A 115,343-nucleotide genomic window follows, 5' to 3' on the forward strand; every position below is an offset into this window, starting at 1 on the left:
CTAGGTGTTTTTTTCAATGTCCACTAAATGGGGTCTTGACCACCGGATGACGGAGGTTGTTTGGCTCGAGGAGGATTCTCTGCGCGGACAGGCCCAGCCGATCATGACTACTGCGCCCCCGGCACGGAGCGGCCGAGAGTCCCCGAAGATGTCCGGGTACACTCCACCTTGGCCTTGGCCTTAAAGTCCTCAGCTCTGCGGCTGAAGCTCCTGCGTCCGCTTCGCATCCCGCAGCAATACAGGCTTCAAGTATTGGCCTGTATACGATTCGGGCACTTCAATAATCTGCTCGGGCGTTCCCTTGGCGATAACGGTACCACCGCCGCTGCCGCCCTCCGGCCCCATGTCGATAATGTAGTCCGCCGTCTTGATGACATCCAGATTATGCTCGATTACGAGCACCGATTCGCCGGAGTCCACAAGACGGTGCAGCACATCCAGCAGCCGGCCGATATCGTCAACATGCAGACCCGTTGTCGGTTCATCGAGAATGTAGAGTGTCTTCCCGGTGCTCCGGCGGTACAGCTCCGAAGCCAGCTTGACGCGCTGCGCCTCGCCGCCCGAGAGCGTGGTTCCGGGCTGGCCCAGCTTGATGTAGCCCAACCCCACATCCAGCAACGTCTTCATCTTGCGGTGAATGCGCGGAATGTTCTCGAAGAAGGACGTCGCATCCTCAACCGTCATTTCCAGCACATCGGCAATGTTCTTGCCTTTGTACTTGACCTCCAGCGTCTCCCGGTTATACCGTTTGCCCTTGCAGACTTCGCACGGGACATAGACATCCGGCAGGAAGTGCATCTCGATCTTGATGATGCCGTCGCCCTTGCAGGCCTCGCAGCGGCCGCCCTTGATATTGAAGCTGAAGCGTCCCTTCTGGAACCCGCGCAGCTTGGCATCGTTGGTCTTGGAGAAGAGGTCACGGACATCGTCGAACACTCCCGTATAGGTCGCCGGATTGGACCGCGGAGTCCGGCCGATCGGCGACTGGTCGATGTCGATGACCTTGTCCAGCTGCTCCAGGCCCCGAATTTCCTTGTGGAGTCCAGGCCGCACCTTGTACGCGCCGTTCAGTTCGCGCGCCAGACTCTTGTAGAGAATCTCGTTGACGAGCGACGATTTGCCGGAGCCCGAGACGCCGGTAACGGCGGTGAAGATGCCCAGCGGAATCTTCACATCCACATTCTTCAGGTTGTTCTCCCTGGCGCCGCGCACCTCCAGCCACCGGCCTTCCGGCTTGCGCCGGGCGCTCGGAACCGGGATGAACCTGCGCCCGCTAAGATACTCTCCGGTCAGCGAATTGGAATCCTGCATAATCTCCTGCGGCGTCCCTTGAGCCATAACCCGCCCGCCGTGGATTCCCGCTCCCGGTCCAATGTCGATAATATAATCAGCGGCCAGCATCGTGTCTTCGTCGTGCTCCACAACGATCAGCGTGTTGCCGAGGTCCCGCATATGTCCGAGCGTTGAGATCAGCCGGTCGTTGTCGCGCTGATGCAGCCCGATGCTGGGCTCGTCCAGAATATAGAGCACGCCCATCAGGCTGGAACCGATCTGGGTCGCCAGCCGGATGCGCTGGGCCTCGCCGCCGGACAAAGTGCCCGCCGCCCGGCTGAGCGTCAAATAATTCAACCCTACATTGACGAGGAATCCGAGCCGGCTGTCGATCTCCTTCAGAATCAGATTCGCAATCGAGCGTTCTTTCTCGGTCAGCTCCATCTCGCGGAAGAAGCGCTGACCGTCCCCGATCGAGAAACCGGTCACATCGGCAATGCTCTTGCCGCTTACCGTAACCGCAAGAATCTCCCGCTTGAGCCGCTTGCCTTGGCAGACCGGGCACGGTTTGGCGCTCATAAATCCTTCGATGAATTCCCGGATGCCTTCCGAAGCCGTATCGCGGTAGCGGCGCTCCAAATTGGGAATGACCCCCTCGAACGCCACCATAGCTTCCTTGCGCTGGCCAAAATCATTCTCGTAGCGGAACCGGATGCGCTCGCTGCCCGTTCCGTACAGCAGCTTGTTCATATGCTCCTTCGAGAGCTGACTGACCGGCACATCGCGCGGAATATGAAAATGCTCGCAGACCGATTTCAGGAACTGCGGATAATAGTTTGACGTGCTTCCGGTCCAGGCCAGGAACGCGCCTTCCTCCACCGACTTGGTCTGATCCGGAATCAGCAGATCAGGGTCGACGACCATTTGCTGTCCCAGCCCGTCGCATTCCGGGCAGGCCCCGAACGGACTGTTGAAGGAGAACATCCGGGGAGCCAGCTCCTCCATACTGAAGCCGCAGACCGGACAGGCAAAGTTCGAGCTGAAGAGCAGCTCCTCCTGGCCGATGATGTCAACCAGAATCTTGCCCCCGGACAGCTTCAGCGCCGTCTCGATGGAGTCGGTCAGCCGGGATTCCACATCGCTCTTGACGACGATCCGGTCCACCACGACTTCAATGGTATGCTTCTTGTTCTTCTCCAGCTCAATGTCCTCGGACAGATCGCGCAGTTCTCCGTCCACACGGACGCGAACGAAGCCCTGCTTGGAAATTTCGGAGAACAGGCTCTTATGCTCGCCCTTGCGGCCGGAGATAACCGGCGCCAGAATCTGCAGCCGGGTCTTCTCCGGGTACTGCATAATCCGGTCCACCATCTGCTCCACAGTCTGCGACGTGATCTCGATGCCGTGGTCCGGACAGTGCGGACGCCCGATTCGGGCAAACAGCAGACGCAGATAGTCATAGATCTCGGTGACTGTTCCAACCGTTGACCGCGGGTTCCGGCTTGTCGTCTTCTGGTCGATGGAAATAGCCGGCGACAGGCCCTCGATGGAATCGACATCCGGCTTCTCCATCTGCCCCAGGAACTGGCGGGCATAGGCCGACAGCGACTCGACATAACGCCGCTGCCCTTCCGCGTAGATGGTGTCGAAGGCCAGCGAAGACTTGCCCGAACCGCTCAGGCCGGTCAGCACAACGAACTTGTCGCGGGGAATGGTAATATCGATATTCTTAAGATTATGGGCTCTAGCGCCTTTGATAACAATACTCTCTTTCGCCAACGGACATCTCTCCTTATCAGTGGACAACGGGCCGGGCTTGAATTATTCCGCTCTCAGTTCCAGCAAGGCATCGCGCAGCTCGGCCGCCCGCTCGAACTGCAGGTTCTTGGCCGCTTCCTTCATCTCGGCTTCGAGGCGCTGCATCAGGCTCTGCCGTTCCTTCTTGCTCATCTTGCCGGCGGCATCGGTCAGGTAATCCGCCTTCGATTCCGCCGCCTTCGTCGCCTCGATGACGTCGAGGATTTTTTTGCGGATCGTCTGCGGGGTGATTCCATGCTGCTCGTTGTAGGCAATCTGCAGCGAACGCCGGCGCTGGGTCTCCGTAATTGCTTTATCCATCGAATCGGTGATCGAATCGGCGTACATCAGCACCTTGCCCTCCGAGTTGCGGGCGGCCCGGCCAATTGTCTGGATCAGCGACCGTTCCGAACGCAGGAAGCCTTCCTTGTCGGCATCCAGAATGGCGACAAGCGATACTTCGGGCAGATCCAGTCCTTCCCGCAGCAGATTGATGCCGACCAGGACATGGAAGGTCCCCAGACGAAGATCGCGCAGAATGGCAATCCGCTCCAGCGTCTTGATATCGGAGTGCAGATAACGCACCTTGATGCCGATCTCCTTGAGATAGTCGGTCAGATCCTCCGCCATCTTCTTCGTCAGCGTCGTAATTAGCACGCGTTCGTCGCGTTCCAGGCGCTCGCGGATTTCGCCAATCAGATCGTCGATCTGTCCTTCCGTCGGCCGCACTTCGATCACAGGGTCGAGCAGACCCGTCGGCCGGATAATCTGCTCCACCATCGTGTCGCAGTGCTCCAGTTCATAGGGGCCCGGCGTAGCCGAGACATAGATGATCTGCTTGACCTTATCCTCGAATTCCTCGAAGCGCAGCGGCCGGTTGTCGAGGGCCGAAGGCAGGCGGAAGCCATGCTCCACCAGCACGGTCTTGCGCGCCTGGTCGCCGTTGTACATCGCGCGGATCTGCGGCAGGGTAACGTGGGATTCGTCGATGACAATCAGCATATCGTCCGGAAAATAATCCATCAGCGTATACGGCGTCGCGCCGCGTTCCCGGAAGGTCAGCGGGCCCGAGTAGTTCTCGATCCCGGAACAGAAGCCGACTTCCTTCATCATCTCGATGTCGTACCGGGTCCGCTGTTCCAGCCGCTGCGCTTCCAGCAGCTTGCCCGCTTCCCGCAGCTCGGCCAGGCGCTCTTCCAGCTCGCGCTCAATGTTGACCAGCGCGCGGCGCATGTTGTCCTCATGGGTAACGAAGTGGGAGGCCGGGAAGATGGCGACATGCTCCCGCTCCCCGATCAGTTCTCCGGTCAGCACATCGATCTCGGTAATCCGTTCGATCTCGTCGCCGAACAGCTCCACCCGGATCGCATGCTCACCCTGGGAAGCCGGGAAGATCTCGATGACGTCGCCCCGGACCCGGAAGGTGCCGCGGACAAAGTTGATGTCATTGCGTTGGTACTGGATATCGACAAGGCGGCCCAATATCTGGTTCCTCGGCTTCTCCATGCCCACGCGCAGCGACAGCAGCAGGCTTCCGTACTCCTGCGGCGAACCGAGGCCGTAGATGCAGGATACGCTCGCTACAATAATGACATCGCGCCGTTCGAACAGGGAGCTGGTCGCCGAGTGGCGGAGCTTGTCGATCTCTTCATTAATGCTGGAGTCTTTCTCGATGTAGGTATCCGAAGACGGGATATACGCCTCCGGCTGATAGTAATCGTAGTAGCTGACGAAGTAGTCAACCGAATTGTGCGGAAAAAACTCTTTGAACTCGCTGGCAAGCTGTGCCGCGAGCGTCTTGTTGTGCGCAATGACCAGCGTCGGCCGGTTCACCTTCGCTATGGTCTGGGCGATGGTGAAGGTCTTGCCTGTGCCGGTTGCTCCCAGCAATGTCTGGTGCCGCTTACCCTGGCGGATGCCCTCCACCAGCTTCTCTATCGCCTGGGGCTGGTCGCCCTGGGGTGTATACTCCGACTCCAGCTGAAAAGTCTTCGTACTGACGACAAGGTCGCTCATTTGCCCGTCTCCCCTCAAATCGACTAGAATAGATTCTAACTATATCAAACTTCAATTATATCCAGCGTTGTCCAACTTGCCTGTATTCATACCGTTCATTGAATAAGAATATTTGTTCCCATCCCCGTCATTATACATGTTCATTCAGCGTCGTGCAAACCGATTTTTCCGTTTCTTTCCTTACTATTCTGATGGACAAGGAGTCTCGATCTTATGGACATTACTTCGGTCATTGGTCTTATTATCGGCTTCGCCGCCCTGCTCGGCGGATTTCTCTGGGAAGGCGGCCGGCTCGCCGGTCTGCTGCAGCTCAATGCCGCCCTCATTGTATTCGGCGGCACGTTAGCGGCCGTTCTCGTCAGCTTCCCCGCCGCCAAGCTCCGGACCGTCGGCGCAGCTCTGAAGATGGCCTTCGGCCGCTCCTCTCTAGACCTGGAAGAACAGGCTGAAGAGATTGTCGCCCTGGCGGCCATTACCCGCCGCAGCGGCGTTCTTGCGCTGGAGCAGCGGGCGGATCAGCATCCCGACTCGTTCACCCGCGAGGGGCTCCAGCTTGTAGTGGACGGGACCGAGCCCGAGCAGGTCCGGGAAATTCTGGAGCTGGAGATGGACGCCGAAGAACTGAAGCATGACGGATACGCCCGTCTGTTCGAGGCTGCCGGCGGCTATGCCCCTACGATGGGCATTATCGGGACCGTGATGGGACTTATCCAGGTGCTCGGCGGTCTGACCGACCCGTCCAACCTTGGACCTTCCATTGCGGTTGCCTTCACCGCGACGCTCTACGGCGTGGCAAGCGCCAATCTGCTGTTCCTTCCGATTGCCTCGAAGATCAAGGCGCGCAGCCAGAGCCGGCTGCACGGCATGGAAATGCTCGTTGTGGGCATTCTCGCCATCCAGAACGGCGACCATCCCCAGCTCGTCCGGCGCAAGCTCGCCTCCTTTCTGACCGGAAGCGCCGCGGAAGACTTCGCTGAACGGCGGAGCCGGCCATGAGGCAGCGCGGGCGGAGACTGGACGGGCAGGCCGGAACGCGGCGGGGGAACCGGGGTGAAATGCGCGCCGGGCGGGGAGGCCGCGACCGTTGGATGGTCACCTACGCGGACCTTATCACGCTGCTGCTGATCTTCTTCCTCATCCTGTATGCCATGAGCAGCCTGGATGAACGCAAATACAGCAGCGTCGTCGCCTCGCTCCAGGATACCTTTCAGAATCCCGGAACCGGCGTGCTGGACGGCGGAGACGGCGTGCTGGAAGGCAAGCCGGGAGCCGGAGGCAGCGCTTCGGGCGCTCCCGCGGCCTCGGACGGACCGGGCGCTTCATCCGCTGCCGGTTCAGGCGGCGGAACGGGCGGCGGAGCCGCTGCCGGGGGCTCCGCTCCGCCGACGGAGCGGGAGCTGGCTTTTCGCAAGCAGGAAGAGAAGCTGGCCGAGCTTATGGGGGTTATTACCCAATATATCAACGCCAACAATCTGGGCGACGAGATCTTTGTGCAGGACAAGCCGCAGGGCATTGCCATTACGCTGAGCGACCGCTTCCTCTTCGACAGCGGCCAGGCCGAGCTTAAGAGCGGCGCTTATCCCGCGCTCCGCCAGTTGTCGGGCCTGTTCCGGGGTCTTGGAGCCATCGTCAGCATTGAAGGCCATACGGACAATACGCCGGTGATGGCTTCATCCCCTTACCGGGATAATTGGGAGCTGTCCGGCGCGCGGGCGCTGTCCGTGCTTCGCTTCTTTCTGGAGCGGGAAGGGCTGGACCCCGCAGGCTTTCAATACGCCGGATACGCCGACACCCGCCCGGCCGCCGACAACGGCACGCCGGCAGGGAAGCAGAAGAACCGCCGCGTCGAGATCATCGTGCTGCGGCAGCTGCAGGAGGAATAGAACGAGAAGCCGGGGCCAAGTCATCCCATCGACTTGGCCCCGGCTTCTTGGTATGAATATAACCGGGTCCAATAACCAATCAAGAACTCCCGGGGAGAGGGGCCACTCTCTTCCTCAATTCGGTTTGCCGTACAAAAGAATGCGGATCGCCTTCCCGAAGTCGATGGCCACCCTGCCCGTCCGCTCGGCCGTCTGCTGGGCGAGCACAACGGCATTAACGCCGCAGGAGAAGAGCGCAACGTCAAAGTCTTCGGCCGCAGCCTCGATGAAGGCCAGAGCCTCCTCCATTTGGGCATTGCCGGTGAATACATAGGTGCCGGCCACATCGAGCCCGTAGGGCTCCGCCGCCAGCAGCGCGCGCAGTTCCTCGGCCAGCGCGGTCACGATCAGCACCCTCCGGCCGCGCAGCAGCTCCCAGAACCGGGGCGTGACGGCCAGCTCGCGGTTGACGCAGGCATGGCAGGCGACGGGCGGGTTCAGGCGGTGATGGGCGAAGACACGGTCGGTCAGCGCTCTTTTCAGGTCGGCCGGCGCCTTGATTGTATCATCGTCCTCCGGCAGAATGCCGACCACATCCGCTCTTCGGACCGCTTCCGCCACCTCGTCCCGAAGCCGCAGATTGGGCAGCGTCAGCCCCTTCTGGCCCCGGTTCGCCTTCACGGCCCAGCGTTCTGCCAGCACCCGGCGGAGCGGCCACACCGTATCCTGGGCGAGCACCAGATTCTCTCCGTCCCCGATCCGCACCAGAGACAGCGGGGTCCTCTGCTCCAGCGCCTGTTCCAGCACATCCAGCACGTCCGCAAGCTCCAGATAGATTCCCGGCCCCTCCGTCTTCTTCTCTATTCCCGTTATTCGGGTCTTTATCTGGGTCTCTATCTTGTTCTCTATCATGGCCTCTATCTTGTTCTCAATCTTCATCTCGGCCTCTATCACGCTCTCCGTCCCCGACTCCGATTCCGGCCTTGGCCTCTGCTCTCCTTCCTTGTCCGCGCCTGGGCGCTCTCTTTCGCCCGGTTCCTGACCGGGCACGGTCCACGGCTTCAATGCGCATCCCTCCCTTTTGTCGTCTCCCTATTCTATGAAAGACCCTTCGGGCATTCGTGTGCGGCTGCTCATTTCGGCGCCTTCTTTCTGCTTCGCGTGCATTCGTACATGCCGAATCTCTCAACTCTTCATATGCTGGCTGTGATCCTACTGAAAGCGAGGGATGCGCATGAGGCGCCGAGTTGTCGTTGAGATCAATTTCAACAATTACGGCATGAATCCGAACCGGCTGACGCGCGAGTGGATTGCGGAGCGGGTCGGAATATTCAGGAGGTTCACGCTGAAGAGTCTGCTGGCCCAGGAGGAGCAGGAATTTCTGGTGACCGGCAAGGTGGCCGCGGGCAGCGGAGAAGCCGTCCGTGCGGAGCTGGCCGCCACCGGAGGTCTGCCGGATTCCTTCCTGTTCGCCGAAACCCGGGAATGCGCCCGGCGCGTCGCCGCGTATGCCGCGGGGACCGACGAGCTGTTCATTGCGCGGCTGGATTCCGACGATCTCGTCCACAAGACGTACATCCGGCAGCTCTGCGAGTATGAACCGCAGCCCGGAACGGTCGCGCTCATCAACCAGAACGGGTATTTGTGGGACGCGGAAGAGGGAGCGATGGCCCCTATCTTCCATCCCTGCCCGCAGTTCTATGTATTTCTCTATTCGTCTTCCGACTATGCCGCCGGCCACCGCATTGTCATTCCGGGCGGCGGACACGGCAATGTGCCGAAGCTTCCGCACGAGATTCTGAAGCCGCGCAATTACGTCAATGTCGTGCATGGGGCCAACGTCTCGCGCAAGAAGGTTCCGGCCAAGGGCCGGCTGGCACCGGGGGAGATTCAGGCCGTGCTGGCCTCATTCATGGGAGGGGATGGATGTGTTTAGAGGGTCCACGATTCTGATTACAGGGGGGACAGGCTCCTGGGGGCAAAAGCTTGCGGCCGCGCTGCTGGAGCGGCAGCCTGCCGAAATTCGGATCTATTCCCGGGGCGAAAGCGCCCAGGTTGCAATGAACCGCGCCTTCGGCGGCGATCCCCGGTTGAAGTTCATCATCGGCGATGTCCGCGACGCCCAGGCGGTTCTGGACGCCTGCCGGGGCGTCCACTATGTCTTCCACCTGGCGGCGCTGAAGCATGTGCCGGTCTGCGAATTCCAGCCGCAGGAGACGCTTAAGACCAACGTGCTCGGCACGGAGAACGTCATCCGGGCCGCTATCGACTGCGGCGTCCGTAAGGTGATCGACGTCTCAACCGACAAGGCGGTCGATCCCGTCAACGTCTACGGCATGACGAAGGCGATCGGGGAGAAGCTGACCATCCGTGCGAACGGCTGGAGCCCCGGAACCCGGTTCGTCTGCATCCGCGGCGGCAACGTGCTCGGCACGAGCGGCAGCGTCGTGCCGCTGTTCCTGCGCCAGATCGCCGAGGGCAAGGAGCTGACGCTGACGGACGCCGGCATGACGCGCTTCTTCCTGACGCTGACCGAAGCGATCGGGCTGCTGCTGAAGGCGGCCGAGGCTTCGGTCGGCGGCGAGACCTTCGTCATGCGGATGAACGGCTGCCGGATCGCCGACCTCGCCGCCGTGCTCGCAGAGGCCTCCGCCGGAGACGGAGCGGCCGGGCTGCCGGTCCGCGAGACGGGCATACGCCCCGGCGAGAAGCTGCACGAGGTGCTGATCTCGCCCTATGAGGCGCCGTCGGCCCGGATCTATGACAGCCGCTATTTCGTCATCCTGCCCCCGTCGCCGGGCGAAGCCCTGACAGCCGCTTACGGCGGACTGCCGAAGGCCGGCTTCCCGCAGTACCGCTCGGACGACCGGCTGATGAACCGTTCCGAAATCGCCGCCCTGCTGCGGGCCGAAGGATTCATCCGCCAGGCCCGGCGCTAGTCCTGAAGTAAACCGACAGGAGGTCTTCAACATGACAATCGACATGCTTCAAGATAAAATCCGGGGCCGCTCCGCCGTCGCAGCCGTAATCGGGCTCGGCTATGTCGGACTGCCGATGGCCGCGGCCATCGCCCGGGCGGGCTACCGGGTGCGCGGCGTCGATATCGACGCCGGCAAGGTCGCCACGCTCCGCAGCGGCCATTCCTACTGTCTCGATGTCAGCGACGGGGCGCTGGCCTCCGTCCTGGCCGCGGACGACGGCCAATCCCCAGGTTCCGAGGGAGGCTTTTGGCCCGGCACCGATTTTGCCGCGCTGGCCGAAGCCGATATCGCGATTCTCTGCGTGCCTACCCCGCTCGACGGAAGGCATCGCCCGGACATTTCGTTCATCCGCTCCGCGCTGGACGGAGCGATTCCCCATCTGCGCCGCGGATGCCTCGTCGTTCTGGAGAGCACCACCTATCCCGGTACGACCGACGAGCTGATCCGGACGGCGATTGAGCGGGCCAGAGGCTGGAAGGCGGGAGAGGACTACTGCCTCTGCTACTCTCCCGAGCGGGTGGACCCCGGCAGTCTTCATTACAGCGTCACCAATACGCCCAAAATCGTCGGCGGCGTCACGGCCCGCTGCCTGGAAGCCGGAACGGCCTTCTACGCTTCCTTCCTGGACCGGGTGGTTCCGGTCAGCTCTCCGGCTGTGGCCGAGACGGCCAAGCTGTTCGAGAACACCTTCCGAAGCGTCAATATCGGACTCGTCAATGAACTTGCGCCCGTGTGCGAACGGCTTGGAATCAGCGTATGGGAGGTGCTGGATGCCGCCGCGACCAAACCGTTCGGCTTCCTTCCCTTCTATCCGGGTCCCGGCATCGGCGGCCACTGCATTCCGGTGGACCCCCTCTACCTCTCCTGGAAGTCCAAGTCGCTCGGCCTGCCGGTTGCTTTTATCGAATTGGCGGACCGGATCAACCGCGGACAGCCCCGCCGCCTTGTCCGGCGGATTCAGGAACTGCTGAAGGAGCGGGGTCTGAAGCTCCGGGGAGCGCACATCCTTCTCTCGGGAATCGCCTACAAAAAAGATATCGACGACGTGCGGGAATCTCCCGCTCTGGACCTGTTCCGGCTGCTGCGCCGGAAGGGAGCCGCCGTCTCCTATGCGGACCCTTATGTCGCCTCGTTCCGGCTCGGGAAGAAGACCGTCGCTTCGCTGAAGGGCGGCCCCGCCGTCTGGGCCGATGCCGATCTGGTGGTCATTACGACCGACCACAGCGGAGTCGACTACCAGGCGATGGCCGATCATGCCCCGCTTATTCTGGATACCCGCAACGCCACGCGCGGCTGCCGGGGCGGGCGGATCGTTCTTTTGGGCGGCGGACGCGCCGGCGGGGAGGAGAACCATGCCCAATAACGACCGGGTCAGCGAACGCTATTACGGACAGATCAACTCCGAGGATTCGCATGAAGCTACGCGCTCCCGCATCCACTGGATCTGCGCCCAGGCTTCGGGCAGCCGGGTTCTGGATGTCGGCTGCAGCCAGGGAATCGCCTCGATTCTGCTCGCCCGGGAAGGCTTCTCCGTCACCGGCATCGATCTCGATGCGGCCAGTCTCCGCTTCGCAAGAGCCGAGTTGGCCCGGGAATCAAAGCCGGTCCGCGACCAGATCGCTTTTCAGCTGGCCAGCATTCTGGATTTCGAGGCCGGGGAGCACCGGTTCGATACCGTAATCCTGGGAGAGATTCTTGAACATTTTGCCCACCCCGGGCGGCTGATCGCCCGCGCCTCCGGGCTGCTGGCCAGAGGCGGCAAGCTGATCGTCACCGTGCCCTATGGCTACCATCCCTATCATGACCACAAGCAGACGTTCTACGCGGGCAGCCTCTCCCGCCTGCTCTACCCGAAGTTCCGCGAGTGCGCGCTGGAAGTGAGGCACAAGTACCTCTGCTACGCAGGCGTCAAGCGCGGACGTCCGGCTTCGCCTCCGGCTCCGGGAGCGGACCGGCTGCGCCGGTGGATGGAGCTGGACGAAGCCGAGTTCCTGCGGATCGAGCAGGAGCAGCAGCGCCGGATGAACCAGCGCAAAGCCGCGCTCGACAGGGCCGCCGCCCGCCTGAAGCAGTTCGAAGAGAGAGGCGAGTAGGCATACGGCGACACCGCCTTCCGCCTTCATTCCCCGTCTTCCGAAACCGCCCGGGCGGCAGTCCTTCTACACGCCATCCAGTTCCTTCTCCCTCCCAAAAAGGCTTCGGTCCCGCACTCTCCGGGTCCGAAGCCTTCTTCCGCGATGATCCGCGTCTTATTCGCCGATGAGTTCCTTGTAGGCCGCTGCTTCCAGAAGAGACGCCACCGCCGCCTCAAACTCCCCGTCCAGCTCCAGCTCATAGATCCAGCCTTCGCCGTAAGGCTGCTCGTTCAGCAGCTCGGGACGGTTCTCCAGCTCCTCGTTGATCCGGGTCACCGTTCCCGATACCGGGGTATACAGCTCGGAGACCGTCTTGACCGATTCGATGCTGCCGATGCTGTCGCCCGCCGTCACCGCCGCGCCGACCTCCGGGAATTCGACAAATACGATATCTCCGAGCAGATGCTGGGCATGGTCGGTGATGCCTACACGGACGGTCCGTCCTTCGCCCTGCTGCGCCCACTCGTGTTCTTCGCTGTACCGGAGGTGATCCAACACTTCGCTCATTTCCTACGCCGTCCCTTCACTCGTGAATTTCATCAAACTAAGACTACGGGATACCCTTCCGCCGTGTCAACCGTCAACGCCCGGATAACGTACGGAAAAGCTGACAGGCAGCTGCCAGACCTTGTGCGATTCAGCCGATTGAAAGCGGATACCATAAAAAAATCACGAACATTTCTCCTATTCTCGTTGACAGCATACGGGAAAGGCAGGTTTAATGGAGTGAGAAGAATCACATAGGTCAGGCGAATGAGGGTGCAGGGAGAGACCGCTTGCTGAAGGCGGCGCCGAAGGAGTAAGCCCGGATGCAAGCCGGGTGAATCTCTCAGGCAAAAGGACCTGTATCGGACGCATCTCTGGAGAGCACCGCCGCCCGATGCAGCCTTAGGCATGGGGAAGAAGCGGTCACCAACGGGGAAACCCGCATCTATGCCAGGCGGAGCCGATTGCCCGCCCGGACGCAGAGCATCCGGCAGGCAGGGGCCGTGAGGCAGCGGGGCAACTCTCAGGTACAAGGGACAGAGCGAAAGAAGCGCGAGCGCGCCAGAGGCGCCCCCTTCTTTTGCCTGTCCTTTTTGGCATGCCATTCTAAATCGCGAAGGAGAGTGAACACATGGACCACCTGAAAAAAACGCCCCTGCGCGCGCAGGCCGACGCCTTCCCGGATGCCCGGTGCATCGACTTCGGAGGCTGGGAGCTGCCCGTGCAGTTCGTCGGCATCCAGAAAGAACATGAAGCGGTTCGCACCGCTGCCGGGCTGTTCGACGTCTCGCACATGGGCGAGTTCCTCGTTACCGGAGAAGGCGCGGAAGCGTACCTTCAGCGGATGACCACGAATGATGTCAGCGGGCTTGAAGACGGGCAGGCCCAATACTCGCTGCTCTGCTACCCGGACGGCGGCACCGTGGATGATCTGCTGGTGTACCGTCTGGGCGAAGGCCGCTATATGCTGGTCGTGAACGCCTCCAATACCGTCAAGGATTTCGAGTGGCTGAAGCTTCATCTCCCGGCGGAGGGCGGCCCGAGCCTGCGGGATGTCTCGGAGGAGACAGCATTGCTCGCCCTCCAGGGTCCGGCGGCGGCCGCGATTCTCTCGGCCGTCACGGATGCCGACCCCGCCGCCCTGAAGCCGTTCCGCTTCCTGGAGGGGGCGACGGTGTGCGGCGTCCCTGTCCTGCTCTCCCGTACCGGCTACACCGGCGAGGACGGCTTCGAGCTGTACGCGCCGGCCGCCGGGGCCGCCGCACTCTGGACCGGCCTCCTGGAAGCCGGCCGGGAGCACGGGCTGCTGCCGGCCGGACTCGGCGCCCGCGACACGCTCCGCTTCGAGGCCAGGCTGCCGCTCTACGGCCAGGAGCTGTCGCCGGACATCTCTCCGCTGGAGGCGGGCCTCGGGCCGTTCGTCAAGCTCGGCAAAGGCGAGTTCATCGGCCGCGAGGCGCTCGCCGCCCAGAAGGACGGCGGCCCGCCGCGCCGCCTGGTCGGTCTGGAGATGATCGACCGCGGCATTCCGCGCTGCCATTATCCGGTCTACGCGGACGGGCGGCGCATCGGCGAGGTGACGACCGGCACCCAGGCGCCGACCCTCAAGCGCAGCCTGGGGCTTGCGCTGATCGAGGCCGCCTATGCCGCCATCGGCAGCGCCGTCGAGGTGGAGATCCGCGGCAGACGCCTGAAGGCGGAAGTCGTGAAGACCCCTTTTTACCGGGCACAGCCTGTTCCATCCATTCGATCCAAGGAGTGAATCCTGCATGAGACACCGTTATTTGCCGATGACCGAAGAAGACCGCAGCGCCATGCTGGGAACCATCGGGGTTCAGACCGTGGACGATTTGTTCGCCGATATTCCCGAGACCGTACGCTACCAAGGAAGGCTTCCCCTGTCGGAAGCGCTGGATGAATACGCCCTGCTGCGCCATATGAACCGGCTGGCCGGACGCAACGCCCATTTCGATTCCCATATCAGCTTCCTGGGAGCCGGACTGTACGACCATCACATCCCGGTCGTGATCAACCATGTCATTTCCCGCTCGGAATTCTATACCGCCTACACGCCGTATCAGCCGGAGATCAGCCAGGGCGAGCTGCAGGCGATCTTTGAGTTCCAGTCGTACATCTGCGAGCTGACCGGCATGAAGGTCGCCAATGCCAGCATGTACGACGGCGCAACCGCGCTCGCGGAGGCGGCGGTGCTCGCCTCGGGCCAGACCCGGCGAACGCGGATCGTCGTCTCCGCCGCCGTCCATCCGGAGGCCCGGGGCGTGCTGGCCACGACCGCCCGCGGGCTGGGTCTGGAGATCGTCACCGTCGGCACGGCGGACGGCATCACCGATGTCGCGGCGCTGGCCGCAGCGATCGACGACCGGACGGCCGCCGTCCTCGTCCAGTACCCGAACTTCTTCGGGGGCATCGAGGATCTGGCCGCCATGGAGAAGCTGGCGCACCGCGCCAAGGCGCTGCTGGTCGTCAGCGCGAACCCGCTGGCGCTCGGCCTGCTGGAAGCGCCGGGCCGCCTCGGCGCCGACATCGTCGTCGGCGACGCCCAGCCGCTCGGCATCAGCGCCTCGCTCGGCGGACCGACCTGCGGCTATTTCGCCGTCGCCGAGCCTCTGATGCGGCGCATGCCGGGCCGTATTGTCGGCCAGACGGTCGACCGCAGCGGCAAGCGCGGCTTCGTGCTGACGCTCCAGGCGCGGGAGCAGCATATCCGCCGCGAGAAGGCGACCAGCAACATCTGCTCCAACCAGGCCCTGCTCGCCCTCTGCGCCTCGGTGTATCTGTCGGTGATGGGCCGGGAAGGGCTGCGGGAAGCGTGCGAGCTGAACATCCGCAAAAGCCATTATGCCGCCAAGCGGCTATCCGCCGTCCCCGGCGTGACTCTGGCCTTCAACATTCCGTTCTTCAACGAGTTCGCCGTGAAGCTGCCGGAAGGCACGGACCTGTCCGCCGTCGGCTCGAAGCTCGCCCAAGCTGGATTCCTGGGCGGCTATGATCTGGGCCGGGATTACCCCGAGCTTGCCGGCCATATGCTGATTGCCGTCACCGAGAAGCGGACCCGGACTGAAATCGATGAATTTGCCAGCGCATTGGAGGGCTGTCTATGAGTAAGGAATTGCAGAAACCCGAACAGAGCCTGATCTTCGAGCTGAGCAAGCCCGGACGGACGGCGTATTCCCTGCCCGTCTGCGATGTTCCCGGGGAGGAGGAGCTGGAGTCGCTGATTCCGGCGGAGCTTATGCGCAGCGCCCCCGCCGCGTTGCCGGAGGTGTCGGAGGTCGATGTTATCCGGCATTACACGGCGCTGTCCCGCCGGAACTTTGGCGTGGACAACGGATTTTATCCGCTTGGCTCCTGCACGATGAAATACAATCCGAAGATCAACGAGGATGTCGCCCGGTTCCCCGGCTTCGCCCGCATTCACCCGTATCAGCCGGAAGAGACGCTCCAGGGCGCGCTTGAGCTGATGCATACGCTCCAGCGCGACATCGCCGCGCTGACCGGCATGGACGCCGTTTCGCTCCAGCCCGCAGCCGGGGCCCACGGCGAATGGACCGGGCTGATGATGATCCGCGCCTACCACGAGAGCCGGGGCGAGCAGCGGACCAAGGTAATTGTGCCCGACTCCTCGCACGGCACGAATCCCGCCAGCGCTTCGGCGGCGGGCCTGACGACCGTTACAATTGCCTCGGATGCGGCCGGCATGGTGGACCTGGAGGCGCTGCGCGCCGCCGTCGGCCCCGATACCGCTGCGCTGATGCTGACCAACCCGAGCACGCTCGGTCTGTTCGAGACACAGATTACCGAGATCGCGGCGATTGTTCACGAGGCCGGCGGCCTGCTGTATTACGACGGCGCCAACTCGAACGCCATTATGGGCATTACCCGTCCGGGCGACATGGGCTTTGACGTCGTGCATCTCAATCTGCACAAAACGATGAGCACCCCGCACGGCGGCGGCGGACCCGGGGCCGGACCGGTCGGCGTCAAGGCGAAGCTGATTCCGTTCCTGCCCGCGCCGTCCGTCTCCCGCCGGGAGGACGGAACCTTCACGCTGAATCACGGGGGGCCGGATTCCATCGGCCGGGTGAAAGCTTTTTACGGCAACTTCGGCATTCTGGTCCGCGCTTATACCTACATCCGCACCTATGGACCGGACGGCCTGCGCGAAGTCTCCGAGAACGCCGTGCTGAACGCGAATTACATGCTCGCCAGACTGACGCCGCACTTCGACGTGCCATACCCGGGTCTGTGCAAGCACGAATTCGTTCTCTCCGGCAAAAATCTGAAAGCGTACGGGGTCCGCACGCTCGATGTCGCCAAACGGCTGCTGGATTTCGGCTATCATCCGCCGACCGTCTACTTCCCTCTGACCGTCGAGGAGTGCCTGATGATCGAGCCGACCGAGACCGAGAGCAAGGAGACGCTCGACGGCTTCATCGACACGCTGATTGCCATCGCCGAGGAAGCCAGAACGAACCCCGAGAGGGTGCTGAACGCCCCGCATACGACCGAAATCAGCCGGCTCGACGAGACCCAGGCTGCCCGCAAGCCGGTGCTGAACTGTTCCTGCGGCTGAGACCGGGGACAACTGCACGGGAATTCAGCTAATGCCGGCTCCTTCCGATTCCAGCAAAAGGACCGTCCCCCGGACGGTCCTTTGTGATTCATGCCGGGCAGGCGCTTCCCGGTGCCCTCTCACCGTCTGCCGCGCAGCCATTTTATGAGCCGCCACATCCAATACACCCAGAGCGCAAGCGCGGCAAAGGGAATGATGAGTTCCACGAATCGGAGTATCATTCCGTCCCCTCCCTTCGGCCTATTTCTTATATCGTTCCAGCGTTTCCAGCAAAAGGCGCCGGACGGCCGCGATCAGCTCCGGCGGCTCCTTCACCAGAGCGCTCGGCCCGAGGCCGGCAAACAGGCGGGCGAAGTAGTCCAGCTCGCTGCTCGGTATCTCGCTGTCCAGCAGGCCGCTGCCGTCCTGGCGAACCGCAACTCCCCCTCGCGCGCCCAGCTCGGCCTGGCAGACACGAACCCCTTCCTCCGTAAGCTCGGCCCGGCAGCGAAGAAGCGCTCCCTCTCCGCCAGAGGCCTCGTGCCAGTTGCCGAGGTGAATTTCCCTGAGATCAAGAGACACAGGCCCGTCCTCTACTTCCCGGGCCGTCTCTATCCGGTCGCAGCGGAAGAGGCGGACGCCCTGCCGCAGGAAGCAGTACGCCGGACAGTACCACAGCCCGCTGCTGGCATAGATGCCGATGGGCTGGATGTCGCGTTCCGCCGTGTGACCCGAAGAACGGTACCCGATCCGCAGCACCTTCGACGAGATGGCCGCCTTCAGCAGAAGCGGCAGATGCGGCGCCTCCGCCTGCCTGGGCGGAATGACGAAATCCACGCGGTTCCTCATCTGGTCAATCCGCTCCCGGACATCGGCGGACATATAGTGATAGAATTTGCCCAAGGCCGAGGAAGCTTCCGCACGGAACGGAACCGCGGTGTAATGCCGAAGCGCATGACTGGCAAAAAACAGCGAGACGGCTTCCTCCTCCGTGAAAGCAATCGGCGGCAAAATCCGTTCATTCAGGACCCGATATCCCCCGTGGGCCCCGACCTCGGAATACAGGGGGACGCCGAGCTCCTCCAGCTCTTGAAGATCCCGCAGAATCGTCCGGGGCGACACCCGGAATTCCCGGGCCAATTCCTTGACCGTGAACTTCCGTTTGCGGTTAACGGTCAGCATCAGCTCTAGCAGCCGTTTGGACTTGGACATCGCAATCCCTTCTTTCTTTTTGCCCCATTTATGACTATACTTGTCACCATTATAGGCTACACTGATAGGGAAGGCATCCCCTTCACCCTCAGCCCATTCAGGAAGGCGTGACTGCACATGCAAGCCGTTCAGGAAATTCAGGCTCTCTTATTTGAAGAATTGTCCCTTATCATCCGTACCACCGGCCAGCTGCTGAGCCGGATTTCAGCCGAGCACTGGGAACAGCGGCCGCAGGAGAATATGCGCACCCTCCGCGAACTGGCCCAGCACCTGGTCGCCATCCCCGAAGTCGATCTGCTGATTCTGCGCGAAAGCCCGGCCGAGCCGGTCCGGGCGCTGGAAGCGGAGATCGAAGCGAGCACCGGCACCGATGCCGCCCGGCTGACCGCCCGGTTCGAATCCGGAGCCGCCCTGCTTCAAGATTACATGAACGCTTTAAGCGACGACGAGTTCCTGCACAAAGCCACGGCTCCGTTCTATGTGAACCATCCCACGGTCCAGGCCAAGTGGCTGATTGAAATCATTACCCACGCCCAGCATCACCGGGCGCAGCTCTTCGACCGGATGAAGCTGCTCGGTTATCCGGTCAGCATGTCCGACTTGTATTAAGCATCCCTATCCTTGTCATACCCCTTACCTTGGGATTCCAGATAGCCTTCAAGCATCTTAAAATCAAAAGACCCGGACGACAAGGTCCGGGTCTCTTGATCTGTGCCACGATGGTAACCTGAAGACCGATTGGCGAAGCTAAACGATAAGCGGCTTAAAGACAGCGGGTACCGTCAGCGCAGCCGAACCGCTTCCCTCACCGCGATCACCGTGAGCAATCCCATCGATAGGACAGAGAATCGGTCAACGGTGTGACGGCTCGTTCTCTTGATTTCTCTTCCCCTCCTGCAGAGCAGGCTGCGCCCTGTGCTCCATTGTGAACGCTTCGGTCCAGAAGCGAAAGGTCCCGGCAGGATGTTGCAGGTTCAGACACATCATGGCATAATATAGAGTTGTCATCACTTCTCCGAAATGATCACTCCTTCAGCAGCCAGCTTCATTCTCTCTGTCTGAAGCAGATATTGATAGCGGAATTGATCCAGTTTATACTCAGCCTCACGCTGCGATTGATTCGCTTGTTCCAGTTTGGCAAACGATATCCGTTTAGAGACATACAAGCGGTAGGCATCCTGAGCTTCCTCAGAAGCATCCTCTGCTTCTGAGGAGGCATTTTGAAATTGATAATAAAGGGTTGCCGCTTCTGCCTGGTATGCCTCCACTGCACTCTCCAATTCAACTCTAAGGGTGTTTCTCTGCTCAACTGCTTGAGACCAAAGGACTGTATAATAATTTTTCATTTCTGTTGTCCCCTTCTCGGCAGCATCCAAATTACTCTTTGCCAGTTTGATTTTAGCGTCCATTTGCTTGATGTCATAATTTCGGTCTAGATCAACAGCAATCTTCAGATCGGGCGAGGAGGGATTGGCGATGATTAAATTGTCCAATTCAAGCGGAAGATCGGCATTAATTCCGAGTTCTCGCTTAAATTGAGAGAGTTGGATCTGGTAAGAGTTCCTCTTGGACTCAAGTTCGCTCTGTTTGGCCCTGGCCTGCCGCTGTATTTTCTCCAGTCCGCTTCTGGACAATCTTCCCGCCTTGTAGAGAATAGCCGCATCTGAAGCTAGCCTCTGGCTGTCTTCAAAGCTCTCTTGGACAAATTCCATTTCAGACGAGGCCATCTTCAACCCAATATACTGGAGCTTTACCTTATAGCGGATTAACGGTTCTGCTTTCATTACAGCCAAAGAAGCCAAATACTGGTTGCAGTTTAGCTCTCGAAGCCGTGCATCATAGGTCTCCAGCTGTTGATTCTTCTCTTGTTGATTCGCCGCGTTCTGTATTCCATTCTGATATTGAATCCACTGATTAATGGAACGGTTAATGGCAATTTGAAGATTTATCGACTGAAGGATCGCATTTTGCTCTTCTTCCTTCAGGTCGTCCCAGTCTTTGATTTCTGCAAAATAATCATCCGCATTTACGGTAAGCAGGGATGCCTTAGTCTCCACATTAGCGGATGCCAGCTTGTTTTTCTCGGATTGAATGTAAGACATCTCCGCTTCACTTGCGGCCAACTCCCACTTCGTCTGCTTCATTTCGCTGAAGCTTTGAAGCGCGAGTTGAGTCGCCTCGTCTAGCGACAGCTTGCGGATTGTCCCCTCCTCGGCATATGCGCTGGACGAGAACACGATCAGCAGAATCAGACAGAGCCATATACTCGTTCTCCTGCTCGGCCGGATCACTTTTATCACTCCCCTGCTATTGCTTGAAACTGATTTTTTCCAGAACAAAATCGATAATCCGCTTGGTATCTGTCAAAATATAAGCCTGTGCTTCCATACCAAGACGGACTTCCCCCCGTTCTCCTTTATGATTCTTCAAGTATTTGTTTGGCAGAGCCGCCTCAACGAGATAATAGCTCAGCCCATCCTGTTGAATAACGGAGTCGGTTCCTATTGAAGTTATCGTTCCACTTAAAGAACCAAAGCTTTGTTTGGGGAATGCTGCAAAATTAAACTTCACCGGGTCGCCTACCTTTATTTTTCCGGCTTCTGAATTGGGCACTGCCAGACTCATCTTATACATGGATTCATTCATCGGAATAATCGCCATTAAAGGTTCTCCGGGTTGTACTACATCGCCTGCGTTGATTTCTTTGATCACATTAATGGTTCCGTCAATAGGAGACACCAGCGTATGATTTCCGATCTCCAGCTTGAGTTGATCCACATTGCTCTGCAGAGCGGTTAGCTTGGTCTCTTCCTCCTGAATGAGGTTCTGGATCTGAACAATTCGATCTGCCTTTAGTTTACTTAATGCAGTATTTTCAGCGTTCATAGCCATCACTTGCTGGCTGTTCAGATCCTCCAGTTCTTTGCCCAGTTTGTCCTCTTGGAGATGATAGCTTTCGATTTCGGATTTACTCGAAGCTTGGTGTCTCAGTGTATTCAACTGGCTGTTCATCTCAATCAACTGAGCTTCCATATCTGCAACATTGTTCTCAATACCTGAAAGTTCTTCTTCATACAGCTGCTGTATCTGTCCTTGGGCCGCCTCCATATCTCTTTGAGCCTTCATCAGTTCTTCGCCTGAAACGAGGCGTTCCCCCAGACTCTCCAGTATTTTGAAGTCAGTCGTTTTCTCCTCGGCATTCTTGAGCAATTGCTTACGCTTTTCCGCATAGGTGGCATACTGCTGATTTCGCTTCGCATCCTTCGTCTCGATGATAATTTGATTACTTTTCACAGACTGAGCCAACTGTTTCTCCCGCGTCAACTCCGTCTCGAGCCAACTGATTTTACGCTGTAATTCGGATTCCTGCTCGCTCCGCTTAGCCTGGCTGGTCTGCAGATCATTGTTTAGCAGAGCTCGGGAGCTCTCGTTAGTGTGGATAGCCGATTCTATTTCTAGCGCTGAGGCAGCAAGACTGTCCTGCAATTGGCGGTACTCCAGCAAGAACTGTTCTACACCGTCGTAATACTCATCTTCTGCCGGATCGGACTCCGAAAATTCATTGTGCAGGTTATCGATACTGTGACGATAGCGTTTAAGCAAGTTCAGCTTCTGGATACATTTGTCCGCCTCGTCGCTCTGGTTGCGAAGTTGAAGAGCAAGATCCTTGGTATCAAGTGCAAGTAACACATCGCCTTTATGGATCTGTTCGCCTTCTTTCACTTTAACAACGGTGACTTTTCCCAGCGAAGCAGACTGGACGGTGCTGACCTTCTCATTGGATCTTGCCACAGCCGCAGCCTTAGCAGTCACATCAATACTGCCGTAATAGGACCACACCAAGACCGTCCCTAGCAGCAGCATCACAATAACCAGAAAAACGGTTATGAAGGGATGTGTCTTAGATTCAAGCATCTCCCGACTGTCTGTCATTTCGCTAAGCTCTCTTATTTTTATGTCCATTCTATTCGGCCACCTTATCCGCCCGCCAGCACAAGCTTCTGTTCATTCTCCGGCAGCTGATCTTTCCAAAGACTGTAATATTTCCCTCGGCACTGCAAAAGCTGATGGTGACTCCCCGCCTCCAGTATCCGTCCCTTATCCATGACATAGATACGGTCGCAACGCATAATGGTACTGAGCCGGTGCGCGATAATAATCATGCTCATATCATCCAGGCTATTTATCGTTTCGGACACGGCTTTTTCGGTAGTCGAATCCAAATTGCTTGTCGCTTCATCCAAAATCAGAATATCCGGTTGTCGCAACAGAGCTCGGGCTATCGCCAGCCGTTGTCTTTGACCCCCGGATAAATTGGCTCCATTCTCCTCCAGAATCGTCTGATACCGTAATGGCAGTTGATTAATGAATTCATGTGCCTGTGCAATTTCACAAGCTTCTATTAATTGCTCCAGATTATAGTCTGCCGCAGCGCCCAGGCAGAGATTATCCCGAATCGTTCCGCTGAAGAAGAAGGTCTCTTGCGAGATATAAGCAATCCGGTCTCTTAATCGATCCAAATGAATATCCTTGATGTTGTAATTGCCAATCAGGATATCTCCTTTTTCATGCAAATAGAACTGCATCAGCAATTTAATCAGAGTGGTCTTGCCGGAGCCGCTTTCACCAACCAACGCAATTTTCTCTCCCTGATTGATGGTAAGGCTAATATCCTCAAGGACCAGAGAACGGGTTCCATACCGGAAGCTGACTCCTCGAAAATCAACATCTCCCCTTAGACGCTCCGGCCGTATTTTTTTGTCCTCGTCATTTTGTTTCTCCGCTTCGAGATCCAGAATTTCGCTTAGACGGTCTGCAGCTACGACTGCCGTCTGAAGGGTGGGCTGAAGGTTCATCAAATTCTGAATAGGCTCCAGAAAATAAGCCAGGAGCGAATTGTAAGCAATTAATTGTCCGATGGACAGATCGCCTTGAATAACCTGGACAGCGCCTACCCAGAGAATAATCACTCCGCCAATCATCTGCACAGTCGCCTTTAAAGAACTCTGGATATTGTTGATTAACCCCAGCCGAAAAACGGATTTCAGAAAACCGACAAATTTCTGTTCGGTCTCAAATCCAGCCTGTGCTTCGGCACGGTAAGCTTTGACGGTCTCGATGCCCTCGATCGACTCTACGATGTAAGAAGTCAATTGAGAATTCTTCTCCATCTGTTCCCGATTGAGACGGTCAAAAGGCTTGTGAAATCCCCAGACTAACAAAAGGTACAACGGAATCATCAGTACGGTTATGCCAAAAAGAAGCGGACTCTGGACATATAAGATAACCCCACCGGCCACAACCATAATGGTATCGATCATCACCGTCAGCGTAGCGGTTGAAATCGCATCCCTTACCTTGGAAGCATCCATAAGCCGAGATATAATTTCGCCGGTCTTGCGAGTTCCGAAGAAATTCATGGGCAGCTTAAGGACATGGTGGTAGTAGCCCAAAATCAGCGAAATATCCAGATTTTGACTGAGGGTAAGCAGAATATGACTCCGAAATGCATTCAAAAGAACCTTGAATATAAACAATACAATTACACCAATCGACACAATGTGCAGCGTTCTGCTTAGGCTATAAGGAAGAATTTCATCGATCAGCAATTGAAAATAAAACGCCGATAAAATCCCCAGTACCGTAAACAGCATTGAAGAAAGAAAAATGCCAAAGAGCATTCGCCGCTGCGGGATTAACAGCCCAAAAAAACGGGAGAACAGCCCTTTAGTCTGGTTCCCCTTCTGGAATTGAGGGGTAGGAACCATTAATATAAGAACGCCAGTCCAGATTTTGAGAAACTCCTCCGGCGGGAGCTTCAGTATTCCCTTCGCTGGATCAGCCAGGGTGATCAGGTTTTTATCAACTTTATGGATGACTACATAATGCAGCAGCCGTTCATCGACTACTACGTGGGCGATGGCCGGCAACGGGAATTCGCTGAACAGAGACTCTCGATTTCCTTTAACCGCCTTTACGGTAAAGCCTAATTCTTCAGAGGCTTTAACCAGGCCATAGGCGCTGGTACCTTGATTGTCTGTTCCTGCGACTTCCCGTATTTTGGAAATCGGAATTTTGAGTCCATACTGCTTACAGACTGTTGCCAGACAAGCCGCACCGCAATCTTTGTAATCATGTTGTTTGATGCAAATATACTTGTTGAACAGCTCCATCACCGCCGCTTCCAAAACTCTAATTATCGATAGATCGTTACTTCTTTTTAGATATGCTTCGAATAAGGGGATTGAACATTAAAGCAAGCCCAACACCGAATAGCAGCAGGTCAACCACCTTCATATCATCCGCAAGAGAAGTTAAGATAAGAGCAAACCCGACAACTACAAATACCAAAAAGCCAAAAGAAACCGTGGGCTTCATTTCACTGTTCCCCTTTCTCTCTTCCCAAGCAAATCTAAGGTCAAACGGCATAAAACAAAAAAACAAACCTACCATGAACAGTACGGTATTCCATACAGTTAAAGTATGATAGATAGAGACAGCAACCAAAGCGAGTCCCGCAACCGAAAGAGTAAACCCGTTCGTATGTTTATTCATCGTGCACCTCCTGTCTAACGTTAGCGAAAATACCTGGAGCCGCAGCTCCAGGTATATGGAATACTAGAAAATTACGCTTACCGCTCCTGCCGAACCGCCAAATACAGCACCGGTAGCCGCGCCGCGGACCCCGTAATAAGCTGCGCAGGAAATAGCACCGGCTACCGCTCCGCCAGGGCCTGCCGTTGCCCCGATCAGCGCTCCCATCGCCGCTCCCCGAATGACACCGGCAGCGCCACCTACTACGGCACCTACGACTGCATCTTTCCACCAGGAACCGCCGTTAACTTCCATGAGTTCAGAACTGTTCATTTCAACAAAACCGTTACTCAGCGCATATTGCATCTTTTATTTCCTCCCCCTGTCATTACCAGACTTGTTTCCAGATACTCTTAGCCGCGCCCGAAAGCGCGCCTACAACACCGCCTACCACCGCACCTGCCGCTCCGGCAGATACAGTGCCAACCACAGGCGCTACCACGGTTCCGGCACCGGCAAATGCCAGTCCTCCTGTAACCGCGCCCGAAGCTCCTCCAATCGCAGCCGACTTGGCTACGTTCCACCAATCGATGCCTCCATTAATGCTCTGCAGCATCTCTTCCTGGATCAGTGTGAAGCCCTTGAGATCTCCAATCGCCATATTCATTCCCATTCACCCCCTTTCGTTGCCGTTCTGCTCAAAGCAGGCAAGGATTAACTGCAACATATATATCGATATGAATCTCGCCGCCGGTCTCGGAGTCATGATTGACGTTGTAATAAGCGGTAATTGGCTGCAAGCCGTTCTTACTCATATACTCGGCAAAACTTTCATAGACAAGATGCACGTCTTCGGGTGATCCTTTATACCGACAGAGCAAGGCATTGGTGAGATAGAACTTGGGCAAATAACGGTACTCCGGATGAAGCTTGACGCACCGATCCACAGCCACCAGAAATTCCATATCAATAACTTGCCGCTGATTCCCATCGTTCTCCACGGCAAAGGTTACCGTTATAAACGGCCCCTTTCTTGCCAAACCCAAGCTTCTCAGGTACTCCACAAAAGAATCAATTTCTTGATTCATTTGCTCGAAAACGACCTTTTTACGCAATGCCACCACATTCTCAAATTCCAGGGTGGTGCCGGACTCAATGAGGTATTTCATTCTATCTGCATCTCCTTACCTAACTGTTGAATATTTTAAGAGCGCTTACAATCTGGCAAAGTATCCTTCTAAGCTCCCTAGGCTGATACCGAGAGACTTTCAGCCTGCTCCCTCAGACCCAGCTCTCCTCTAATTCTGAAGGCAATACGAATAACCTGAAATGTCCAAGCAGGATATTGTCAGGCAGGTTCTTGTTCTGATATAATGCGTCCTTTACCTTGTTCACGGCCTTCGGAACAGACGAAAGCCCGGCGATTCCTCGCCGGGCTTATTCTGTGCGGCCGCAGGGCCGTGATCTTATACGGACGGCTTATGCTATGCCGCCTTCTGTACATTCTGCCGGCGCTGGCGCGCCGCCTTGCGGAAATGCAGCAGCTCGTAGATGACCGGCACGACGACCAGCGTCAGCACCGTCGCGGCCGTCAGCCCGCCGACAACGACGATGGCCAGGCTCTGCGAGACAATGCTTCCCTGCTCGGAGTGGCCGAAGAGCAGCGGCACCATCGCGCAGATGGTGGCGACAGCCGTCATCAGGATCGGCCGCATCCGCGTGCCGGCGGCTTCCAGCAGCGATTCGCGGATGCTCATCGAGTCCTCGTTGTGCTTGACGCGGTCGATCAGCACGATCGCGTTGGTCACTACGATGCCGATCAGCATCAGGGCTCCGAAGAGCGCGGTGAAATCCGGCGTTGTTCCGGAGATCAGCAACGCAATGACGGCGCCGATTGCCGCCAGCGGCAGCGAGAACATGATGGCCAGCGGAGCGCGCAGGGTACGGAAGGTCAGGACCATAATGAGGTAGACCAGGCCGATTGACAGCAGCGCCGTCATGCCAAGGTCGGCAAAGTCTCCGCTCTGTTCTGCCGAGGCGCCGCCCGCGTACAGCTTGACGCCATCCGGAGTCTTGATATCCTTCGTCTTGGCGGCAATGTCCTTGCCGATCTCCGAGACACGCTTCGGATCGACATCGGCTGTAATCCGGATGTACGGCTTGCCGTCCTTGTGATAGAGCATCGCCGGCTGGCGGGTGGTTTCAAGCTCGGCGATTTCGCCGATCTTCTTCGGACCCTGCGCCGTCAGAATGGTCAGGTTCCGCAGGTCGCTCTCCGTCTTCGGCGCAGAGGACGGCGCCAGCACCACTTTGGATGGCGCTCCGTTCAGATCGATCTCTCCGAGAGGGATCGGGTTGAGCACCGCCGCCAGCTGTTGGGAAATCTCCTGGCCGCCGGAGACGGCCGGGTCGATTTTGAAGGCAAAGACCGGCTTCGTATCATCCATATTGCTCGTAATCTTGCGGATGCCTTCCACCGGCTGAATCGCCTTCTGAACTTCGGCTGCTACCGGCTTCAGCGTCTCCAGATCATCGCCGACAATGTCGATATACTCGGTCGCGCCGGACGAGCCCATCAGACTCATCTCGCTGACCGAGAGAACCGCTCCCTTATAGTCGCCGGCCAGACTCTCAATATGGTCGATCAGCGCCTGGGCATTGGTGCCCTTCTTGATAACAATCGTATAATCGACCAGCGCGGTTGATGAGACGCTGCCCCACTTGGCCATATCGGCGCTGTTGCCCGACTGCATGACGACATCCCCGGTCTGCGGCTGCTTGATAAGCTCCGCCTCCAGCTGCTTGCCCCGCTCCAGCACTTCGGCAACCGGCTTGTCGTTCGGATACTTGAGCTGGACCGATACATAGCTGGCGTCGGAAGCGTCCAGCGCGGCTTTCGGCATCGTGACGTAGGCGGCGATCGACCCGATCAGCACCACCGTTCCGAGCGTCAGCGAGACCCATTTATGGCTCAGGTTCCAGTTCAGGAACCGCAGGAACGAGCGCGAAGGCTTATGCTCCCGGAGCCCGCCTTTGCGCAGCAAGCCCGAACCAAGCAGCGGCACCACCGTCAGGGCGACCACGAGCGAAGTCAGCAGCGAGTAGGTAACGGTGAGGGCGAACGGCAGGAGAAAAGCCTGAAGGCTGCCCCGCAGCAGACCCATCGGCAGGAATACCGCCACCGTTGCAATCGTGGACGATGTAATGGCTGCCGCTACTTCCTTGGTCGCCGAGACAATCATGTCTACAGAGAAGGCTTCCCTCTGAAGCCGCCGGTAAATATTCTCGATGACGACGATACTGTCGTCTACCAGACGGCCGACCGCTACAGCCACGCCGCCCAGCGTGATGATATTCAGCGTAATGCCCGACAGATCGAGCAGATAGAGCGTGACGGCCAGCGACAGCGGAATCGAGACCGCTGTAATCAGCGTCGCCCGCACATTGCGCAGGAAGATCAGGATGACGATCGTGGCGAACAGCGCGCCGAGCAGCACTTCGCGCATCATGCTGTTGACCGAATCGACGACCATATCCGAGGTACTGAATATCACTTCCACATGAGCGCCTTTGACGCTCTTGCTCAGTTCTTTGGCCTTATCGGCCACTTTGCTTCCGACGTCCGCCGCATTGGCGCCCGCTTCCTTCGTTACGCTTGCAACCAGCACGTCCCGGCCGTTCGAGCGGCTGACGCTCTCCTGGTCGTGCCGCACTTCAACGGCGGCTACCGAGCCCAGCGTGACGCCGTCTGCGACCGGCAGCCGCTTCAGCGTCTCCACGCTGTCGATCCGGGCCGTTACGTTCACGCTGCCCGTCTCTCCGGCGATCGTCTGCTCGCCGATGGATGCCGAGACGCTGCGCCCTTGGAGAACGCCCATGATCTGCGGCAGCGATACGCCGCTGGCGGCCATCTTGGCCGGGTCCATCCGGACGTTCACCACCGGGGCGCTCCGGCCGTAAAGGGCCACATTCGCAACCCCGTCGATATCCTCCAGCGCCGGAAGAATCTCTTTCTCCACCTTCTGCAAGGCCTGCTCCGTCAGTCCCTCGTCGAAGGCCATGGTCAACTGCGAGACCGGAATCATGGAAGTATTCAGCTGAACCACAAACGGCTTCATGACCCCCTCGGGGAATGTCAGCGCATCGACGGCCTTCTGCACATCCTGGGACGCCGCTTTCATGTCCGTCTTGCCGTCGAAGTTCAGATTGATCTGCGAGTAACCGTCCCCTGTCGTCGACAGGATGCCCGTCTTGCCTTTGACAGCCGATACCGCCGATTCAATCGGCCCGGTTACCCGTTCCTCCATTGCCGCCGTATCCTGCCCGGGTCCGAGTACGGTTACCGTCACCTGCGGATTGTCCGCCTCCGGCATAAATTCCATCGGCAGCTTGAAGTAGCTCATCACCCCTGCAATTAGTGCGATGACGATAAGCAGCCCGGCCGCCGCCCTGTTCCTGAATGTCCACCTCGTTAATCGTTCCACTTGCCAATCTCTCCTTCCACTCCCCAATAATTTGCGGTCGTTCTCTGGCTGTATTTCTTCTATGTATGGTTCCCGTGCTTTCCAGTGTAGGGCCTGGAGCAGAGAGAAGGAACCGACCAGCGAACGGTTTTGCGGCTCGGTCTTAAGGCGGAGGCCGGCGCCAAATCAGGAAAAATTGTGAAGCGTCCCACGATTTTGTCCCGCTGTCAATATCCTGCCTGGACCTGCCGGGTGCGTCTCCGGCGTCCTATAATTTTCAACAGGTATGACCACTTAAAGGAGTGTTAAACGATGAAGAAACTTCAACTGGCGCTGGCCGCCCTGCTGCTGTCCGGAGCTTGCGCCCTTCCCGCCTCTCCCGCTTCAGCCGCATCCAAGCCGATTACCGTTCAGATCGATCAGAAGGCGCTCTCTTTCGGAGACTTGACCCCGGTTCAGCAAGAAGGAACGGTCCTGGTCCCGATGCGCGCGCTGTTCCAGAAATACGGAGCCCAGGCTTCGCTTGACGCCAAGACCGGCGTCATTACCGGCGCCAAGAACGGACTGCGCATCCAGCTTCAGCTCGGCAGCAAGCGGGCCACAATCAACGGACAAGCTGTTCAGCTCTCCCTTGCCCCGCAGAAGATTAACGGAACCGTCTATGTACCGCTCCGCCTGATCGGAGAAGCGTTCGGCTGCTCGGTTGCCTGGAATGCCAAGAGCGGTATGGTGTCGATTACAAGCCCCGCCGATCCTTCCGGCATCAAGACGCTGCTCAGCCAATACGTCGAATATTCCAATACGGAGAACCTGGAGGGCTTCATGAGCCTGTTCACCTCCGATTCTCCTCTGAACGTACCAGCGGTACGGAGCCAGATTCAGGCAGCACTGGCGGCTTCCGACATGAAGACAGCCGTGGAACAAGCCTCCATCCTGAAGCTTCAGGGCAATGACGCCATTGTGCAGACGGTGGAGAGCACCTCTCACATCAGCGGACCCTACGAACCGGACCAGCGTTCCTCCAATACCTATCATCTGATCTACGCCAAGGACAACTGGCGGATCCGCGATGTAACCATCAACGGCGTTCAGTACCTGCTCTCCGACGCACAGCGCAATGTTCAATTGACCGTTCCCGCAGAGGATGCAGAAGCGGTTCAGACTGTTCTGAAGAACTATTATGATTATGCCGCTAAGAAACAGGCAGACGCGCTGTTCGGTCTGTTCGAGAAGGAGCCCCAGGCTTCGGAGCAGGCCGGTTATACCCAGGCTTTTCAGAACTATGATCTCGCCTATACTGTGGAGAACAGCCGCATCATCGCTTACTCCGGCAAAGAATGCGCACTGCTCTTCAACGTCGCCATCCGGAAAGTCAAGGGTTCGGATTATAAGGACAACCGGAATGAAATCGTCTTCCGCATGGTGAAGAATGCCGACGGGCAGTGGAAGATCGGCGGAACGTTCGTTATCGGCTCGACCCCGCTCAACCCCTGAGAAGGCGGTGCACAGGCCCTTGCCGTTTCGGAATGATGCAGGATGGTGAATATTTCCTGAAAGTCATTCTTTGACAAGGAGAGCTGTGATGATGAAAAAAACCCAAGCTGCGCTCGCCGCGCTGCTGCTGTCGGGAGCCATTGCGCTGCCCGCCGGAGCCGCGCCCGCTGCGCCCATTCTGATCCAGGTGGACGGCCAGTTGTTGGAGCTGGCCGGACGAAATCCGGTAGAGTCGAACGGAACCGTATTTGTACCGCTTCGTCCTGTTCTGCAGAAGCTCGGCATTCAGGTCACCTACGACCTGGCTACCGGAGCAATCCGCGGCAGCAAAGGCACCCAGACCTTCAAGCTCCAGATCGGCAGTACCCAGGGAACCGTGAACGGCCAGGTCCGGGAACTGGCCGCTGCTCCCCGATCCATCAAGGGAGCCGTCTATGTCCCCGCCTCTTTCATCAGTGAAACCTGGGGCGGCCGGGTAGAATGGGATGCCGAAGACCGAGCGGTTCTGATCACCTCGGCGGATACGGCGAAGGCGGAACCGGAGATGAAGGCGTTCTTCGAGAAGTACGCCGGCGCGGTGAACCGGAATGACTTTGACGCCATTCTCTCCCTGTTCGTTCCCGGCTCCGATCTCGCCCGGGCGCTGACCGCGAAGCGGGAAGAAGTGACCGCGAACGGACAGCAGTTGAAGCTGGAACAGGCTCACATTGTCCGTGCGGAGGCCAATGAAATTATCGTCCATACGATTGAGTACACGCATATTACCAGCGGGCCGTTCAAGCCGGACAGCCGGTCGGAGAATACGTACCGGATTGTCCGGCAGGGAGATCAGGGCTGGGCAATTGCCAATGCCCAGATTACCGGTATCCAGTACCTGGTCTCCGATGAACAGCTTCAAGCTTCCGTGACCGTCCCCGAAGCTGACCAGAAGGCCATCGCTCAGCAGTTGAAGGCTAATTTCGATGCGGCCAACGCGGAAGATCTGACCGCTTTCCTGGCGACCGTGGACGCAAGCAGCGCCGACCTGGAGCAGATGAAGCAGAAGTACAGCAACCTGTTCCGGACGTATGATATTACGTACAGCCTGGAAACGGCCAAAATCATCTCCTACGACGGAACCAACGCGGCCGTCTATGCGATCCAGACCGCCAAGAAGCGGAAGGGTCCGGCCTTCGAGGACAACCGGGCCGCGACGGTAACAACCGTCAAGAAGAATGCAGCCGGCGAATGGAAGCTGCTCCAGACCTATGTGCTGGACGCCGAGAAGCTGTAACCGGCATAACGAACACCAGGGTACCCGGCCAGCCGCTCAAGCGGTGCCGGGTACCCTTGTGGTATTTATAAATCTTATACTCGGTCTGCCGCAGCCTCTCCTCCATGCTCCGGCTTCTTGTCGTGCTCGCCTTGGCGGCGGAACATGGCCTTGAGCATCGGCGGTGTCACCAGCGTCGTCACAATCACGGCGATAATGACCGAGGTGAAGTAATCCTTGGGCAGCAGACCGCTGCTCAGACCCGAGGCGGCGATAATAAGCGCCACCTCTCCGCGCGAGATCATCCCCGAACCGATGGCCAAGGAAGAACGCCATTTGAATCCGGTCAGCCTGGCGCCCAGACCGCCGCCGATCAGCTTCGTCAGAATTGCAATAACCGACAGCGCGATTACAAAGCCGATCTGGTCCAGCACCCCGTCAAAGGTAACATTCAGGCCGATGCTGACGAAGAAGACCGGAACAAAGATGCCGTAAGCCAGCGGCGACAGCTTGCGGTCCACCTTCTTGCGAAGCGGCGTCTGCGCCACGGCGATGCCCGCCGCAAATGCGCCGATAATGCCGGCCATGCCGGTCCATTCGGCAAACCAGGCATAGGCCAGGCAGACAATCAGCGCTGCCGACAGCGCCGCCTCGGCCACCTTCAACGGCGTGATCCATTTCATGACGCGCGGAACGACGAAGAACGCAGCGGCGATGGCAACGGCGAAGAACAGCAGTTTTTTGCCGATCAATACGCCGATGGATACGCTCTCCCCCATTCCGAAGAAGCTCGTCAGCAGACCCAGCAGAATGACGACCAGAATATCGTCGACGACGGCGGCTCCAAGGATAGTCGAGCCTTCCCGGGAATTCAGCCGGTTCATGTCCTTCAGCACCTGAACCGAGATGCTGACCGAGGTGGCGCTCAGAATTGTACCGAGGAACAGCGACTCATGCCCATCCAGCCCGAATGCTTCCCCGAGGGCCGTTCCGCCGAAGAAAGGCAGCGCGATGCCCAGCACCGCTACGGCAAAGGCCGATTTCCAGTTGCGGCGCAGCTGCTCCAGGTCGGTCTCCAGGCCTGCAATGAACATCAGAAGAAGGACACCGATTTCAGACAGTTCATGAATAAATTCGCCGCTCTCGATCCAGCCCAGCGCAGCCGGGCCGAGCACAATGCCCACAATCAATTCGCCGAGCACGGCCGGCTGTCCGAGGCGTACGGAGACATGTCCGGCCATTTTGGTGAAGAAGATAATCAGCAGTAAGGTCAGAATCATTTCCATGTCGGCATACGCTCCTTCGATTCTAGTATGGCTTCAATTGTCCGAAAAAAGACAAAGAGGAGCCCTTGGTGACAGGCTCCTCCGATAACACTGAATTATTCGGTTTGCATCATACTCTCTTCATTATACCCGAATGAGGCCCCGCTGCCAAGTTAGCGGGCCGCGCCTACGCTTCGGCCGATCCGTGCTCCTGGGCGGCAGGCTCCGCTTCCGTCCGGCCGCGGCGGCGCGCCCCGGTCCGGAGCGCAACGACGGCCGGCAGGCTGGGCGCCTTCTCCGGCACCGTCACGTCCTCGTCGGGAAGCGGCGCGAGGATGACGCCAAGCTGGTGATGGTCGCCGTCATAGATCGGCCGCTGCAGGTATTTGCTCTCCCCGGCGGCATTCAGCACCTCCAGCTTGCAGTACGCCGGGTTAAGGCGCAGCGCTTCGTGCAGCTGCGCCCGTCCGGTCACGGGCATTCCGTTGACCCGGACCAGGATCTCTCCCGGCTGGACGCCCAGCTCGTCGGCCGGGCTTGCCGGCAGCACGGCCATAATCTTCAGGCCGTGCTGCGGGTCCACGAAGAAGGGGCTGGACCGGCGCTCCTCGCGGGCGCCGAGCCAGACCAGCCCTTCGTGCAGCAGCAGCGCGGCCAGCGCCGCCGGCAGCGTGAGCGGGCCCCACCAGGCCGCGCCCAGGCCCAGAACCACCAGGGCGGCGGCGTACAGCAGCAGCCGCCCGAAGACGCGGGCCGCCTTGACGCGCGGCAGCCGTCCCGTCGTCCAGTCGCTGTAGCCGATGACGACGGGAAGGGAGACCAGCCCCAGGCCGCCGCCCAGCAGCGTCGGCCAGGGCAGTTCCCCGGCGGCGGAGCCCGCCGGGATCAGCAGGAACAGCGGCACCGGCCAGAAGGCATCCAGCCGGTAGCCGCCGACCGTGCGGCCCCGCTTGCCTTCCAGGTAGAGCGGGGTCGCGAGGCTTGGACCCTGCAGGCGGGCCAGCAGCGCTTCCGCCAGGTGCAGCAGTCCGGCGAGTACGACGAGCGCCGGAATGTCCAGGTCCCGGACGGCTTGCAGCAGCTCGCCGCCCCATCCGGGGAGCCGCGCATCCGGGAAGAAGGAGAGTACGAACTGGAGCACGCCGAGCGTTCCGGCCGCATAAGCGAAGCAGAACGCCCGGACCCGGAGCAGCAGCAGCAGCAGGCTGACGATCCAGATGGCAGCGACGCCCGCAGAGGAGAGCGATATGCCGAGCGCTGCGCCGGCTGCCGAGACCCCGAGGCCCGCCAGCAGACCGGACCAGAGAGAACGCCACAGCTCCGCGCCGGGGCTGTGCAGCTTCACATGAATCAGCCGCCGCTCCGCCGCGGTCTGCCGCAAATAATAGAGAAACATAAACAAGACCGCCATATAGTAAAAGGGCTGGATCAGCAAGTCCAGCGCAGCATAGCCCCATTCCGTCAGCAAGGTATTCCATTCGTTCAAACCGATCATCAGCTCCTTGGTCCATCAGAGTCGGACTATCGTGCAAAAAAAGAAGAAGGCTGAAAGTCAGCCTTCTTAGGATTTCGACGCCTGCGCCGCAATTTCCTTCCGGATCTCCGCGATTCCCCGGTTGCGCTGGTTGTCGTTCACCGGATTCTGGATCGCCTTGATCAGCGCCGCTTCCAGCGACTGTGCCGTCTTGGCGTCGATACCTCCGGTTGCCGCAAGCTTAACCGATGCCTGGAACTTCTTGACCGCCGCCTTCGTTCCGGCGTCGAAGTAGCCGTCCTGGCGGCCGGGCTTGAAGCCGAGGCCCTGGAGCATAATCTGCGCATTCTTGACGTCTTCGCTGTTGCTGTTGTATTGCAGCGTCTTTGTCTTGTCGATCGGCGCCGCCGAGAAATAGGCCGGCTGAGCCACCGCAATGTCGGGAAGAATGCCTTTCCCGTGAATCCAGCTTCCGTTAGGGGTCAGCCATTTGGCGATGGTGATCTTCAGCAGACTGCCGTCCCCCAGCTGCTTCTCGAAGCTGGTCTGAACCGTGCCCTTGCCGAAGGAATTCTCGCCGATCAGCTTGGCCCCTGCCGACTGCTGGAGCGCTCCGGCCAGGATCTCCGAGGCGCTGGCGCTTCCCTTGTTAATCAGCACCGCAACCGGGTACGGTTTGCCCGATCCGTTTGATTTGGTCACGTCCCGCTTCTTCTCTTTATCCTCTACCTGAACGACCGTCTTGCCCTTGGGAACGAACTGCTCGGCAATATCAATGACGACCGGCAGCACGCCGCCGGGGTCGTTCCGGACATCGATGACCAGGCCCTTCATGCCCTGGCTCTCGAGCTTCTTCAGTTCTTCCTTGAAGCGCTCCGCCGTGTTCATGGAGAACTGGGTGATTTCGATGACGCCGATGCGGTCATCCTCCATCTTGGCGTACACCGTCTCCAGCTTCACATCGTCCCGGACGATATCGAACGTCAGCGCCTGGCCGGAGCCTGTGCGCTGGACCGCAAGCTTCGCGACGCTGCCCTTCGGGCCCCGGATCTTCGCGACGGCATCGTTCAAATCCATCCCGGTCAGCGATTCGCCGTTCACCGAGAGGATAATGTCCTTGGCCTTCAGCCCCGCTTTGTCTGCGGGCGAGCCTTTGATCGGGGAGACGATGGTAATCTTCCCGTTCTCGGAAGACACCTCGGCGCCAATCCCTGTGAAGGAGCCTTCGATGCTCTCTTCGAACTTCTCGGCGGTCTCCTTGGCCATGTAGTTGGAATACGGATCGCCCAGCGCCTCCATCATTCCGTTAACGGCGCCGTCGATCAGCTTCTCCCGGTCTACCCCGGCGTAATAGTAATCCTCGATCAGATTGATTGCCGTTCCCAGCTTCTTCGATTCCTTGGAATCCAGTCCGCCGTCTGTAACTGCGGCCGCCGCGGATTGACCCGCTGCCTGTTCCGGGAACAGGCTTCCGGTCGCCGCCAGCGTCAGCAGACTGCCGAACAGCAGAGCAAATATCACCATAATGGCTGCCGTGCTCTTCTTCATGCGGTTTCACCGACCCTTCTTGTCCATTGTCGGGCATGTCCAGACACAGCCGCCGCGGCCAGCGCGGACGGTTGTGCCTTCCAGTATATGCCGTTCGGGCGTTTTTATTCAAAAAAGCGGCACCGCCTGTCGACAGGCGGCGCCGCGCTGCGCGGCTGGCCGGGAGAAAGCGGCGCACGCGCCTCCCGGGTCCGGTGCTTACAAATAGTCCGACGGATCGACGGTCTTCCCGTCGATTCGCACTTCAAAGTGCAGATGGGGACCGGTCGATTGTCCGGTCGATCCGGATTCGGCGATCTTCTGGCCCCGTTCGACATGGTCGCCGTTCTTGACCTTGATGCCGCCGTCGCGGATATGCCCGTAGAGCGTCCACATGCCGCCGCCGTGGTCGATGATGACGCAATTCCCGTAGCCGCTCCACCACTCGGCCACAATGACGGTTCCCGATTCGGCGGCATGAATCGCCGTCCCCTGCCCGACCGCGAAGTCGATGCCGGTATGCAGCTTCCGCGCGCCCGTAATCGGATGAATCCGGTAGCCGTAGTTCGAGGAGATCGGCGCCGAGCCTACCGGCAGCAGCAGCGGGCCGCTGCCGAAGGCATAACTTCCTGAAGAGCTCTCGGTCTCGTTGGCGGAGACCGCAACGGACGACGATCTGGCTGCCGCTGCTGCGGCAGCTGCGGCAGCCGCCTTTCTTGCCGCTTCCGCCTTCCGCGCAGCCGCCGCCTTGGCTTCTGCGGCCCGCCGGGCGGCTTCTTCCGCCTTGATCTTGTCCTTCTTCTGCTCCAGAGCGGCCCGGGTGGACGCCAATTCGACGAGCTTCGCATTCTGCTCTTCGCTGATATCCTCCGCGTCCGCAATCTGCCGGTCATACATCTCGATCAGTTCCTGCTTCTCCGCTTCCTTCTCCTTCAGCTCGCTGCGGCGGGTCTCCAGGTCCGTATAGAGCTGCTTCGCCATGGCGTACTGGCCCTCCAGCTCCTGCTTCTTGGCAACCACCGTCTCCTTGTCGCGCTTGTCCTGCGCCAGAAGGTCCTGATCCTGGTCAACAATCGACATCAGCGAATCCGCCCGGTCCAGGAAGTCGGAGAAGCTTGTCGAAGAGAGCAGCACATCCAGATACGAGACCGTTCCATCGGTATACATCAGACGGACCCGGGATTCCAGCAGCTTCTCCCGGGAAGCAATCCGCTTCTCGGCAGCATCCAGATCGGCGGCTGTCGCTTGCAGCGATTCCTCGGTATCGTCGATCCGGGCCGAAATTTCATTCATTTCGCCTTTTACACCCGCGATCTGGTCGAGAACCGTCTGAAGATTCAGCGTAGTCTTGTTCTTGTAGTGCTGGGCTTCCTGCTCTTTCGCCGCAGCTTTCTCCTGGGCGACCTTGGCGGTCTTGACCTCTTCCTGCAGCTTCTTCAGCTGCTGGTCGATTTCCTGAACCGTCGTTTTCTTGGCATATCCGTCAGAGGGCTGGAATATGACGGCAGACAGCAGCAACGCGGCTAACCCGGCGGCAACAATCTTTTTCAAATCTCGCTCCCCATCCTTTATCTTCCGAATCGAATTGTATGCTTCACACCTTCAGGAACTTGCGGATCGACACGGTGCTTCCCCAGACGCCGATCAGGACGCCGAGTCCAATCATGAGACCGCTCAGCAGCAGCCAGATATCAGAGAACGGAATCAGGCTGGAGCCGATCAGCGGATCGCTCTTGACCGTCTCCGACAACCCGGTGTAACCGATGTAGAGAACAAGCACTGTAATGACCGACCCCAATACTCCGATCAGCGCTCCCTCGACAAAAAACGGCCAGCGGATGAATGAGTTCGTCGCTCCCACCAGCTTCATAATCCCAATCTCCCGGCGGCGGGCCAGAATCGTAACCCGGATGGTGTTGGAGATCAGGAACATCGACATCACGCCGAGCCCCGCTACAAAAACAAAGCCGACATTTCGGATCGTCCGCGTCACCTTGAACAGCGTCTCGATCGTCCCTTTGCCGTATTTCACTTTATATATCGGCTTCTCCGGGTGAATTGTGTTGAGTTTTTCGATTTTGGCGGCTACTTCCCCGACGGTTGTCGATTTAACCACCTCGACGAGCAGCGCCTCGTTCAGCGGGTTGTTCGCTTCGTCGAAGCTTCCGAGTACCGTCTCGGCGTCGGGACCCAGGTCCTCGCGCAGCTCCTTCATCCCCTGCTCCTTCGAGATGAACTCCACTTTGCTGACTTCCGGCATGGCTCCAATCTCGGCCTGCAGCGTCTGCCGCAGCTTCTCGTCGACATTCAGCTCCAGATGCACCTTGATCTGCACCGCGCTGTCGGCCTTGTCCGCCAGCTCGTTGACGTTGAGCACCAGTAGAATGAACACGCCGAGCACCAGCAGGGAGACAACGATGGACGTGATCGAGGCCAGGGACATCCAGCCGTTGCGGAATACGTTCTTGAAGCCTTCCCGCATGTGGCGCAAGAAGGTCCTAAAATTCATAGCCGTATTCCCCTCTCAACTGGTCTCTGACTATCTGTCCGTGCTCGATGGCCAGCACCCGCTTGCGCATCTTGTTGACAATGTCGCGGTTATGCGTCGCCATGACGATCGTGGTGCCGCGGAAATTGATCTCGTCGAGCAGCTGCATAATTCCCCATGACGTCTCGGGGTCCAGGTTGCCGGTAGGCTCGTCCGCTACAATAACGGACGGATTGTTGACGATCGCCCGGGCAATGGCAATGCGCTGCTGCTCTCCGCCGGAGAGCTGGGACGGCTGGCGGTTGGCCTTCGAACGCAGTCCCACCAACTCCAGAACCTCGTTCACCCGTTTCTTGATTTGCTTCTTCGGCGCTTCGATAACCTCCATGGCAAAAGCCACATTCTCGAAGGCCGTCAGCTTCGGCAGCAGCCGGTAATCCTGGAACACGACGCCGATGTTCCGGCGGACGTACGGGATTTTACGGAGTTTCAGCTTGCCGATATTGAACCCGCCCACGGAGATCTGCCCCTTGGTCGGCGTCTCTTCCCGGTAAATCAGCTTCATGAACGTCGATTTGCCCGCACCCGAAGGGCCGACCACATAGACGAACTCATTGCGGTCGATCTTGACCGATACCCCCTGAAGCGCGTGGGTACCGTTCGGATAGGTCTTCCATACATCCTGCATCTCGATCACTGTATCACTTCCCGATTATGTCTTATCCCGTAGAATTATTGCGAATGAAGGCAGGGCAAGATTGCCACAACATATCCATTGTAACAAATCCCCTATCGGTTGAGTACCCGAAAGTTTGGGCGAAGACCGGCATATACATGGGTATAGCCCGGCCATCCGCCGCCTCGGCCAGCTGAAAGCACCGTTTCGCCCGGACGCTGGATGATTCCCCCAGAAAGACCTTCAATGCCCATTCTGTTTCATTAGTGAGCTGTAAAGGAGCCCCGATATGAGAAAATGGCACGGCGCTCTGGTCGCCGGCACCGGTCTTGCGCTGCTGCTGTCCCTGCTATACGGAGGCGCTGTTCTATATACAGGCCAGCGCACCGTCCCTTCGCATGTCCGGCTTGCCGGCCTGGAGCTCGGCGGGCGGCCTCTGCCCGAAGCCCGGGCGGAGCTGAAGCGGACGATGGCCCGGATGGAACGGCTGTCCCTGTCGCTGCGGGACGACCAGGGCGAAGCCGCCCGCCTGACCCTGGCGGAAGCCGGCGTCGTGTACCGTGCGGAGACACTGCTGCATGCGCTGGACTCGCTCGGAGAGGGCGGCCTGTGGGAACGTGTCCGTACCCGGTGGACCTTCCCCCGAACCTGGCGGCTTGAGGCCGAATGGAACTCCGGGAAGCTGCGCGGCCTTCTGAATGCACAGTGGCAGCACAGCCGCTACGGCGAGGCGGTCAATGCGGTCCGGACGATAACCCCGGACGACCGGATCGCGTATGCGCCGGGACGCTCTTCGCGCCAGATTGACTGGACCGCGCTGGAGAGCCGGCTGCTGGCCTCCCTGCCTCGGGAGCCGGGGATCGACGCCCCCGCCGGACCCGAAGCTCAGCCGGGAGGGCCGGAGGATGCCGTTCCCCGGGTCCTGGACCTGCCTCTGGCGGAGCTGCCTCCGGCCGTTACCGAGGCGAGCCTTAGGGCCCAGGGCGTCTCCCGCCTGATTGTGTCGATGAGCACGCCGCTCGGAGCCAGCGGACCGGGAAGAGTATACAACGTGGAATCGGCCGCCCGGGCGGTGAACGATACGCTCATCCCCCCTGCTGGAATCTTCGATTACGGACTTGCCATCGACAAGGCTGCCCGCACGACCGGCTTTCGCCAGGCCCCCGTTATCGTCAACGGCCGGCTGACGCCCGGGGTCGGCGGAGGCATATGCCAGGTGTCCAGCACCTTGTACGGAGCGGCGCTTCGTCTGGGTCTGGACATTGTGGAACGGCGCAATCACTCGCTGCCGGTGAGCTATCTTCCCAAAGGCCAGGATGCGACCTTCGCCCAGGGCTCGATCAACTTCCGGTTCCGCAACACCACCGGACACTATCTGCTTATCCGGTCCGAGGTGCGGGGCCGGACGCTGACCGTCAAAATGTACGGCACCTTTCCAAGAGGCATTGTCTATGAGGTTCGTTCCTCCACCGTGGACATTCTGGCGCCGGGCGAACGGCGGGTCATCGACGCTTCCGTCGCCCGCGGCGCTTCCCGGACACTCGTCCGGGGCAAAGCCGGCTATGTCGTCGAGACGTACCTGATCCGCCGGGAGGACGGACAGGTCACCGGCAAAACGCTCGTCTCGCGGGACACCTACTGGCCGCAGCAGCGCGTGGTTGCCGTCGCTCCGGGGAGCGCGGCCGCTCCCTCGCCTTCGTCCGCGCCGCAGCGGAGGCTGGTCGAGGATGGCGTAAGCGGGGAGTAGACGCCGGGGAGCCGCGGCCTCTTTTGTCACCGAGAACGGCAAAAAGGCCGGAGCCGCAAGCGTCTCCGACCTGATGCGAGAGATAAGGCACATTCGGCCCATTCCGATGATTACCGGCCGCCCGGTTGAACCGGGCCTAGAACAAGGTGTCCGGCGACATGTCGATCCGCCAGTAGCCGCTTACCTTTTTCAGCTTCACGATCAAGGTCTCCGGGTTCTGCGTGTTGTTCGGGTACGGGACCTTCAATTCAAACACGGCCTTTGTCGTATCCTTGGACAGCATGGTCGCCTGGGCCTTGTGGAACTCCAGCAGGTTGCCGATGTCGGCATTGACCTGGGCCATGCGGCCCTGGTTCTCCAGGAACTGAGTCTGCACGTAGAACGCCGCTGCGTTGTGCGTGTAGGCTTTTTTGACGTAATGAAGCAGCTGCTGACGGGTTCCGAGATCCCGGGAGAGATAGCGGAATTCCTGGCCGTTGTGCGTGAAGGTCTCGAGCTGGGCCAGGCTTCCGCCCCGGTTCGTGTAGAAATAAATCTCCCGCGCGTACAGCACCAGCGGAATCAGCGTACTGGAGGTCAGGTTGTTGACCATCGCCGGGTTCGCCTTGGCCGCCGCCGTGGCCGCCGCCTTCTGCGTTGCGGCCGCCGGCGCGGCCAGCGCCCCGCTTCCCGCCGCCGTCAAGCCTACCACTGCCGTCAGCGCGCCGATCCACCATTTCACTCTGTTCATGTCCATTCCTCCTTGGAATGATTGGAATTATGTAGCGGAGCAGGACTCCGTACCCATGAATACCCGTTTCGGCCAGGATCGAAAACGCCATCATCCCGGTCTGTCCGGAAAATTCGGGGCGGCCTTCGGCAGTTCCGTCAACCTGCCCAAAAAGGGGCCCGTCCCAAAGGACGGCCCCCTGCTGCTATATCCGGATATGATTATTCGGCAGTATTAGCTTCCTGTCGTTCCTTGAGCTTCCGCCTGCGCGGTGTCGGTCGTCCCGCCGCGGTCTGCCTGCGGCAGCGACTGTGCCGGTCCCGTCGGCTCGTCGCTCTCCTCAAAGTACGCCGAGAACGTCACATTGGCTGTAAGAATGCCCGATTCCGCCGCCGATGTCCCGTTCGCCGTGTTCTTCTGAAAAGACAGCGAATCCACATTGACAATCCGATCCATCGTGTAGAGCTCATACAGCCACCGGCTGACGCTCAAGTAATTCCCCTCGACCACGGCGGTCATCGTCAGCTGCTTGACGGTCGGGTACTCGGGCACCGACGTTCCCTTCATGACCTGGATCGGGTTCTGCTCGCTCACCGCGAATCCGATATCCTTCAGCCGGGCGCCGGTATGAAGCTCAATCTGCCGCAGCTGCAGGATCAGCGTCTCCGCATTGTCGCCCTTGGGCAGCTGGGCCAGCAGTTCCGCCTTCTCCGAATCGGCTGAGCCGTCGGCCTTGCGCTCATCTATCTTCTTCTCCATCAGACTGTTCTGCTGGTTAAGCAGCGCCAGCTCCTCCTGCTGCTGGTCGATCTTCTCCGAGAGCGGACGGGCCCCCAGCAGATAGAAGGCCAGCAGCGCCAGGAACAGCACCAGAATGCCCAGCACAATCGGAGAACGGTACTTATTGATCTGTTCCACTGTCGGTTCCTCCCTCCTGACTGCCAGTGTCCGTTGCGTCTCCTGCTCCGCGCTTGTCCAGGTTGACTTTATACACCGCCGTATACATGCGGCTCGCCGAAGCCGGCGAACCCGGCTCCGCGTTCGGATCACCCTGGGACAGCTTGGTGATCGAGGCATCGACCGTGAACGACATTTCACGCAGGGCCGCCAGGTAGCGGGCCGAGTCTTCCATCGACGGCACCAGCACCGTCAGATCCAGAGAAGTCAGGTAGGTGTAGTCCATCGTTCGCAGCACGCTGCCCGCCGGCAGACCGTCGGTCAGTTCATTCAGCACGTTCACGATATTCATTTTGTACTTCATGATCTCGCCGATGGCAGCCTTGCGGTTCAACTGTCCCGCCGTACCGTTCATCTTCGCTATCTCGGCCTGGAGCATGATTCCGCGGTCTTCCGCGCCCTGAATCATCTCCTTGCCCTCATCGACCTTGCCCCGGTCCGTCAGGAACAGCAGGGATACGCCGATGGCTCCGAGCACCCACAGGAGGGCGAGACTGCCTGCCACATAGGGAAAAACCCTTGCTTCCCGGTCTTCCCGGGGCAGCAGATTGATCGGAAGCACGCCGTGGGCGCGCAGCGCCGCTCCCAATGCAACCCGGTAATCGTTCAGCTCGGGGTCGGGTTCACCTGTGCTCGTATGGTAGACCCCCGTCATGGCGACTTCCATCTCCGCCTGGGTCTGGCGCAGCTCCTCGACGAGCTGCCCCCGTACAAACGGCGAACCGGCTACCAGCACCTGCCGAATCCGCGTATTTCCGTCATGGAGACTGTATTGGTAAAAGTTCAGCATCCGCGAGATTTCGGCGGTGATCTCTACCATCTGCTCCGGCGACAAATGCTCCGGAGCCGGTTCAGCCGCCGCTGCGGCTTCCTCCATGCCCGGCATCAGATCGGCCGCACCTGCGAACGGACGGTTCAGATCCGCCAGGTTAATCGAACGCATGAACAGCGGATTGCCGTCTTTGAACATGAAGACATCCAGCACGTGGTCTTCCAGATTGACCAGCATGGTCTCGCCGAAGCTCTCACCCAGAGCCACCGACAAGCTCCGGGCCAGCGCCGTGGCCGTGAATTCCACGCTCGCGACCCGAAGTCCGGCCTGTTCCAGCACATCCACATAGCTCTGAATCGGTCTTCGCGGCGCCGCGAAGACCAGCAGCTTGCTGCTGTCCTCTTCCACTTCGGTCGTAATATAGTCATAGACCGGATTCTCAAAAGGCAGGTGAAGGCCTGTCTCCACCTCCAGCTTGACGAGCTGCTCCACCTGGCGTTCATTGCCGCTGGGGATCGTCATTTTGCGGATAACAATCTGCGAAGGCGGGATCGTCAGGGCCACCCGGCTGCCGCGCAGGCCGTCGCGCTTGACCCATTCCTTGACCAAGGCCAGCAGGCCGGCTTCGTCCGCCACCTGGTTATCCACGATCAGGCCGGGCGGAAGCGGCAGATACCGGCGTTTGCGGACCTCCCATGATTTAGTGTTCTTGAGGCTGATGTAGCGGATGCCCGTCTGCCCAATCGTCAGACCGCCCGCAGGTGTGTGTAATCCCAGCATGTAGTTCGATATCCTCCTAACGAATGAGCGAGAGATACCCGCCGATAATCTGCGGGCCGTAGGCATAGGCGATCAGGGCGGAGACTGCCAGAAAAGGCCCGAACGGAACCTGCTGCTTCCGTCCGATCTTCCCGGCCAGCCGCAGGCTGCCCATAATCAGGGTGCCGAGCAGACAGGCCAGCAGAAAGGCCAGCAGTGTCCCTTGCCAGCCCAGCGCAAGGCCCAGAAGCGCGAACAGCTTCAGGTCGCCCATCCCCATTCCGCCGAACCAGACGAGCGGGAAAAGAATCGCGGCTCCGGCCAGCAGGCCCAGCCCGTGCGACCACATCGGCTCCTGCGGGAACAGCACGGTCAGCAGACCGAGCAGCGGCAGGAAGAACAGCAGCACCTTGTTGGGGATGAGCATGTATTTCAGATCCGCCACCGTTACAAGAACCGCCAGACTGGACAGCGCAAGCGCCGTCAGCGTGCTCCCGGTCAGGCCGAATGTCAGGAAGGACCAGAGGAAGAGCAGTCCGGTCGCCAGTTCGCCCAATGGATACAGGACGGACACCTTGGCCCCGCAGTGGCGGCAGCGTCCGCCCGACGCCAGCCAGCTGAACACCGGCACCAGATCCCGGGCCGTCAGCCGTCTCCCGCAAGCCGTACAGTGCGAAGGAGGATGAGTCAGCGACTCTCCCGCCGGCACCCGCAGCGCGACCACATTATAGAACGAGCCCAGCGCGAGTCCGAGCAGCGCAAGGTAGATGGCGATTGCAATCGTCATAGCTTGAATTCCTATCTGTATGGGATGAACAATCCTTGGGGTTTAGTCTATATATCGGATGATACCGGTTTTTCGGTAAGATTAAAAAAGGAACCGGAATGATCCGATTCCTTGCTGAGCTTATAATTATTTTGTTGCTGCAGGTTTTGCTGCTGGCTTTGAAGCCATGACTTCTTCCACGCTAAATACTTTAGATGTATTATTAGTACCCACCGTGAGTGACAGGGCGCCTAATTTACCAGTACTATCAAATGTAACCGTACCCCCTGTGATAGCCTCTTTAGAACTAGGAAGAACCAGATTGCTATCCAAATATCCTGCATGTACCAAGTCGTTGGTATTGTCAGTGTCCGCATCATTGACCGCAATAGTGCGATCAGTGAAGTCTCCATCAGTACCGATAATATACATTCGAGCAGCATCATAAATTTGTCTTGCAGTTGCTACATCAGAATTTGACTTTGAATTATTAATGATATTCCCGATCAACGGAATCGCAATGACCGCGATAATCCCCAGGATTACGATAACCGCGAGCAGTTCGATCAGTGTAAAACCTTTCTGCCCCTCTTCCTTGCTCAATCTCTTGCGAATCGCTTCTTTCAACATTTGATTTCCTCCTAAAATGATGTGTAGTATAAAGCAAAAGCCTGACTCCCGGAAATTTCCGACACCTCTATCATTGCATGTCCGGCGGCGAACCTTGCTTCTCCCCGCCTTCCCGGCGTCACCCCTTTCAAGGCTGTTGACTATTTATCAAGACATATTGCTGTACAAACTGAACATCGGCAGCATGATCGCCGCTACGATAATTCCGACCACCCCTGCGAGAAAAGCAATCAGCAGCGGCTCCAGCAGCGACTTCAGCCGGTCTACGGTGTTCTCGACATCCATCTCGTAGAAATCCGCGACCTTGCTCAGCATCGTATCGAGCGCTCCGGTCTCCTCGCCAATGGCAATCATCTGCGTAACCAGCGGCGGGAAGACCCACGCTCTCTTAAGCGGCTCCGACAGCGGCTTGCCCTGCCGGAGCGAATCGCCGGCGCTGCGGATGTACTTCCCGATCACTTTGTTCCCGGCAATCTCCTCGACAATTGCCAGCGATTGCAGAATCGGCACGGAACTGGCATAGAGTGAAGCGAAGGTGCGGGTGAACTGGGCGATGGAGCCTTTCTGGTTCAGCTTGCCGAAGACCGGGATCTTCAGCTTGGCGTAATCCAGCGCGTAGGCTCCCTTCTCGGTGCGCTTAGCCACCTGGTAGGCTGCGACCAGCAGGACAACCGCCAGCAGCCACAGGTACCACTGGCCCTGAATGCTTTTGCTCATGACCAGCACCATCTTGGTAATGGCCGGCAGCTCGGCGTTCATGGACTCGAACATGGAGACGAACTGCGGGACGATAGCCCAGAGCAGGTAGATGACAGCGGCCACGGCCATCACACCGACCGTAATCGGATACGTCAGCGCGGACTTGATCTTCTCCGTCGTCGAATGCTGCTTCTCGAAGAAGACGGCGAGCCGGTCCAGCGTACCTTCCAGATCGCCCGATTCTTCGCCGGCGCGGATCATATTGACGAACAGCGGCGGGAAGATCTTCTTGTGGTCCTGAATCGCCTGGGAAAAAGCGACCCCGCGCAGCAGGCTGGACCCGACGTCCGCCAGCGCTTTGCCGAGCGGCTTGCTCTCCGTCTGCTCCGCCAGAATGCGGGTGGCGTCGACGATGGACACCCCGGCCCGCATCAGCGTGGCGAACTGCCGGCAGTAGATGATGAAGTGAATCGACTTCACCGGGTTCCCGATATAGATGTCCATCTGAAGCAGCGACGTCTTCCGCTCGTTCAGCGAGAATACCGTCAGATTGCGCTTGCGCAGCTCCTCCATTGCTGTCGCCTTGTCCAGCGCGGTAAGCGAGCCCTTGATCGCCTTCCCGGCGATCGTCTTGACCTGATACTCATACAGAGGCATCGCTTCTCACCTCCGTCAGATAGGCTCTGGCCGCCGCCGGATGAATCAGATTCCGGGCCAGTGACTCCCGGATGCTCATCTCCAGCGTGTGCATGCCGAGCGCCCGTCCGGTCTGCATGATGTTCTTCACCTGATGCGTCTTCTCCGAGCGGATCAGATTCGCTACGGCCGGCGTGTTGATCAATACCTCCGTCGCGCACATCCGCCCCTTGCCTTCCGCTCGGGGGAACAGCCGCTGCGAGACCACCGCGAGCAGAACCGAAGCAAGCTGAAGACGAATCTGATTCTGTTGGTGGCCCGGAAAAGCATCGACAATCCGGTCGATCGTCCCCGGCGCATCCGAGGTATGCAGCGTTGCCAGCACCAGGTGCCCCGTCTCGGCAGCCGTTACCGCCGCCGAGATCGTCTCCAGGTCGCGCATCTCGCCGACCAGAATGACGTCCGGGTCCTGCCGCAGCGCGGCGCGCAGACCCTGCGCGAAGCTGGCCGTGTCGCTTCCGATCTCCCGCTGATCGACCAGACAGGTGCCATGGGCGTGCAGAAATTCAATCGGATCCTCCAGCGTTACAATGTGCTTGCGCTCCCGGCGGTTGATATCGTTCAGCATGGCCGCCAGCGTCGATGATTTGCCGCTGCCGGTCGGCCCGGTAACCAGCACCAGCCCTTGCGGCTTAGCTGCCAGTTCAGCCAGCACGGCCGGCATTCCGAGCGATTCCAGCGTTGGAATCACGGCCGGAATGCTGCGGGCTGCAATGCTGATGCCGCCGCGCTGCCGGTATACGTTCACGCGAAAGCGCACACCGCCCGAAATCGGATAAGAGAAATCGCATTCCCCCGCCTCGCGAAAAGCCGCTTCCCGCTCCGCTCCGAGCAGATCAAGCGCCATTTCCTCGGCCTCGCCGGGACCGACCGGTCCGCCGTCCACCTGCTGAAGCCTGCCGTCGATCCGCAGGACCGGCGGAGAACCGACCGAAATATGGAGGTCGGAGGCCCCGGATGAATAAGCCATATGAAGAAGTTCTATAATCCGTCGTGCATTCAACCGGCAGTCACTCTCCTCTCCCTATCCATGCGAGACCGTCTCGCGCAGCACTTCCTGCAGCGTGGTCATACCCTGGGTTACCTTCAGCAGGCCGTCTTCCATCAGCGGCACCAATCCATTTCCCGAAGCCGCTGCCCGCAGTTCTTCGACCGAGGCGGAATCGGTGACCAATTGGCGAATCCGGTCATTCACGACCAGCACCTCATGGATCGCGATCCGGCCGCGGTACCCGGTCGAGTTGCAGCTGCCGCAGCCCCGGCCCCGGTACAGCTTGTCCACCCGGTGTCCGTGCTTCTCCAGCAGGATCAGCTCCTGCGGAGACGGCGTGTATTCTTCCTTGCAGTCCGCGCAGACTTTGCGCACCAGCCGCTGGGCGACGACGCCGATCAGCGATGAGGCGATCAGATAAGGCTCCACGCCCATGTCCCGCAGACGGGAGATAGAGCTGACCGCATCATTCGTATGCAGGGTGGACAGCACCAGATGGCCGGTCAGCGAAGCCCGGACGGCAATTTCGGCCGTCTCGGTATCGCGGATTTCCCCGACCATGACGATGTTGGGGTCCTGCCGGAGAATGGAGCGCAGACCGGCTGCAAAAGTCAGCCCGATCGCGGGATTCACATGGACCTGATTGATGCCTTCCAGCTGATACTCGACCGGGTCTTCAACCGTGATAATGTTCACGCTCTCCTGGTTGAGCTGATTGAGCGCCGAGTACAGGGTGGTTGTCTTGCCGCTCCCTGTCGGACCGGTAATCAGCATAATGCCGTAGGGGCGGCCGATCATGTCTCTAAAAGCTTCGATATTCGCTTCGCTGAAGCCGAGCGTATCGACCGATTTGACGCCGGTGCTCAGATCGAGCAGCCGGAGGACAATCTTCTCCCCGTGCATGGTCGGCAGGGAAGATACGCGGATATCGACCATCTTGTAGTCGAACTGCATCTTGATCCGTCCGTCCTGGGGAAGCCGCCGCTCGGCGATATTCAGCTTGGCCATAATCTTCAGACGGGCTGTGATGAAGCCCTGCATCTGCTTCGGAATCAGACGTTCGGTCCGAAGCGTTCCGTCGATGCGGTAGCGGATCGCCAGATTGTTCTCACCCGGATCGACATGGATGTCGGAAGCCCGGAGCTGGACGGCCTGCTGAATCATCTGGTTCACCAGCCGTACGATCGGCGAGTCCTCGTCGGTTATCTCCGTCTCTTCGATTTCTTCCTGGGTCGGCAGCTCCACGAGCATCTGGGTCATGGAGTCGCGCATGCCGTAATGACGGGCGATGGCGCGCTGCAGCTCATCCCGCGTGGAGATGGCCGGCTCGATCTTGAAGCCTGTGCTCATGCGCAGGTCTTCGATGGCATAGTAGTCGAGCGGGTCCGCCATGGCCACCATCAGCTTGCTGCCTTCCTTCATGAAGGGCAGCACTTGGTAGCGCTTGGCCATACTCTCCGGAATGATCTGGGTAATAGCCGGGTCGATCTGATATTTGAACAAGCTTACATGGGGAATCCCGAGCTGAAACTCCAATACTTCGATCAGCTGCTGCTCGGTGATATAGCCCTGCGAAATCAGCAGATCTCCAAGCTTGCGCTTGGACTTGCGCTGTTCAACCAGCGCTTCCTCCAGCTGCTCCTGCGAGATGACCGCATTCTCGACCAGCAGGTCGCCGAGTCTTTTTTTTACAATGGCCAAGATCCACTCATCTCCATGCCGTGTGATGGTAGCAATTTCTTATGTTCTATATCGGATGGGACCCTTGTGAAATTTAGGATAAAAGCCCTCCGGGCCCTATTCATTTTCCAGCAGGAAAAACCGATAAATCAGCTTAGTTATCCTTAATATAAGCGACCTGGGAAGCACAGCTTGCCAGGTGGAAGAACAACAAAAATAGGTATGGTTCTGAAGTTTCACATTTTAAGGACTATTAGCGCATAATTCTATTGTCTATCTAAGAATATTATCCTAGAATAATAGACAGTACAATCCATATTTTCACAGAATCGGTCCTATGCTTTTTGCCAGCCACTTATCAGCGGCTGTTTTTGTGCATCGTTATGCAGGCGATTTTCATTATTGAAAGGCGGGGAGATTCTCATGAAATGGTTCAAACGGAGGAAGCTGGCGGCGCTCGGCGGAGCGGCGCTGGCGATTCTGCTGGCGGTTCTGCTGACGCAGGGCCTGTCGATGTCCGTTGACGCGACGAACAGCTACACCATCCGCATCCTGGAGATTACGGATCCGAACAGCGCCAGCCTGACGAAAGACAAGACCGATTCGGCAAGCGAATTGGACGCGCTGAAGAAGCTGCCCAATGTCAAGGTCGATACGGTAACGATGAAGAAATTCGTATCGCTCCGCGAAGCATGGGACGGTAAATACGATGCCGTCTATATCGGCTTCGGCGATTTTACCAAGACAGCGGTGAACAGCAACGGAAGCATGAGCACTGACGGCCGGAACAAGGCCCACAACACCACGGCTGTCGAGAATGATATTACCGCGCTGAAAGCCAAGGAAATTACCGACTATTACATTAACAGAGGTCTGTATGTGTTCTTCCGGGGAGAGACTTTCGATGCCCAGAAAGCGGATGCCTCCAAGCAAGGGATCCTCTACAGAACGTTTGGTTCCTACTATCTGGGAACAGCCAACCGGCCCAATGTTGTATTCCTGAAGGAGGCCGATCTCGGTCCGCTCGCTTCCGGAATCAGCGGCAGCTCATCGCCCTATCTGGCCGGCCTTACCCAGCGGCCGCGGATTGACATTGCGAACAAGTCCGAGATCAAGAGTTATCTGACTTCTCCCGATTTTGTCTATAATGCCGGCGATAAACTGAACTTCTCTATTCATCTGACCAATACGCCCAATTTAAGCAGCCGGCCGGTCCGTGTTCAATTGTATATGAACGTTGATTCTTCGCTCCCGCTGACTAGCGGCAGCGTAGTCGCCAGCGCCGTCATGAAATCCCAGACAGGGACCCTCTCCTACTCGCTTCCGGCTACCTATTCCGGACCCCTGTACTGGAGATTGGAAGCGACCGATACGACAACAGGCTTGAAGGACTATGACAGCGGCGTGATCCGCTTCCGCGGCCTCAAGCCGGTGGTCAGGGTGCTGCAGGTCATGCCGGCCGGTCTGACGGAGAGCAGCCTGCTCAACACGGGCAACATGAAGACTGCGTACCTCTCCAATGAGGACTACGAGTTGCAGATTACCGTCAAGGACATGAGCGCGTTCAACAGCTACATTGCTTCCCGTGTCAGTCCGGCCGATCCGACCTCCGGTCTCAACGGCACCTACGATATGGTGGTCTTCGGCTTCCGCGACATGTATGACCGCGTGAAGACCCCGATGATTTCCGAAGCGGCTGCGAAGGCAGTCAAGGCTTTTGCGGAACAGACCAAGCAGAGCATCATGCTGACGCACGATACGATCTTCAATGATCCGGCGCAGCCGACCAAGGAAAGCAACGGCGGCGTTAACTATTGGAGCTATTACTTCCATGATCTGGTCGGCCAGGATATGCCCCGCACCTATCTGGGAGGCAGCGCCGTTGCAACCTCCAAAACGGTCGTACCGGTGAACGACGGTCTGCTGACGCAGTATCCGTTCAACCTGGCAACCGTTGCGATTCCTTCGAACCAATCCCGCTACGCGGTTGCGCAGACGCACGACCAGTTCTTCCCGCTGAATCTGGAGAAGGCAGATGTCATTCCGTGGTACAACATTGCCGGCAGCAGCCGGGATACCGATGACAGCCGGAACCATTTCTATACGTATTCGGTCGGCAATATCACCTTCTCGGGTACCGGCCATACCAGTTCCGGGTTCCCGGACTGGGAGCAGAAGCTGTTCGTCAATACGATGTACCGCGCGTTTGTCGGCGCCAACCATGCGCCGGAGATTACCGTGAACTCGCCCACCGACGGGAGTACGATGCCCTCCTATCTGGACAAGCTGCTCGTCGATTTCAGCGCCAAGGATTATGACCTGAACGACCGGGATCTGACGGCTTCCATCTCCGTCAACTATCTGGACCCGGCCACCAATAAGTTTGTTACCGCCTCAAGCGTCAAGAATGTGTCGTTTATCTCGGGACAGACGGTGAGCCGTTATTTCGAGAACCCGCTGCCTGTGGAGGACGGCACGCTGCAGATCGTCATTCAGGTCAAAGACAGCCACGGCGCCCTGGCGGCGCAGACGGTTACCGTCAAGGTCAAGGAAGCGACCGCCAGTCTGACCGCAACCCGCTCGCTGCCGGCCGATCTGGTCAACAATGAAGTGGAGCGCGGCAAAGAGACCACGATCACCTATTCGATTATTCCGAAGCCGATCGCATTCTCCGATTCGGGCATTGCCGCGGCCAGCATCGGCGACAAGCAGCTGATCTCCAATGTGGTCTTCAAGGATTCGATCCCGGCCTATCTGAAGATCGTCGGCACGTCCACGGAGCTGAACCAGACCGGCAGTCTCGAAGCCGGATACTCGATCTCGAAGAAGCTCAGCGATATCCGCTACACGCTCACATCCGAGAATGGCGTCAAGGTCTTCACTCCCGATCCGGGACAGGAAGTCCGCTTCACCGTTACCGTATCGCCGCAGAGAGCGGATGAAGGCTTCAATAACTACAAGCTTGGAGCAGCTTCGCTGTCGTTCGACGAGCTGCACGCCGCAACCGCGGCTTCCCCGCTTGGAGCGGCAGCCGATTATAATCTGCTTGCCGTCAGCGGCAGCATTGCAAGCAGCGGCAATCTCCAGTCCGAAGGGCGCATCGCTGCCCGCGGCGACATCGACTTTAGCAGCGGCGGCGGTTCCTTCAATACAGCCGGCGCATCCTCGCAGAACGGGGTCATTGCCGGAGAGAATTTGTATTACAACAACAATATTAGAATCAACGGCAACGCCGTGTATGGAGGCAGCTTCATCTCCAGCACAACGACGCCGAGCATTACCGGGAAGACCGTGAATGCCAGTCCGGTCGATTTCACGGCGCTGAAGGAGAATATGCTGAACCTGTCCGCACAGCTTGCGGGCCTTCCCGTCAACGGAAGAACCGAGTCGGCTTACGGCACGATCCGGCTGACCGGAAGCGACGGCGCCAAGCCGTATGTGTTCCAGGTCAGCGCGCAGGACTTGTCCTCCGCTACCAGTGTAGTTGTAGACGTTCCCGCAGGTTCGACGGTTGTGGTGAACATAGGCGGAGATCTGAGCGATGTGCGCATGGCTCTGGACACCCGGCTGACCGGCGTTGCGGCAGGACAGATTCTGTATAACTTCCCGTCGGCGGCTGCGCTCACTCTGCGCAATGAGCTCCGCGGAACCATTCTGGCCCCGCAGGCAGCGGTCAGCTTCGATAACGGCCAGATTCGCGGCCAGATCATTGCCGGCTCGGTCGCGGCGGTATCCAGCGCCCAGCTCTACAGCGTTCCGTTCACCGGTACAATTGATATGGGCACCCAGGCAACGCCCGGGTCGGTTCAGTTCACTCCGCAGGAGCTGACGCTGACAGCGGTAGTCAAGGTCACTTCCGTCTCGCTGAACGATACCACCATTCTGCTGAACGATTCGCCTCAGGATCTCGGCGAAATCATTCTGCCGCAGGATGCCACCAACAAGAACCTTCGTTGGACATCCGACAAGCCGGACGTCGTCTACGTCGATCCGATGACCGGCGATGTTACAGGCAGGAAGCTTGGCTCGGCTGTCATCACAGCCACCGCCACTGACCGCAGCAATCCGGCGACAGCTTCGGCCACGGTAACGGTTAAAGACCGCGCCCTGTCGATTACCGGCGGCGACGGCGTCTATAAGCCGAACGATTCTGTTGCTCTGACTGCTCTCTATGATTCCGTATTCGAGCGCAATATCCAATACACCTGGAAGGTGCTCGATCCAAGCGGCAAGGAAGTGAACGGTTATATCCGGACCGCTGCCGGGAACACCGCAACATTCAGCGCTCCTTCTTCCGGGAACTATACGGTTCAGGTCGTGGTAACAAGCGAGAAGAACCTGATCGGCTTGTCTGCCAGCAAGACCATTACCGTTGCCAATCCGCCGACCAAGCTGACGATCGAGGGCACTTCTACCGTTCTGATGAACAACTCCTTGGCACTGAATGTCAAGGTAGAGCCGGCCGATGCCGATGCTCCGAGCCTGGAGTGGAGTCTGGTCGGGACGGACGACAGCCGGTATGCGTCCGTACAGTCCAGCGGAGGCCTCCTCGGGACACTCACGGCAGGCCGTACACCGGGACGTACCGTACAGGTGGTCGTCAGAGATACACGCTCCCAGATAAGCAGCGCGCCGTTCCCGGTACGCATTACCGGGCTGACCGGCCTGCAGTTCAGCAGCGACAAAGTGGAACGCTTCGTCGGCGAGACCTGCACCCTGTCTTCTCTGCTCTGGACGCTGCCAAGCACGGTGCCGATTGAATCGGTAATGGATCAGTTAACCTGGACCAGCAACAATCCGGCGGTTGCCTCCTTCGCAAGCCCGGTTACAGCCGACAATCGCAGCATCATCACCGGCAACAAGAAAGGTACCGCGACGGTAACGGTAACGTACTCCGCACCAGGAATGGCCGATATCACCGCTACCCTTGAAGTCGTCATCAAGGCGCGTCCGGTACAGAGCAATACCGGGGACCGCTACTGATCCCTTCGTTCTTCAGCGTTTCCCTACAAGAAGAGGGCCCGCAGCTTAACGGAAGCTGCGGGCCCTCTCTTTGATTTTGGCGGGTGGCCGGGATGCGGCAGCCTTGAATCCCGCTGCCCTTGTCTATTCCCCGGAGGGCACCAGGTGAAGCGGCCCTACCGAAATATTTACTTTGCGGACACGGGGCAGACTGGACTGCTGATGCGTATATATCTCGTGATTATAGATAACCCGGAACCGCTCGCGCAGGCTGGCCGACTGCGGCTCTGTAAAGATCAGAGAGGCACCCTGAGGCGCAGGCACCGGCTCCTGGGCGCTGCCCCGGACGGCATTGACGGTCAGGTTCCCTTTGGCGAAGAATCCGCCCCGCAGCCAGAAGATGGAGCCCACGCCATACAGATCGGCGGTGTCGTCGGTGTAGAAGAAGGCGTTCATCTCGGAGGGTTCTACGTTGGTGAATGAATCGATCCGGTTCACCAGCACGGGTCCTTTGGATATGAGCACCAGCTCCTTTTTGCCGGTCCCGGTTCCAATCCCGTCGATTACCGCGTCCTGGACGGTGGTGCGGCCGAGGACGAAGACGGTGGAATCAAAGGCCACCTTGCCCTCAATGTTCACGTTGCCGGTGACCAGAAGATTGCCGCGCACGGAGATGAACGAAGACTTGGCATTCCGGATGTTCAGGTCTCCGTTGATGATCAGCCACTTGGGCGTGGTCCCCGCGACGGTTCCTTTGGCGGAATCGGTAAAGCCGATGCCGGCGTAATCTACCCCGTCAATCGTAACATTTCCCTTCACCAGCCCCGACTGGCTGATATTCATGAACGTGTTCTTGTAGGCGGCCAGCTCGGCATTGTACCGATCAATGGTCTTCCGGTAATCGTCGTCGCTCTCCGTCTCGCCCTGCTTCGGCTTCTGCGGCGGCGGACCGGCGGTCAGCTCCCGCAGATGGGAATCCGCATTCAGCCAGCCATTCAGGCTTCCGTTCTTGTAGGCGGCGCTGAGTTCGGCGGCAAGCGACTTCTCGCCGGATTTCTCCAGCCCCAGCACCGGAGAGTACGCCTCCACCAGCTTGTCCACCACGGATTCTTCGACATTGATCTGGACGAATTTCTTCTGTTCCCGGATCTTGATCTGATCGGGATCGATGCCCAGAATCCGGTTCGCCGTATCCTTCATATCCTTGCTGTCCGTCAGGCTGACGGGATCGTTAACTCCCTCCTTGTAGCGAATGCGCGACAAGGACTGGACATGGACTTCTCCGCCGCCAGCGGCTGCCTCATCCTGCTTCGTGACTTTCGGGTAGATGGTCGGCTCCGACAAGCCGGATGTCCCGTGATACGTATAATGGGCCATGTCCGAGACGATCAGTTCGTTCCCGGCATACACATTCCCCTTCAGCAGCGGCGCTCCGTTCAGAATAACATCATGCTCCGACCCGAAGGCATACTTCAGAAAGTCGGGATAGCTGTCGATGGTAATGCGCTGCTGCAGGGTCCGCTTGACACCGTTGACCATGGCGGACGCCTTGACATCAATGTAATACTGGCGGGTCTGCTGGTTCGTATCGGTAACAGTCTGCTTGCCTGAATATTGAATATCTTCAATCGTCCCGCTGCTGCCTGCTCCCAGTTCTGTGGAGACATGGAGCCCCTTCTTGTCCAGGGTGCTCAGAATATCCTGAAGCTCGTCGGGATTCAGGTCTTCCAGAGGAGCCAGTTGGGCCTGGATGTAGGCGGTGGCTTCATCCAGCCCTTTTTCCGCCAAATGCAGACTCTGCACATCGTTCTCCCGCGTCTCGGTGCGAATCGCTCCGTTCATAGCCGCGCTCAGCACGCCCATACCGAGAATCGTCAGCAGCAGCACGATGAACATGACCAGCACCAGCGCAGAACCCTCTTCGGAACACAGCCGTCGGTCCCGCCGGGAGCGCGTCTTCCGGACTTCCGCTTGATTCTTCCTCATCCCTTATCCCCCTAAAATCCGAACTGGCTGGTGACGTCCAGCTCGTCTTCGCTGCTGCCCGCATATCTCAGCTTCAACTGAATCGAGATCAGCCCGCTCTCATACCGGGTGTACGTATCGCGCATTCGGTGTTCCGCAGGCAGGACGCTGATCGAAGAGCCCAGCAGACTGGAATGCAGGTTCAGCGCGCCGCCCGTATCTCTCCCTGCCGTCTGGCCGCCGACCTGCATCTGCTCGCCGTTCATCTGAATCAGCACCGGGTCGCTGCCGTTCTTCATCAGCCGGATGCCGAACTCGGTATTCTGAATCTCTTCCGGCCCATAGGTATACAGCTCGGTTATAATCGACGACATCAGTAGATCCGCTTCATCGCGCAGCGTGTTCTCGATCGCAATCTGGTGATAGCTCCGGAAGCCGAACATCGTCACTGTACCGACAATGCCGGCCACAATAGTGAACAGGCTGATGGCCGCGATCAGCTCAATCAGGGTGAATCCGGCCTGGGCGCCGGCGCGCCTAACGAATCTCTTCATCGCTGATATACCCCTCCACGACTACCGGAGCCCTGCCGCTCCCATTCTCCGCCTGACGGACCATCACCCGGACCGGAACCAGATACTGCCGGATCACCGACCGGTCGATCGCATTCGGGCTTGCCGCACCCGGAGAGGGCGACGGACGGGGCTCCGCCAATTCCTGCTGGTACTCGATATCAATGCTGTATTCGATGCCGTTCACGTTGGGATGCAGCACGGACACCAGCGTTCCCGTATTGAAATGCGCCGCATACTCCGGCTTGACGCAAGAGTTCAGCTTACAGTCGTCTCCCTTCAGGGCGTGCTTCCCGGTCACAAAGAAATCCTTTATCTGGTCAAAATCCTGCTTCTCCATATAGAAGAGCGCATTCCGGGCCAAATTCACCATAATCGTCTTGTTCTGGTTCGACTTCGTGTAGCTGAGCGCATTGGTGAAGTACGCCGTCAGCACCAGAGACACGATGGACAGAATAACGATGGAAGCCAGGACCTCGATCAGTGTAAACCCATCCTCCCGCCGCATGGCTCTTCTCCTCTCAAAAGGCACATTCTATCCTATATATCGGCAGAATCCTGTGCTATCATTTGGCTTGGACACGATCGTTTTTTTAGAAGAGAAGGAGGAACAGAAGAAATGGCCCTCATGGAATGCAGATTCTATTCGGAGGTTCTTGGCCTCAGCACGTCGATGACTGTGATTCTGCCGCAGCAGACGTCATCCCAGATCGGCATGCAGAACAACACCCGCGGCGGACTTCACCCGACGCTCTACCTGCTGCACGGATTGTCCGACGATGATTCCGTCTGGCTGCGCCGCACCTCCATTGAACGCTATGTCGCCGAAACGGGGCTTGCGGTCGTGATGCCGCAGGTGCACCGGAGCTTCTATACGGATATGGAGTGGGGCGGCAAGTATTGGACCTATATTAGCGAGGAAGTGCCGGCGCTGGCGCGCTCGTTCTTTCCGCTGTCGGCAGAGCGGGAGGACAATTTTGTCGCAGGCCTGTCGATGGGAGGGTACGGGGCCTTCAAGCTGTCGCTGCGGAAGCCGGAGAGCTTCGCGGCGGCGGCGAGTCTGTCGGGAGCGCTCGATATGGCGCACAATTTCATGAACCCGGCGAACGCATCGGCCAAGTCGAGAGAATACGAGCTGATTTATGGAACCGCTGACATTGCCGGAACGTCCAACGATCTGCTCTGGCTGGCGGAACAGCGGGGACAGTCGGCCGGACCGAATCCGAAGCTCTATCAATGCTGCGGAACCGAGGATTTCCTGTACGAGGACAATCAGCGCTTCAAGCAGGTCTGCGAGCAGGCCGGTCTGGATCTGACCTATGAAGAAGGACCCGGCGACCATGAATGGGGCTACTGGGACGCGAGGATTCAGGACGTGCTGGCATGGCTGCCATTGAAGAAGTAGGGCAATACCGATGTACGCAAATGTACGCAAATGTACGCAAAAAAGCAGGATGCTCCCAGGCATCCTGCTTTTTTGTGCGGGCTGAAGCCGGCCGCGGCTCCGGCCGGCGGTAGGGCCCCGGCCCCTGCGGAACGGCGCAATCAGCGCAGCGCCGTAGAGACGCACCCGCGCCCCTGGCGCTCTGCTGCTACAGCGCCGCCGGCCCGTGCGCGGCCGTCCAGGTCCGCGCCTGCTCCAGCGCGGCTTCGGCCCGCCCGATGGCGGCCTGCACCTGCGGCGTCGCGGTTCCGCCGTAGACGTTGCGGGCGTTCACCACCGCTTCCGGCTGCAGCACGTCGTAGATCCGCTCGTCGAACAGCGGCGAGAACCGCTTGAACTCCTCCAGCTTCAGATCCAACAGGAACTTGCCTTCCTGGATGCAATACAGAACCGTCTTGCCGATCACCTCATGCGCCTGGCGGAACGGCAGACCCTGGCCGACCAGGAAGTCGGCAATGTCGGTCGCATTCGAGAAATCGGTATTTACCGCTTCCCGCATCCGGCCCTTGTTCACCTTCATCGTAGCGATCATCGGAGCGAACAATTGCAGCGCGCCGGTCAGCGTGGCGACGGTGTCGAACATGCCTTCCTTGTCTTCCTGCATGTCTTTGTTATAGGCGAGCGGCAGCGACTTCAGAACGGTCAGCAGACCGATCAGATTGCCGTAGACCCGGCCGGTTTTGCCGCGGACGAGCTCCGGAACGTCCGGGTTCTTTTTCTGCGGCATAATGCTGCTGCCTGTACAGAATGCGTCGTCCAGCTCTACGAAGCCGAATTCCGTGCTGCTCCACAGCACCAGCTCCTCGCTGAGCCGGGACAGATGCGTCATGATCAGCGAAGCGTTCGCCAGGAACTCCACGATGAAATCACGGTCGCTGACCGCATCCAGACTGTTCTCGTACACCCCGTCAAAACCGAGCTGCTCCGCCACCAGATGGCGGTCGATCGGGAAGGTCGTGCCGGCCAGCGCACCGGCGCCCAGCGGCAGCACATTGATTCGCTTGTAGCTGTCCTTCAGCCGCTCCGCATCCCGCCCGAACATGGAGACATAGGCCAGCAGATGATGCGCGAACAGAATCGGCTGCGCCCGCTGCAGATGGGTATAGCCCGGAACGATCGTATCCAGATTGTCCTTGGCCTGCTCAATCAGCGCCTCCTGGAGGTGGAACAGCAGATCGGTCAGCTCCACCACCCGGTTGCGGAGATACAGATGCATATCCGTCGCCACCTGGTCGTTGCGGCTCCGTCCGGTATGTAGCTTGCCGCCGACCGGCCCGACCAACTCAATAAGATTCTTCTCGATGTTCATATGAATGTCTTCGTCGGAGACCGAGAACTCGATCTCGCCGGCCCGCACCTTCTCCAGCACCCGGTTCAGACCGTCCTTGATCGTCTCGACATCCGCCTCCGGCAGAATTCCGCACTTGCCCAGCATCGTCACATGCGCCAGACTTCCCTGCACATCTTCCTCCGCCAGCGCCTGATCGAAGCCGATCGAGGCCGTATACTCCTCCACCAGCTTGTTCGTACCCTTCGTAAAACGTCCGCCCCACAGCTTGCTCACGCCGGTCTCCTCCTTTGTAGTCCCTTGCCCGGCCTCTTGCCTGGCCTTGGTTCTTCATGGAAAAACCCGGGCCGCCGGCAGCACCTCCGCTCCCGCCCCGGGTATCTCCCGTTCCTTCCTTCGGGCCTTGCGGCCGTCCCGCTCTATTCCGGCAGCTCCGTGCTCTCCGCTACCCCGGCCGATACCTTCAGACGCAGCGCGTTCAGCCGGATGAACCCGGTTGCGTCGCCCTGGTCGTACGCCTGGGTCGGGTCCGCCTCCATCGTCGCGATGTTCGGATTGTACAGGCTGACCGGGCTCTTGACGCCGGCGGCAATAATGTTGCCCTTATACAGCTTCAGCCGCACCGTGCCGGTCACGTTCTGCTGGCTCTCGGCCACAAGCGCCTGAATCGCCTTACGCTCCGGCGCGAACCAGAAGCCGTTGTAGACCAGCGTGCTGTAGCGCGTAATCAGGCTGTCGCGGACGTTCATGACTTCACGGTCCATCGTGATGGACTCCATTTTGCGGTGCGCCGTGAACAGGATCGTCCCGCCCGGCGTCTCATAGACGCCCCGGCTCTTCATGCCCACGAAGCGGTTCTCCACCATGTCGACCCGGCCGATGCCGTGCTTGCCGCCCAGCTCGTTCAGCTTCTCCATGACCTGAAGCGGAGTCTGCGGTTCGCCGTTCAGCGCCACGCAGTCGCCCTTCAGGAATTCCAGTTCGATGTATTCCGCTTCGTCCGGCGCATCCTCGGGCGCGTTCGTCAGCAAGAACATCTCCTTGTTCTCCGGCGCGCTCGCGTCGAACCAAGGGTCCTCCAGCACGCCGCTCTCGTAGCTGATGTGCAGCAGATTACGGTCCATCGAATAGGGCTTGGCGGCCGATGCCTGCACCGGAATACCGTTCGCTTCGGCATACGCGATCATCTCCGCCCGGCCCGGGAACTGGCTGCGGAACTCTTCAAGACGCCAAGGCGCAATCACCTTGATGTTCGGCGCGAGCCCCGCAACGCCCAGCTCGAAGCGCACCTGGTCGTTGCCCTTGCCCGTCGCCCCGTGGGCGATGGCAGTTGCGCCTTCCGCAATGGCGATATCGACCATCCGCTTGGCGATCAGCGGGCGGGCAATGCTGGTGCCCAGCAGATACTGGCCTTCGTACAGAGCGCCGGCCTGGAACATCGGATAGATGAAGTCCTGCGCGAATTCTGCGCGCAGATCGTCGATATAGACCTTGGAAGCGCCGGTAGCGAGCGCCTTGGCCTCCAGGCCGTCCAATTCTTCCTTCTGGCCGATGTCGGCCGTGAAGGCGATAATCTCCGCATCATACGTCTCTTTCAGCCATTTCAGAATGACCGAGGTATCCAGCCCGCCGGAATAGGCAAGCACAATTTTCTCTTTAGCCATGGAACAAGCGACTTCCTTTCTCGATTGAAGAATTAACCCATCAGCGCTGCCATCAGCGCCTTCTGGGCATGCAGCCGGTTCTCGGCTTCGTCAAAAATATAAGAGTTCGGCCCGTCGATAACGCCCTCGCTGACTTCCTCGCCGCGGTGCGCCGGCAGACAATGCAGGAACAGATAATCCGGCTTGGCGAGCTTCACCAGCTCCTCGTTCACCTGATAATCCCGGAACGCGGCTTCCCGCGCTTTCTGCTCGGCTTCAAAGCCCATGCTCGCCCAGACGTCCGTATATATCACATCGGCATCCTTCGCCGCTTCCTCGGGGCTGCGCGTAATGACAATCTCGGCGCCCGTCTCTTCGGCGATTTCCTTCGCTTCGGCAACGACCGCGGCATCCGGTTCATAGCCCTCCGGTCCGGCGATGGAGACATGCATCCCCATCTTGGCTCCGCCCAGGAGCAGCGAATGCGCCATGTTGTTGCCGTCGCCGATGAAGGCCAGCTTCAGACCCTTCAGCCGGCCCTTGACCTCGTACACCGTCTGGAGATCCGCCAGCACCTGGCACGGATGCGCCAGGTCGCTCAGCCCGTTGATGACCGGCACCGAGGCGAAGCGGGCGAGATCGACCACTTTGTCGTGGCCGAACGTCCGGATCATAATGCCGTCCAGATAGCGAGACATCACTCCCGCCGTATCGGCGATTGTCTCGCCGCGGCCGAGCTGGATGTCATTGGTGCTCAGGAACAGCGCATGGCCGCCGAGCTGGTACATGCCTACCTCGAACGATACCCGGGTGCGGGTCGAGGATTTCTCGAAGATCAGTCCGATCGTCTTGCCCTTCAGCGGCTGGTACGCTTCCCCGTTCTTCTGCTTGAGCTTCAGATCCACTGCCAGGTCGATTAAATATTGGATTTCCTCCGCCGTAAAATCATTCAATTCCAGAAAGTCGCGTCCCTTCAGCGATTCCGCCAGGGGATGCTCGGTCAAGCTGCTCATAATTGGGCCTCCTCGGCAACTGCCCCGTGTTCCCGGGCGTAAGTATGAATCAGATCGGAGAGGATGCCGACCGCCTGGTCGATCTCCTCCCGGGTAACGTACAGATTCGGCAGCAGGCGAATTACCTGCGGCCCGGCCTGGACGAACAGCAGCCCCTTGGACTGCCCCGCCAGAATGATGTCGCCCACTGGGCTCCCGCATTCGATGCCGATCAGCAGCCCCTTGCCGCGAATATCCTTCACCCAGGAGCAGCCGGCCAGCGCTTCGCGCAGACGCGCCTTCAGGTATTCTCCGGCCTCCGCGGCCCGCTCCGGCACCCGGTCCTCCAGCATCGTCTCGATCGTAGCCGCCATCGCCGCGGTGGCCAGCGGCGTGCCGCCGAACGTGGAGGCATGCGCTCCCGGGCTGAATGCCTCGCGCAGGTATCCCTTGGCCAGCATAACGCCGGCCGGGAAGCCGCTCGCAATGCCTTTGGCCAGTGTAAAAATATCCGGCTCAATGCCGTAATGCTGGTGCGCGAACAGCTTGCCCGTCCGTCCCATACCGGTCTGGACCTCATCGACAATCAGCAGCAGGCCATGCTCCCGGCACAGCTCCACCACCGCATTCAGGAAGTCCGGCTGCACCTCCAGGATACCGCCTTCGGCCAGCACCATCTCCAGCATCACCGCCGCCGTATTCGGGCCGATTGCCGCCCGGAGAGCCGGCAGATCATGCAGGGGCACCGTCACAAAGCCCTGCGGGAGCGGCAGAAAGCCTTCCTTGACCTTCTGCTGTCCCGTCGCCGTCAGCGTCGCCAGCGTCCGGCCATGGAACGACTGCTCGAACGTAATGACCTCATAGCGGTTCTCGCCTCTGACCTTCTGGTGGTACCGGCGCGCCAGTTTGATGGCGGCCTCGTTCGCCTCCGCTCCGCTGTTGCAGAAGAATACCTGATCCGCGCAGCTGTTCCCGGTCAGCAGTTCCGCTACCCGGTCCTGGCCGGGATGATGGAACAGATTGGACACATGCCACAGCGTGTCGATCTGGCTCTTCAGCTTCTCGGCGATCCGCTCGGGCGCATGTCCCAGACTAGTGACCGCCAGACCGCAGGTGAAATCCAGGTACTTCCGCCCCTGATCGTCCCACACCCAGCTTCCTTTACCCTTGACCAGCGTCAGATCGTACTTGGCATAGGACGGAAAAATATGCTCCAGTTTGCCCATTGCTGCATTCACGCTCCCTCTGCGGCGGCGCTCCAACGGCTGCCCGCCTGAATTCTTCCGGCTTGAATCCCGCCGCTATTCCTTCGCAATCCGCGTCCCCACCGCTTCGCCCGACAGCACGCGGCTCAGGATCTGCGGTTCCTTGCCGTCCACAATAATCACCTCGGACACGCTTCCCTGAATGCAGTCGATGGCCGCCCGCACCTTCGGAATCATGCCGCCGTAGATTTCGCCGCTGCCGATCAGCGCTTCAATCTGACCGGTCGTTACCGACGGCAGCACTGCTTTCTTCCCTTTCGGGTCCGCCGCCATAATGCCGGGAACGTCCGTAACCACAATCAGCGTCGGCGCCTCCATATGGGAAGCTACCGCCCCCGCTGCCGTATCGGCGTTGACATTGTACCGCTGACCCGAACCGTCGATGCCGATCGGCGCGACGACGGGAATGTATCCCATCTTCAGTATACCTTCCAGAATGTCCGTCTTCACCTTCACGACATGCCCGACGAGTCCGACCTCGGCGCTGTTCTCCACCGGCGCGGCTTCCAGGAGGCCGCCGTCTTCGCCCGATAACCCCAGCGCCCGGCCGCCCGCACGCTGGATGCGGCGGACGACCGCCTTGTTGATGCTGCCCGCAAGCGTCATCTCCACCACGTCCAGCACCTCTTCGGTCGTCACCCGCAGGCCGTTGACGAAGGCGCTCTCGATGCCGAGCTTGCCCAGGTTCTCCGAAATCGCCGGACCGCCGCCGTGCACGATGACCGGCTGGATTCCCTGCTCCAGAAGACTCTTTAAATCCGCAAAAAACGAATCCGGCAGCGCCGCAAGCGTGCTGCCTCCGCATTTCATAATGAACCGTCCGGGGGCTGTGCCCCGAGCCGCCCCGAATCCTTCCGTCTGCTGTGGCATCCTGCCCGCTCCCCCCGCTTCTGTCCGCTCAGGTCCGGTAAGCCGCATTGATCCGCACGTAATCATACGTGAGGTCGCAGCCCCAGGCCGTGGCCTCTCCCTCGCCGTCGGCGAGCTTCACCGTAATCTCCACCGTATCGCCCTGCAAGTACGCAAGTGCCGCCGCCTCGTCAAAAGCGACCGGTCTCGAGCCTTTCAGCACCTCGATCCCGCCCAGGGCGATGTCTACGCGGTCCGTCGACATCGGAACCCCCGCGCGTCCCGCCGCCGCGATAATCCGGCCCCAGTTCGCATCGGCCCCGAATACGGCTGACTTGACCAGGCTGGAGCCGACAATCGTCTTCGCGATCGCGCGGGCCGCGTCCCGGTCGGCGGCTCCGCTTACCCGCACCTCGATGAGGTGCGCGGCGCCTTCGCCGTCCCGGGCGATGGCCATGGCCAGATGGCGGCACACATGCGTGAACGCCTCCACAAAAGCCGCCCAGTCCGGGTGCTGCCGGGTCAGCGGTTCTCGGCCCGCCAGTCCGCTGGCCAGCGCGATCAGCATATCGTTCGTGCTGGTGTCGCCGTCAACGGTAATCATGTTGAACGTCGTATCCGTCGCCGCCCGAAGCAGCGCCAGCAGGTCTTCCCCGGCCACGGCCGCGTCGGTGGTCACGAAGCCGAGCATCGTCGCCATGTTCGGGTGAATCATCCCGGACCCTTTGGCGGCGCCGGCGATGGTGACGGCCTCTCCGCCGACCGTAAGGCGGACGCAGCACTCCTTCTTGACGAGGTCCGTCGTCAGAATGGCCTGGCTGAACTGCTCGGCCCCCGCTGCGCCTCCGTCCAGCTTCTCCGGCAGCTGCGCCAGCCCGCTGCGGACGCAGTCCATCTTCAGCAGCTCTCCGATCACGCCGGTCGAGGCGACGGCGACGTCGCGCTCCGCCACGCCAAGGTGGCGGGCGGCTGCCGACCGCATCTCATAGGCGTCGGCTTCGCCCTGCTCGCCTGTGCAGGCGTTGGCGTTGCCGCTGTTGACGACGACCGCCCGGAGGCGTCCGTCCGCCAGGCTCTCGCGCGTCACTTGGAGAGGCGCCGCCTGGAACAGATTCGTCGTATAGACGGCGGCGGCGGTTGCCGGAACTTCGCACAGGATGGCCGCCAGGTCGTTGCGGTCGGTTTTTTTGAGTCCGCAGTGCAGTCCGCCTGCCTTGAAGCCCTTCGGAGTTGTGACGCTTCCGCCTTCGACGACGGTATACCGCTCTTGTCCAATCATGTCTCGTGCCGCACGGACGCTTACGGATACACCGGAGTGCAGCCGAGCCCGAGCGTTTCCTCCCATCCCATCATCAAATTAAGGTTCTGAATCGCCTGGCCCGCCGCGCCTTTCACCAGATTGTCGATCACCGATACAATCGTGATCCGGCCTGTCCTCGGGTCTGCCGCAAAGCCGATATCGCAGTAATTCGATCCCGCCACTTCCTTCGTCGCCGGCCAGATGCCCGCGCCGCGGATGCGCACATAGGGTCTACCTGTATAATAGTTCCGGTACAAGTCGATAAATTCCTGCTCGTTGTAATTCCCTTTCATCTTCGCATAGCAGGTCGCCATAATGCCTCGGGTCATCGGGACGAGCTGGGTGGTGAAGGTTATCGTAACCGGCTCTCCCGCAATTTCGCCCAGCGCCTGCTCAATTTCGGGAATGTGCTGATGCTTGTTCAGCTTATAGGCTTTGAAATTCTCATTGATCTCCGCATAATGCACCTGAAGGCTGGTTCCGCGCCCGGCGCCCGATACGCCCGACTTGGCGTCGATAATGAGGCTGCCGGGGTCGATCCAGCCCGCCTGAAGCGCCGGGATCAGACCGAGCAGCGTCGCCGTCGGATAGCAGCCGGGATTGGAAATGAAGCCTGCCTCCTTCACCCGGTCGCCGAACACCTCGCACAGTCCGTAGACGGCCTGCTCCAGCAGTTTCGCCGGCGGCGCGGGATGTTTGTACCACTGCTCGTATTCGGCGCCGTCCTTCAGCCGGAAGTCGCCGGAGAGGTCGATGACCTTCAATCCCTCCGCCAGCAGTTCGGGAACCAGCTTCGCGCTAACGCCCGAAGGGGTGGCCGCGAATACCACATCAGCGCGCTGCGCCATCTCTTCGGCATTCACCCCGTCCAGAGGACGGTCCATAACGCCGGTCAAATGCGGAAATCCTTCTTCCAGCGCCGCACCGGCGCTCGAGGATGAAATCACGGAGGTGATCTCCGCCTTCGGGTGATTTTGCAATAGCCTGATCAGCTCTACGCCGCCGTAGCCGGTTGAACCGACAATCGCGACTCTCGTCTTCCTCTCCATGTTCCTCGTCTCCTTTGTCCGTGCCGTGCCCACAAATATGTATTATTATACGTCCTGATTTATATAAATACAATAAAAAAGAGAAGCGTGCTTCCCTTTCGGAAAACTACGCTTCTCTCTTGAACCCTTCGCCCAGCACTTCATGGGCATCGCTGATAATGACAAAGGCCCCGGGATCGACAGAGCGGACAATCGTCTTCAGCCGGGTAATTTCATTCTGACCGACCGCTACCATGAGCACCACCCGGCTGTTGCCGGTGTAGCCGCCCTCGGCGTTCAGCTTCGTCAGACCGCGGTCCAGGTCATGCAGCACGGCCTCGGAGATGGCCTCCGTGTAATCGGATATGATATACGCCACCTTGGTGTAGCTGAAGCCGACCTCCAGAGCGTCGATGACTTTGCCGGTTACGAACAATCCGATCAGCGCATACATCGCCTGCTCCATGCCGAGCACGAATGCGGCCAGCGAGATCACCGTCGCATCCAGCAGCACCACCGATACCGCGAACGTCAGTCCGGTCAGCTTCTGAATCACCTGTGCCAGAATGGTCAGCCCGCCCGTGGAACCCCGTCCCCGGAAGACGAGCCCGAGTCCCAGACCGACGCCGATCCCTCCATAGATGGAGGCCAGCAGCGGGTTATGGGTCGGTACCGGACCGTCCTTGCTGATGTAGATGAACAGCGGCAGCACAATGCTGCCGAGCAGCGACCGCAGACCATACTGCTTGCCGAGCACCCAGACGCCCAGCACGAAGAGCGGAATATTCAGCGCCCACTGGGTAAAAGCCGGCTCGGCCCCGAACCAGGCCTTGGCCAGTACGGACAGGCCGGATACGCCTCCCGACGCGATCTCGTTGGGAAGCATGAACCAGTTGAACGCCAGCGCCGTAATGAGGGAACCCAGCAGAATCAGCAGCGTATCCACCGTATGGCGGAGTGGCCCGTTCAGCGGAATCAGCGGCGGCTTGGCGCGTTTATTGATTTTCTCCATGCGTTATTCAGCCTCGGTCTTGATCTGGCTTCGCAAATATCCGTCGATAAAAGCATCCAGATCGCCGTCCATCACGGCGCCCACATTGCCTGTCTCCACCGAAGTCCGATGGTCCTTGACCATGCTGTACGGGTGGAACACATACGAACGGATCTGGCTGCCCCAGGCGATATCGGACTGCTCGCCGCGGATTTCGTCCAGCTCCCGCTGCTGCTCCTCCAGCTTGCGCTCGTACAACTTGGACCGCAGTGTGGTCATTGCCCGCTCGCGGTTCTTGATCTGGGAGCGCTCGCTCTGGCAGGTTACCACGATGCCGGTCGGCATATGGGTAATCCGCACGGCGGAATCCGTCGTATTGATATGCTGTCCGCCCGCACCTGTCGACCGGTACGTGTCCACTTTCAGATCCTCGGTGCGGATCTCGATATCAATATCTTCATTGATCTCCGGCACCACATCGCAGGAGACGAAGGAGGTATGGCGGCGGCCCGAAGCGTCGAACGGAGAAATGCGGACCAGACGGTGAACGCCCTTCTCGGCTTTCAGATATCCGTAGGCATTGTAGCCTTTGATCAGCAGCGTAACGCTCTTGATCCCGGCCTCATCGCCGGGCAGGTAATCCAGCACTTCCACCTTGAAGCCGCGCTTCTCCGCCCAGCGGGTATACATGCGCAGCAGCATCTGGCCCCAGTCCTGGGACTCCGTCCCGCCGGCGCCCGGATGCAGCTCCAGAATCGCGTTCAATTTATCATAGGGCTGATTGAGCAGGAGCGTCAGCTCGAATTCGTCCAGCCGTCCCACCAGCCCCCGGATCGATTGCGCCGTCTCCGAGGCCATCTCTTCGTCGCCTTCCTCGTCGGCCAGTTCCGCCATCATGGAGGAATCCTCATATTCCTGCTGCAGCTTCGTATATTCATCGACAACGGACTTCACGGCGTTCATCTCGGCAATGAGGCCCTGAGCCCGTTCATTGTCGTCCCAGAAATCCGGCGCCGCCATCTTCTCCTCGAAGTTGGCAATCATCTCCTGCTTCAGATCTAAGTCAAAGAGACCCCCTAAGGTTGGTTAATTTCTTGCCGATTTCCCGAAGATCCTGCTTCACGCTTGGATCGATCATGCTGATCACTTCACCTTTCTGCTCTTGGCTTCATTCCTGCCCTATAATAGTTAAAAAACGGCCGGGCCGCAAGTCAAAGCCTCGGGGCCCAGCCGTCTTCCCTTATCCGATTATCCTTCGCCGCATATACGCTGCCGGCCTGTCCGCCGGTCAGGCATTCTGCCCGTGGCAGTTCTTGTACTTCTTGCCGCTTCCGCAAGGACACGGATCATTCCGGCCTACGGTCGCCGTCACGGTAACCGGACGCTTCTCAACCGGCTCGCCGTTCGTCGAGATCTTCTTCTCGTCGACCACAGACTGGCGCTCCTGATTGGTCTCGACATGGGCCTTCATAATGTAGGTTGCGACTTCTTCCTGAATCGCAGCCGTCATGGCATTGAACATCTCGAAGCCCTCGAACTGGTATTCGCGGAGCGGATCGGTACCGCCGTAAGCCCGCAGGTGAATCCCCTGGCGAAGCTGATCCATGGCGTCGATATGATCCATCCACTTGGAGTCAACCGCGCGCAGCACGATAACCTTCTCGAATTCGCGGATCAGTTCGGAACCCAACCGTTCTTCCCGGGCTTCATACTTGGCCATTACCTTGCCGAAGATAAATTCCACAATCTCTTCGGTTTCCTTGCCCCACAGATCGTCGCGGGTGACTTCGCCTTCTTCCAGCAGTTTGGAATTGACGTAATCCGCCACCTCTTGCAGCTCCCAGTTCTCCGGAATATCGTCGCTGCAGTGCGCCTCGACAACCCGCTCGATGACCGGACGGATCATTTCTACGACAATATCCTTGATGTTCTCGGATTCCAGAATCTCGCGGCGCTGCTTATAGATAATCTCGCGCTGCTGGTTCATCACGTCGTCATACTGCAGGACGACCTTGCGGACGTCGAAGTTATTGCCTTCGACCCGCTTCTGGGCCGATTCGATGGCCCGCGTAATCATCCGGCTCTCGATAGGCTGGTCTTCTTCAAAGCCAAGACGGTCCATCATGTTCAGCACATTGTCGGCGCCGAACCGCTTCATCAGCTCGTCTCCCAGGGAGAGGTAGAACTGCGTGGAGCCCGGATCGCCCTGACGTCCGGCACGGCCGCGCAGCTGGTTATCAATCCGGCGGGATTCATGCCGCTCTGTACCGATAATATGCAGACCGCCTAGTTCCGGCACGCCTTCGCCAAGCAGGATATCGGTACCGCGTCCGGCCATGTTCGTTGCAATCGTAACAGAACCCGGCTGGCCGGCTTGGGCGATAATCTCCGCCTCGGCCGCATGGTGCTTCGCATTCAGCACCTGATGGCGAACGGCCCGCTTCTTCAGCATCTCGGATACGCGCTCCGAGTTCTCGATCGAGACCGTACCGACCAGCACCGGCTGGTTGTTCCGGTGACGCTCTACAATCGCTTCGACCACGGCATTGTACTTGCCGTTCTCGCTCTTGTAGACCACGTCCGGCATATCCTCACGCTGGTTGGGCTTGTTCGTTGGCACCTGAAGCACTTCCAGGCCATAAATCTTCTTGAACTCTTCTTCTTCCGTCTTCGCCGTTCCGGTCATGCCCGCCAGCTTACGGTACATGCGAAAGTAGTTCTGGAATGTGATGGTTGCGAGCGTCATGCTCTCGTTCTGCACCACGATATCTTCCTTGGCTTCAATCGCCTGGTGCAGACCGTCGCTGTACCGGCGGCCGGCCATCAGCCGTCCCGTAAATTCATCGACGATGACAACCTCTTCGTCCGTCACAACATAATCCACATCGCGGCGCATGATCACGTTGGCTTTCAACGCCTGGACAATATGATGGTTCAGCGTCACATGACTGTGATCGTAGAGATTCTCAATGCCAAAGGCTTTCTCGGCTAGGGCTACGCCCTTGTCGGTCAGCGCTACGGATTTCACCTTAATGTCTACCGTATAATGCTCTTCCGGATTCAGCTTCTTGACGAAACGGTCGGCCGCATAATACATCTCGGTCGACTTCTCGGCTTGTCCGGAAATAATCAGCGGCGTTCGCGCCTCGTCGATCAGGATGGAATCGACTTCGTCGATGATGCAGAAGTACAGCGGACGCTGTACCATTTGTTCCTTATAGAGCACCATATTGTCGCGCAGGTAGTCGAATCCGAATTCATTGTTCGTGCCGTACGTAATATCGCAGGCATAAGCTTCCTGTTTATTGGCATGGTCCATGCCGTTCAGGTTGACCCCGACCGTCATGCCCAAATAATTATAGATTTGTCCCATTTGCGCGCTGTCGCGCTGCGCCAGGTAATCATTGACGGTAACGACATGAACGCCTTTGCCCAGCAGCGCGTTCAAATAGACCGGCAGCGTGCCGACCAGCGTCTTGCCTTCACCCGTCTTCATTTCAGCGATTCGGCCTTCGTGCAGAGCCATACCTCCGACCAGCTGCACATCAAAATGCCGCATGCCAAGCGTACGCTTGGACGCTTCCCGCACCGTAGCGAATGCCTCCGGCAGAATCTCCTCCAGCGTTTCGCCCTTGGCGATCCGCTCCCGGAACTCGGCCGTCTTGGCTTTCAGCGCCTCATCGGTAAGCGCAGTGAACTCCGGCTCCAGTCCATTGATGATATCGACCGTCTTCATCAGACGTTTGACATCGCGTTCATTGGTGTCGCCGAATATTTTCTTAACAAGTCCTAGCATGGTTAACCCCTTTCATGCAACACAGATGGTGGAACCTTTCAGCCCATCCCCACCAGAACGAAAGGGCGCGCCTGAACATACGATTCCGCTGCTTCATAAATTGTAACAGTTTGTAAGGGATGCCGCAATATTCGCGGGCTTTCCCCGAAGATATATCGTTCTGGGGATATATACGCACAAGAGCCCTATCCGCCTCACGCGGATGGGGCTCGATTCATTATTGTTCATGAGTCAGGCTTGCCGCAGCGGCTGTCAGCCTTGTTCGATCAATCCGTACTTGCCGTCGTTGCGCTTATACACAACGCTGACTTCCGAAGTATCGATATTCGAGAATACAAAGAAATTATGTCCCACCATATTCATCTGCAGGATCGCTTCTTCCACATCCATCGGCTTCAGCGTGAAGCGCTTGTTGCGCACAACTTCCAGCTCTTCATCCGTATCTTCCAAGGCGACGGAACTGTTCGGACCGCCTTCAACAAAGAGGGTCTTCAAGCTGCCTTCCTGACGGAACTTCCGGTTGAGCTTGGTCTTGTGCTTGCGGATTTGGCGTTCCAGCTTGTCCGCCACACCGTCAATGGAAGCGTACATGTCTTCGCTGCGGACTTCGGCGCGAAGCGTCACTCCGTTCAGCGGGATCGTAACTTCCACTGTATGAAGGCCGCGCAGTACGCTCAGCGTAACGAAACCTTCAGAGGCAGGGGGTGCATCGAAATACTTATCAAGTCTACTGAGCTTTTTCTCCACATAGTCTCTCAAAGCGTCGGTCACTTCAATTTGTTGACCTCGAATGCTGAATTGCATGGGCACTCCTCCTTTGCCCCTTTATTATACCAAAAGGTCAGGCACATGTAAAAACATTAAAAGGGTGTAAACGGTGTCCCTGCACACAAAGAAAAAACCCGGGATTTCCTCCCGGGTTCTTACGCTAGCGTCGTCTCCATTTGCTAACCATCTACCGTTATATGTAGGTCGGCTAAGCCGGATGATTATAATTTGACTACGTTCGCTGCTTGCGGTCCGCGTGCGCCTTCAACGATGTCAAACTCTACGGATTGACCTTCTTCCAGCGTCTTGAAGCCTTCGGATTGGATTGCGGAGAAATGTACGAATACGTCGCCGCCTTCCGCAGTTTCGATGAAGCCATAGCCCTTCTCTGCGTTAAACCATTTTACTTTACCTTCCATTGATTACACATTCCCTTCGTCATCAATTAAACGCGAGCCTTGCTCACATTTCTGACTATAACACCCCGGCTTCTTCATTGTCAATTGGAAAAGAAAATGATTACATACAATAAATTACCACAAACAATTTCCTCTGATATCAGCCGTTTGTTATATGAAATGGAACAGACAAGATATAATACCCGTTTGCTCCTACACTGAAACCTAATATTTAATAAACTCTCTAAAATAATTAACCCCGTTTATCCCCCGTAGTCATAATCTTTGATCTTCCCGTCAATATATTCCAAAATTCGCTCATAATCGTCAAAGTAGTCAATTTCAGACCAAAAGCAGCCTTTTACGTCAATCGTATAAATATTCTGATTATGCGTCATCGTATAAAGAATATCTTCCCACCACTTCCCATGCTCCTGTGCATGAATCAATTGCTCCATCTGATCACAGAATGTTTCGGTGAAACGTTTCTCTACCTTGGCAATGCCTACATACTCACAGGTCCGGTCTTCCCGCGGAAGGTCCTTCCCGTATTTCTTGACACATCCATTGACGGTTTGAAAAAAGTAGTCTCCGACTTCAACCCTATCGGTGTCCATAGCCATAACTACCTCATGCCGGTCGCTTAGAATTCGCTTGAGAATTTCCGGAGAGAAGAAGACATCCGCATTTAGAATCAGCATATCATCGTTGATCTCCTGCCGGGCAAACCAAAGGCTGGCAATGCTATTGGTTACATCATAAAAAGGGTTATGGTAGTAAGTCACTTCAAGTCCCTGCAGCGCTTTTTGAATCAGATGATTCTGGTAGCCAACGCAGACATAAATCTCCATGCCATGCTCAAGCAGCATTGTGACGGTATGCCGGATAAGCGGTACACCATTGATCGGCAGCGTGCTTTTGGGCACATTTTCAATCATACGCGAGATTCGGGTTCCCTTACCCGCTGCTAATAATATCGCCTTCATGAGTCGTTCCTCCTACTCCCACGTGGGCCAAGGTTCCACCCATCGGATCGAGTCTTCCGGAAGGCCCCTGTCCGCCAAGTCCCTGCGGATAATTCCTGCCAGACCGCGGTCCTTCACTCCGATTACTATACTATCATACTTGATTTGCGATATTTCGTCAGGACTCGATACATTCATGCCCATCTGCCGATATTTGAGATAATCCCGATCCGCCCAGAGCACCACTTGGCTTTTACCGAACTTCAGAATTTTATCTCTAATCTCCTGTCCCATCTTTCCGGCGCCGTACAAGACAATCCTTTCATCCAACGCTTCTACCGGAAAATAGCTTGCCAAGCGGTACCGTTTGCCGCTTCGCCAAGTCTTAAGAAAACGGTTCAGACGTCCTAACCATGCCTCGTTTTGGCGGCGATAAAAGGCAATTCGCCTCTTGTCTGCTAGATTTGCCCGCATAATGGAGTAATCCAGATAGGAGCCCGAATAGTAACGTTCGATCGGCTCGTCAGTTCGGTATAGAAAGAGCTGGCGAAGCTGGCGGCGAGTTAAAATCGGAGCAAACTCAACCGGCTCCGACTCCCGGCCTGTGACGCCATTTGGCATTTTTCCGAAGAAGTCACGAATATTATTATCTGGCGTATCCGCAGCATATTTGAGATAAGAAACTGCAATATCCAGCCGGTCCCCGCGGTGTCCAAATTGTTCAATCGTATGCGCTAACCGGGAGGTGAAATTCTCTACTCCGGTCACGTAGTCCACAAATCCATGCTTCGAAAGTGCATCCACCTCTCCGGCATCATTCAGGACCGGAACGATGCGTTCTCCTTCTTCCCTGTAACCTATAGTTTGACCATGCATAGCCCTGCACAGCATTTCTACCAGAAGTCCCGAGGGCCCTAGATAGCTGGGCAAGAAATTGTAATAGATACAGCTACCGCTTGTCTTCATTCGGTCCATTCGTAGATAGAAAGTACGGATGGTCTCTGGGTAAAAATCCTTCATAATAACGGCTAAGCAGCTTTGTGTAAAACCTCCGCCGGACAGATCGACAAAGGCAAACTGGTTATTGGTAAGATCCAGTTCTTGCTGCAGGTAACGCGCAACCAGCTCACGCTTCGGACGGTGTTTATTCTGCAGAAACGTTTTGAAAGTCAGATTGGAGTTCAATCTCTTAGCAATTTCAGCTAAGGCGATCTGCGATAACGGCTTCTTGACCGTTCGTGCTGCAAAAGGGAGGAAGGGCTCCAATTCATCAAAGGATAGTTGCAATATATCTGCTAAGCCAGCGACACTCTGCAAATTTTGCGAATAAGACCAGCCGATGAACCGGTATAAGTCATCGTTGCCCGGACCGAAGGAAGCCATCCGCCACGCTTGACGAGATCCATAAAGGTAATGGGTCTTGATATCAAGCTGCCGCTCTCTGATAATCCGGTCTGCGATGCCTTTTAGAACGTAACCATCTCTAGCAATAAAGTACAGTCGGCTGATTCCTTTATCGCAGCTCTCCTCAAGAAGCCACCATACATAGGAAAACAGAATAGGTCCACCCAAGGAAGAACCAATGGCCGCAGCGGTCTTTGCCGTCTCCGCAGTCTGCTCGGATATGCGAACATAGCGGGAAGCCCCTATTGACAATTGTGTATAGGCATCGTCTTCGCTTCGCTCAAGCGCTGCTTGTTCATAAGTCGTCAATGGACTGAAAGGTAGGTGCTTGGTTCTAATTCCCAGCTCGGCAGCCCTCTGAATATCCACTTCCAGATTATCGCCGCAATGGGTCCATTCGCTGAACTCTACTCTTTCCAGTTCAGCGACGCGCTTATACAATTTGCCCGTCCATTTGGCCTGTCCGTAATCCGACGAAATATAGAGCGGTAGATCGGCAAGGATCGGATCCGCCTTGACCAGCATCGCTTGTATAAGCTCGTGGTCGAGGTACATATCAGAGATTAGGATAACCCGTTCTCCCTGACGGATAAGCGTCTTCAGCCATTCTATTCGTGATTGGATCGGAAGCGTGTACTCATACTCTATCGCTCGTTCTAGTTGTTGCAACCGTAGCGCCATTTCTGCTGTTAGGCTTCCGGTCGTCAATAAAGCATCGTAAATCTGGATGAGCGTGATTTCCTCTATCCATTCCGATTCCCGAATCGTCCAGACCATTTGCTCTGCATGACTCCGAAGAAGAAAGAAATTACTGCGAACATATTCGGGAATATCCGCAAATTCGCTCTCATACCGGAGTTTCTCTTGCATCAGAGCGAAGATCCCCTTAGGTGTTGCAGTAGCTCGGGTGATCAGCGTATCAAATACGTCAAAACTGTACATAAGGGCCTCCGCTAAATCAGGGATTGGTCAATCAATTTCTTGATCTGAGTGGAACTCGTCCCTTGGGTGTAAGGAAAGAAGATCATATCCGAGCCAACCTCACGTAACTGGGCATGCTCCTCTTGCCAATCGTCCTTATGGTCATCGCCTGAAAAGTGACAGTCGTAGCGATACAACTGCCAGGCATCCCACTTTACCGTGTTGTGATAAGATACCGCAACCGCCCGATCGACATATTTGATAGACTCGACAATGGCCAGACGTTCCTCGAATGGAATGTATGGTGCTCTTCCTTTAAAATGAAGGACCAATTCATCCGTCAGCACACCGGCGATCAAATACTCGCTAAGCTCCTTGCACTGGTGAAGAAGATTTAAATGACCAACATGGAATAAGTCAAATACACCGGGCACATACCCTGTCTTGTACGGTTTCATGGTTGTACCTCCTTGTTAGAATACCGGGCAATCCACGCCGGAGATCATCTTGACTCCATTCTCATAAGCATACTCCGAATGAAGGATGGTTTTCTTCGTCCGGTTCGTAATCCAATAGTCTGCCTTTCGAAATACCGCCCGTTCCTGCTCTTCCGGGCAGAGGCAGGTTTGCACCGAGCACGTCGCTTTCTCCATTTGGATTAACTTGTCGATATAAGTCGCCAACAAGGAGAGAATCTGAGGCGATGCAGCTGCGAACTGCTCCTCAACTAGGATAATCAGCATCCGTTCTTGATCGGTCCTAAACGTATGAACGAATTCTTTAATGATTCGTTGCCACAGACTAAAGGGTTCTGCAAAATCCCCAAAAAATACGTACTTCAGTTCACCTTGCGGAAGGGGGATATCAGGGACATGGCTTTTCTTTTTCAGCCCCTCCTCATAGAAGAGCTCGCAGAAGCGTTCTACGTTCGTATCTGTAAAAAAAGCGCTGTTCTCTGAAATTTTCCGATCATCCCAATTCCACCACTGAATGGTCTGGAGCTTCTCAATGATGTCTTCGCTAAATCGATACCGGATGATCCGGGCAGGGTTGCCACCAACGATAGCATACGGCGGAACGTCATTGACTACATGAGAATTAGCTGCAACGACGGCGCCATTGTGAATCGTTACGCCAGGCATAACAGTCACATCATGACCAATCCAAACATCATTTTGAATTAGAATTTGCCCCTTGCATCTGCATAGTTCCGAGAAATTCGAGACAGCATCCTGTCTTCCAAATAAACGGGATACTCCGGTAGATAAATTGGCATAGTTATGCGCCATACCCAACGTAAAGTTGGAACCGTACGCAATAGAGGTGAATTGTCCAATTTGCAGATTATGGGCAATCCAACCAGCGGGAATTCTCCACTTGAGACCTGACGAGATCGTTCCAGGCCGGTCTCCATCTCTGCTGATGTAGCTGTATCTCCCGATGGTTGCAAGCGGAAATCCGGGACCTCCCTCTTCTATATCAATCAAATATTCAGATATACCTTCCGTAATTTCATCAATCGCTACAGACAAGTTAACGATCATAGCAGACTCACCGACTTTCCCCTTCTTCATCTCTGGTAATCCAATCCACATCCTGGACATAGACCCGATAATCCTGGATTCCCATCTCCTGGAGCTGCTTCTCGATGGCCCGGTAATGCACACTGCAAATAATCAGATGGAGGTTGTCAGTTGCAATATCAGCAAGCTTCTGCGGAGAGCATACCGGTATTTCTTGTCGGCAAGTCCCCCACTTGGCCGAATCATTATCTATGAGAAAATCCGGCCGGTGCTTTTCCCCATGTTTGTCCATGTAATGTTCGAACATAAGGCCCGCGCCAAAAATCACCAGCTGCTTACCATCACTGCCTCCAAACAAATCAAAGAATAACCGATAAAACTCCTGGTAAGGAATTTCAGGATGATAAATTCCCTTGTGCTTGGGCCTGCGCTGCTCCATCGGAGGGTAGCTCATATAGTCCTTACCCATTGTCATTTCCAGACAACGCTTATAGCCGATTGGCACCGGAATTGTCTGATCTTCGAATCCCAGCATAACCCTTTCCTCAAAATCGCTTCGATTCAACGGTTGGTAATAGTTATAGTGAGTGAAGATCGCCAGGTAGTCAGAGGTTGGATCCGGTAATTGCGTTATTGCCCGCTCCAGTCTCTGGACGAGCTGGCGGTGCGAGAACAGACTTGCCACCATACGATAACCTCTCCAGGTCCAGCCCGTCATGTCCCGAAACTGCCGGAATTCATGGCCGTAGACACGGCTATACAGCAGACGCTGGGCGGTCCGGATGCTTCGCAACTTCTTTTTCAGCTTCTGCGGATTTCGGGTACAGCTATCCATCGGCAGGATGTCAATCCAGATACCCTGATGACCGCTCCGGCCAAGATCGATCCGGCTAATACCTGTAGTTTTGCTGTCACGCAACCGCATGAATCCTCCATAGAAGCTATCTACACTTTCTTCCGGTGTCTGCAAAACATACGAATCGGGAAATTCAGAAGCGGCGATAGCTTTCAGACGATCATAATCCGCCCGGGGCATGGCCATATCGATATCGTCATCCCAAGGAATATAGCCCTGATGTCGAACCGCTCCGAGAAGGGTTCCGTAGATGGCATATACCCGCAAATCATGCTTCTCGCAGACTTCCAGAAGGCTGGATAGCAACTTCAGCTGCACACTGCGTACTTTTCTTATCTTATCGGTAACAGGGGCTGGTTCAATTACCCCCTTCGGTGACCCTATTTCTTCTGTATTGCGCAAGATTCGTTCGTAATCGATCCGGGTCCATCTGTAGAAATGCTCATGCTGATCATGTCTTCGTACATTAGATAGAAACCGGCCTTCTTCCTCCAGAAAAAAACTCCATGCCTCCTTAAGTCCGTATCGTTCTTTCAGGCCGTTCAATGGAACCGCATATTCAGCATCTGGAGCAAAGGCATACATATAATGAAGCGCCCGAAACAACACATAACGGGCCGGATAATTCTCTTCAACAAATTCCTGATCAAAAAAAATAATTCGACCGTTCTCATAAAAGCTGTTCAAAGGAATCAATTCCAAATAAGCCCGGCGCAGCACAGGGCCAAAGTCCACCTGGTCTCCACCCTCCGGTCGGAATGCGCTTTGTTCCGAGGAGACTTGTTCAGAAGAAATTAAAATCAAACCATAGAGGTGATCGAAGAGCCGAATGAATTCAGCAGAATCTCTAGAGACGATCTCTTTCAAGTATTTGGACAGTGTCGGAGCAGACATATAAGGCATGACTAAGGACATGCGCTCCAGACTATGTCGAACAATCTCCAATCCATGACTCCGGAGGTCGAGCATATTCTTATACAATTGCACCATACTTGGCCTACCTTCGGGATATAACGGTGTCTTCTTCACCTGGTTATTCCGATAAATGGTTGTGGCGAAGGCACGCCCTCTGTCCCGGTCTCCTGAAATTGCCGAATAGATGACTGGGCTTAAGTTCTTACTCAAAGAAGCCTCCACGAGAAAGGAGTTGGCAAAAAACTCGAATACACCATTATCAATCACATCATTGTATAGGTCCAGTTCATACGCTACGAGCGATTCAGCATTAGGATAGTAGGGGATCAGACGTTCCTGGAGATTCTTCTCCGGCAAAAAGGATTCGGAATATACCAGTTGCGTCAGCTTGTAATCTGGCAGCGGATAATAAAATTGATGATAGGTTAAGCCCGCAAGCTTCAAGATTTCTTTCACTTCCTGGCGGCTGAAGGAATACCCCTTCGTTCCCTTCGGATAATGATTCACCCCGTCAAAAGGCCTGCCGGTATGCGGTTCGGGTGCACCGGCAAAATAACGAAGACCGTAGCGATTCTCTACGGCCAGCAGAATTTTACCCTGAGGCTTGAGTAAGGGCAGAAGTCTGCTCAGATAGTCTATATAAGGATTCAGGCTCGTGGACCCGCCGCCCACTTGCTCAAGCATTCCCACCAGTACGATATAATCGAAGGATCGATCTAATTCCAGTTCCATCACATGTCCTGCATAGACATCCAGGTTACTGCGGTTCGCATGACGCTGACAGATCGCTTCCGCCCGGAACAAGGATTCCTCTACAGTTGTTACATGTGCGCATCGTTCACAGAGCATACCACTGAGTGCCCCGAACTCGCCGCCAATCTCCAGAACCTCCGCCTCTGCATCAAATTTATACCAATTCAGAATCGATGTTCTCATATCACTCAGGTGATAAAATACTTCCCATCTGGAATCTTGGCGAAGCACTTCATCAAACCGGCCCGCAGGATACTGTTCCAGATAAGCGCGTATATCGCGATCAGTCGGGTTTGCAGCAGAAACATCTGCCTTCGTGGTTCTGTGCAGCGTGGCCATATATCATACGCTCCTGTTCCAAAACGTTAACTAACTTTTAATGTAGTCCAGAATATAATAAATATTAGCGTAAGCATTACAGATACTTACTCGATTACTAGGTACACCAAATCCCGCCAACTGATCAGACATTTCATCCGTATGTTTAAACGCCGCTACGACAAAATCGGCTTTAGAATAGCGGGCTACTGCCTCTGCTGGCGAAATCACAGAATACCCCTCAATCTCAGTGTTCCAAAGTTTCGAATTATTATCGCAGAGTGCTAGTATATGAGGAAATTGCAGAGTCTTCGCAAGCAGAATGAAATATCGCCCTACATTTCCTGCGCCGAATAAAACAACATCTTTATTAGACTTTAAAATAGTCGCAATTTCTTGGGAGCGAGTTTTTTCTTTTCTATTTCGCTCATTATAATTAAGCAAAGCCTCTTTTTCATCGGCAACCACCAAATCATAAAAGGTTTTCAGATCAGCAGGAAGCAGACTCATATCCAGATTAGAATCATTCCAGTCACGCATCAGTTCTTCCCGAATTTCTTCGAGAAACGCCTCTTGCAGTTCCCCCTCCAATCTGCTGAGATTCCATTCATATGCGATATATTTTCTAACCGCAAGCGCAGAAAGCACTTTAGCCACTTGGTTCAATTCTTCGGGAAGTTGCTCTCTGATCTGTTTAAATTCCTCTATAATAGCAAAAGCCTTATTAAGGTCCTTGGTAGAGGATGCCGCATTGTCTGTACGATACCAATAGAAGGCTTCATCCAGGAAGTACGCTCTCTGTGCATACAGAGAAGTAAAAAAGAAAAAGCCGGTATCCTGATAGGAAGCCCCCGGTGATTCTGTTAATCTAATCTGATTTCTTTGAAGGAAACTTTTATTGTATATTCCGGTCCAAATGGCAATATCAACGTTGACTATAAAAAGCGGATCAGCGGATATATCTAATATAGTCTTGTAGAAAGACGGGGTGTTCACAATGTGCAGTTGAAGGTGAATATCCCTTTTACGTTCGGTAACAAACGGCTTGAAATCAGACTTAACATAGTCGGCTTTATTATCTTCGGCATACCGAAAAAGCGTTGCGAACATATCCTGGTCGACCTTGTCATCAGATTCTACGATCCCGATGTATTTTCCCGACGCCTCTTCAATTCCACGATTAATTTTGTGTCCATAGCTGCTATCCGGATCGATAATCATACGAAAACGTCCATCTTTTGCTTTATATTCCTTGATGATTTCCCGGGTTTGATCTGTACTAGAATCCTCAATACATAGAAACTCCATGTCAGGCAGCGCTTGAAGGCTTATACTGTCAAGGCATTCCCGCAGATATCGTTCTGAGTTATGGACAGGGATAATGACACTAATGGATTTCATCCTAGTTCTCCTTTGAAGTATTAAATAACTGAAAGCGTCGGTACTCAATGGGCCAAATTTGTTGAAAACCCAACGTGTCAAGAGTTGCCATTATTTCATTCTGGAAACTGTCCGTTGTAGCCAAGACGACAGAAGCAGTAGGGCAAAGCTCTGCCAGGTCTCTAATTTCTCTTACAGTTATCCCCTCAATTTCTCTAGGGTTCCCAACAGCAGAGGTTACCGCATACCCTACAAGATGCACATGCTGAATTTCTTGAATATACATCGCTACTTTTTGGCCTATACAGCCAGCACCATAAATAATAATTGGATTTCCGCCTTGTAAAAACCTATTAAATTTTTTCTGCAATTCTATATTTTCCTTTGCAAAGATTTCAAGATGGGCGTGTTTTAGGGGAAAGCGATCAGCCATTAACCTTTGTTCCTCTGTTAACCATTCCATATTAATAGCTTGTTCGATTTCCTCTAACAACATCCCACTAGAATTCCGCCCTGTTGCAACCTGCTTGTAAAAGGGTCTGAATAAATCTAAATATACAATTTTGACCACTATGTTGTGTAATTTATATAAATTATGTTTTTTTGATAAAGTTAGCAGGTCAAGTAGACCAGCTGCAAAATCGCCCCATTTATGAGTCGGTATAGCTGGATTCTTATGTCCTTGTCTATACCGATAAGTAACTTTCGATAGAGCATAAAATTGTTTAGCTTGAATCGCGGCCTTGACAAAGAAGGGAGGATCCTCAAAGTAATTATAAGTAGGGAACGAAATACTATGGTTGCGTAAAAACTCAAGTTGATACAAAAAACGGGTAAAGCCATATGGAAACTGATAATCCTCAAACGCAATCATTCCGTCACTTTTAAAACGATAATCTTGGTACCAACTCTGAAAGTTTTCAATTATATTCCCATTGTCTAATAGGCTGAACGATCCTCCACAAATTAAAGCATTATGATTGATCGCATTTGTGTAAAGACATTCTAAAATATCATTGTCAGGGTAATAATCATCGGGATCCATAAATGCTACATACTCTCCACTGGCCATAAGTAATCCGCGATTGCGGGCAGCCGCAACCCCCTGGTTAGATTGGCTTATAGTGACCAAATGTGAATAACGAGCCTCATATTTCTGCAATATTTCCAGTGAGCCATCCGTAGAACCATCATTGATACATATAATCTCGATACCCGGGAGAGTCTGGTCCAGCACACTATTCAAACATTCTTCTAAATAACGCTCCACGTTATAGATCGGTATGATAACAGATATAGGGGGTGTTAACTTCGGCATGTCTTCCTCCGATAATATCGGTTTAGTATGGATCTAGATCCATGTAATGCTCAAACCCAAACTCCTCAAGTTTCTCCCGCATACTGACCAAATACTTGGGAGTCGCTGCCAGTAGAATCAGTGTCTCTTGGCGGTAAGGATGCAATTCTTCAATCGAGTATACACGATGGCCCAAGACAAATTCGGGATTATGTTGCTTCTCGCTAACCATAAATCCATTGATTCCAATTTGTTGCTTATCTAAAACCTCAAGTATCTGTCTGCCGACTACTCCGGCTCCATATATAACTACCTTCGGATATTTACTTATGGAATAAATTTCCGATATATCAAGTTCACGTCTCCTCTTCGTATTCATATAAAGTTGGAACAAATGTCCTGGAAGAGAACCAGAACCAACTTCCTGAAAGTCGTTTAAGTGGACTTCCCCTTTTATCTGGGCATACCGAACATGAAGACGGGTGTAGAGATTGAAGATATGCCGGGCAATCGCAGCATCAAGGGTTTCATCTATTTCTTGGCCCTTCCAGTAATCTAGCATCTCGCAAATTGTTATAAACAATCCAATAAAGTTCCTTTTTGTCGCGCCGCTGGTCATTATCGATTTCTGACGAAGGCGCCGTACGAAATATTTCTTGTGAACGCATTCCACCCGCTCAGCGGACAAAAGAGTAAGGAAAGAAAACAATTCATCTTCATGAATAATATTTTCATAAAAATCAAACGAACGAGTTATTAAAAATTCTCTGTTCCAGAACTGCCGACATACAGAGCCAAACCACTCTCCGCGATAAACTAGCAACGGAAACAACTCACTGCCTGACATAACTCTCTCATAAGAGTGACGAAACTCCTCTTTATAACCGATAAATTGGGTCTTTAGCTGGTCATCTTCATAAAGAAGCTCTGCTTCAAAGAAGACTGCATCCAAGACACCACTTTCGGCTTTATTGAATAATTCTTCCATAGCTTCAGGGACGATATAGTCGTCAGAATCCAGAAAATAAATGTATTTCCCAGAGGCTCTGCTAAGTCCTGTGTTTCGGGCAGAGGATAGTCCCCTATTACGGGGATGAGTTATAATTTGAATACGTTTATCATTGGTCCGGAATTTCTCTAATATATCCATAGAGTTGTCGGTCGAAGCGTCATTAATACATATCACTTCAATATCCGTCAGCGTTTGCCCTATCACACTTTGCAGGCACTCGTCCAGGTATCTCTCTACATTATAAACAGGAATCACAACAGAAACTTTAGGAGGCTCAAGGATCATATTCTCTCTCCAAACTTCAAAATAGTTAAACCTGAATTACGCTATTTCGGTCGATTCCAAATAATTGAAACTCTAAGGAATTCAAATATATCTGGTGCTGGAACCCCAAATACTCTAGATGGAGCTTAATCTCGTTGTGCAGATTGGAAAACGTAGCAATAAGTACTGTAGCCTTTTCTTTCAAATAAAGATAATCTTCAATTTGTTTAACCGGAATAGTTGTGATATATCGTTTGCCGCTGCCAAGTTTAGTTACTGCTGCACCAATTACTTCAACTTCTGGATACCCTTTAAGGAATGCTGCTGCCTTTTCCCCCATAACACCTGCACCGTATATAATGACCGGCTGGTTCTCCCGCAATCGCTTAACCAATTTCTCTTGGATTTCAGGCATCTTTGCTGCGTATTGTTTGATCTGATGCGGTTTTAATGGATAGCGGTTATAGTAGTCTTGGTTCTCTTCAGTCAGCCAATCGAAATGGATGGACTGATCGATTTCATTGAGAAGTTCATGAAGCTCATGAGTTTTGGGTAGCTGCTTCTGAATGAACTTATAAAAAGCCCGATACAAGTCGTCATAAAAGATACGGACAGCTAAATTATATAGGTGGCAAAGTCCTTCCTGTTCAGCCACCCGGATCAAATCCAGGGCACCGCGGGCGCAATCTGTAGTCTTACGCAGGTTTAAAGTGGTATATTTATGTCTAACACGATAGCAGTATACGAATTCGGGTATCGCGTAAAATTGTTCAGCGAGGACTAAGGCCTGAGTAGAAAAGGGTAAGTCTTCACATCTCTCATACAGCGGAAACAATAACCCATTACGTACCAGAAGATCTCTTTTATACATAAATCTTTGAAACCCATAAGGAAATTGGTACTCTGAAAAGGTGATCATGCCCTCAAATGGAAAAGTGAGTGCTGAGAAGGGGCCTGAGAAATCGGTAAGTCTGTGATCGTTCACCCAATAGCAGTAAGATCCTGCACAAATCTCCGCTTTATGCTCTACAGCCTTGTTAAATAAGCGCTCTAACACTTGATTATCGGGATAGTAGTCGTCTGGGTCCATAAAGGCAATATATTCGGCAGTCGATGCCTCAAGAGCGCGATTTCGTGCTTTAGACACCCCTTGGTTCTTTTGATTAATGATAAAAATGTTTGGATATAGGGTGGCATAGCGTTCCAAAATTATTAAGGATCTGTCTGTGGAGCCATCGTTAACCGCAACAATTTGAATGGGCGCCAACGTCTGGTTCACAACACTATCCAAGCACTCCTCCAGATAACTCTCCATATTATAAATCGGAATAATAACCGAAACTTTATAGGGGTTAACTACGTCCATATCCTTCCTCCAGCCGTTTGATTTCCGATACGATATTATACCCGGCCGCCGTGATAGGCTCCTCGGTCTGGCCCCTATGGTATTTCTCGGCGTTCTGTCTAACCCAAGCGTACCAAGCCTCCTCTTTTAGAGGCAGAAAATCAAGATTTCCGGTAATCTTGGCTTCATAGGGAACCTTATCGCTGGCCAAACAATGTAATCCAGCCGCCTGGGCCTCAATCAGCACAATACCCAATCCCTCAAAATGCGAAGGCAACAAAAAAAGATCCATTGCCTGCATAATTCCATGAACATCTTCTCTTGCGCCAAGAAAGATGACACTTGAGCCCAATCCAAAATCATTGACTTGCTGTCGAATCTGCTCCTCCATCGGCCCGACACCGGCCAGGACGAGTCTCGCTTGCGGGTATACAGATACCACCCTTCGAAAGACCTCAATTAAAAATTCGTGATTTTTGGTGTGAACAAACCTTCCGACATGTCCCAGTACCAAGCAATCGTTGAGTCCCAAACGTTGTCGATAATTTCGGCGAAGCACAAGGTTAAAGGCAAACTTTCTAACATCAATTGCATTCCTCATAAGGATAATCCGCTCTCTGGGAATCTGCTCACCAAACAACCAGTCCGCTGCCGCTTCCGAGCAGGCCCAATAATCGGTCGCCAGCCCCCTGTGAAATAATTTCTTCTGCTCCTGATGGTGCCTGATGGCTATCAGTCGTTCCTTCTCGTCTGCCTTATCTACCATGGTGCTGTGCGCATGCACGATGATCCGAGGAACCCGATGGCGGAGGGCAAGTTTCTCTGCCAGAAAGCTTTTCCAATAGGAGGTATGGAGATGTATAACATCGTAGCCCTCTTCCAAAATGTGATTCATCTCTTCAATGAACCTCTCCTCGTTCTCTTCAGCATAGCAGGACAGATAGTGCACTTTACAGCCTTGGCTTGTCAATGTCTCTTCAAAGTCGAGCTTCTTCTTGCTGAACGTTGCAAAATCAAAGTGAAACCGATCCCTATCAATATGTCTCCAATTATTCAGTACATAGTTGGTAATACCGCCGGAAGTGTTAGCGATGGGGAATTGCAAAATATTAATTTTATCCATTAGTTCTTCCAACACCTCTTCTACCACCATTTCTCTCTTTCAAAAATGCGGCCATAATAGCAGCTATCCCGATGGATACTTTAGATGGCAACAACCGGACAGCCTCCTGACTCCCCTGAATTGCTGCCGCAAACCAGCTCAGTCCATATCTTAAGCCTTCACCGGCGAACTCCTCTTCAAAGTCATCGCGAGAGGTGGCATCTTCATAATAGAGCGAGAATGCATCGGTCTTCCACCACGGAGCGACTACCTTGAGATAGCCCTTGCTTCCGCTGACTACGAGCGTGCCTTCTGACTTGACTCCAAGCCCAACTTTAACGGTAGCCAGACTGTCTGTATAGCGAAAATACGCTTTTGTATACAAATCCAGTCCATGTTGGCCGGGGATGTGTTCAAAGCGCAGCGACTCATATTGGTCTCCTAAGATGCTCAGGACGGCCATGAGCGGGTAACTGCCCAATTCCGTAAAACTTCCGGCCCATGGCGAAGGCGAAAGTTCTCTCCAGTGTTCTCCAGGGGGTGAGAGTTTCGTAAATGTTCCTTCCACATCTCGGATAAGCCCGATCCTGCCGCTATCCAGCACTTCCAATACCTTAAGAAATCCGGGGCAATATGCAGTCTTGATGGCCTCCATTAATACCAAGCCCTGATGCTTGGCGCAAGCAAAGGCTTTCTCCGCCTCCTGTTTATCCAGTACCATTGGCTTCTCGCACCAGACATGCTTGCCTTTGACCAGAGCATTCATAATATAGTAAAAATGCGTTTCATGTGGAGAAGCAATATATACGGCATCTACCCCTTTGTAGAGCATCTCTTCACTCTCGGCAGCTATTTCCAAATGATGCCGATCGGCAAACTCACGGGCAGCCGGGAATCGCGGGTTATAGACACCGACAACCTCAATTCCCTGTACCTGCTGCGCCTCCGAAATAAATCGTTCGGCGATCCGACCACTTCCTATAATTCCAATGCGTATAGCACCATCCAGATGGGTTCTCATTATTCCTCTATTTCTCTCCTTTCGGAACCACTAGCGCCGATACCGGATGTACTTTCCGCTTTGACTCCGGCGGCAGTATCATATAATCACCAAACTTAAATGTTAAGTATTCCTCATAGGCTTGAATACCTTGGAACATATGATTTTCAAACATAACCGGCGTACTGTTCTCGTACCAACTCCGCTTGTAACCGTAAGTTCGGTTAGGTGTAGGAAACATAAGGATACGGACATGGGTCGTTCGTTTCCGATTGCTGCGCACGATCAGCTTCTCGTAGCGGCGGAGTGCCCATTCTTCCGGAATACCAGAGAGAAAGCGGTAGAGCAAGCGCACGAAAAGTTTGGGCTCTGAGAACCTCCCCACCGCCGACCAAAGAGTCTTCCGTACACAGAAACATTTCAGATTGTGAAGAACACGTACGGGATACATATCCGGCGTCCCGTCAAGCGGAAAAATATCAATAAAAATCCCTTGTTCATAGGGCATATGCTCCTGATATTCTCGGAGAAACAAACTGTCCTTCCGCCGCAGCTTGCCGTAGCCCCAACGGTAGCCGGGTGTATTCCGGTGGTCCTGGAAGTAGAAACGGCTCGTGTCCAACTCTGTCAGACAGGCTTTCCGAAACTTCTCGTATTCTGAGCGAAGCAGGGCTACATCAGCGTCATCATCCCAAGGAATATATCCACCATGACGAATGGCTCCCAGCATGGTGCCTGCAATAATTTGATAGCGGATACCGCAGATGCGGCAGATCCGGTCAACCTCGATCAGCATCTCGAGCTGGATAAGCTGTATTCGCCTCAAAGCCTCTTTATCAATCTGAATCACGGGCTCCTCCTGTATTTGGCGATGTAGCACGCCACACTCCATTTAAATCGCGATATACTATACGATCCTCTCCCGCTCCGAAACGAATCAGGTCTATTCGCGACTGTGACGGCGTTATTCTCACTGCATCCCACAGGTCTTGGGACACCGTCCCACGCTGTCTTGGAGGCGTATAAGAACCTTTCGGCTTCTTGTCTGTAAAATACTCCAGTTTGGAGCAGCCGATGGAAATGATCGGAAAGTCCCGTTCCAGATCTACAGCATCGGCATGATTATGACCGTGAACAAGTCCCAGAATCTCATTGCTGCTCTCTCGCTGATAGTCTTCTAGCAGAGAAATCAACGCCTCACCGTTGCGGATTTCATTACTCCAGTAATGCAGATTCGCCAACGGTGGAACATGGCTGAAGAGCAATATGGAATAGCCAGTCTCTGTACACTGGAGTGACTGACTGAGCCAATCCAGGGTTTCTTCCGCATACCCGTACCGGACATCCTCCCGGTAATCAAAAGAATGCAAAACAAAACAGCGCAATTTCGATTCTGGATAATCAAAATAATAATTTGGAAGTTTGCCTTCCCGAACAGTGTAGCGGTCCGTATAAGACAGATAGATATCGGCTTGCGCTTTCACTTCAAAGGGCTCAGGATTTCCCATAAAATAATTAGAATCATGATTGCCCGGCACCACATAAAGAGGTACTTGATTGGCTATCAGATCCTGCATCACCATTTCCGCGTAGTCACGGGTTAGTTCAGCCGGGAGCATTCCATCTGTCAAATCCCCAAGATGAACAATCCCGTGAAAAGCCGCCATGTTATGGACCATCGCTATATTGCTGGCGGTATCATCCCATGTTCCGTTCACAGTATAGTGACTGTCCGTTACAACTGCCAGCATCACCGCGTCTGCAGCTGCTTGCTCCAATAGGGAAGCGGCCGTCTTGCAGGCTTCTTCTCTGAAAAAGGGTTTATCAGAAAAGGAGGCCTCCCCTTGTTCAAAGTCCACAATCATTTCGAAGCGTCCCTCGTCTTCAGAGGTAAAAGCACCACCGTCCGTTCGCTTAAAGCAAAGACGGAAGTAGCATTCCTGTTCAAACACATAATTCTCCTGCCGGTAGGTGTTCCCGTTCAAATCTCCATTATACGTCGTCCAACTGCACTCCGGCTCATAATCGTACGTGTATATATATTTCGGATTTACTTCCAAGGAATAAGTAGCGACATTAAACAAATACCGAACATCTCTTAGTATAATCTGGCTGCCGGGGTACGCTTTATAAAAGTGCAGTGACGACATCCGGTCAGGAACGCCATAGCCGGCTCTTCCGGTCGAAGCGTAAATCGTTACCCCAGCTTTCCCGCAAAGCTTAACCGGATTCATTCCTTCCCCACTCGTCTCTTTAAACAAGCTTGATGGATGTGGAATCCTGCTGTTCCATCCAGATGGTTCAGAATTCCTTCATATGCCTGCTTCTGCTCAAGCCTGTCGTGCTGTGAAACCGATAAATAATCCAAGAAGAACTCCATCCGTTTTAGCTTACCATCTTCCGCGCAGCAATAGGGAAGCCCTCCCTCTTCTTTACCAAAAGAGAGCTCAATTGCATGACCAGCAAGTGAAGAAACATCATTGTTTTCAAACCGGCAGGGGATAACCACAACCTCATCGGTCACGATATCATAGACAACCAGGCTGTTATTATATGCGGATAGCGCCGCTATTTTTCGATCACTCACTCTTTTTGCAAAAAAGTAATGATTCGGATAATCATATAAAGCCGATTGACGACTGCCTTCCGTATAAGGCAACTCCCACTCCACCTTGCTCATTTGACCGGTAGCAGTATTAATTTTAATGATCATATTTGCAGTTCGCGGAAATGCCAGTAAATAATCGCCGCAGTAGACCAGACCACTAAAGAGATGGTTATTTCCCTCAAATCCTTCAGGATAGGCGCTATACTCTCGGGTCTCTCCCGTCGCTTCATTCCATTTAATTAAAGACTTACCTTCATATGGAATTATCCAGAATGCTTCGCCATCATACTCTATACCAAAGTAGGTATAAGTGTCGGATCCAACGGTATGGATCGTCATATTGAAAGTGCTAAGATTAAAGGCCAGCACCTGATTGGATGTCATACAAGGAATAAACAAAGTTTCTCCAACAAGACACGTTCCCTTGCCCCATTTCATTTCAGTCTCATCAGACTTATTACAAGGAATAGGATGCTCGGTGAATAGCCCGTTTGAATTCATAGATAGGATTCCCGGATAAGTAACCGGCTTCAAAAATATCTGATTTCCGTAGGAAATAATCTCGTCAAAATTATGCCGTTCCCGGGCATTATCCAGTCGATAGTTAGCCCTTGACCGATCTCCCAGATGATACTGAACGATTTGCTTGGCATTAAACGGGCTGATTATTAATTGATCTCCGGCTTTATATACACTGACAAAGGGATATAGCCCGGCGCCTCTTTCTACCATATGTTCCACTACAGTGATCCTGCCGTCTCTCAAGTCTATCTGGCACAAAGCTTGATATAATCCGTCTACGAACCATAACTTATCTTCTTCCGCGAAAAAGTCCACGAACTGGGCAGCTCTTTTTTCTTCCTCTAACAGGAGAGGTACTTCAATGTTGGCATATGTTATAAAGGTGGGTTTACCGGTTATTCCGAACATATGAACAATAGAAGACGAGCCTTCCCCGATATACGCATCCGAAATTGCTATCGAAGCCTCCACATTGGGTGTTGTATCCAGAATGCCTAGGTTCTTTTCTAAGAACATAGTTTCAATTTTCGTGTACGTTTCGGCCAATTCGGGACGCATGCTCTGGAGAGTAGACTTGGATAGGGGATGCGGTCGCCATAAGAGTACAAGATCATCACGGCCAGCGAAACCTTGCATTGTATAAAGAATCTTACTCAGCGCCTTCTCTCCAAACTCCAAAAGACTGGATATACTAGTGTTATAGAATACGACTTTTCTTGAGCCGATTCGTTCCTTCCATTCATGCGGAATGGGAGGCGGACTAGCCTCGTAACGGAGAATCTGGTCCGCTTTGGGTGAACCTAGGGGCAAAAGCTTGGCACGAATTACCGGGTCCGTAAAACTATTCATGGCCTGTTCGGATTGTACAATAATATAATCCACATGCTGATAGGAGGGCAGGTTAAGCTGGGCCTCTGGAAAACTCCCGCCCGTAAAGAAATAGGGAATATAAACAAGCAAGTCAGTATACGATTTCAATTCATGCGAATAGTAGGGAGGATAAACAGTTGTGATGAAGTTATGCCCATCATAAGGGTTACTGATATAGATAATATCAGGACGGTGTTCTGCTAGATTATATTCTAGATAATGGGTAATTGTGACCTCCTCTGGGAATAAATCTCCTTCATAATAGAATTGAGCCAGGCTTCCGTCCGGATTCCGGTCATAATACGGAATGGGTATAACCCGACAAATACAAGAGGGATCCTTCTCTGCGGCTCTCCAGACACTCTCCATAGCATCCCACATAGATGCTTTGTACGGAAGGAAAACAATCTCGTAATGCAGAGGTTCTTGCTCAATGTGCTGCTGCAGATTTTGAACCTGCCAAGTTATCTGCTTCAACAGATCAGGCAGCGCCCTTTCATTGTGCTGCTTCTGTTCCCAGAGCTGGTGGAGACTTTCTTCCATTTGAATCAATATCGGTCTATATGTTTCTGCCTGTTCTTTAGTTAATTGACTGCTCAAACTATCTCTAACGGCATCGACTACATAAAGACAATCCTCCAGAACAACTCGCGCATTTTGAAGATCAGCCGCTTTGATATAATCTAGGCCTTCCATGAACGTCACCCATATTTGTATGAGTTGGCTCTTTATACTTTTTCTCAAAGATATCCCCTACTTAGTGTTAATTTTAAATTCAGTATATCAGAATAATATAATGCATATAGCAAAAAAGAAACCTGACGTCTAAGGGCTCACGAAGCCTTTATCCGTCAGGTAGATACCCGCCTTTATTTCCGCCGGTCCAACATCATGCTGTCCGGCGCATAGGAGAATTCATAGGCCGTGCGCTGCCGTTTGGACTGATTGCGCTGGAGCAGCCACTGCGAGGCTTCCGCAGCCAATTCCCGCATCCGGCTGCTGATCAGGTTGTCATAGGCCAGCAGTTCTCTTAGTTTCTCTTCCTCTTCGGAATTCGGCAGCCGCTGTTCAAAAGACGCCGTTAATTCCTGAGCGATCTCTTCGCGCTGCTCCACGAAGGAAGCCATCTCTTCGTATCCTGCCCGGGAGAGCGTTCCAAGCAGATTCAGAGTTAATTCTTCCAGTCTATCGACACGATTAGCCATGGTGCTGTTCCTGCATCATCGATTGCTTGGAAGCTTCCATCCAGGTTGTCCGCAGCTCGGTCAAATAACCCAGCGCTTCTTCGGCCGGAGCAATCTCCTTCTTGATGTTGGCCTGAATCAGCAAATGCTTGATGTACTCGTAAAGGCTGTACAAACTTTTGGAAATTTCATACCCCGGATTCAAAGAGGTCATCAGTTCACTGAGAATGGCTTGTGCTTTTACGAGATTCTGATTCGTTTTGATAATATTGGATTCATTGAGGCCTTCAACGCCGGCTCTGGTAAATCGAATCGCTCCATCGAAAAGCATAATCAGCAATTGTGACGGCGTGGAGGTATTTACCGACGACTGCCGGTATTTTTCATATGGAGAAGTTACCATTGTTGTTTTCACCCTCTAAGTTATGCTCAATCTCAGCCCGAAATAAAGCTGGATAAACTGCTGGACTGTGAATTGTATTTATTCATTGCGGATTCCATGGCGGTAAACTGCTTGTAGTACTGCGTTTCCATATCCGTCAATCGGTCGGTCAGTGTGTCAATGCGGGAGTTATAGTCTTTGAGCATCCGCCCCATGACGCTCTCGGTCTTGTAGGTGGTTGTCAAATCCGTCGTAAACTTGGACGTCCCCGCCTTCGCGGCGATATTATCCAGAGCTTTATCCACCGCTGTCGACAATTGAGTAAAGATACCGCCCTTCACACTTCCCGCCGTTCCCTGGAACAGATCGGTCACCTTCTGCGGGTTGGCCGTCAGCGCTTCTTTGAGTTTAGACTCATTGAGGTACAGCTTTCCGCCTTCATAGTACTGGCCGGTCGTTATGCCGAGGTCGCTCAGACCGCCCATCTGATTGGAGACAACCGCTCTAAGATTGGAAATGGCCGTCTTGAGAATATCGTCATTCTTGAGGAGGCCGCTCTTGGCCTTGGACTCCCATAACGTAATATCGGCTTCTTTCATGGCCGATTTTTGTTCATCTGTAAGCGGGGCAAAATCCCGGTATTTCGCTTCTTCGACTTTGGTCGTCATGGAGCTGACCAGCGAATTATAGGTCTCGACAAAGGATTTAATGGTCTCTACCGCTTTGTCTGTGTTGGTAGTCAGGCTGATGGTCGAAGGCACCGCCGTTCCCGTCGCCGCCTTCGACTCTTGCAGCAGCGTCAGCTGGACGCCGTTGACCAGCAGCGAGTTAGAGGAAGGCGTATAGGTCACTCCGTTTTCGTTGGCGCCCTGCTTGCTGGATTTGATAACGACCTCTGCGTTCTGGGCGTCCTTAAAGGTGGAGAGATTCAACAGACTCTTCAGAGAGCTGTCCATTTGATTGGCTTGAAGATAGGTGTTGGAGCCGTCCAGGGTGGAAGTCAGAGAAAGCTTGCCGCTTATTTCGTCGAAGCTGGCTCTCACCTTGGTATCACTGCCATTGATTTTGTTAATGAATGTGGAGAGAGTATCGGTGCCGCTGATTCCAATCTCCACGTTGTTAATCGTAACTTTGCTTGGAAGGGTGACCGTTCCGCTATGCGCAAGGTCAGAGAGCAGGGTGGCACCGGTAGCCTTCTTGCCAGTGGAACTGCTCATAAGCGCATCCGATTCGGCGCTGGAACGCGTCGCCAGCTTGTTCACCGTTACGGTCATGTCGACATTCGTGGCGCTGGCGGAGGCCTCCGCCTTCACTGCTGTCGTATTGCCGGTGACGGCGGCTTGCTGGGTGTTCATTTGGGAGGTCTTGTTCCAGTTGGACAGCTTGTTCATCTTGAAGTCTACCAGCTTGCTGTTAATCTCCCGGTAGCTGTCCCGTGTCCATTCCAGCAGAGTCTTAGACTGATTGAGCTTGGTCAGCGGCTGCCGTTTGGCAGTCATGAGCTCTTTGACAATACTGTCGATGTCCATGCCTGAAGATAATCCGTTAATACGCATAGTCATGTCTGAGTCTTCAACTCCTTCCTAGACACGTTCATCAATGAGAATTCCGGCGATTTCCATCATCTTGGCAACCAGATCGAGTGTCTTCTCCGGGGGCACTTCCCGGATAAGTTCACCGGTATCTTTATTAAGCACCTTCACCATAAGTTCGTGCGTCTTCTCATGAATGCTGATCTCCAGAGTCGTAGATGGGCCCTCCAGCGCCTTGACCGCTTTATCAATAGCCTTGATCAGCTGTTCTTCCCCGATCGGCACCTTGACGCCTTGACGTTCGGCTTGGTTTAATTCGAGGTTGGTGTTGATCTGATCGGCTCTTGAATCTGCATTCCCTCCCTTGAACCCCAGCTCGCTTGAAACCACTGATTTAATAGGACTGACGGGATGCGCGGACAAGGAGAATTGAACATCCATCTGCTTTACCTCCGAAATCAAACTGATTGATAACACCTATATCGGAAAACAACCGCTTTTTGTGAAGAAATCGGCTGCGATTTTATAGAGTCAGCTTCCACTGCGAGAGAGGAAAGCGCTCGTGAATCTCCTGCCAGACAATGCGCATGCCTTCAAAGGTGCGGCGGCTCTCATAGAGACCGTACAATCTTTCCAGCGAACGGTAGACCGGCTTCTGCTCTTTCAGCTTGGCGTACAGCACTTCGGCATCGTCCCAGTAGCCCAGCTTGCAGCAGAGATCACCCAGAGGCTCCAGCACTCGAGGTTCATCGGGGTGATTCTCATAGAGCTTCACCAACAGATCAAACGCAGCCTTGTCTTGACCGTAGTCCAGCAAAATATCGGCCAGCCGGCACTGCACCTCGCGCTTACTCTGCTCCAACTGCCGGGATACCGCCCCGAAAGCTTCGTTCTCCCGAAGCACCAGCAGCCGTTCCGATACCGTTACTAGGAGTTCTTCCACCAAGCTCGTCATTTGCTTCGGGTCCAAGGTTCCCTCCCCGATCCACTTGTACAGCAGTTTGGCTTCGCGCTGGCTGGCATTCAGGCGAGGGACAGCCGCCTTCATCAGTTCGGCATCCCCGCGAAGATAGGCGAGCAGAGCCAAATCTGCTCCCACTTCGTTGGGAAAAGCATCCCCGCTCTCCTGCCACTCGGCATACGCAGCGTCATACTGCCGGTCATAGAGCTTGGAAATCATCCGGATATGCGGCTGAGCCGTAATCTGATAGGCCTTCAGAATTTCTTCCATTAAAGGGTGGCGCTGTGCATAGAGAACATCCAGCAGCGTCTGAAGCTGCTCGACCGTCCGTACTGCCGAGAACTGTCCGATCGTCTCCAGAACATTCGGTGCGGGGATCTGCGCTTTCAGCGTAATTTCAAAATAAAGACGAAGCGCCTGGACATAGCCGCTCTTTACCTGAAGCGCCTGAAGGACCTGTTCAAATCCTTCGGACCATTTCCGCTGGTTCCGGTAAATCTCCGCCAGGGAGACCCGCGCTTTGTAGCTTCCCGCTCCTTCAGTCACCGTGCTTCCCCGGTCGCCCATCTTCAGGCAGGCCTCATAGGCGGCCACTGCATCTTTCAAATATCCCGCCTTCTTATATAAGAGAGCCTGGACATAACGCATATCCGTCTCATCCGGATACAGATTGACGGCGTCCTTAAGGATGTTCAATCCCTCTTCATTTCTCCCTAGCTCTCCCAGGCACAGAGACAGTTTGGTAATCAGTTCAGGCAAGTAAATGCGGCCGGCGCTTAAGGGATACGCTTCCTTGTAACACTGAATTGCTCTGGAGTAATCCTCCAGCGCCATATAGCTCTTGCCCATATTGAACAGGTTGTACCCGTCTTTATGAGCACGCACCGCTTTCTTCATAAGGTCCAGGTTCCGCCGAATTTTGTCCTTCTCCTGCATGGCTTCATCCAGATAACCGCTGTGGTGAATCAGAATCCGAGCAGATTCTCCGCCCGTCAGTTGTGGATGATCCAGCAGATTCAAATGCTCATGCAGATGGTTCTCATATTTTAACTCCGGGCGGTTGGCGAACAGCCGCACGGCCCGGTGCGTCGAACTCTCTCCCCCGGACAGATAACTCTTGATCGGGAGAAGATAGAAGTCCAGGCCGGACGCCAGCTCAGCCTGCAGGTCGGACTCGGGATCCAGATATTCATCGGCATCCAGAACCAGAATATAGTCCTTCGTTGCCTGACGGATCGAGTGGTTCCGGGCATCCGAGAAGTTGTCGGTCCAGGCAAAGGGATAGATTTTATCGGTATAGCGTCGGGCGATGGTCAAGGTTTCGTCAGTAGATCCGGTATCGACAATAATGATCTCGTCCACAACGTGCTTGACGCTGTCGAGGCAGCGTTCCAGCACTTGTTGTTCATTCTTCACAATCATGCATAAAGCTATAGAGGCATTCATAAGGCGAGTCTCCTCTGGTAATTAGGATACCTCTTATATCGGCAAATCTTCGGTTTTCCTTAGGTTCCGGCTGTCTTTAAACGGCTGCAGGAGCGCATAAAAAAAGAATTGCCCGGACCGGATCGGTCGGGCAATTCTCTTCCATTCATCGCGGATCAGCTTAAAGCCTGCTAATCGATTAACGCAGGAGTTGTAGTACGCCCTGCGGCTGTTGGTTAGCCTGAGCCAGCATCGCTTGCGCAGCCTGAGCCAGAATGTTGTTCTTGGTCTGGGACATCATTTCCTTCGCCATGTCTACGTCGCGAATACGGGATTCAGCGGCAGTCAGGTTCTCGGAAGAAGTGTTCAGGTTGTTGATGGTGTGTTCCAGACGGTTCTGGTAAGCGCCCAGCTTAGCGCGCTCGGTCGATACCGTTTCAATTGCCTTATTAATCGTATCGATTGCAGCATTGGCTGCAGATTGAGTCGAGATGCTGATTCCATTATCTGCCTTGGCTGGATTTCCGGCAGATGCTGCGGCATTGCTTGCAGAAGAAGCGCCCGTTACACCCAGCGTCTTGGCGTCCATCGCATTGATCGTCAGCGAGATGTTCTGGTCTTTGTTGGCGCCGATGTGGAAGCTCAGGTTAGCTGCGCTGGTTACGCCGGATGCGCTGTTCGCCGAACCGTCCAGCAGCTTCTTGGTGTTGAATTCTGTCGTATTGGAAATACGAGTGATTTCCTTCGCCAGTTCGTCCACTTCTTTTTGCAGGGACTCGCGGTCCTTGTTGGTGTTCGTGTCGTTCGAGGATTGAACGGCCAGTTCACGCATACGCTGCAGAATGGAGTGCGTTTCGTTCAGTGCGCCTTCAGCCGTCTGGATCAGCGAGATGCCGTCCTGCGAGTTCTTGGCTGCCATGTCGAGACCGCGGATCTGGCCGCGCATTTTCTCGGAAATCGCCAGGCCGGCTGCGTCGTCGCCCGCACGGTTGATGCGAAGACCCGAAGACAGCTTCTCGATCGACTTGTTGGTGTTCGCTGTGTTTACTGCCAGTTGGCGATGAGTGTTCAGCGCCGCTACGTTGTGGTTGATAATCATTTTATATTTCCTCCCTGAGATCGTTAAGTTCCACATCCATGTGGTAAGCACCCTGCCGGTAAAGTCGGCCGCCCCCCTGCCGGGTGCCTAATACATATATCGACTCGTATGAGGAGGTTGTTAATACCAAACGTAAAAAAAATGAAGAATTTATTCTGTGCCGATATCCTTCAACTGGCCCAGCAGGGCTGCCAGACCATTCGGATTCGCAGAGGCCGACTCCCGGTTCGCCTCCTGGATTTCCAGATAAATCTCTTTGCGGAAGATATCCACATGCTTCGGGGCAACCAGGCCCAATTTGATCGTATCTCCTTCTACGGCCAGGACTTTAATCTCGATGTGGTCCTGGATAATGATGCTTTCTCCCTTTTTGCGACTGAGCACAAGCATGCTATACCCCTCCTTCTTCCGGCTTGTCCGGTTCGGATATCCAGATCGGCTGTCTGGTCTGGTAACCTGATTGATGAAGGACGACCTGCTTGCCGACACGTTTCGCCGGATTCACCACAAGGGGAGCGAGCAGATTCGCGGTCGACTCCTTGATGGAGGACCGGACCGTTGTGATGCAGTAGACCTCTACGCCGGTCTGATCCGTAATCTCCAGCTCTTCGGCCTCATCGTCGGGCAGATTGAATTGATAATCCGGAAAAAAATAAAAGGGATTCTGCAGCAAAAAGCATAAATCGGCATTGTCCAGAGACTGCAAATAATAAAACGGTTCCTGCTCTGCCGGAAGAAGCGCGAAGTTCGTGATATCGTCAAAACCCGGGAGCGACTTGGGCAGGCTCAGCAACTGCTCCTCTTCGATTTCGAGTGTTCCCCATGCGGTTGTTTCCACTTTCATCCTATAAGTCTCCTTTCAATTCACACCATGCCCGGCGGCCTTTCTCTCATTATGATGGATCGCCGGAAATAAGAAAAGCCACAGCAGGCACGAAACGTTACCTCTATGGCTATTCACTATAATTGCATATCCACTTCGGGCGGAATATATTGAACACCGGCATACTGCTTCATATAGAAGCTGATGCTTCCCCGGTTATATTCAATCTGCGGCGCGTGAGCGGTGACCTCCACATTGACTCTGGAGGGCCTGAACGTAACGGACGGTTCTGTAGTGATAATCCGGATATTCAGATTGTCGCTGGAAGCAGCAGTGCGGGTCTCGGGAAAAGGCTGAGGCTGCCAGTCCGATCCGTAAATCTCGGCAATGGTGTTCCCGGGACGCTGATAATTCATCATCTGGTCTCCCTGCTGCATGCGCGATGCAATGTTCTGGAGCACCCGCTGCTTGATGCCGTCATAGATCCTCTGGTTCATCTCCAGCCAGTTGCCGCCGGTCATCGAGGACCGGACCCGGCTTCCGTCAATCCGAAGCTGAGGCGCTTCGCTCTCGACGCGAAGCTGCCCGGGTGTAGTCTGGATATTCAAATCCGCTTTGGGCTGCCGGATTGAGTAAGCTCCCGGCGTTGTCTGCATCTCCAGAATGCCGCGAGTCTGGATGATTTGAAGAACAGGCTGCACGCCGTCACCTTCTATCTAATGAAGTCCACGAGAGAGTTCTGGATAATCTTGGCTCCGACGGAGAGAGAAGCATTGTAGATATTCTCCTCTACCTTGGAGCGCATCAACAACTCTGCATAATCTCCGTCTTCCGTCTTGGACTGAAGATCCGTGAGATTCGTCTCCAGGTCGCTGAGCCGACCCTGCATCAGCTCGACGCGGTTCGTTTTGGCGCCGACATCCGCCTGGACAGCCAGCATTTTGTCGGTGCGCGAGTCGATCTTCGACAATTCGCTGGACAGGGCGGTCTGATTGCCGCTGGTCAGCGCTTGGGAAATATTATCGAGAATAGCGAATATGTTATCCGGATCGCTTTTGGCGCCGAAGAAGTCATTGCCCGTCACATTGATCGGAAGCTGCACACTTTCTCCGATGGTGTAATTGATCGGACCGGTATCCGTAATCGTATTCTTGGGGTCTGCGGAATCGTAAGGCTTATCGGTGTACTGCTGTCCGTTGAAGATATACTTCCCGTTCAGCTGGCTGTTCGCAATATCCACCATCTGCGCCTTCAGTTGGGTAACCTCGGCATTGATACTGTCGAGTGCAGACTGGGGATTGGTTCCGGTGGCTCCGTTGACTGTGAGCTCGCGCAGACGCTGAACGACTTCTCCCGCCTGCGACATAATCGTATCGTTGTAATCCAGCCAGGAGACCGTACTGTCCAAGTTCTTCTGGTACTGCTCATTGGCCGACAGCTCGCTCCGATACCGCAGGGAATACGTAATGCCTACCGGGTCATCGGAAGGCTTATTGATTTTGCGCCCCGTCGCCAGCTGCAGCTGGGTGTCGTTCATTGCCCGGTTATTGCGGTTCAGGTTAAGCAGCAGCTGGGAATTCATCATGTTGGATGTAACTCTTAGCATGTCTCCGTCCTCCTTCCTTATCTGCCGACCGTACCGGTAGCATTGATCAGTTTATCGAGCATTTCATCATAGGTGGTCATAAAACGCGCAGCGGCGCTGTAGGCATGCTGGAAGACCAGCATATTAGACATTTCTTCGTCAAGCGACACCCCGCTCACCGACTGTCGTCTGGCATTGACCTGTTCCACCAGGTAATTGGAGTTCTCCGTCTGCCGGGTGGCTTCCTGTGATTGAACGCCGAGCTGACCGATCATCGTCTTGTAAAAAGAACCCGGCGTTCCCTTGATGCCGGTTGAAGACGCGAAGGTTCCCGTCTGCTGATTGGAAATCAGCAGCGCAAGGGTGTTGTTGCCCTGCATCACCTTTTCCTGATCGCCCGTCCCCGAGGTGCGCAGGGAAGTGGCAAGCAGATTGGCGTCGGCCGCAATCTCGGGATTGAAGACGATGTTCCCGGCTGTAATCGTATCGCCGTCTCCGTTAATTGTGAACAGAGGTTTGCCCGGCGCGAGCGTGCCGTCCATCGTATAACCAAGCTGGTGCAGGCCGTTCAGACCGTTCACCGTCGTCTTGACGTCGGCGTTCAGTGTCGCTCCCTGCGGCATAGCCTGGCCTGCGGCAAGCGTTGCCGCTGTGCCGTCCGCCTGAATAATCGACGCATCGCTCGTGAGAACCGTTCCCTGCGGCAGGACCGAACCCTTGGGTACGGTAATCTCCACGGCTCCGGTTGCCATCGTCCGGGCCAAGTTGTCGAGCTGGGCTTTATAATCGCTGACGTATTTCTTGCTGGAGGCAATCATGCCGTAGACTTCGCCGGATTTGAGATCTCCGGTGGAACCGTCTCCGTATGCGCTGTTCAGCGTTTCAGAAGTTACCGGGGAGGCGGTGAAGCCTTGAACAAGCGTGGTGGAGCCCATCGCAATGTTGTAGCCGGTTCCCGTCTCCAGAACGCTGACATTCATAATCTTGGACAGCTTGTCCGTCAGCAGATCGCGCTGGTCCCGCAGGTCGTTGGCCTTGTCGCCCATGCTCTCGATCCGAAAGATAGATTGATTCAGGTCGGCAATGGAGGACAGGTAGCCGTTAATTTCCGTAGACTTAACATCGACATTAGTCGAAAGGTCGCTGTCGAGATTCTGCAGCTGCCGGCTCATGTAATTCAGGGCATCCGTCAGAGACTGCGCAGTCTGAACCACGATCTTTCGGGCGGTGCCGTCTTCCGGATTCTTGCTGAGGTCCGACCAGGATTTCCAGAACTTATCCATAACGGTGCTGATTCCCGTGTCGGACGGCTCCTGGAAGATGGACTCCAGTTTGTCCAGCGTATCCGACTGAATCGTCCAGCTGCCGAGAGCGGCATTCTCTCCCCGGTACTGATCGTCCAGGAAAGTCTCGCGAACCCGTTCAATGGAACCGAATTCGACGCCTGTACCGAGCTGTCCCGGTACGGTCGAGTTCCCGAACCCGTAGGCTTCGATGGGACGGGAAGCCGTCATTTTGACAGTCTGGCGCGTATAGCCCTCCGTATTGGCATTGGCAATGTTGTGCCCGGTGGTGTTGAGCGCGGCGGTCTGGGTGAACAGACTGCGCCGAGCCGTCTCTATGGAGTGGAAAGTAGATGTCACTGGAAATGTTCCTCCTCATGCTCATTCGAAGGCTTAGCGCTTCCCGAGCATCTGATCATGAATTCATGCCGGTTCAAAGGCCCCGGATAAAGAAGAAACGGCTCGCCGTCGCCCTGGATAAGTTGGCGGTTAACCGTTTTGAGCGTCATTATTCAGATTATCGGCATATCGGCGCAAATCCTTTAATGGCTTCAGGAGGATTATCCCCGCGCATCGAACAATCCCGGACGTTTAAGCGCGACAGGCCCGCTGGCGGGATGCTGATAGGTTACTTCCTGACTGGGCCTGCCTACAAGCAGATCCAGAGAATAATCAATAAAATCCAGCGACTGTTCAATCAGCCTCTGATTCAGCTCATTGGCTTTCTTCAAGCGGCTGAGCGTATCTGCCAGCTGGCCCTGAATATGCAGCAGGCGGGCTTTATCGTCGGGATCAAAGACCAGCCGGGACAGCTCGGTTAAGTTCAACTGCAGATTCGAGCGGATGCCCACACTCTGAAGGAAGGTGTAAGCCGCCTGCTCCCGCTCTTTCTCGAGCTGCCCGCTGAGCTTCATTAATCTGGATTCTTTGGTGAGGATTTCGGTGAGCTGATCGATATTGTTGGTCATGATCGCCTGTTTCTTGGAGGCGGCCAGATCCAGCATTTGACGGTGGCTGTCATCCAGCCGCTCCAGCAGCTCAATCAAAGATGTTACTGACATAGATGCATTCACCTAATTCTCGGAGGATGGCTTGAAGTAAGGGGCGAGTTTATCTGCGAGTTTGGCGGCGTCAACATGGTAGGTTCCGGCGGATACTTGCTGTTTCAGGCTTTCAATACGGGCGGCGCGTTCGGTGTCGACTTTCGTATTGTTCTGCGCTTCCAGCAGCTTCATCGCCTCAGTCGAAATCGTGACTTCATCCTTGCGCGTAGTCTTCTTCATGGCTTCCTGCCTTTGCGATTCCATATTTCGTTGATACGGATTAATCGCATTAATTCGTCCGGTATCGTTGATTTTCACAATTATACACCTTCTTTCTAATGTAAAAGGCCGATAATCTTTACTAAGTTTATCGACCATTATTGAACCATTCTTTATAGCGCAGGCCAATTTTTACGTCCCAAATTCCATTTCCTTACCGGTCGCGAAGCTTATCCACCGCTTTATAAGCCCCATGTCCGGCACGCTTGGCGGCTTCGGCGTCGGCAGCCTCTTTGGCGGCCTGGGTTAAATCCTTGGTTAACCTGGATCGGCAATTGTCGCACATATGCCCCTCCCGGATCAGGGTGCCGCACACCTCGCAGGGATAGGTCATATTCGGCGCGTTGGCGATCGAAATGCGTCCTTCGCGGATAAACCGGGTGATCTCCTTGATCGGTATTTCCGTTGCGTCGGACAGCTCCTGAATATTGGCGCCGCGGTGCTCTCTCAAATATTTGACGCAGGTCTCGTACTGCTTCTCCAATTCTTTAAAGCAGAACTGGCACATTTCGGACGGATTCTTGACATACAAACGGCCGCATCTTGGGCAATTATCGAGGTTCATCTGCCGTGCCGCTCCTTCCTTACCCTGTTATTCTTAACCGAAACTCTATGATTTCTACATTACATGATTGCGGCGGGTTCGTCTATCTCCGCCAGACGTCCGCTCCGCATTTTTTGGACTTCGGGAGCTCCATGCCTAGGAACGCGCCCAGGTCAGACTGTAGAGCTGCATATTCATTCCGCAGCTTGCAAGCAGCTCTGCCAGCGCCTCGCAGCAGGCGGTGACGGTCGCGCCGGTGGTATAGATATCATCCACCACGACGACTCTCAGGGCGCGTCCTTCCCGGACCGGACCGGGAGCCAGCCATCGCCGGAGCATCTCAGGGGCCTCCGGGTCCGGAACAAACACCCGCTTCATGTCTGCGATTCGCTCGGCTCTTCCCTTGAAGCTCTGCTTGCCGGTATGACGGGAGCGCGCAAGCAAGGGAAGCACTTCCAGACCCTGGCGTCCGGCCAGAAGACAGGCCAGCTCCTCGGCCTGGTTGAACCCCCGCTCCCCAAGACGGACCGCGCTGACCGGCACGGGGACGAGCAGGTCAGCCTGCCAGGACCGCCCGGCTCTCGGTCCCGCCGGATGGGCGGCACCCAGCGCGTTTTGCAGCCAAGCGAAGGCCCGCGGCAGAACACCTGCGTCAACCGCAGCTTCTCCCCGGATGGCAGCGTTCCTCTCCAGCCTTCCCCTCTCTTCCGCAAGCCGCAGGTACGCCTGCTCCAGCATCCGCCCCAGCGGCTCGGCAAACCGCTGGTCTCCCCGGTACTTGTACCGGCCCAGCCAATCCCGCATCGCATCGGAATAGGCGACGGCGCTGCGGTTGCAGATCCAGGCCGATAACCGCGCCGACCCTCTGGCGCAGTCCGGACAGCCTGACGGCCGTCCGCATTTGCGGCAGCGGGGCCGCTCAATCCACGGAACCTCCGCCGCGCATTTTCGGCAAATCCCGGGAAGCACGGGTGAAGGATCGCCCCGCCGTCCGCAAGCCAGACAGCCAAAGGAAGCAGGAGCCAGCAGAGCTTCCAAAATGGCGAAGCCGTTCCGCTTCTTCATCGGACTCCCCCCTTCCGGTGCGCGGCAAGATAGCCGCTTCGCCGGGCTACCCGGTTCATCGTCCGGATCTCGCGGCAGGCGTTGCGCTGGGCGCGGGTCCAGGAGACGGCCGCATACCGGACGCAGCCATTCGGGTCCTCCTTGGATCTTCCCGCCCGTCCGGCCATCTGAATCAGCGCCGCTTCGTCAAAGAGCGGATTATCGGCATCCAGAATGTAGACATCGCTTCCCGGGACGGTAACCCCCCGTTCCAGAATGGTCGTTGTCAGCAGCACCCGGATCTCCCGTTTCCGGAAAGCTTCCACGGTTTCATTCCGGTCCGGGTCCCGGGAGGAAGTGCCTTTTGCCGGAACGGAATCCGGCAGTATCCGGCGGACCAGAGCGAGGAGCGGCTCAATATCTGCGATCCGGGGAACGAAGACGAAGACCTGGGCGCCCCGCTCCACCGAGTGAAGCAGCTCCTCCCGAAGACGTGAAGGAAGACTCCCCCGCTTCAAGCATTGCGATAGCCCCGGCATGGCAATCCGGCGCGGTACGGGGAGAGGATGGCCGTGGTAGCGGACCGGCACCCGGGCGGCTCCCGCCCGGCCTTGCCGGACATCAGCCCGCAGCCCGGCGGGCGGCGTCGCGGACAGATACAGGAAGAACCCGCCGGGCCGGCAGGACGATTCAGCGGCGTAGCTCAGCATCGGATCGTTATGGTAAGGAAAGGCGTCCAGCTCATCGATAATGACCAGATCGAAGGCCCGGTAGAACCGCAGCAGCTGATGGGTGGTCGCCACCGTCAGGCTCGCCTCTCTCCAGCGGTCGGCGCTCCCTCCGTACAGGACGGCTCTGCTGTATTCCGGGAACGCTCTGGCCAGCCGCGGGGCCAGTTCCAGCACCACATCACGGCGCGGCGTAGCCACCAGTACCCGTCCGCCCGCGGCGAGAACCGAATCCAGCAGCGGAAAAAGCATTTCCGTCTTGCCCGCTCCGGTTACGGCCCACAGCAGAAACCGCCCGGGCGGCTTATCCGGCCGCGGACCGGCCGGGCCTTGGGCCGCTGCGCCCCGGCCCAGGGGCGGCCGCTCACGCCCGGCCGCCATGGCCGCCAGCGCCGCTTCGGCGGCCCGCGCCTGCGGCGCGCTCAGGCCCCAGCGCTGCGCGGCTGGGGCTCCGCCTGCGGCCGTGCCCCGCACGGCCGGCCCGGGCGGCGCGCTGCGCAGCAGCAGCGCGCAGGAGCGGCTGCGCCCGAGCGCGAGGCAGGCCTCGCAGTAGGCGCAGCCGTCCAGGCCGCACGCGGCGCAGGCCGTGCGGCCCTCTGCGGCGCTGCCGCAGCGCAGGCAGCGCGGGCCGTCCGCGGCGCTTAAGGCGCGCCGCGGGAGGAGGCGCCGGCGCAGCCCGGCGCGGAGGGTCCCGGGCCGCGCGCCGGAGGAGCGCGGCTGCACGGCGGCCTGCAGGTCCAGCCGGCCCTGCAGGTAGGCGAGCTGCGCCGCGCTGCGCCACGGCGCGGCAAGAAGCTCCGGCGCCTGCTCGGCCAGCAGCGCCTCGGCCTCTTCCGCCAGCAGCGAGCGGCCCTTCAGCAGCCCGGCAAGCCGGCCCGCGCTGTCCAGCAGCGCTGCCGCGGAGGGGAGCTGCGGCTCCTCGCCTCCGCCACACTCCGGCCAACCGCCGGGCTTCACGCCGGAGGAGCCCGGGGTTCCATGCCGGCCGCCGCTGATTTCCTTCATGAGAACGCTGAAGTGTTCTCTCCATCTGTCCCTGTCCCAGCGCTGCATGTCCGGCTCAGGCCGGAACCTGCGGAGCGCTTCCGACGCCCAGCTCAGCGGCAGAGCGGGGTGCAGAAGAACCGGCCGGCCCGGGTAGGGTTCTGGTCCGGCGAGCCCTTGTCCGCTCCACCACCACTGATCGACTCTCCAGTCCACCGTCAGCCGCAAGCGCCACTCCCTCTTGTCCATAACGGCATAAACCCCTGCTTTCATTACGTTCCTCCTCCTTGTCCCATTCTTATTCATCATGTAATGGATGCGCTCTTAAGGCCCCGGACAACGCAAAAAGCACACTTGCTCCCCGCAGGGACCACAAGTGTGCTTCACTTTGGTCTTCCCATTCCTGATTCGGCCTCTATCGGTTTCTTCCGTGTCCTCAATGCTTGGCTTCCCCCACTCCCGCCGTCCACACCCGGCGCAGGGCGGACAGTCCGAGCGGCCCGCTGCGGAACCGCAGATCCAGTACCGCTTCGGTCGGAGCCTTTCGGCTCCCGTCCCCTCTGTACGGACGGATCTCCACTTCCATTGCGCAATTCCCTTCCAGCCGTCTTACAATTTCCAGCGTCTGATCCATCGAGCCGCAATCCTCCACGGCCATCCGCATGCGGACGCCTCCCAGCAGAGAGAGCAATCCCAAAGTCCGAATATACCACTCGACCACATCCTGATGGTTTCGCGTGATGAGGATGCAGCAGCCTTCCCTGCCGACGCACACCCTTGGTCTGCTCTTTCGGGCATGCAGCGCGTGGACTGCAAGGGCAGCCAGAGCGTAAACGGCTCCAATCCAGCATAAGTGGGCGATCATGAAAAGGCACCTCCTCTGTATACCGACACTATATGCCGGTTCCAGATGAAGGTGCCTCCTTCGCTTATCCTCGGTTTACAGCGTAACCCAGCCGTACTTGATGGAGTTGATTACGGCTTGTGTGCGGTCATCGACTTCCATCTTCTGCAGAATGCTGCTGACATGGTTCTTGACCGTCTTCTCGCTGATGAAGAGATACTCGCCGATCATCTTATTGCTCTTGCCCTCGGCCATCAGACGCAGCACTTCCGCCTCGCGGCGCGTGAGCGGATTATTGTCGCCGGCGACAAACTTGACGCCCGCTTCCTTAACGGAGGTCTCGGCAATCGCGCCCGCCTCGTTCAGGTAAGTCATCCGGCGGAGCTGATTGATCAGCTTGCCGGTCACTTTTGGGTGGATAAAAGCGTGGCCCTCACAGACGGAACGGATGGCGTTAATCAACGATTCGGCTTCCATATCTTTCAGCAAATAGCCGTTGGCTCCCTTGCGCAACGTCTCGAATACGTAGCTCTCGTCATCATGGATGGAGAGAATAATCACTTTCACATCCGGGAACAGTTCCCGGAGCTTCTCGGTCGCTTCGACACCGTTCTGCGTTGGCATATTGATGTCCATGAGGACGATGTCCGGCTTCTGGGTATTGCAGAATTCCAGAACCTGAATGCCGTCTCCGCACTCGCCGATAACCTCGATGTCTTCCTCCATGTTCAGTATCCGTTTAAGCCCTTCCCGAAAAAGCTGATGATCGTCTGCCAGCAGCACCTTGATCGGCGTCTTTCCGGCGTTCTGGTTCTCCATCGCCATTACTCCTTCCCCTTATCCACATTCGTCGGAATATGAATAACGATTGTAGTCCCTTCTTGGTCTGCGGATTCGATCTCCATCCTGCCCTCCAGCAGTTCCACCCGCTCGCGCATTCCGACCAGGCCGAAGCTTTCGCGCTTGGATTGTTCCCGCTTGATCTGTTGAAGGTTGAAGCCGATTCCGTTGTCCTTGACGACAATTTTGATCATTTGAGCCTGATATGTAATTTCCACCCACACATAAGTGGCCTGCGCATGCTTCGCGACGTTGGAGAGCGCCTCCTGAATCAGCCGGTAGACCGCTGCCTCCATCGCAGAAGAGAGCCGATGCTCCTTGCCCCTGGTCTCAAAGGACGTTCGAATTTTGTTCTTCTCCTCAAAATCATGGACAAATTTGCGCATCGTCGGAATCAATCCCAGATCATCCAATGCCATCGGCCTGAGATTGAAGATCACCTTCCGCATCTCTTCAAGGCTGGAACGAACCTGGCTTTTCAAATCTATTACTTCGTCCTGCACCAGTCCAAATTCCTGCTTAACCAGCATTCTTTCTACAATTTCCGTCCGAAGCACCAGGTTGGCAAGCATCTGGGCCGGGCCGTCATGGATTTCCCGGGCAATTCTTTTGCGTTCTTCTTCCTGGGCCAGGATAATTTTCAACCCGATAATTTGTCGATTCTTAGCGGATTCGACAATTCGTGTAACCTGTCCAAGCTCGCCGGATAAATACTGGAGCACCACGCCCATTTGCGAGCCGATCGCTTCGGCGCGCTCTACCGAATTCTCCACGCTGCGCACCCGCTTCATCAGCTCGTCTCTGCGATTCCGCAAATACAGCTCCCTTTCCCGGGTCATCATCAGCTCCAACTGAAGCTCCGTAGCCTTCTCGTAAGCAATCCGGATATCTTTCTCCGTATACCGGACAAAGTCCCGGCTGACTTCCGTCAGCCGGATTCGGGAACGGTGGTAATCGACCTCCAGCTTATCCACTTTGTCTACCGTCTCATTGGTCTCTTCGCGAACCCGCTCCAGTTCCTTTCTCAGCGCTTCCAGCTCGTCCCGGGCCGTCTGAAGAATCTCGAATATCTGGTACTTGCTGTCTTCCATTACATCAATCGTATTCTTGATTACGCGATCTATGGCATCGGGTTGAAATTCCACGGACGTTAGCCCCATTTCTCTCGATTCGTATAAAGAATTTTCTTTATACTACCATATCATGATTGAATCGTAACGGTCTTCGTTTTCTGTTCCCATTTTACCGTCAGGCCAAGCTGTTCCGATACAAGCCGGAGCGGGACTAAAGTCCTGCCTCCGATCAGCAGCGGCGATACCTCGGCCGATTGTCTTTTTCCGTTCAGCACATACTCCTTCTGGCCCACGGTGAGATCCAGCGCTTTCGATCCCCGCAGTACCATAATATGCCGGGACGCCGGATCCCAAGCCGCACTGCCGCCAAAAGCGTCCAGCACGTACCGGATCGGAACATAGGTGGTGCCGTCCTGAACCATCGGAGCGGAATCAATCGTCTTCGCCGTTCCGTTGACCGTCAGTTTCTTCTGTCCGATCACCATCTGGGCCGTCCCGGTAGGCAGCCCCGCTTCGCTGGTCAGAGCGGGCATGGTAAAGGCAATATTGTCGAATGCCACCGTTCCCGTCTTCGCCCGTTCATCCTGTCCTTCCGCTACATTGACCACATACAGGCGCTTCAGGGATGCCGGGAATTTGATGCCCGAACCCGACAGGTCGATCTGGATGTTCTTCCAGCCTTGCCAGTCGATCACCTTCGCGATATCGATATAAGCTGTAGCTCCGCTGCTGTCTGCAACTTCGGCGCGCAGCCAGTTCAGGCTCTTGTCTCCCATGACGTCCAGCGACATGGAGGTGGCCGCAGCCGGAATACTTTTGCCGGCCGTTCCGTTCAACTGCGCATAGGCGTACATTTTGCCGCTTCCGGCACTCATGTCATAGCTGAGATTCAGCACTTTGGATGCGCTGCGGTCTCCGGTTCCGGGCGCAATGGCTGCCGTTCCTTGAACCGCAGAGACATTCGTCGTGAACTGGACCGGGTAAGCCGTGTTCTCAAAATCCTCCCACATCGTCTGAGCCGCTGCGGACAGTACGATCGCCGTGCTGAACCCGTCATAGCGGGCAATCGCATACCCGGTTGTTACGCCGGGATTAACGGCGCTGACGGACAGGACTCCGTCCTTCACGCTGCCTTGAAAGCCGACAAATTCCCACTTCACGGAGGAAGCGGGCACGGCCAGTGCTGCTCCCGACCGCGGCGTTGCCGTCAGGGCAACGGGAATCGAGGCGCCGGCAGCCAGCGCGCCGGTTGCCGGGGAGACGCTCAGCGTCTGTAGGTCGCCGCCGCCCAGAACCGTCACTTTAGAGGTTGCTTTGGCGGCGCCGCTGGAAGCCGTAATCGTTGCCGTTCCCGGCTTCACGCCCGTCACCGTCCCTCCGCTGACCGTCACGCTGCCGTTGCTGGACGTCCAGGAGGGATTCCCGGCGCTCACATCAACCGGGTTATAGTACGTATCATAGCCCTTCATGGAATAGCTGGCCTGCTGACCGATTAACAGAGACTTGCTCCCGCTAAGAATAATGCCCTTCACTTCGCCCTGAGGCGCACTCGTGTAGACGCCAAGTCCGTTCACCACGCTTCGCTGCTCGGTGCCATACTCTGTGTTGAACGTCAGCGTTGTCGACGTTTCCCCGAGCGGCCGGTCTACCATAGAGGTAGACCCTCCTCCATCGAGATTAAGCCCTTTATAAACCCCGATCTGCGTCATGAAAGTCTGCAATTCGGTCAGCGACATGCCCGAACTGTTGCTGTTCTTCTCTACCGCGACGATGTAGACATAGCGTCCGTCCTGCGAATAGCCAAGCGCCGTCCGGGCGCGGTAGCCGTTCAAGTCATTGACGGAACGGGAGAAGCTCGTTGCCTTGCCGCCGTCCACCAGAATGGTATGACCGCCGATCATCATCTGCAGCGAAGCCGGGTCCACCGTCTGCCCGGTCGTCAGCGAACGCAGACCGTAGGCGGTCTGAACCGGCTGGCCAACCGCCAGATGGTCGCGCACATACTGGGCTGCGGTGCCATGCGCACGCAGGATATAAGCTCCGGCCGGTACGCTGATAGGCAGCCCCGCCGCGCCCGGCTCCGAAATTTGAGTGATCACGCCATTCTCAACGAGCACTTCCGTCGGCGTCGTGCTGCTGTTCTTGGGACGTTCCTGGGCGGCCCAAGCATCGGTGTAGACATACATGGCGTTCACATGACTGTAAGTCGAGGTCCCGCCTTCCGGGTTGTACGCCCCTTTGTTGACTCCGGACAGAGCAAACGGCGTACCGTCCGCTGCCGTAACGCTGCCTTCAAATGTGAACTGGTCGATCATCGGCTTTCGGTCGCTTGTCAGCGCGAACGCATACATTCCCTTTAACTGGGATGGCGTACTGACCAGGGTTCCGGCGGTAATTTGTCCACCGATTGGCGATCCCTCTCCCCCTGTATTGAAATAATCGCCGTTTACCGCCGCGACCGCTCCGGTCTCCTTGGCCATTCCGCCTGTGCTCTGGCGTGTTGTCAGCTTGCCGTTCTTGCCGGTCATTACATCAATGGAGACATAAGGATTATTCAGATCAATTCGAATGACGTCCGCCCGGCCGGTCGCCTTGGACCCCGAACGGGTCGTCGTATATTTATAAGTGTTCAGAATCGCGCCGGACGTTACCGGCTCCTGGCTGACTGCGGATACCGTCATGGAAGACGCAGCCGCTGCCAGAGGAATTGCCCATGGCTGCCACGCTCCGGGTCCCACTGCTCCGGCGGCCGGAGCGAGCCATAATACTCCCGCCAGTGAAAGAACGGCCCAGTTTCGGAGCATGGGCTTGCTCTTCGCCTGATGCGTCTGCAGGTGTTCGTTGTTGCATTCCTTCATCTTCTCGTAACTCTCCCATCTCTCTTTGCTCGCCTGAAAGCGTCTCTACAGTTTAATAGACTGTTTTCAGGCCGAAAAGTTACGAAAACCACCGAAAATTTTACGCTTTCTGCCATCCTTTCATCTGCTCTGGAAGGTGCAGGCTGCTAAACAAAACAGGCCTGTCCCCCGCGTCATCGCGAGAACAGGCCTGTTTTTACTTAAAGAGAGGATACTGCTTAACGTTCATCTATCGGGCTATGCGGCTTACAAACCCGCCTGTTCCCGAAGCTGCTCCGCCTTGTCCACTCGTTCCCAAGGCAGATCTAGATCGGTACGGCCAAAATGCCCATAAGCCGCCGTCTGCTTGTAGATCGGTCTGCGAAGGTCAAGCATGGCGATAATGCCAGCCGGACGGAGGTCAAAATGCTTCCGAACGAGCTCGACAAGCCGCTCCTCGGAGATTTTGCCGGTTCCATATGTATCCACGTTGATCGATACCGGATTGGCGACCCCGATCGCATAAGCGAGCTGAATCTCGCATTTGTCGGCGAGTCCCGCCGCAACCAGATTCTTCGCCACATACCGCGCGGCGTAAGCAGCGGACCGGTCTACCTTCGTCGGATCCTTGCCCGAGAAAGCTCCGCCGCCGTGACGGGCATAACCCCCGTACGTATCCACAATGATTTTGCGGCCGGTCAGACCGGCATCGCCCTGCGGACCGCCAATAACGAAGCGACCCGTCGGATTAATGAAATACTTCGTCTCCTCATCCAGCAGGCTCTCCGGCACAACCGGCGCAATGACATGCTTCTTGATGTCTTCCTGGATTTGTTCCAGCGTAATGTCTTCCGCATGCTGGGTGGATACAACAATCGTATCGACGCGCACCGGCTTCTCATCCTGATACTCAATCGTCACCTGGGTCTTGCCGTCCGGACGCAGATACTCCAGCGTACCGTTCTTCCGCACTTCCGACAAGCGACGGGCAATCCGGTGCGACAAGGCAATCGGCAGCGGCATCAATTCAGGCGTTTCATTCGTAGCAAAACCGAACATCAACCCCTGGTCCCCCGCTCCGATATTGGCCGTCTCTTCTGCCACTTGACTCGGGTCTCGGTTCTCCAGCGCCGCATTTACCCCTTGGGCAATATCGGCCGATTGCTCGTTGAGCGAAGTCAGCACGGCGCAGGTGTTGTAATCAAAGCCGTATTTAGCCCGGGTATAACCGATTTCCTTAATGGTGTTGCGCACGATGGACGGAATATCGACATATTCCGATTTGGTGCTGATCTCCCCGATGACCAGAACGAGTCCGGTCGCAACCGATACTTCACAGGCCACACGCGCATGGGGATCATTGGCCAGAAAGGCATCCAGAACCGCATCAGAAATCTGATCGCAGATCTTATCCGGATGTCCTTCCGTAACTGATTCCGATGTGAACAGATGCCGTCCCTTGATGGACATAATGGTCTACCTCCCTGCTTGCTTCTATATATAAGAGTTAAGCTGCATAATAACGTCCTGTCCAAAAAAACAAACCTTTTCCACATGGAAAAGGTCGGTTTTCCTCAACAGAATTCTATCCTATTTACCCCAGTGTGTCAAACCGCCTAAGCCTGAATAACCTAGCTGTAGAGCGACTGCTCCGCCTGACGAATCAGCCGTTTCGTAATCTCGCCGCCCACCGAACCATTCTCTCTGGAGGTCAAATGACCGAGGTAAGGCGTTCTGCCCGAGGCGCTCATTCCGCCCATGCCAAGCTCGGTGGCAAATTCCGTATCCATGGCGCCGCCCATTCCCGGACCGTAGAGTCCGAATTCAGCGGCAATCTCGAACTGAAGCTGCTTCAGCATTTCCTTGCTCTCCGGAACGACTTTGCGATTACTGCGTGCCATCACGCATGCACCTCCAATAAGGTTATGATAAGACAACCCTATTGTGATCCGGCTCTGTCAGGCTTACTCGCAGCAATGATTGTTAGTTCTGGAAGGGGCGCTGGTATAGACCCTGCATGATCAGGAGAGACTAGCATTAGAAAAAGGGCCTGCGGCCCTTCCCTATCCGGCTTTTATTTGAGCGTATAGCCGCCTCTTACCATGACGACCAGTCCAAGTTTCTGGCCGTCCTGAACTGCAATCCCGCGGCCATCGCGCGGGAATGACAGCAGATGGTTCGACGGCGCCGGCTGACCGTTGGTCAGGTCCTTGCCGTCTGTGAGATCCGCGACTCCGTTGGCATCGGCAGACCGAATGACAGCCTTGCCGGCGCGCACAATAAATTCAGCGCCAGCAGAAGCGATCAGCGTCTGACCCGGCTTCACATCTACAATCACACTGCTCGTACCGTCCGATGTCCCGGGTGTTGCCGTCGCCGTCGGCGCCGCGGTTGGCGAAGGCTTTGCAGTGGCCGTTGGAGTTGCGGTTGCGGTCGTCCCTGTTCCGGCAGCAGGCAGACTGCCGCCTTGAAGCAGCTTCTGAATCTGCTGATCCACATAACTCTTGGTCACCACCGGATCATCAGCCGTTCCCGGCTGGTTCCCTACCTCCGCTCCGGAAGCGGTGTTGCTGAGGAGCGACCCGCCCCAGACGCTTCCCAGAAGCAGAGCTGCAGCGGTCGTC

94 protein-coding genes and 1 riboswitch (1 of these 95 running past the window's edge) are annotated in these 115,343 nt (G+C 56.0%); of the genes, 15 read left to right on the plus strand and 79 right to left on the minus strand.

The window, feature by feature from the left end; genetic code table 11:
• Positions 1-189: 189 nt before the first annotated feature.
• Both uvrA and uvrB read right to left on the minus strand, forming a co-directional pair.
• On the minus strand, positions 190-3,051 hold the full coding sequence (uvrA, locus tag F4V43_RS16790) for an excinuclease ABC subunit UvrA (protein ID WP_150459414.1): 2,862 nt from the start codon (positions 3,049-3,051) through the stop codon (positions 190-192).
• 42 nt (positions 3,052-3,093) lie between these two features.
• A complete protein-coding gene (gene uvrB / locus F4V43_RS16795) occupies positions 3,094-5,085 on the minus strand; it encodes an excinuclease ABC subunit UvrB (RefSeq protein ID WP_150459415.1) in 1,992 nt (663 codons plus the stop codon).
• A 213-nt stretch (positions 5,086-5,298) separates the two neighbouring features.
• Here uvrB and F4V43_RS16800 point away from each other — a divergent pair, with 213 nt between their 5' ends.
• Together F4V43_RS16800 and F4V43_RS16805 are read left to right on the plus strand one after the other, a co-directional pair.
• Complete coding sequence (locus tag F4V43_RS16800) at positions 5,299-6,081, plus strand: flagellar motor protein (protein WP_150459416.1); 783 nt, start codon at positions 5,299-5,301, stop codon at positions 6,079-6,081.
• Positions 6,078-6,968 carry a flagellar motor protein MotB gene (locus tag F4V43_RS16805; protein WP_408638317.1) on the plus strand — a complete coding sequence of 297 codons (891 nt, stop codon included), beginning with the start codon at positions 6,078-6,080 and terminating at the stop codon, positions 6,966-6,968. The genes F4V43_RS16800 and F4V43_RS16805 overlap by 4 nt, the downstream gene beginning before the upstream one ends.
• Before the next feature lie 114 nt (positions 6,969-7,082).
• Here F4V43_RS16805 and F4V43_RS16810 read toward each other — a convergent pair whose 3' ends face one another.
• A complete protein-coding gene (locus F4V43_RS16810) occupies positions 7,083-8,012 on the minus strand; it encodes a GT-D fold domain-containing glycosyltransferase (RefSeq protein WP_317983791.1) in 930 nt (309 codons plus the stop codon).
• A gap of 169 nt (positions 8,013-8,181) precedes the next feature.
• Between F4V43_RS16810 and F4V43_RS16815 the strand changes: the two genes are divergently transcribed.
• From F4V43_RS16815 to F4V43_RS16830, 4 genes are read left to right on the plus strand one after another with little or no spacing between them, the layout of a single operon-like run.
• Positions 8,182-8,883 carry a glycosyltransferase gene (locus tag F4V43_RS16815; RefSeq protein WP_150459417.1) on the plus strand — a complete coding sequence of 234 codons (702 nt, stop codon included), beginning with the start codon at positions 8,182-8,184 and terminating at the stop codon, positions 8,881-8,883.
• Entirely contained in the window at positions 8,876-9,886 is a 1,011-nt protein-coding gene (locus F4V43_RS16820) for a polysaccharide biosynthesis protein (protein WP_150459418.1), read from the plus strand. The genes F4V43_RS16815 and F4V43_RS16820 overlap by 8 nt, the downstream gene beginning before the upstream one ends.
• A gap of 31 nt (positions 9,887-9,917) precedes the next feature.
• Positions 9,918-11,291: a nucleotide sugar dehydrogenase gene (locus F4V43_RS16825; protein ID WP_150459419.1), complete on the plus strand. Its 1,374-nt coding sequence runs from the start codon at positions 9,918-9,920 to the stop codon at positions 11,289-11,291.
• The gene (locus F4V43_RS16830; protein WP_150459420.1) at positions 11,281-12,021 is read left to right on the plus strand and encodes a class I SAM-dependent methyltransferase; all 741 of its coding nucleotides are present in this window, start codon (positions 11,281-11,283) and stop codon (positions 12,019-12,021) included. The genes F4V43_RS16825 and F4V43_RS16830 overlap by 11 nt, the downstream gene beginning before the upstream one ends.
• A 156-nt stretch (positions 12,022-12,177) precedes the next feature.
• On the opposite strand, the gene gcvH is transcribed toward F4V43_RS16830, so the two are convergent.
• On the minus strand, positions 12,178-12,570 hold the full coding sequence (gene gcvH / locus F4V43_RS16835; RefSeq protein ID WP_150459421.1) for a glycine cleavage system protein GcvH: 393 nt from the start codon (positions 12,568-12,570) through the stop codon (positions 12,178-12,180).
• 246 nt (positions 12,571-12,816) lie between these two features.
• A riboswitch (glycine riboswitch) is annotated at positions 12,817-12,918 on the plus strand.
• Positions 12,919-13,180: 262 nt separating this feature from the next.
• On the opposite strand from gcvH, the gene gcvT reads away from it, so the two are divergent.
• From gcvT to gcvPB, 3 genes are read left to right on the plus strand one after another with little or no spacing between them, the layout of a single operon-like run.
• Positions 13,181-14,311: a glycine cleavage system aminomethyltransferase GcvT gene (gcvT, locus tag F4V43_RS16840; RefSeq protein ID WP_150459422.1), complete on the plus strand. Its 1,131-nt coding sequence runs from the start codon at positions 13,181-13,183 to the stop codon at positions 14,309-14,311.
• 7 nt (positions 14,312-14,318) lie between these two features.
• Entirely contained in the window at positions 14,319-15,671 is a 1,353-nt protein-coding gene (gcvPA, locus tag F4V43_RS16845; protein ID WP_150459423.1) for an aminomethyl-transferring glycine dehydrogenase subunit GcvPA, read from the plus strand.
• Positions 15,668-17,143, plus strand: a complete 1,476-nt coding sequence (gene gcvPB, locus F4V43_RS16850; protein ID WP_150459424.1) for an aminomethyl-transferring glycine dehydrogenase subunit GcvPB — start codon at positions 15,668-15,670, stop codon at positions 17,141-17,143. Before gcvPA ends, gcvPB begins: the two co-directional genes overlap by 4 nt.
• A 240-nt stretch (positions 17,144-17,383) precedes the next feature.
• Here the strand turns inward: gcvPB and F4V43_RS16855 are convergent, their stop codons facing one another.
• Positions 17,384-18,334, minus strand: coding sequence for a helix-turn-helix transcriptional regulator (locus F4V43_RS16855; RefSeq protein ID WP_150459425.1), 951 nt, complete (start codon positions 18,332-18,334; stop codon positions 17,384-17,386).
• A gap of 117 nt (positions 18,335-18,451) precedes the next feature.
• Between F4V43_RS16855 and F4V43_RS16860 the strand changes: the two genes are divergently transcribed.
• The gene (locus F4V43_RS16860; RefSeq protein WP_150459426.1) at positions 18,452-18,943 is read left to right on the plus strand and encodes a DinB family protein; all 492 of its coding nucleotides are present in this window, start codon (positions 18,452-18,454) and stop codon (positions 18,941-18,943) included.
• A gap of 398 nt (positions 18,944-19,341) precedes the next feature.
• Here the strand turns inward: F4V43_RS16860 and F4V43_RS16865 are convergent, their stop codons facing one another.
• The 8 genes from F4V43_RS16865 to F4V43_RS16900 form a co-directional block, all read right to left on the minus strand.
• A complete protein-coding gene (locus F4V43_RS16865) occupies positions 19,342-20,625 on the minus strand; it encodes a TolC family protein (RefSeq protein ID WP_150459427.1) in 1,284 nt (427 codons plus the stop codon).
• Between the two features lie 16 nt (positions 20,626-20,641).
• A complete protein-coding gene (locus F4V43_RS16870; RefSeq protein ID WP_150459428.1) occupies positions 20,642-22,297 on the minus strand; it encodes an HlyD family efflux transporter periplasmic adaptor subunit in 1,656 nt (551 codons plus the stop codon).
• 14 nt (positions 22,298-22,311) lie between these two features.
• The gene (locus F4V43_RS16875) at positions 22,312-24,507 is read right to left on the minus strand and encodes a peptidase domain-containing ABC transporter (protein ID WP_223879941.1); all 2,196 of its coding nucleotides are present in this window, start codon (positions 24,505-24,507) and stop codon (positions 22,312-22,314) included.
• A gap of 37 nt (positions 24,508-24,544) precedes the next feature.
• The gene (locus F4V43_RS16880) at positions 24,545-24,889 is read right to left on the minus strand and encodes a hypothetical protein (protein ID WP_150459430.1); all 345 of its coding nucleotides are present in this window, start codon (positions 24,887-24,889) and stop codon (positions 24,545-24,547) included.
• 63 nt (positions 24,890-24,952) lie between these two features.
• Entirely contained in the window at positions 24,953-25,234 is a 282-nt protein-coding gene (locus F4V43_RS16885; protein WP_150459431.1) for a class IIb bacteriocin, lactobin A/cerein 7B family, read from the minus strand.
• Positions 25,235-25,256: 22 nt separating this feature from the next.
• The gene (locus tag F4V43_RS16890; RefSeq protein WP_223879942.1) at positions 25,257-25,535 is read right to left on the minus strand and encodes a bacteriocin; all 279 of its coding nucleotides are present in this window, start codon (positions 25,533-25,535) and stop codon (positions 25,257-25,259) included.
• Between the two features lie 31 nt (positions 25,536-25,566).
• Positions 25,567-26,037, minus strand: coding sequence for a DUF5085 family protein (locus tag F4V43_RS16895; RefSeq protein ID WP_150459432.1), 471 nt, complete (start codon positions 26,035-26,037; stop codon positions 25,567-25,569).
• Positions 26,038-26,352: 315 nt separating this feature from the next.
• Positions 26,353-29,352: an efflux RND transporter permease subunit gene (locus F4V43_RS16900; RefSeq protein ID WP_150459433.1), complete on the minus strand. Its 3,000-nt coding sequence runs from the start codon at positions 29,350-29,352 to the stop codon at positions 26,353-26,355.
• Positions 29,353-29,643: 291 nt separating this feature from the next.
• On the opposite strand from F4V43_RS16900, the gene F4V43_RS16905 reads away from it, so the two are divergent.
• Positions 29,644-30,825: a copper amine oxidase N-terminal domain-containing protein gene (locus tag F4V43_RS16905; protein WP_150459434.1), complete on the plus strand. Its 1,182-nt coding sequence runs from the start codon at positions 29,644-29,646 to the stop codon at positions 30,823-30,825.
• Positions 30,826-30,916: 91 nt separating this feature from the next.
• Positions 30,917-32,098, plus strand: a complete 1,182-nt coding sequence (locus F4V43_RS16910; protein ID WP_191089625.1) for a copper amine oxidase N-terminal domain-containing protein — start codon at positions 30,917-30,919, stop codon at positions 32,096-32,098.
• A gap of 74 nt (positions 32,099-32,172) precedes the next feature.
• Here F4V43_RS16910 and F4V43_RS16915 read toward each other — a convergent pair whose 3' ends face one another.
• The 6 genes from F4V43_RS16915 to ftsE all read right to left on the minus strand — a co-directional run bounded on the left by F4V43_RS16915 (position 32,173) and on the right by ftsE (position 39,528).
• Complete coding sequence (locus F4V43_RS16915) at positions 32,173-33,363, minus strand: cation:proton antiporter (protein ID WP_150459436.1); 1,191 nt, start codon at positions 33,361-33,363, stop codon at positions 32,173-32,175.
• Between the two features lie 166 nt (positions 33,364-33,529).
• On the minus strand, positions 33,530-34,828 hold the full coding sequence (locus F4V43_RS16920; protein ID WP_223879943.1) for a PDZ domain-containing protein: 1,299 nt from the start codon (positions 34,826-34,828) through the stop codon (positions 33,530-33,532).
• A gap of 75 nt (positions 34,829-34,903) precedes the next feature.
• Positions 34,904-36,364 (minus strand): S41 family peptidase, encoded by a 1,461-nt coding sequence (locus tag F4V43_RS16925; protein WP_150459438.1) that lies wholly within the window; start codon positions 36,362-36,364, stop codon positions 34,904-34,906.
• A 198-nt stretch (positions 36,365-36,562) separates the two neighbouring features.
• Positions 36,563-37,894 (minus strand): murein hydrolase activator EnvC family protein, encoded by a 1,332-nt coding sequence (locus F4V43_RS16930; protein ID WP_150459439.1) that lies wholly within the window; start codon positions 37,892-37,894, stop codon positions 36,563-36,565.
• Positions 37,895-37,937: 43 nt separating this feature from the next.
• Complete coding sequence (ftsX, locus tag F4V43_RS16935; protein ID WP_150459440.1) at positions 37,938-38,852, minus strand: permease-like cell division protein FtsX; 915 nt, start codon at positions 38,850-38,852, stop codon at positions 37,938-37,940.
• Entirely contained in the window at positions 38,842-39,528 is a 687-nt protein-coding gene (gene ftsE / locus F4V43_RS16940; protein ID WP_150459441.1) for a cell division ATP-binding protein FtsE, read from the minus strand. The genes ftsX and ftsE overlap by 11 nt, the downstream gene beginning before the upstream one ends.
• Before the next feature lie 268 nt (positions 39,529-39,796).
• On the opposite strand from ftsE, the gene F4V43_RS16945 reads away from it, so the two are divergent.
• A complete protein-coding gene (locus tag F4V43_RS16945; protein ID WP_150459442.1) occupies positions 39,797-41,254 on the plus strand; it encodes a VanW family protein in 1,458 nt (485 codons plus the stop codon).
• 136 nt (positions 41,255-41,390) lie between these two features.
• On the opposite strand, the gene F4V43_RS16950 is transcribed toward F4V43_RS16945, so the two are convergent.
• The 8 genes from F4V43_RS16950 to gspE all read right to left on the minus strand — a co-directional run bounded on the left by F4V43_RS16950 (position 41,391) and on the right by gspE (position 49,934).
• Positions 41,391-41,984 carry a DL-endopeptidase inhibitor IseA family protein gene (locus F4V43_RS16950; protein ID WP_191089626.1) on the minus strand — a complete coding sequence of 198 codons (594 nt, stop codon included), beginning with the start codon at positions 41,982-41,984 and terminating at the stop codon, positions 41,391-41,393.
• Positions 41,985-42,197: 213 nt separating this feature from the next.
• Entirely contained in the window at positions 42,198-42,881 is a 684-nt protein-coding gene (gene gspM, locus F4V43_RS16955) for a type II secretion system protein GspM (RefSeq protein WP_191089627.1), read from the minus strand.
• Positions 42,865-44,472 carry a pilus assembly protein PilM gene (gene pilM / locus F4V43_RS16960; protein ID WP_191089628.1) on the minus strand — a complete coding sequence of 536 codons (1,608 nt, stop codon included), beginning with the start codon at positions 44,470-44,472 and terminating at the stop codon, positions 42,865-42,867. Before pilM ends, gspM begins: the two co-directional genes overlap by 17 nt.
• A gap of 16 nt (positions 44,473-44,488) precedes the next feature.
• Entirely contained in the window at positions 44,489-45,238 is a 750-nt protein-coding gene (locus tag F4V43_RS16965; protein WP_150459446.1) for a prepilin peptidase, read from the minus strand.
• A 126-nt stretch (positions 45,239-45,364) separates the two neighbouring features.
• The gene (locus tag F4V43_RS16970) at positions 45,365-45,847 is read right to left on the minus strand and encodes a type II secretion system protein (RefSeq protein ID WP_191089629.1); all 483 of its coding nucleotides are present in this window, start codon (positions 45,845-45,847) and stop codon (positions 45,365-45,367) included.
• Positions 45,848-45,994: 147 nt separating this feature from the next.
• Positions 45,995-47,203 (minus strand): type II secretion system F family protein, encoded by a 1,209-nt coding sequence (locus F4V43_RS16975; protein WP_150459447.1) that lies wholly within the window; start codon positions 47,201-47,203, stop codon positions 45,995-45,997.
• Positions 47,190-48,245, minus strand: coding sequence for a type IV pilus twitching motility protein PilT (locus tag F4V43_RS16980; RefSeq protein WP_223879944.1), 1,056 nt, complete (start codon positions 48,243-48,245; stop codon positions 47,190-47,192). Before F4V43_RS16980 ends, F4V43_RS16975 begins: the two co-directional genes overlap by 14 nt.
• Before the next feature lie 21 nt (positions 48,246-48,266).
• Positions 48,267-49,934, minus strand: coding sequence for a type II secretion system ATPase GspE (gspE, locus tag F4V43_RS16985; RefSeq protein ID WP_150459448.1), 1,668 nt, complete (start codon positions 49,932-49,934; stop codon positions 48,267-48,269).
• Positions 49,935-50,336: 402 nt separating this feature from the next.
• Here gspE and F4V43_RS16990 point away from each other — a divergent pair, with 402 nt between their 5' ends.
• Complete coding sequence (locus tag F4V43_RS16990) at positions 50,337-54,896, plus strand: DUF5057 domain-containing protein (protein WP_150459449.1); 4,560 nt, start codon at positions 50,337-50,339, stop codon at positions 54,894-54,896.
• A 123-nt stretch (positions 54,897-55,019) separates the two neighbouring features.
• On the opposite strand, the gene F4V43_RS16995 is transcribed toward F4V43_RS16990, so the two are convergent.
• The 3 genes from F4V43_RS16995 to F4V43_RS17005 are packed head-to-tail and all read right to left on the minus strand — an operon-like array spanning position 55,020 to position 57,920.
• Complete coding sequence (locus F4V43_RS16995) at positions 55,020-56,861, minus strand: hypothetical protein (protein ID WP_150459450.1); 1,842 nt, start codon at positions 56,859-56,861, stop codon at positions 55,020-55,022.
• Between the two features lie 11 nt (positions 56,862-56,872).
• Positions 56,873-57,394: a type II secretion system protein J gene (locus F4V43_RS17000; RefSeq protein ID WP_150459451.1), complete on the minus strand. Its 522-nt coding sequence runs from the start codon at positions 57,392-57,394 to the stop codon at positions 56,873-56,875.
• Entirely contained in the window at positions 57,378-57,920 is a 543-nt protein-coding gene (locus F4V43_RS17005) for a prepilin-type N-terminal cleavage/methylation domain-containing protein (protein WP_150459452.1), read from the minus strand. Before F4V43_RS17005 ends, F4V43_RS17000 begins: the two co-directional genes overlap by 17 nt.
• A 111-nt stretch (positions 57,921-58,031) precedes the next feature.
• On the opposite strand from F4V43_RS17005, the gene F4V43_RS17010 reads away from it, so the two are divergent.
• Positions 58,032-58,817 carry an alpha/beta hydrolase gene (locus F4V43_RS17010; protein WP_150459453.1) on the plus strand — a complete coding sequence of 262 codons (786 nt, stop codon included), beginning with the start codon at positions 58,032-58,034 and terminating at the stop codon, positions 58,815-58,817.
• Positions 58,818-59,004: 187 nt separating this feature from the next.
• On the opposite strand, the gene argH is transcribed toward F4V43_RS17010, so the two are convergent.
• From argH to F4V43_RS17255, 49 genes are all read right to left on the minus strand, one after another.
• Positions 59,005-60,420 (minus strand): argininosuccinate lyase, encoded by a 1,416-nt coding sequence (argH, locus tag F4V43_RS17015; RefSeq protein ID WP_150459454.1) that lies wholly within the window; start codon positions 60,418-60,420, stop codon positions 59,005-59,007.
• Positions 60,421-60,563: 143 nt separating this feature from the next.
• Entirely contained in the window at positions 60,564-61,808 is a 1,245-nt protein-coding gene (locus F4V43_RS17020) for an argininosuccinate synthase (RefSeq protein ID WP_150459455.1), read from the minus strand.
• Positions 61,809-61,840: 32 nt separating this feature from the next.
• Positions 61,841-62,800 (minus strand): ornithine carbamoyltransferase, encoded by a 960-nt coding sequence (argF, locus tag F4V43_RS17025; protein ID WP_150459456.1) that lies wholly within the window; start codon positions 62,798-62,800, stop codon positions 61,841-61,843.
• Entirely contained in the window at positions 62,797-64,005 is a 1,209-nt protein-coding gene (locus F4V43_RS17030; protein WP_150459457.1) for an aspartate aminotransferase family protein, read from the minus strand. Before F4V43_RS17030 ends, argF begins: the two co-directional genes overlap by 4 nt.
• A gap of 75 nt (positions 64,006-64,080) precedes the next feature.
• On the minus strand, positions 64,081-64,914 hold the full coding sequence (argB, locus tag F4V43_RS17035) for an acetylglutamate kinase (protein ID WP_150459458.1): 834 nt from the start codon (positions 64,912-64,914) through the stop codon (positions 64,081-64,083).
• A gap of 28 nt (positions 64,915-64,942) precedes the next feature.
• Positions 64,943-66,169 (minus strand): bifunctional glutamate N-acetyltransferase/amino-acid acetyltransferase ArgJ, encoded by a 1,227-nt coding sequence (argJ, locus tag F4V43_RS17040; RefSeq protein WP_150459533.1) that lies wholly within the window; start codon positions 66,167-66,169, stop codon positions 64,943-64,945.
• Between the two features lie 23 nt (positions 66,170-66,192).
• The gene (argC, locus tag F4V43_RS17045) at positions 66,193-67,242 is read right to left on the minus strand and encodes an N-acetyl-gamma-glutamyl-phosphate reductase (RefSeq protein WP_150459459.1); all 1,050 of its coding nucleotides are present in this window, start codon (positions 67,240-67,242) and stop codon (positions 66,193-66,195) included.
• 106 nt (positions 67,243-67,348) lie between these two features.
• Entirely contained in the window at positions 67,349-68,233 is an 885-nt protein-coding gene (locus tag F4V43_RS17050) for a YitT family protein (RefSeq protein ID WP_150459460.1), read from the minus strand.
• Positions 68,234-68,236: 3 nt separating this feature from the next.
• Positions 68,237-69,350, minus strand: a protein-coding gene (prfB, locus tag F4V43_RS17055; protein WP_150459461.1) for a peptide chain release factor 2 whose coding sequence is annotated in 2 segments (ribosomal slippage) — positions 68,237-69,277 and positions 69,279-69,350 — 1,113 coding nt in all. Because the reading frame shifts where the segments join, the coding sequence is not laid out codon by codon here.
• A gap of 150 nt (positions 69,351-69,500) precedes the next feature.
• Entirely contained in the window at positions 69,501-72,008 is a 2,508-nt protein-coding gene (secA, locus tag F4V43_RS17060) for a preprotein translocase subunit SecA (protein WP_150459462.1), read from the minus strand.
• Between the two features lie 252 nt (positions 72,009-72,260).
• Positions 72,261-72,812: a ribosome hibernation-promoting factor, HPF/YfiA family gene (hpf, locus tag F4V43_RS17065; RefSeq protein ID WP_150459463.1), complete on the minus strand. Its 552-nt coding sequence runs from the start codon at positions 72,810-72,812 to the stop codon at positions 72,261-72,263.
• Positions 72,813-72,997: 185 nt separating this feature from the next.
• Entirely contained in the window at positions 72,998-73,195 is a 198-nt protein-coding gene (locus F4V43_RS17070; RefSeq protein ID WP_150459464.1) for a cold shock domain-containing protein, read from the minus strand.
• Between the two features lie 242 nt (positions 73,196-73,437).
• The gene (locus F4V43_RS17075; protein WP_150459465.1) at positions 73,438-74,160 is read right to left on the minus strand and encodes an NTP transferase domain-containing protein; all 723 of its coding nucleotides are present in this window, start codon (positions 74,158-74,160) and stop codon (positions 73,438-73,440) included.
• A gap of 12 nt (positions 74,161-74,172) precedes the next feature.
• On the minus strand, positions 74,173-76,485 hold the full coding sequence (locus F4V43_RS17080) for an HAD family hydrolase (RefSeq protein WP_150459466.1): 2,313 nt from the start codon (positions 76,483-76,485) through the stop codon (positions 74,173-74,175).
• Between the two features lie 11 nt (positions 76,486-76,496).
• A complete protein-coding gene (locus tag F4V43_RS17085) occupies positions 76,497-76,922 on the minus strand; it encodes an adenylyltransferase/cytidyltransferase family protein (RefSeq protein ID WP_150459467.1) in 426 nt (141 codons plus the stop codon).
• A 15-nt stretch (positions 76,923-76,937) separates the two neighbouring features.
• Positions 76,938-78,038 (minus strand): CatB-related O-acetyltransferase, encoded by a 1,101-nt coding sequence (locus tag F4V43_RS17090; RefSeq protein ID WP_223879945.1) that lies wholly within the window; start codon positions 78,036-78,038, stop codon positions 76,938-76,940.
• The gene (locus F4V43_RS17095) at positions 78,016-80,850 is read right to left on the minus strand and encodes a LicD family protein (RefSeq protein WP_150459468.1); all 2,835 of its coding nucleotides are present in this window, start codon (positions 80,848-80,850) and stop codon (positions 78,016-78,018) included. Before F4V43_RS17095 ends, F4V43_RS17090 begins: the two co-directional genes overlap by 23 nt.
• Positions 80,851-80,880: 30 nt before the next feature.
• Entirely contained in the window at positions 80,881-82,230 is a 1,350-nt protein-coding gene (locus F4V43_RS17100; protein ID WP_150459469.1) for a glycosyltransferase family 2 protein, read from the minus strand.
• A gap of 1 nt (position 82,231) precedes the next feature.
• Positions 82,232-83,527, minus strand: coding sequence for a glycosyltransferase family 2 protein (locus tag F4V43_RS17105; RefSeq protein WP_150459470.1), 1,296 nt, complete (start codon positions 83,525-83,527; stop codon positions 82,232-82,234).
• 22 nt (positions 83,528-83,549) lie between these two features.
• Complete coding sequence (locus F4V43_RS17110; protein WP_150459471.1) at positions 83,550-84,803, minus strand: glycosyltransferase family 2 protein; 1,254 nt, start codon at positions 84,801-84,803, stop codon at positions 83,550-83,552.
• A gap of 25 nt (positions 84,804-84,828) precedes the next feature.
• Positions 84,829-86,148 (minus strand): glycosyltransferase, encoded by a 1,320-nt coding sequence (locus tag F4V43_RS17115; protein ID WP_150459472.1) that lies wholly within the window; start codon positions 86,146-86,148, stop codon positions 84,829-84,831.
• Positions 86,135-87,250, minus strand: coding sequence for a glycosyltransferase (locus F4V43_RS17120; RefSeq protein WP_191089631.1), 1,116 nt, complete (start codon positions 87,248-87,250; stop codon positions 86,135-86,137). The genes F4V43_RS17115 and F4V43_RS17120 overlap by 14 nt, the downstream gene beginning before the upstream one ends.
• Positions 87,243-88,250, minus strand: coding sequence for a Gfo/Idh/MocA family protein (locus tag F4V43_RS17125; RefSeq protein ID WP_150459474.1), 1,008 nt, complete (start codon positions 88,248-88,250; stop codon positions 87,243-87,245). The genes F4V43_RS17120 and F4V43_RS17125 overlap by 8 nt, the downstream gene beginning before the upstream one ends.
• A 7-nt stretch (positions 88,251-88,257) precedes the next feature.
• Positions 88,258-89,079 carry a phosphorylcholine transferase LicD gene (locus tag F4V43_RS17130; RefSeq protein ID WP_191089632.1) on the minus strand — a complete coding sequence of 274 codons (822 nt, stop codon included), beginning with the start codon at positions 89,077-89,079 and terminating at the stop codon, positions 88,258-88,260.
• Positions 89,066-90,463, minus strand: coding sequence for a metallophosphoesterase family protein (locus tag F4V43_RS17135; RefSeq protein ID WP_150459476.1), 1,398 nt, complete (start codon positions 90,461-90,463; stop codon positions 89,066-89,068). The genes F4V43_RS17130 and F4V43_RS17135 overlap by 14 nt, the downstream gene beginning before the upstream one ends.
• Complete coding sequence (locus F4V43_RS17140; protein WP_150459477.1) at positions 90,460-92,925, minus strand: hypothetical protein; 2,466 nt, start codon at positions 92,923-92,925, stop codon at positions 90,460-90,462. Before F4V43_RS17140 ends, F4V43_RS17135 begins: the two co-directional genes overlap by 4 nt.
• Positions 92,926-93,098: 173 nt before the next feature.
• Positions 93,099-93,434 carry a hypothetical protein gene (locus tag F4V43_RS17145; RefSeq protein WP_150459478.1) on the minus strand — a complete coding sequence of 112 codons (336 nt, stop codon included), beginning with the start codon at positions 93,432-93,434 and terminating at the stop codon, positions 93,099-93,101.
• Positions 93,427-93,816, minus strand: coding sequence for a flagellar export chaperone FliS (gene fliS / locus F4V43_RS17150; protein WP_150459479.1), 390 nt, complete (start codon positions 93,814-93,816; stop codon positions 93,427-93,429). The genes F4V43_RS17145 and fliS overlap by 8 nt, the downstream gene beginning before the upstream one ends.
• A gap of 32 nt (positions 93,817-93,848) precedes the next feature.
• On the minus strand, positions 93,849-95,357 hold the full coding sequence (gene fliD, locus F4V43_RS17155) for a flagellar filament capping protein FliD (RefSeq protein WP_223879946.1): 1,509 nt from the start codon (positions 95,355-95,357) through the stop codon (positions 93,849-93,851).
• A 21-nt stretch (positions 95,358-95,378) separates the two neighbouring features.
• Positions 95,379-95,768: a flagellar protein FlaG gene (locus tag F4V43_RS17160; RefSeq protein WP_150459480.1), complete on the minus strand. Its 390-nt coding sequence runs from the start codon at positions 95,766-95,768 to the stop codon at positions 95,379-95,381.
• Positions 95,769-95,850: 82 nt separating this feature from the next.
• Complete coding sequence (locus F4V43_RS17165) at positions 95,851-97,734, minus strand: TPR domain-containing glycosyltransferase (protein WP_150459481.1); 1,884 nt, start codon at positions 97,732-97,734, stop codon at positions 95,851-95,853.
• A gap of 178 nt (positions 97,735-97,912) precedes the next feature.
• Entirely contained in the window at positions 97,913-98,812 is a 900-nt protein-coding gene (gene hag / locus F4V43_RS17170; protein WP_150459536.1) for a flagellin Hag, read from the minus strand.
• A gap of 150 nt (positions 98,813-98,962) precedes the next feature.
• The gene (gene csrA, locus F4V43_RS17175) at positions 98,963-99,202 is read right to left on the minus strand and encodes a carbon storage regulator CsrA (protein ID WP_150459482.1); all 240 of its coding nucleotides are present in this window, start codon (positions 99,200-99,202) and stop codon (positions 98,963-98,965) included.
• A gap of 1 nt (position 99,203) precedes the next feature.
• Positions 99,204-99,656 carry a flagellar assembly protein FliW gene (fliW, locus tag F4V43_RS17180; protein WP_150459483.1) on the minus strand — a complete coding sequence of 151 codons (453 nt, stop codon included), beginning with the start codon at positions 99,654-99,656 and terminating at the stop codon, positions 99,204-99,206.
• A gap of 116 nt (positions 99,657-99,772) precedes the next feature.
• Positions 99,773-100,336: a DUF6470 family protein gene (locus F4V43_RS17185; RefSeq protein WP_150459484.1), complete on the minus strand. Its 564-nt coding sequence runs from the start codon at positions 100,334-100,336 to the stop codon at positions 99,773-99,775.
• 11 nt (positions 100,337-100,347) lie between these two features.
• On the minus strand, positions 100,348-101,241 hold the full coding sequence (flgL, locus tag F4V43_RS17190) for a flagellar hook-associated protein FlgL (RefSeq protein WP_150459485.1): 894 nt from the start codon (positions 101,239-101,241) through the stop codon (positions 100,348-100,350).
• Between the two features lie 17 nt (positions 101,242-101,258).
• Positions 101,259-102,863 (minus strand): flagellar hook-associated protein FlgK, encoded by a 1,605-nt coding sequence (flgK, locus tag F4V43_RS17195; RefSeq protein ID WP_150459486.1) that lies wholly within the window; start codon positions 102,861-102,863, stop codon positions 101,259-101,261.
• A 200-nt stretch (positions 102,864-103,063) separates the two neighbouring features.
• Positions 103,064-103,564, minus strand: a complete 501-nt coding sequence (locus F4V43_RS17200) for a flagellar protein FlgN (protein WP_150459487.1) — start codon at positions 103,562-103,564, stop codon at positions 103,064-103,066.
• A gap of 12 nt (positions 103,565-103,576) precedes the next feature.
• A complete protein-coding gene (flgM, locus tag F4V43_RS17205; RefSeq protein WP_150459488.1) occupies positions 103,577-103,864 on the minus strand; it encodes a flagellar biosynthesis anti-sigma factor FlgM in 288 nt (95 codons plus the stop codon).
• A gap of 115 nt (positions 103,865-103,979) precedes the next feature.
• Positions 103,980-104,390, minus strand: a complete 411-nt coding sequence (locus F4V43_RS17210) for a TIGR03826 family flagellar region protein (RefSeq protein WP_150459489.1) — start codon at positions 104,388-104,390, stop codon at positions 103,980-103,982.
• 135 nt (positions 104,391-104,525) lie between these two features.
• Positions 104,526-105,434, minus strand: coding sequence for a ComF family protein (locus tag F4V43_RS17215; protein ID WP_150459490.1), 909 nt, complete (start codon positions 105,432-105,434; stop codon positions 104,526-104,528).
• The gene (locus F4V43_RS17220; protein WP_150459491.1) at positions 105,431-107,398 is read right to left on the minus strand and encodes a DEAD/DEAH box helicase; all 1,968 of its coding nucleotides are present in this window, start codon (positions 107,396-107,398) and stop codon (positions 105,431-105,433) included. The genes F4V43_RS17215 and F4V43_RS17220 overlap by 4 nt, the downstream gene beginning before the upstream one ends.
• 163 nt (positions 107,399-107,561) lie before the next feature.
• Complete coding sequence (locus tag F4V43_RS17225; protein ID WP_150459492.1) at positions 107,562-107,990, minus strand: hypothetical protein; 429 nt, start codon at positions 107,988-107,990, stop codon at positions 107,562-107,564.
• Positions 107,991-108,065: 75 nt separating this feature from the next.
• On the minus strand, positions 108,066-108,788 hold the full coding sequence (locus tag F4V43_RS17230; protein WP_150459493.1) for a response regulator transcription factor: 723 nt from the start codon (positions 108,786-108,788) through the stop codon (positions 108,066-108,068).
• A gap of 5 nt (positions 108,789-108,793) precedes the next feature.
• Positions 108,794-109,954, minus strand: coding sequence for a sensor histidine kinase (locus F4V43_RS17235; protein ID WP_150459494.1), 1,161 nt, complete (start codon positions 109,952-109,954; stop codon positions 108,794-108,796).
• A gap of 56 nt (positions 109,955-110,010) precedes the next feature.
• A complete protein-coding gene (locus tag F4V43_RS17240; protein WP_150459495.1) occupies positions 110,011-112,740 on the minus strand; it encodes a stalk domain-containing protein in 2,730 nt (909 codons plus the stop codon).
• A gap of 246 nt (positions 112,741-112,986) precedes the next feature.
• Positions 112,987-114,189, minus strand: a complete 1,203-nt coding sequence (gene metK, locus F4V43_RS17245) for a methionine adenosyltransferase (protein ID WP_150459496.1) — start codon at positions 114,187-114,189, stop codon at positions 112,987-112,989.
• Between the two features lie 161 nt (positions 114,190-114,350).
• Positions 114,351-114,620 (minus strand): alpha/beta-type small acid-soluble spore protein, encoded by a 270-nt coding sequence (locus F4V43_RS17250; RefSeq protein WP_150459497.1) that lies wholly within the window; start codon positions 114,618-114,620, stop codon positions 114,351-114,353.
• A gap of 173 nt (positions 114,621-114,793) precedes the next feature.
• Positions 114,794-115,343 carry the 3' portion of a hypothetical protein gene (locus tag F4V43_RS17255; protein WP_150459498.1) on the minus strand. Its footprint extends 20 nt past the window's final position, so only the last 550 of its 570 coding nucleotides appear in the window; the start codon falls outside the window, past its right edge; it ends in the stop codon at positions 114,794-114,796.

The organism is Paenibacillus spiritus, from assembly GCF_008710135.1.
Taxonomy (GTDB): Bacteria; Bacillota; Bacilli; order Paenibacillales; family Paenibacillaceae; genus Paenibacillus_AQ; species Paenibacillus_AQ glufosinatiresistens.

What these genes read in the sequence shown, in the direction of transcription:
- F4V43_RS16925 (WP_150459438.1), bottom strand. Translation starts at nt 36,364, where the DNA reads ATGAAGAAGAGCACGGCAGCCATTATGGTGATATTTGCTCTGCTGTTC.
- F4V43_RS17080 (WP_150459466.1), bottom strand. Translation starts at nt 76,485, where the DNA reads ATGTACAGTTTTGACGTATTTGATACGCTGATCACCCGAGCTACTGCA.
- F4V43_RS17030 (WP_150459457.1), bottom strand. Translation starts at nt 64,005, where the DNA reads ATGGGCAAACTGGAGCATATTTTTCCGTCCTATGCCAAGTACGATCTG.
- F4V43_RS17100 (WP_150459469.1), bottom strand. Translation starts at nt 82,230, where the DNA reads ATGAAATCCATTAGTGTCATTATCCCTGTCCATAACTCAGAACGATAT.
- F4V43_RS16895 (WP_150459432.1), bottom strand. Translation starts at nt 26,037, where the DNA reads ATGAAATACCTCATTGAGTCCGGCACCACCCTGGAATTTGAGAATGTG.
- F4V43_RS16915 (WP_150459436.1), bottom strand. Translation starts at nt 33,363, where the DNA reads ATGGAAATGATTCTGACCTTACTGCTGATTATCTTCTTCACCAAAATG.
- F4V43_RS16860 (WP_150459426.1), top strand. Translation starts at nt 18,452, where the DNA reads ATGCAAGCCGTTCAGGAAATTCAGGCTCTCTTATTTGAAGAATTGTCC.
- F4V43_RS16885 (WP_150459431.1), bottom strand. Translation starts at nt 25,234, where the DNA reads ATGCAATATGCGCTGAGTAACGGTTTTGTTGAAATGAACAGTTCTGAA.
- F4V43_RS17085 (WP_150459467.1), bottom strand. Translation starts at nt 76,922, where the DNA reads ATGAAACCGTACAAGACAGGGTATGTGCCCGGTGTATTTGACTTATTC.
- F4V43_RS17010 (WP_150459453.1), top strand. Translation starts at nt 58,032, where the DNA reads ATGGCCCTCATGGAATGCAGATTCTATTCGGAGGTTCTTGGCCTCAGC.
- F4V43_RS17020 (WP_150459455.1), bottom strand. Translation starts at nt 61,808, where the DNA reads ATGGCTAAAGAGAAAATTGTGCTTGCCTATTCCGGCGGGCTGGATACC.
- argF (WP_150459456.1), bottom strand. Translation starts at nt 62,800, where the DNA reads ATGAGCAGCTTGACCGAGCATCCCCTGGCGGAATCGCTGAAGGGACGC.
- F4V43_RS16950 (WP_191089626.1), bottom strand. Translation starts at nt 41,984, where the DNA reads ATGAACAGAGTGAAATGGTGGATCGGCGCGCTGACGGCAGTGGTAGGC.
- F4V43_RS17215 (WP_150459490.1), bottom strand. Translation starts at nt 105,434, where the DNA reads ATGAAGAAGCGGAACGGCTTCGCCATTTTGGAAGCTCTGCTGGCTCCT.
- gcvPA (WP_150459423.1), top strand. Translation starts at nt 14,319, where the DNA reads ATGAGACACCGTTATTTGCCGATGACCGAAGAAGACCGCAGCGCCATG.
- F4V43_RS16805 (WP_408638317.1), top strand. Translation starts at nt 6,078, where the DNA reads ATGAGGCAGCGCGGGCGGAGACTGGACGGGCAGGCCGGAACGCGGCGG.
- F4V43_RS17075 (WP_150459465.1), bottom strand. Translation starts at nt 74,160, where the DNA reads ATGAAGGCGATATTATTAGCAGCGGGTAAGGGAACCCGAATCTCGCGT.
- F4V43_RS16905 (WP_150459434.1), top strand. Translation starts at nt 29,644, where the DNA reads ATGAAGAAACTTCAACTGGCGCTGGCCGCCCTGCTGCTGTCCGGAGCT.
- F4V43_RS16825 (WP_150459419.1), top strand. Translation starts at nt 9,918, where the DNA reads ATGACAATCGACATGCTTCAAGATAAAATCCGGGGCCGCTCCGCCGTC.
- F4V43_RS16990 (WP_150459449.1), top strand. Translation starts at nt 50,337, where the DNA reads ATGAAATGGTTCAAACGGAGGAAGCTGGCGGCGCTCGGCGGAGCGGCG.
- argB (WP_150459458.1), bottom strand. Translation starts at nt 64,914, where the DNA reads ATGCCACAGCAGACGGAAGGATTCGGGGCGGCTCGGGGCACAGCCCCC.
- uvrB (WP_150459415.1), bottom strand. Translation starts at nt 5,085, where the DNA reads ATGAGCGACCTTGTCGTCAGTACGAAGACTTTTCAGCTGGAGTCGGAG.
- fliS (WP_150459479.1), bottom strand. Translation starts at nt 93,816, where the DNA reads ATGGTAACTTCTCCATATGAAAAATACCGGCAGTCGTCGGTAAATACC.
- F4V43_RS17115 (WP_150459472.1), bottom strand. Translation starts at nt 86,148, where the DNA reads ATGGACGTAGTTAACCCCTATAAAGTTTCGGTTATTATTCCGATTTAT.
- F4V43_RS17200 (WP_150459487.1), bottom strand. Translation starts at nt 103,564, where the DNA reads ATGTCAGTAACATCTTTGATTGAGCTGCTGGAGCGGCTGGATGACAGC.
- metK (WP_150459496.1), bottom strand. Translation starts at nt 114,189, where the DNA reads ATGTCCATCAAGGGACGGCATCTGTTCACATCGGAATCAGTTACGGAA.
- F4V43_RS17070 (WP_150459464.1), bottom strand. Translation starts at nt 73,195, where the DNA reads ATGGAAGGTAAAGTAAAATGGTTTAACGCAGAGAAGGGCTATGGCTTC.
- secA (WP_150459462.1), bottom strand. Translation starts at nt 72,008, where the DNA reads ATGCTAGGACTTGTTAAGAAAATATTCGGCGACACCAATGAACGCGAT.
- F4V43_RS17110 (WP_150459471.1), bottom strand. Translation starts at nt 84,803, where the DNA reads ATGATCCTTGAGCCTCCTAAAGTTTCTGTTGTGATTCCTGTTTATAAT.
- F4V43_RS16970 (WP_191089629.1), bottom strand. Translation starts at nt 45,847, where the DNA reads ATGTTGAAAGAAGCGATTCGCAAGAGATTGAGCAAGGAAGAGGGGCAG.
- F4V43_RS16800 (WP_150459416.1), top strand. Translation starts at nt 5,299, where the DNA reads ATGGACATTACTTCGGTCATTGGTCTTATTATCGGCTTCGCCGCCCTG.
- F4V43_RS17125 (WP_150459474.1), bottom strand. Translation starts at nt 88,250, where the DNA reads ATGAGAACCCATCTGGATGGTGCTATACGCATTGGAATTATAGGAAGT.
- F4V43_RS16910 (WP_191089625.1), top strand. Translation starts at nt 30,917, where the DNA reads ATGAAAAAAACCCAAGCTGCGCTCGCCGCGCTGCTGCTGTCGGGAGCC.
- hag (WP_150459536.1), bottom strand. Translation starts at nt 98,812, where the DNA reads ATGATTATCAACCACAACGTAGCGGCGCTGAACACTCATCGCCAACTG.
- F4V43_RS17240 (WP_150459495.1), bottom strand. Translation starts at nt 112,740, where the DNA reads ATGAAGGAATGCAACAACGAACACCTGCAGACGCATCAGGCGAAGAGC.
- F4V43_RS16830 (WP_150459420.1), top strand. Translation starts at nt 11,281, where the DNA reads ATGCCCAATAACGACCGGGTCAGCGAACGCTATTACGGACAGATCAAC.
- F4V43_RS17250 (WP_150459497.1), bottom strand. Translation starts at nt 114,620, where the DNA reads ATGGCACGCAGTAATCGCAAAGTCGTTCCGGAGAGCAAGGAAATGCTG.
- F4V43_RS16815 (WP_150459417.1), top strand. Translation starts at nt 8,182, where the DNA reads ATGAGGCGCCGAGTTGTCGTTGAGATCAATTTCAACAATTACGGCATG.
- F4V43_RS16995 (WP_150459450.1), bottom strand. Translation starts at nt 56,861, where the DNA reads ATGAGGAAGAATCAAGCGGAAGTCCGGAAGACGCGCTCCCGGCGGGAC.
- F4V43_RS17160 (WP_150459480.1), bottom strand. Translation starts at nt 95,768, where the DNA reads ATGGATGTTCAATTCTCCTTGTCCGCGCATCCCGTCAGTCCTATTAAA.
- fliW (WP_150459483.1), bottom strand. Translation starts at nt 99,656, where the DNA reads ATGAAAGTGGAAACAACCGCATGGGGAACACTCGAAATCGAAGAGGAG.
- F4V43_RS17120 (WP_191089631.1), bottom strand. Translation starts at nt 87,250, where the DNA reads ATGGATAAAATTAATATTTTGCAATTCCCCATCGCTAACACTTCCGGC.
- gcvPB (WP_150459424.1), top strand. Translation starts at nt 15,668, where the DNA reads ATGAGTAAGGAATTGCAGAAACCCGAACAGAGCCTGATCTTCGAGCTG.
- F4V43_RS17005 (WP_150459452.1), bottom strand. Translation starts at nt 57,920, where the DNA reads ATGCGGCGGGAGGATGGGTTTACACTGATCGAGGTCCTGGCTTCCATC.
- F4V43_RS17165 (WP_150459481.1), bottom strand. Translation starts at nt 97,734, where the DNA reads ATGAATGCCTCTATAGCTTTATGCATGATTGTGAAGAATGAACAACAA.
- argC (WP_150459459.1), bottom strand. Translation starts at nt 67,242, where the DNA reads ATGGAGAGGAAGACGAGAGTCGCGATTGTCGGTTCAACCGGCTACGGC.
- F4V43_RS17000 (WP_150459451.1), bottom strand. Translation starts at nt 57,394, where the DNA reads ATGAAGAGATTCGTTAGGCGCGCCGGCGCCCAGGCCGGATTCACCCTG.
- F4V43_RS17145 (WP_150459478.1), bottom strand. Translation starts at nt 93,434, where the DNA reads ATGGCTAATCGTGTCGATAGACTGGAAGAATTAACTCTGAATCTGCTT.
- F4V43_RS16875 (WP_223879941.1), bottom strand. Translation starts at nt 24,507, where the DNA reads ATGGAGCTGTTCAACAAGTATATTTGCATCAAACAACATGATTACAAA.
- F4V43_RS17135 (WP_150459476.1), bottom strand. Translation starts at nt 90,463, where the DNA reads ATGAATCCGGTTAAGCTTTGCGGGAAAGCTGGGGTAACGATTTACGCT.
- F4V43_RS17220 (WP_150459491.1), bottom strand. Translation starts at nt 107,398, where the DNA reads ATGAAAGCAGGGGTTTATGCCGTTATGGACAAGAGGGAGTGGCGCTTG.
- F4V43_RS17230 (WP_150459493.1), bottom strand. Translation starts at nt 108,788, where the DNA reads ATGGAGAACCAGAACGCCGGAAAGACGCCGATCAAGGTGCTGCTGGCA.
- F4V43_RS16890 (WP_223879942.1), bottom strand. Translation starts at nt 25,535, where the DNA reads ATGAATATGGCGATTGGAGATCTCAAGGGCTTCACACTGATCCAGGAA.
- F4V43_RS16975 (WP_150459447.1), bottom strand. Translation starts at nt 47,203, where the DNA reads ATGCCTCTGTATGAGTATCAGGTCAAGACGATCGCCGGGAAGGCGATC.
- F4V43_RS17095 (WP_150459468.1), bottom strand. Translation starts at nt 80,850, where the DNA reads ATGGCCACGCTGCACAGAACCACGAAGGCAGATGTTTCTGCTGCAAAC.
- F4V43_RS17210 (WP_150459489.1), bottom strand. Translation starts at nt 104,390, where the DNA reads ATGAACCTCGATAATTGCCCAAGATGCGGCCGTTTGTATGTCAAGAAT.
- hpf (WP_150459463.1), bottom strand. Translation starts at nt 72,812, where the DNA reads ATGCAATTCAGCATTCGAGGTCAACAAATTGAAGTGACCGACGCTTTG.
- fliD (WP_223879946.1), bottom strand. Translation starts at nt 95,357, where the DNA reads ATGACTATGCGTATTAACGGATTATCTTCAGGCATGGACATCGACAGT.
- F4V43_RS17225 (WP_150459492.1), bottom strand. Translation starts at nt 107,990, where the DNA reads ATGATCGCCCACTTATGCTGGATTGGAGCCGTTTACGCTCTGGCTGCC.
- flgL (WP_150459485.1), bottom strand. Translation starts at nt 101,241, where the DNA reads ATGCTAAGAGTTACATCCAACATGATGAATTCCCAGCTGCTGCTTAAC.
- F4V43_RS17105 (WP_150459470.1), bottom strand. Translation starts at nt 83,527, where the DNA reads ATGCCGAAGTTAACACCCCCTATATCTGTTATCATACCGATCTATAAC.
- pilM (WP_191089628.1), bottom strand. Translation starts at nt 44,472, where the DNA reads ATGCTGGGATTACACACACCTGCGGGCGGTCTGACGATTGGGCAGACG.
- F4V43_RS16870 (WP_150459428.1), bottom strand. Translation starts at nt 22,297, where the DNA reads ATGGACATAAAAATAAGAGAGCTTAGCGAAATGACAGACAGTCGGGAG.
- ftsX (WP_150459440.1), bottom strand. Translation starts at nt 38,852, where the DNA reads ATGAATTTTAGGACCTTCTTGCGCCACATGCGGGAAGGCTTCAAGAAC.
- F4V43_RS17090 (WP_223879945.1), bottom strand. Translation starts at nt 78,038, where the DNA reads ATGAAGAAGGGGAAAGTCGGTGAGTCTGCTATGATCGTTAACTTGTCT.
- F4V43_RS17050 (WP_150459460.1), bottom strand. Translation starts at nt 68,233, where the DNA reads ATGGAGAAAATCAATAAACGCGCCAAGCCGCCGCTGATTCCGCTGAAC.
- csrA (WP_150459482.1), bottom strand. Translation starts at nt 99,202, where the DNA reads ATGCTTGTGCTCAGTCGCAAAAAGGGAGAAAGCATCATTATCCAGGAC.
- F4V43_RS16855 (WP_150459425.1), bottom strand. Translation starts at nt 18,334, where the DNA reads ATGTCCAAGTCCAAACGGCTGCTAGAGCTGATGCTGACCGTTAACCGC.
- gcvT (WP_150459422.1), top strand. Translation starts at nt 13,181, where the DNA reads ATGGACCACCTGAAAAAAACGCCCCTGCGCGCGCAGGCCGACGCCTTC.
- F4V43_RS16880 (WP_150459430.1), bottom strand. Translation starts at nt 24,889, where the DNA reads ATGAATAAACATACGAACGGGTTTACTCTTTCGGTTGCGGGACTCGCT.
- F4V43_RS16945 (WP_150459442.1), top strand. Translation starts at nt 39,797, where the DNA reads ATGAGAAAATGGCACGGCGCTCTGGTCGCCGGCACCGGTCTTGCGCTG.
- gcvH (WP_150459421.1), bottom strand. Translation starts at nt 12,570, where the DNA reads ATGAGCGAAGTGTTGGATCACCTCCGGTACAGCGAAGAACACGAGTGG.
- F4V43_RS16965 (WP_150459446.1), bottom strand. Translation starts at nt 45,238, where the DNA reads ATGACGATTGCAATCGCCATCTACCTTGCGCTGCTCGGACTCGCGCTG.
- F4V43_RS17140 (WP_150459477.1), bottom strand. Translation starts at nt 92,925, where the DNA reads ATGGAAGGCCTAGATTATATCAAAGCGGCTGATCTTCAAAATGCGCGA.